Origin of the sequence: Nostoc sp. NMS8 (assembly GCF_017115045.1) — a bacterium.
Classification (GTDB): Bacteria; Cyanobacteriota; Cyanobacteriia; order Cyanobacteriales; family Nostocaceae; genus Nostoc.
On record NZ_JABXKK010000104.1, the window covers coordinates 115,344 to 212,465 of the forward strand.

86 protein-coding genes (1 of these 86 cut by a window edge) are annotated in these 97,122 nt (G+C 41.3%); 36 read left to right on the forward strand and 50 right to left on the reverse strand.

Annotation, left to right across the window (positions count from 1 at the left end):
- Window positions 1-1,154, forward strand: the 3' portion of a protein-coding gene (locus tag HWQ39_RS26975) for a vWA domain-containing protein (RefSeq protein ID WP_292852103.1). The gene continues 280 nt to the left of window position 1, outside the view; 1,154 of the gene's 1,434 nt are visible here — the last part of the coding sequence; its start codon lies beyond the left edge, outside the window; its stop codon occupies window positions 1,152-1,154.
- A gap of 82 nt (window positions 1,155-1,236) precedes the next feature.
- Here HWQ39_RS26975 and HWQ39_RS26980 read toward each other — a convergent pair whose 3' ends face one another.
- Entirely contained in the window at window positions 1,237-2,640 is a 1,404-nt protein-coding gene (locus tag HWQ39_RS26980; protein WP_292852106.1) for an AAA family ATPase, read from the reverse strand.
- A 44-nt stretch (window positions 2,641-2,684) separates the two neighbouring features.
- The gene (locus HWQ39_RS26985) at window positions 2,685-3,236 is read right to left on the reverse strand and encodes an AAA family ATPase (RefSeq protein WP_292852109.1); all 552 of its coding nucleotides are present in this window, start codon (window positions 3,234-3,236) and stop codon (window positions 2,685-2,687) included.
- A 579-nt stretch (window positions 3,237-3,815) separates the two neighbouring features.
- Between HWQ39_RS26985 and HWQ39_RS26990 the strand changes: the two genes are divergently transcribed.
- Complete coding sequence (locus HWQ39_RS26990; protein ID WP_292852112.1) at window positions 3,816-4,646, forward strand: hypothetical protein; 831 nt, start codon at window positions 3,816-3,818, stop codon at window positions 4,644-4,646.
- Window positions 4,647-4,969: 323 nt separating this feature from the next.
- Window positions 4,970-5,608 (forward strand): ThiF family adenylyltransferase, encoded by a 639-nt coding sequence (locus HWQ39_RS26995; RefSeq protein ID WP_292852115.1) that lies wholly within the window; start codon window positions 4,970-4,972, stop codon window positions 5,606-5,608.
- 63 nt (window positions 5,609-5,671) lie between these two features.
- Here the strand turns inward: HWQ39_RS26995 and HWQ39_RS27000 are convergent, their stop codons facing one another.
- Together HWQ39_RS27000 and HWQ39_RS27005 are read right to left on the reverse strand one after the other, a co-directional pair.
- On the reverse strand, window positions 5,672-7,129 hold the full coding sequence (locus HWQ39_RS27000) for an AAA-like domain-containing protein (RefSeq protein ID WP_292852118.1): 1,458 nt from the start codon (window positions 7,127-7,129) through the stop codon (window positions 5,672-5,674).
- 476 nt (window positions 7,130-7,605) lie between these two features.
- A complete protein-coding gene (locus tag HWQ39_RS27005) occupies window positions 7,606-8,010 on the reverse strand; it encodes a hypothetical protein (RefSeq protein ID WP_292852121.1) in 405 nt (134 codons plus the stop codon).
- 191 nt (window positions 8,011-8,201) lie between these two features.
- Between HWQ39_RS27005 and ppsA the strand changes: the two genes are divergently transcribed.
- The 8 genes from ppsA to HWQ39_RS27045 all read left to right on the forward strand — a co-directional run bounded on the left by ppsA (window position 8,202) and on the right by HWQ39_RS27045 (window position 19,469).
- Complete coding sequence (ppsA, locus tag HWQ39_RS27010; protein ID WP_292852124.1) at window positions 8,202-10,706, forward strand: phosphoenolpyruvate synthase; 2,505 nt, start codon at window positions 8,202-8,204, stop codon at window positions 10,704-10,706.
- A 12-nt stretch (window positions 10,707-10,718) separates the two neighbouring features.
- On the forward strand, window positions 10,719-10,859 hold the full coding sequence (locus tag HWQ39_RS27015) for an element excision factor XisH family protein (protein WP_292852337.1): 141 nt from the start codon (window positions 10,719-10,721) through the stop codon (window positions 10,857-10,859).
- 106 nt (window positions 10,860-10,965) lie between these two features.
- The gene (locus HWQ39_RS27020; protein ID WP_292852127.1) at window positions 10,966-11,562 is read left to right on the forward strand and encodes a GNAT family N-acetyltransferase; all 597 of its coding nucleotides are present in this window, start codon (window positions 10,966-10,968) and stop codon (window positions 11,560-11,562) included.
- Between the two features lie 10 nt (window positions 11,563-11,572).
- The gene (locus HWQ39_RS27025; protein WP_292852130.1) at window positions 11,573-13,144 is read left to right on the forward strand and encodes a phospholipid carrier-dependent glycosyltransferase; all 1,572 of its coding nucleotides are present in this window, start codon (window positions 11,573-11,575) and stop codon (window positions 13,142-13,144) included.
- Between the two features lie 572 nt (window positions 13,145-13,716).
- Window positions 13,717-14,433: a helix-turn-helix domain-containing protein gene (locus HWQ39_RS27030; RefSeq protein ID WP_292852133.1), complete on the forward strand. Its 717-nt coding sequence runs from the start codon at window positions 13,717-13,719 to the stop codon at window positions 14,431-14,433.
- Window positions 14,336-17,065 (forward strand): peptidase domain-containing ABC transporter, encoded by a 2,730-nt coding sequence (locus HWQ39_RS27035; protein ID WP_292852136.1) that lies wholly within the window; start codon window positions 14,336-14,338, stop codon window positions 17,063-17,065. The genes HWQ39_RS27030 and HWQ39_RS27035 overlap by 98 nt, the downstream gene beginning before the upstream one ends.
- Window positions 17,066-17,137: 72 nt before the next feature.
- Entirely contained in the window at window positions 17,138-18,661 is a 1,524-nt protein-coding gene (locus tag HWQ39_RS27040) for an HlyD family efflux transporter periplasmic adaptor subunit (RefSeq protein WP_292852139.1), read from the forward strand.
- A gap of 52 nt (window positions 18,662-18,713) precedes the next feature.
- Complete coding sequence (locus tag HWQ39_RS27045) at window positions 18,714-19,469, forward strand: peptidylprolyl isomerase (protein WP_292852142.1); 756 nt, start codon at window positions 18,714-18,716, stop codon at window positions 19,467-19,469.
- A gap of 43 nt (window positions 19,470-19,512) precedes the next feature.
- Here HWQ39_RS27045 and HWQ39_RS27050 read toward each other — a convergent pair whose 3' ends face one another.
- The 18 genes from HWQ39_RS27050 to trmB form a co-directional block, all read right to left on the reverse strand.
- Window positions 19,513-19,701 carry a hypothetical protein gene (locus HWQ39_RS27050; RefSeq protein ID WP_292852145.1) on the reverse strand — a complete coding sequence of 63 codons (189 nt, stop codon included), beginning with the start codon at window positions 19,699-19,701 and terminating at the stop codon, window positions 19,513-19,515.
- 130 nt (window positions 19,702-19,831) lie between these two features.
- The gene (locus tag HWQ39_RS27055) at window positions 19,832-20,023 is read right to left on the reverse strand and encodes a hypothetical protein (RefSeq protein WP_292852148.1); all 192 of its coding nucleotides are present in this window, start codon (window positions 20,021-20,023) and stop codon (window positions 19,832-19,834) included.
- 142 nt (window positions 20,024-20,165) lie between these two features.
- Complete coding sequence (locus HWQ39_RS27060; RefSeq protein ID WP_292852151.1) at window positions 20,166-20,387, reverse strand: hypothetical protein; 222 nt, start codon at window positions 20,385-20,387, stop codon at window positions 20,166-20,168.
- Between the two features lie 288 nt (window positions 20,388-20,675).
- Window positions 20,676-20,867, reverse strand: coding sequence for a hypothetical protein (locus HWQ39_RS27065; protein WP_292852154.1), 192 nt, complete (start codon window positions 20,865-20,867; stop codon window positions 20,676-20,678).
- A 168-nt stretch (window positions 20,868-21,035) separates the two neighbouring features.
- Window positions 21,036-21,257, reverse strand: coding sequence for a hypothetical protein (locus tag HWQ39_RS27070; RefSeq protein ID WP_292852157.1), 222 nt, complete (start codon window positions 21,255-21,257; stop codon window positions 21,036-21,038).
- Between the two features lie 286 nt (window positions 21,258-21,543).
- Window positions 21,544-21,738: a hypothetical protein gene (locus HWQ39_RS27075; protein WP_292852160.1), complete on the reverse strand. Its 195-nt coding sequence runs from the start codon at window positions 21,736-21,738 to the stop codon at window positions 21,544-21,546.
- A 42-nt stretch (window positions 21,739-21,780) separates the two neighbouring features.
- Window positions 21,781-22,002 carry a hypothetical protein gene (locus tag HWQ39_RS27080; RefSeq protein WP_292852163.1) on the reverse strand — a complete coding sequence of 74 codons (222 nt, stop codon included), beginning with the start codon at window positions 22,000-22,002 and terminating at the stop codon, window positions 21,781-21,783.
- A gap of 290 nt (window positions 22,003-22,292) precedes the next feature.
- Complete coding sequence (locus tag HWQ39_RS27085; protein WP_292852165.1) at window positions 22,293-23,048, reverse strand: peptidylprolyl isomerase; 756 nt, start codon at window positions 23,046-23,048, stop codon at window positions 22,293-22,295.
- Window positions 23,049-23,134: 86 nt separating this feature from the next.
- On the reverse strand, window positions 23,135-24,151 hold the full coding sequence (locus HWQ39_RS27090) for an aldo/keto reductase (RefSeq protein ID WP_292852168.1): 1,017 nt from the start codon (window positions 24,149-24,151) through the stop codon (window positions 23,135-23,137).
- Window positions 24,145-25,263, reverse strand: coding sequence for a T3SS effector HopA1 family protein (locus tag HWQ39_RS27095; protein ID WP_292852171.1), 1,119 nt, complete (start codon window positions 25,261-25,263; stop codon window positions 24,145-24,147). Before HWQ39_RS27095 ends, HWQ39_RS27090 begins: the two co-directional genes overlap by 7 nt.
- A gap of 25 nt (window positions 25,264-25,288) precedes the next feature.
- On the reverse strand, window positions 25,289-26,449 hold the full coding sequence (locus HWQ39_RS27100; RefSeq protein ID WP_292852174.1) for a phosphotransferase family protein: 1,161 nt from the start codon (window positions 26,447-26,449) through the stop codon (window positions 25,289-25,291).
- A gap of 59 nt (window positions 26,450-26,508) precedes the next feature.
- Window positions 26,509-26,691, reverse strand: coding sequence for a hypothetical protein (locus HWQ39_RS27105; RefSeq protein ID WP_292852177.1), 183 nt, complete (start codon window positions 26,689-26,691; stop codon window positions 26,509-26,511).
- Window positions 26,692-26,713: 22 nt separating this feature from the next.
- A complete protein-coding gene (locus HWQ39_RS27110; RefSeq protein WP_292852180.1) occupies window positions 26,714-27,976 on the reverse strand; it encodes a nif11-class peptide radical SAM maturase 3 in 1,263 nt (420 codons plus the stop codon).
- 98 nt (window positions 27,977-28,074) lie between these two features.
- Complete coding sequence (locus tag HWQ39_RS27115) at window positions 28,075-28,410, reverse strand: Nif11-like leader peptide family natural product precursor (RefSeq protein WP_292852183.1); 336 nt, start codon at window positions 28,408-28,410, stop codon at window positions 28,075-28,077.
- Window positions 28,411-28,569: 159 nt separating this feature from the next.
- Window positions 28,570-28,902 (reverse strand): Nif11-like leader peptide family natural product precursor, encoded by a 333-nt coding sequence (locus tag HWQ39_RS27120; protein ID WP_292852186.1) that lies wholly within the window; start codon window positions 28,900-28,902, stop codon window positions 28,570-28,572.
- A gap of 168 nt (window positions 28,903-29,070) precedes the next feature.
- Entirely contained in the window at window positions 29,071-29,508 is a 438-nt protein-coding gene (locus HWQ39_RS27125; protein ID WP_292852189.1) for a nitrogen fixation protein, read from the reverse strand.
- A gap of 27 nt (window positions 29,509-29,535) precedes the next feature.
- Complete coding sequence (locus HWQ39_RS27130) at window positions 29,536-29,781, reverse strand: hypothetical protein (protein WP_292852192.1); 246 nt, start codon at window positions 29,779-29,781, stop codon at window positions 29,536-29,538.
- 413 nt (window positions 29,782-30,194) lie between these two features.
- Window positions 30,195-30,854, reverse strand: coding sequence for a tRNA (guanosine(46)-N7)-methyltransferase TrmB (gene trmB / locus HWQ39_RS27135; RefSeq protein ID WP_292852195.1), 660 nt, complete (start codon window positions 30,852-30,854; stop codon window positions 30,195-30,197).
- Window positions 30,855-31,116: 262 nt separating this feature from the next.
- Here trmB and HWQ39_RS27140 point away from each other — a divergent pair, with 262 nt between their 5' ends.
- The 3 genes from HWQ39_RS27140 (at window position 31,117) to HWQ39_RS27150 (ending at window position 33,196) form a co-directional block, all read left to right on the forward strand.
- A complete protein-coding gene (locus tag HWQ39_RS27140; protein ID WP_292852198.1) occupies window positions 31,117-31,845 on the forward strand; it encodes a MotA/TolQ/ExbB proton channel family protein in 729 nt (242 codons plus the stop codon).
- 42 nt (window positions 31,846-31,887) lie between these two features.
- Window positions 31,888-32,568 (forward strand): biopolymer transporter ExbD, encoded by a 681-nt coding sequence (locus tag HWQ39_RS27145; RefSeq protein ID WP_292852201.1) that lies wholly within the window; start codon window positions 31,888-31,890, stop codon window positions 32,566-32,568.
- A gap of 265 nt (window positions 32,569-32,833) precedes the next feature.
- Window positions 32,834-33,196, forward strand: a complete 363-nt coding sequence (locus HWQ39_RS27150; RefSeq protein ID WP_292852204.1) for a phage holin family protein — start codon at window positions 32,834-32,836, stop codon at window positions 33,194-33,196.
- Between the two features lie 82 nt (window positions 33,197-33,278).
- Here HWQ39_RS27150 and psb29 read toward each other — a convergent pair whose 3' ends face one another.
- On the reverse strand, window positions 33,279-33,986 hold the full coding sequence (psb29, locus tag HWQ39_RS27155) for a photosystem II biogenesis protein Psp29 (protein WP_292852207.1): 708 nt from the start codon (window positions 33,984-33,986) through the stop codon (window positions 33,279-33,281).
- 210 nt (window positions 33,987-34,196) lie between these two features.
- Between psb29 and HWQ39_RS27160 the strand changes: the two genes are divergently transcribed.
- Complete coding sequence (locus HWQ39_RS27160; protein ID WP_292852210.1) at window positions 34,197-34,793, forward strand: chromophore lyase CpcT/CpeT; 597 nt, start codon at window positions 34,197-34,199, stop codon at window positions 34,791-34,793.
- 64 nt (window positions 34,794-34,857) lie between these two features.
- Here the strand turns inward: HWQ39_RS27160 and HWQ39_RS27165 are convergent, their stop codons facing one another.
- Window positions 34,858-35,226: an STAS domain-containing protein gene (locus HWQ39_RS27165; protein ID WP_179066965.1), complete on the reverse strand. Its 369-nt coding sequence runs from the start codon at window positions 35,224-35,226 to the stop codon at window positions 34,858-34,860.
- 287 nt (window positions 35,227-35,513) lie between these two features.
- Window positions 35,514-36,548 (reverse strand): oxygen-dependent coproporphyrinogen oxidase, encoded by a 1,035-nt coding sequence (gene hemF, locus HWQ39_RS27170; RefSeq protein ID WP_292852214.1) that lies wholly within the window; start codon window positions 36,546-36,548, stop codon window positions 35,514-35,516.
- Between the two features lie 425 nt (window positions 36,549-36,973).
- Between hemF and HWQ39_RS27175 the strand changes: the two genes are divergently transcribed.
- The 8 genes from HWQ39_RS27175 (at window position 36,974) to HWQ39_RS27210 (ending at window position 46,543) form a co-directional block, all read left to right on the forward strand.
- Entirely contained in the window at window positions 36,974-37,498 is a 525-nt protein-coding gene (locus tag HWQ39_RS27175; RefSeq protein WP_292852217.1) for an SRPBCC family protein, read from the forward strand.
- 270 nt (window positions 37,499-37,768) lie between these two features.
- Complete coding sequence (locus HWQ39_RS27180) at window positions 37,769-38,839, forward strand: Mrp/NBP35 family ATP-binding protein (protein ID WP_292852220.1); 1,071 nt, start codon at window positions 37,769-37,771, stop codon at window positions 38,837-38,839.
- 209 nt (window positions 38,840-39,048) lie between these two features.
- Window positions 39,049-40,362 carry a rod shape-determining protein RodA gene (gene rodA, locus HWQ39_RS27185; RefSeq protein ID WP_292852223.1) on the forward strand — a complete coding sequence of 438 codons (1,314 nt, stop codon included), beginning with the start codon at window positions 39,049-39,051 and terminating at the stop codon, window positions 40,360-40,362.
- 101 nt (window positions 40,363-40,463) lie between these two features.
- Complete coding sequence (locus tag HWQ39_RS27190) at window positions 40,464-40,661, forward strand: NAD(P)H dehydrogenase subunit NdhS (RefSeq protein WP_179066960.1); 198 nt, start codon at window positions 40,464-40,466, stop codon at window positions 40,659-40,661.
- Between the two features lie 102 nt (window positions 40,662-40,763).
- Window positions 40,764-41,420, forward strand: coding sequence for an HAS-barrel domain-containing protein (locus tag HWQ39_RS27195; protein ID WP_292778930.1), 657 nt, complete (start codon window positions 40,764-40,766; stop codon window positions 41,418-41,420).
- Between the two features lie 140 nt (window positions 41,421-41,560).
- The gene (locus HWQ39_RS27200; RefSeq protein WP_292852227.1) at window positions 41,561-43,696 is read left to right on the forward strand and encodes a cation:proton antiporter; all 2,136 of its coding nucleotides are present in this window, start codon (window positions 41,561-41,563) and stop codon (window positions 43,694-43,696) included.
- A 358-nt stretch (window positions 43,697-44,054) separates the two neighbouring features.
- On the forward strand, window positions 44,055-45,005 hold the full coding sequence (locus tag HWQ39_RS27205; protein ID WP_292852230.1) for a UDP-glucuronic acid decarboxylase family protein: 951 nt from the start codon (window positions 44,055-44,057) through the stop codon (window positions 45,003-45,005).
- A gap of 146 nt (window positions 45,006-45,151) precedes the next feature.
- On the forward strand, window positions 45,152-46,543 hold the full coding sequence (locus tag HWQ39_RS27210; RefSeq protein WP_292852233.1) for a UDP-glucose/GDP-mannose dehydrogenase family protein: 1,392 nt from the start codon (window positions 45,152-45,154) through the stop codon (window positions 46,541-46,543).
- Between the two features lie 164 nt (window positions 46,544-46,707).
- Here the strand turns inward: HWQ39_RS27210 and HWQ39_RS27215 are convergent, their stop codons facing one another.
- The 9 genes from HWQ39_RS27215 to HWQ39_RS27255 form a co-directional block, all read right to left on the reverse strand.
- Window positions 46,708-47,502, reverse strand: a complete 795-nt coding sequence (locus HWQ39_RS27215; protein WP_292852340.1) for a DUF2993 domain-containing protein — start codon at window positions 47,500-47,502, stop codon at window positions 46,708-46,710.
- A gap of 909 nt (window positions 47,503-48,411) precedes the next feature.
- Window positions 48,412-49,662, reverse strand: a complete 1,251-nt coding sequence (locus HWQ39_RS27220; RefSeq protein ID WP_292852236.1) for a competence/damage-inducible protein A — start codon at window positions 49,660-49,662, stop codon at window positions 48,412-48,414.
- Window positions 49,663-49,769: 107 nt separating this feature from the next.
- Window positions 49,770-51,053: a serine hydroxymethyltransferase gene (gene glyA / locus HWQ39_RS27225; RefSeq protein ID WP_292852239.1), complete on the reverse strand. Its 1,284-nt coding sequence runs from the start codon at window positions 51,051-51,053 to the stop codon at window positions 49,770-49,772.
- A gap of 206 nt (window positions 51,054-51,259) precedes the next feature.
- Entirely contained in the window at window positions 51,260-51,385 is a 126-nt protein-coding gene (locus HWQ39_RS27230; protein WP_292852241.1) for a hypothetical protein, read from the reverse strand.
- Between the two features lie 336 nt (window positions 51,386-51,721).
- The gene (locus tag HWQ39_RS27235) at window positions 51,722-51,973 is read right to left on the reverse strand and encodes a hypothetical protein (protein WP_292852244.1); all 252 of its coding nucleotides are present in this window, start codon (window positions 51,971-51,973) and stop codon (window positions 51,722-51,724) included.
- 2 nt (window positions 51,974-51,975) lie between these two features.
- Window positions 51,976-52,818: a hypothetical protein gene (locus tag HWQ39_RS27240; protein WP_292852247.1), complete on the reverse strand. Its 843-nt coding sequence runs from the start codon at window positions 52,816-52,818 to the stop codon at window positions 51,976-51,978.
- 164 nt (window positions 52,819-52,982) lie between these two features.
- Window positions 52,983-53,759, reverse strand: a complete 777-nt coding sequence (locus tag HWQ39_RS27245) for an RNA polymerase sigma factor SigF (RefSeq protein WP_292852250.1) — start codon at window positions 53,757-53,759, stop codon at window positions 52,983-52,985.
- A gap of 768 nt (window positions 53,760-54,527) precedes the next feature.
- Window positions 54,528-55,364, reverse strand: coding sequence for a photosystem II manganese-stabilizing polypeptide (locus HWQ39_RS27250; RefSeq protein ID WP_292852254.1), 837 nt, complete (start codon window positions 55,362-55,364; stop codon window positions 54,528-54,530).
- 271 nt (window positions 55,365-55,635) lie between these two features.
- Complete coding sequence (locus HWQ39_RS27255; RefSeq protein ID WP_292852256.1) at window positions 55,636-55,821, reverse strand: hypothetical protein; 186 nt, start codon at window positions 55,819-55,821, stop codon at window positions 55,636-55,638.
- A gap of 303 nt (window positions 55,822-56,124) precedes the next feature.
- On the opposite strand from HWQ39_RS27255, the gene HWQ39_RS27260 reads away from it, so the two are divergent.
- On the forward strand, window positions 56,125-56,472 hold the full coding sequence (locus HWQ39_RS27260; RefSeq protein WP_292852259.1) for a hypothetical protein: 348 nt from the start codon (window positions 56,125-56,127) through the stop codon (window positions 56,470-56,472).
- 228 nt (window positions 56,473-56,700) lie between these two features.
- On the opposite strand, the gene HWQ39_RS27265 is transcribed toward HWQ39_RS27260, so the two are convergent.
- Together HWQ39_RS27265 and HWQ39_RS27270 are read right to left on the reverse strand one after the other, a co-directional pair.
- Window positions 56,701-61,752, reverse strand: coding sequence for a hypothetical protein (locus tag HWQ39_RS27265; protein WP_292852262.1), 5,052 nt, complete (start codon window positions 61,750-61,752; stop codon window positions 56,701-56,703).
- Window positions 61,753-61,847: 95 nt separating this feature from the next.
- Entirely contained in the window at window positions 61,848-63,179 is a 1,332-nt protein-coding gene (locus tag HWQ39_RS27270) for a P-loop NTPase fold protein (protein ID WP_292852265.1), read from the reverse strand.
- A gap of 675 nt (window positions 63,180-63,854) precedes the next feature.
- On the opposite strand from HWQ39_RS27270, the gene HWQ39_RS27275 reads away from it, so the two are divergent.
- From HWQ39_RS27275 to ftsZ, 4 genes are all read left to right on the forward strand, one after another.
- Window positions 63,855-64,688, forward strand: a complete 834-nt coding sequence (locus HWQ39_RS27275; protein WP_292852268.1) for an FtsQ-type POTRA domain-containing protein — start codon at window positions 63,855-63,857, stop codon at window positions 64,686-64,688.
- 288 nt (window positions 64,689-64,976) lie between these two features.
- Window positions 64,977-65,174: a hypothetical protein gene (locus tag HWQ39_RS27280; RefSeq protein ID WP_292852271.1), complete on the forward strand. Its 198-nt coding sequence runs from the start codon at window positions 64,977-64,979 to the stop codon at window positions 65,172-65,174.
- A 322-nt stretch (window positions 65,175-65,496) separates the two neighbouring features.
- Window positions 65,497-65,784, forward strand: coding sequence for a hypothetical protein (locus HWQ39_RS27285; RefSeq protein ID WP_292852274.1), 288 nt, complete (start codon window positions 65,497-65,499; stop codon window positions 65,782-65,784).
- 60 nt (window positions 65,785-65,844) lie between these two features.
- Window positions 65,845-67,155, forward strand: coding sequence for a cell division protein FtsZ (gene ftsZ / locus HWQ39_RS27290; RefSeq protein ID WP_292852277.1), 1,311 nt, complete (start codon window positions 65,845-65,847; stop codon window positions 67,153-67,155).
- A gap of 563 nt (window positions 67,156-67,718) precedes the next feature.
- Here the strand turns inward: ftsZ and gshB are convergent.
- The 9 genes from gshB to HWQ39_RS27335 form a co-directional block, all read right to left on the reverse strand.
- Window positions 67,719-68,693 (reverse strand): glutathione synthase, encoded by a 975-nt coding sequence (gene gshB, locus HWQ39_RS27295; RefSeq protein WP_292852280.1) that lies wholly within the window; start codon window positions 68,691-68,693, stop codon window positions 67,719-67,721.
- A gap of 218 nt (window positions 68,694-68,911) precedes the next feature.
- Complete coding sequence (gene grxC, locus HWQ39_RS27300; protein ID WP_292852283.1) at window positions 68,912-69,184, reverse strand: glutaredoxin 3; 273 nt, start codon at window positions 69,182-69,184, stop codon at window positions 68,912-68,914.
- Window positions 69,185-69,442: 258 nt separating this feature from the next.
- Entirely contained in the window at window positions 69,443-70,276 is an 834-nt protein-coding gene (locus tag HWQ39_RS27305; RefSeq protein ID WP_292852286.1) for an XDD4 family exosortase-dependent surface protein, read from the reverse strand.
- 457 nt (window positions 70,277-70,733) lie between these two features.
- Complete coding sequence (gene hflX, locus HWQ39_RS27310; protein WP_292852343.1) at window positions 70,734-72,479, reverse strand: GTPase HflX; 1,746 nt, start codon at window positions 72,477-72,479, stop codon at window positions 70,734-70,736.
- Between the two features lie 154 nt (window positions 72,480-72,633).
- Window positions 72,634-73,512: a peptidoglycan recognition family protein gene (locus HWQ39_RS27315; protein WP_292852289.1), complete on the reverse strand. Its 879-nt coding sequence runs from the start codon at window positions 73,510-73,512 to the stop codon at window positions 72,634-72,636.
- Between the two features lie 283 nt (window positions 73,513-73,795).
- Entirely contained in the window at window positions 73,796-79,201 is a 5,406-nt protein-coding gene (locus tag HWQ39_RS27320) for an ATP-binding sensor histidine kinase (protein WP_292852292.1), read from the reverse strand.
- A gap of 289 nt (window positions 79,202-79,490) precedes the next feature.
- Window positions 79,491-80,264 (reverse strand): 1-(5-phosphoribosyl)-5-[(5-phosphoribosylamino)methylideneamino]imidazole-4-carboxamide isomerase, encoded by a 774-nt coding sequence (gene hisA, locus HWQ39_RS27325; protein WP_292852295.1) that lies wholly within the window; start codon window positions 80,262-80,264, stop codon window positions 79,491-79,493.
- Window positions 80,265-80,441: 177 nt separating this feature from the next.
- Window positions 80,442-80,741: a DUF3593 domain-containing protein gene (locus HWQ39_RS27330; protein WP_179066101.1), complete on the reverse strand. Its 300-nt coding sequence runs from the start codon at window positions 80,739-80,741 to the stop codon at window positions 80,442-80,444.
- Window positions 80,738-81,073: a DUF2499 domain-containing protein gene (locus HWQ39_RS27335; RefSeq protein ID WP_292852298.1), complete on the reverse strand. Its 336-nt coding sequence runs from the start codon at window positions 81,071-81,073 to the stop codon at window positions 80,738-80,740. The genes HWQ39_RS27330 and HWQ39_RS27335 overlap by 4 nt, the downstream gene beginning before the upstream one ends.
- Before the next feature lie 410 nt (window positions 81,074-81,483).
- On the opposite strand from HWQ39_RS27335, the gene csaB reads away from it, so the two are divergent.
- Window positions 81,484-82,521: a polysaccharide pyruvyl transferase CsaB gene (gene csaB, locus HWQ39_RS27340; protein WP_292852301.1), complete on the forward strand. Its 1,038-nt coding sequence runs from the start codon at window positions 81,484-81,486 to the stop codon at window positions 82,519-82,521.
- Between the two features lie 258 nt (window positions 82,522-82,779).
- Here csaB and HWQ39_RS27345 read toward each other — a convergent pair whose 3' ends face one another.
- From HWQ39_RS27345 to HWQ39_RS27360, 4 genes are all read right to left on the reverse strand, one after another.
- Window positions 82,780-83,913: a PepSY domain-containing protein gene (locus HWQ39_RS27345; RefSeq protein WP_292852304.1), complete on the reverse strand. Its 1,134-nt coding sequence runs from the start codon at window positions 83,911-83,913 to the stop codon at window positions 82,780-82,782.
- 191 nt (window positions 83,914-84,104) lie between these two features.
- Window positions 84,105-86,696 carry a TonB-dependent siderophore receptor gene (locus tag HWQ39_RS27350; RefSeq protein ID WP_292852346.1) on the reverse strand — a complete coding sequence of 864 codons (2,592 nt, stop codon included), beginning with the start codon at window positions 86,694-86,696 and terminating at the stop codon, window positions 84,105-84,107.
- A gap of 151 nt (window positions 86,697-86,847) precedes the next feature.
- Entirely contained in the window at window positions 86,848-87,843 is a 996-nt protein-coding gene (locus HWQ39_RS27355; protein WP_292852307.1) for an AraC family transcriptional regulator, read from the reverse strand.
- A 57-nt stretch (window positions 87,844-87,900) separates the two neighbouring features.
- Complete coding sequence (locus HWQ39_RS27360; RefSeq protein ID WP_292852310.1) at window positions 87,901-88,197, reverse strand: hypothetical protein; 297 nt, start codon at window positions 88,195-88,197, stop codon at window positions 87,901-87,903.
- A gap of 364 nt (window positions 88,198-88,561) precedes the next feature.
- Here HWQ39_RS27360 and HWQ39_RS27365 point away from each other — a divergent pair, with 364 nt between their 5' ends.
- The 7 genes from HWQ39_RS27365 to HWQ39_RS27395 all read left to right on the forward strand — a co-directional run bounded on the left by HWQ39_RS27365 (window position 88,562) and on the right by HWQ39_RS27395 (window position 95,294).
- Window positions 88,562-89,593, forward strand: a complete 1,032-nt coding sequence (locus HWQ39_RS27365) for a chlorophyll a/b binding light-harvesting protein (RefSeq protein WP_292852313.1) — start codon at window positions 88,562-88,564, stop codon at window positions 89,591-89,593.
- Window positions 89,594-89,595: 2 nt separating this feature from the next.
- On the forward strand, window positions 89,596-91,029 hold the full coding sequence (locus HWQ39_RS27370; protein WP_292852316.1) for a chlorophyll a/b binding light-harvesting protein: 1,434 nt from the start codon (window positions 89,596-89,598) through the stop codon (window positions 91,027-91,029).
- Window positions 91,030-91,125: 96 nt separating this feature from the next.
- Window positions 91,126-91,638, forward strand: a complete 513-nt coding sequence (gene fldA, locus HWQ39_RS27375; protein WP_292852319.1) for a flavodoxin FldA — start codon at window positions 91,126-91,128, stop codon at window positions 91,636-91,638.
- 69 nt (window positions 91,639-91,707) lie between these two features.
- Window positions 91,708-92,466 (forward strand): alpha/beta fold hydrolase, encoded by a 759-nt coding sequence (locus tag HWQ39_RS27380; RefSeq protein ID WP_292852322.1) that lies wholly within the window; start codon window positions 91,708-91,710, stop codon window positions 92,464-92,466.
- Window positions 92,467-92,846: 380 nt separating this feature from the next.
- Window positions 92,847-93,881 (forward strand): chlorophyll a/b binding light-harvesting protein, encoded by a 1,035-nt coding sequence (locus tag HWQ39_RS27385; protein ID WP_292852325.1) that lies wholly within the window; start codon window positions 92,847-92,849, stop codon window positions 93,879-93,881.
- A 70-nt stretch (window positions 93,882-93,951) separates the two neighbouring features.
- Window positions 93,952-94,920 (forward strand): chlorophyll a/b binding light-harvesting protein, encoded by a 969-nt coding sequence (locus tag HWQ39_RS27390; protein ID WP_292852328.1) that lies wholly within the window; start codon window positions 93,952-93,954, stop codon window positions 94,918-94,920.
- 98 nt (window positions 94,921-95,018) lie between these two features.
- Window positions 95,019-95,294 (forward strand): hypothetical protein, encoded by a 276-nt coding sequence (locus tag HWQ39_RS27395; RefSeq protein WP_292852331.1) that lies wholly within the window; start codon window positions 95,019-95,021, stop codon window positions 95,292-95,294.
- A gap of 196 nt (window positions 95,295-95,490) precedes the next feature.
- On the opposite strand, the gene HWQ39_RS27400 is transcribed toward HWQ39_RS27395, so the two are convergent.
- A partial coding sequence (locus HWQ39_RS27400) for an AAA-like domain-containing protein (RefSeq protein ID WP_292852334.1) occupies window positions 95,491-97,122 on the reverse strand: 1,632 nt, incomplete at its 5' end.

Sequence of the window (97,122 nt, forward strand, 5' to 3'; positions counted from 1 at the left end):
TTGACTTCATGAAGCAACAGCAGAATAAATTACCTCGTTCGGCTCGCACTGCGGTGCGGCGCTATTTAAAGGTACGGGAGAGCAATCCGGCTCTATTCGATCGCGCTGCGCTACGAGGTCGTAAGGCAATGAAGCACTTATATGCTTCACTGCACATCAAGCCAAATGAACGGGCAAATGCGATTCTGTTTGGCGATACTCCTCCAGAGGGTTCCTTAGCCAATGTGCTGAAGCAGCTTGCTAAGGCTGAAAGTGCGGCAGAACAGGCACGGCTAATTGTGGAGTTCAACATTCCTTACACGATCGCAATTGGTGCGATCAAGCAACTTACACCTGTTGTATTGGTGGCGTTGATCAATAGCATGTCTCCTCAAGAAGCGATCAATAACCTCAAATCGCTTCAGACTAGAGGTGCAATGGATCACCCACAAGTCAAGAAGCTGATTGACTCCAAGCTGGAAGCAGCTTCTAAGAGTGGGCGTGTCTCAGCATTCAAAGCACAAATTGCCACAGACGCAGGAGATTTTGACGCAGACACCGTTGCCCAACTGGAAAAGGTGACAAACGAACAGGTGAAACGGCGTGGTGCGATCGCTCGTCCAACTGCTTTACTGGTGGATAAGTCTGGCTCAATGGAAAATGCGATCGCGACGGGTTTGCAACTCGCTGCCCTAATCTCTGGTATCACTCAGGCAGAACTGTTTGTCTACGCCTTTGACACAATTCCCTATCCTGTTACAGCAAAAGGCAAGGAGTTGACCGATTGGGAGCGTGCTTTCCAGCACATTAATGCAGGTGGTGGTACTAGTATCGGTTGTGCATTGGAAGCAATGCGGCGGAAAAAGCAGGTGGTTGACCAAATCATCTTGGTGACGGATGAGGGCGAAAATGCGGCTCCTTACTTCGGTGAAGTCTACAAGAACTACTGCCGGGAGTTGGCGATAATGCCCAATGTGGTGATTGTCCGTGTGGGTACTCATTACAACTGGGTAGAGAGTCAGCTGAAGCAGCAACAAGCACCTGTAGATACGTTCACTTTCGCGGGTGACTACTACAGTTTGCCGAACATCGTCCCACTCCTGACGCGCCCCTCTCGTCTGGATTTGCTGATGGAGATTCTGGATATGCCGTTGCCTGTAAGAGAGGATAAGTAAGATTAATATCTTTCTGAGTGCGTTAGTAATGCTTACCGCACTCAGAAACTTAGTATACAAAAACTTTTCCTCACAATCTGGTTTATTCTCTGGTATCCTCAAGTTGATACTTTTTCAAAGAAAGAATGATCTCTTGATCTGGTTTGGATGCAATTCTAAGAACAGAAAAGATAATTTTGGTAAGTTCTTGTCTTTGCTTACTATAATTTGGATCAACTATAAAATTTAAATAGCCTTTATCTTTTAGAAGATTGATAAGTCCTTCAAGCGTTTTATGTCCATTTGGTAAATAATCTTCTATTTCCCCATCCCTTAGAATGAATATACGTTCACTTTCTTTTTGGCTAAGAAACTGTTCAATAAAAATATTTTCTTCATGCTTACGATTATCCTTAAGTTTTCTTTTTCTTGATTTTATATAGTCATAAAGAATTTTTAATGATTCTATATCTTTGTTATTAATAGCTTTGTCTAACTGTTGAGAGAGGGTCTGACCATCTGTACTCTTCTTGTGTTTGATTACTTGCTGGTCTATTTTTAAATGATCAACAACAAAAAGATTTTTGATATTTTCATTGCCGATGTTTTGAAGGTAGTCAAAATCAGCAACTATAAAATTAGGAACAGAAAAAGCTTCTAAAAAATTTCTATATTTCTCTAAATTCTCTTTTCCATAAACTTCTAGGACTTCTATAACTTCAGGGGTTTCTATAAATAATAATTGATAAAGATTAATCAGCTTTTCAAAGAAAAGTCTATCTGTAACTCCTTCGACAAGTACTACCTTATCGGCAAAAAATATTTTTTCATTATTGTGGCTATTAATTATATGTAACAAATCCTTGCTAACAAGCAAATTCTCTCTATTAATAGTTGCAATTATACTTTTGTCATTCGATTTATAAACTCTTATAATATTTGAAATAGTTTTTTGATTAATAAATACAGCAGAATGAGTTGATAATATAAATTGATTTCCTGTAGTATTAGCTAAATCGAAGAATAGCTCAATTAGAATTGATTGCCATCTAGGATGTAAATGCACTTCTGGCTCATCAACAATAACTAAACCATCTTTTATATTGAATGCGAAAATACCTAATAGAAAATTTAGGATTTCCTTTTCACCTGAACTGGCTTGTGTTATATCAAAAGTTTTTCCCTCCTTACTTAAAGTAATCTCATAAATATTTTTGTTTGCATCTTTAAGTTTTAGATCCCACGAATAACCTAGTTTACTTAAATACTTTGTTACCAGTTTAACTTCCTCATCATTATTCCACTTATCCTGATAACCTTGATTTAGTGCAGAATTCTCATATAATCTTTTTTTTTCAGCAAAATAAAGTGATGAAAGCTTCATTAAAGAGGTTGAAGTCTTGGATGTTGTACTAGAATAATTTGCTAGTAAATCATAGTAATTTTCGCTTGACAGGCTAGCTTGAAGATTTAGCTGGGTTTCTCCTCTATATGGTGAAAAGTACACATATCTAGGACTCAATTTTATATTATTAACTTTTTTTGCACCTATCAAAAAGAGTTGAAATAAATACAAAAATCTATAAAAAACATACTCTGTAGTCCGGGATTTAGACCTTCAATCGTATTATTTCTAATATGATATGTAACTTCGTGTCCTGGAGAAATAGAACTTAAATCCCATTGTTCGATTTCATTTACTTGATTTAACCAATTTCCTCGATAAGAAGATAAAGCTGTCTTTATATCTTCCTTATATTGTTTTAAAAGTATAATATTATTAATATCTTGATTCTCGATTTCTAATTTTAATTTTATATCTGAATCTGAAGCATCTCCTATAAACTTCTCTAAGGCTACATTTATTTGCTGAAATGGTGAATGCTGTTGAATATCTTCAAAATAATTATGCCCATCGTTACCAGAAGTTATTCTATAAGTAATCAAGAAGAAATTTCGTAAAATTATATTTACAATGTCTAAAAGATTACTTTCCCCACCACCATTAGGCCCGACTAATATATTGAATTTGGTATCAAAGTCAAGTATTGTTGTTTCCTTAAAACTCTTTACATTTTTAATTTCTAAACTACTAACTTTCATTAGGGTTTTAATCCTCAATAAAACACCACAGAACTAGTTTAATCTAAACTAAATAATAAGTACAGGTGTACCTAAAGAAAAATACCATAAATATTACGCATGTAATCTGGCTTTATAAATGTAGTCATCGTAGCTTGTGCTACATAAATTATATGATTGCTCAACCAAGATTATGATACTGATAAGCAAGCAACATGAAGAAGGCGTATGAAGTCGCAGCGATCGCTCTACTCCAAAATCTCTGATTTCATCTGTTTAAATCAATGTAGTATATTGTATTATACAAATATCCTGCGTGCCCCAACTCTTGGAGCCTACATACTAGTACGAGAGGAAAAGTAACACTGTCAAATACAGTGGGCGTGTGTGAACGGGGAGTGCGAAGAACCTGGGAAGTTGGCTTAAAAGTAGCCATCTTTTAAAGAGTGTGTAACAACTCACCAGCGGAGTCCCTCTAGTAACTGAGAACACGCAATGCTCCACCAACTTGCACGCAGGAATTATATTAATTCGTAATTAAGAAAGTCAGATTTTATCGGGTTGCATCTGTAACCTTATTTTTGAAAATTGGTATTAGTTATGACTAACATCCGTAAGCTAATCAACCAAATTGCGATCGCAGAAGCACAGTTATATACCACCCAATTCCTCGCGCCCTGTGTCAAAGGTGGACGGGTTCGCACACGGGTAGCTGGGATAATCTGTACCTTTACGCCAAAGCCTAGTAAATTTGAGGGTTGGGGAATATTTCAGGCTGTGGATCAGAAGACAGCAACGGTTGTAGAAGAAGCAGATTTACCCCAGATTGCAGAATATCTGCAACACTTTCCCCAAATACGACTGCGGTTAGTACATCAACTGCGGGGACAAACTTGGTTGGCATACCCTGTGAATGAAGCAGATATGCGTCAACGGTTAAAGGTGGTGAAGCCGATCGCAGTGCATCTAGTAACCGAGGGTGTTACCTTTGAGCAAATTATTGCCCGGTGGAATGGGCAGTCATGCTGGTTTGAGGAAGTTGATCGCCGTACCGATCCGGCAATTTCTGAAACTCTGCAATCTGCCCTCAAGCAACTCACTCCGGCTGAGGAATTACAGTTTAAGGGCATCACTCCAGAAATCCGCACAGTGTATGAATTAGCAACTCGGCGCATTGAGGGTTTTAGTCAACCCCAACAGGATGAAAAACGACTGAGAAAGGCATTGCAGATCGGCGGCGGTGAATTAAAGCAGTTCCACGATCGCGGCGATTACTGGACAGTCGATTGGACAACGGCTGATGGTGTTCGCCACAGTAGTGCGATCGCAAAAACAGACTTGACTGTTGTCAGTTCTGGCATTTGCCTAAGTGGACGCGATCGCGATTTTGACTTGCAATCCTTAGTAGGTGTGATGGAACAACAAGAGTAGTGATATTAGAAAATTCAGAATTCAGGAGTCAGAATGGGCTACGCCCTGCTCATTGGTGTCAACTTAACGTGAAACCGCTCGTCCGCCGGGAATTGAAATTCCCGTCTCATAACTAAAGTCATCTGAAGATGACTAAATATTGCCAAAAATCTCCAGTCTACTTCAGTAGACTTAAGCTACTAGCCCGAAAATTTATTTCCGGGCGGGCATGGAAGTCAACAGATAAGCTATTTCCAGCTTAAGTTGACACCTATGCGCCCCGCTGTGCTAACAGGAGTAAAACAGATTTAATACCGAGTACACAATCTAAAATCCAAAATGTTATGAGTATCTTTTTTCACGAACAGCTTTACCGCAGCAATGCTGTGATGGCAAAGCTGAAAAATTATCCGATAACAATTTGCGGCGCGGGAGCATTAGGAGCTAATATTGCTGAAAACTTAGCTCGGTCTGGTTTTGATAAACTGACAGTAATAGATCGCGATCGCATTGAAGAGCGGAATCTTTCGACTCAGCCTTACTACCGTTCTGATGTGGGAGCGTTTAAGGCGAAAATATTGGCGAACAATTTATATCGATCAATTGGTACTAAAGTTGATGCCAAAACAAAGGAGTTGACATCAGCAAATACAACTCAACTACTCCAGGACAGCCAGTTAATTATTGATGTTTTTGACAATAGTTTGGCACGTCAAGCAGTGAAAGATTATGCCGATCAAAAAGGTATTCCCTGTCTTCATACTGGACTATCGGCTGATTATGCAGAAGTGATTTGGAATGGCATTTATCGCGTTCCTTCTGAGGTGAATGATGATGTCTGTGATTATCCCTTAGTACGAAACCTGGTGATGTTAACCGTTGCTGTGGCTTGTGAAGCAATCATCTCATTCATTGCAACAGCAGAGCAGCGTAACTTCACTATCACCCTCAAGGATCTGACTGTTCAATCTTTGTTTTTATAGGTTATGTAGACGTTCTTAGGGACTTCAAAATAAAAAGCGAGAGAAAGAGTCTCTGAGAGTTTCTCAAGCACGTTTTTGTAATGATTTATATTGCAACTCAGCAACGCCTAGTTGTTTTTTAAAGTAAGCACGGTAGAGTTCGCAACGCGGTAGGATGCGATCGCCTTCATAAGCAATCAAGCCTAAGCTTTCGAGCTTATGAGCGTCAATTGGCTTCACAGAAATACTTTGCTTTGTGTTCACAACCTCAATATATGCCTTTACCAAACTGGGATTCTCTTGTAAAATTGCCCAGTGTCGCCATAAATGATAACGATAGATACCGCCATTAGCGATCGCATCCTGTATCAGTTCTTCTAAGGTGATTCCTTGACAGCATAGATAATACAGAGCAATCCGAATCAGTGCAGGATGTCCCCCAACCAGAGACATCAGTTGGGTAACTTCCTTATTAGAGTTCCAGTCTAGTCCGTGCCTTTGGGCTAAATATTTTACTTGTTGCTTAGTAAATTCTGGTAGATGGATCGGTAGTCCAATATTAAATGGAGAGCGGTTGATATCCAAAGAAACATATACTTCTGTGGAATAAACAACCACTAGCCTTAGTTTCTGCAAGTTACTATCTTGTCGTGCTTCTTCATACCAAGAGCGCAACAAACCAAAGAACTCCTGGGCAATTTCGGGATATTCAAAAAAGCGATCAACCTCATTTAATACTAGAACCACTGGACTGTGACTCTGCTTGAGCAAATAAGATTGCAAATATAAACTGCAACTCAACTTACAGCCTATTTCCTCATCCCATTTGTCATCTAGCTTCGGATCAATGCCCAATTCTGTGGCAATTTGCCAGCACAGAGAACGCAAAAGCTTGTTTAAGTTTGTTAGACAACTAGAATCTATTTGGTTGCAATTGACTTTTACCGGGCGATAACCTTGCATCTGAGCAAAGGCTAACAACCGTAGCACAAGAGAACTTTTACCCATCTCTCTTGGCGCTCGAATCCGAATCACACAGCCAGGTTGAAGTACTTCTCGATAAACTAGTTCCTCAATGGGGGGACGTTCAACATAGAACGGGGAATCTAGAGGTACGGGGCCATCTGGGTATGACCAAAGATTTTCTAGTTGGTCATAGTGCTGAGTAGTAAAAGTATCTAAGCATAAAAACTGGGACACCTCGGCTTTTTTTGTATCTAATGTATCCAAGCTCCGGGAAAAAGCTTGATAGCTTTCGGTATGATTTGGTTCATTGACGATCGCATAATCTTCTTTGTGTAATTCTAGGTTAAAGGCACTAAAACACAATTTCAGGGTTTTTTGATCTACGCCTGTATTCAACGACCATAATCGGTTTAGAGTTTTGGTAGAAACATTCATGCGATCGCCTAAATCTTCTAGAGTGAAGCGACGCCCATTGTTTTGTACCTTTTCTATGGTCAGAATCGCCGCTTGTAAACGCTTCAACCCAGCGATCGTCAGGACAAGTCCCCGCTTTCTCGTGCTTTTAGATTGCTTCATGTCGCTAATTATCTATCTGCTTTTTTTCTTTACCGTCGGAGCTATCTCCTCATTGTTTCATGTTTTCAAACAGTTATTCAACAGTTACTTACCCGTCCTTATAGAATTGGTTAACTAGTAAAAAAATATACATTTATCTTTAGAGAAATTTAGATAAGTAGGTATAAATAAACATTACTATATTGATTATCTTTTTTCCCGCTTCTGTGGAAAGGGGCTGATAATTCTGCATCAAGTATTTTTGATTACTTGCAAAGTTCACTTTATTTGTAACGATTTACTCAGTGTGACTGAAAATTAAGCGTCCTAACTTCTGTGGCGCTTGCTATCAATCCAATATCTAATTTTTTTTGCTATGGTGATCCCAAAGGAATTGTTAAATGATTACGAGGTATAAATCAAGTAACTAGTAAATTATGAGTATATTAAAATACAAATGTACCTGAATGGTTTATCTGTAAAGTGCATCGAGTTTATTACTTAATGGTTTGGGCAATATGCGTTTCAATATCTTCCAAAGTTTGTAATAATAAACGATTTGCCTGCAATTTCCAACCCCATTTCTGAATTCTGTAAGCTAATACAGTCCCAGCTATAGACGCTAATAAGCAGATGGGTTGATTTAAAGAAATTCCTAATAACAAACCCAATCCAGCAATTCCCCAAAATGGTAAAGCTACTGCTTGTCTTTGTTCTTCTACAACTTGGGTAATTACATTAGATTTCATAGTAGCGAGTAATGCCTCTTTGACTTGTTGCTGTTCTGTTACCGATACTGTTAAACCTATTTTTCGGCGTAGTTTTTCCATTTTTCTGGCATCAGTACTGTATTCAGTTAGCTCATCTTCTGCCATTTTCAAGAGTCGCTCTAGTTGCGCCATCGTGTATTACATCCGCTATTTTGATAAAGTTATTAAACTGAATAATTGTTAATTTTTATTGCTTATAGCCTTGTATTTCATTGCTAAATATCAAACCACGCGACAGAATCAAAAATCTAAAATTGAATAGGGAAAAATATAATACGAGTTATACACTTACAAGTTGAGTATAGACTTAAAAGGTAATATTTATGGCTACAGTATCTACAAGTACTTTATCTCTATCTGCCCAAGAGCGATCGCTCATCTTGTGGTTTGATGAAGTTGGCATTGCTGACATCCCCGTAGTTGGTGGTAAAAATGCTTCACTGGGGGAAATGATTCAACAGTTAACACCCAAAGGGATTAACGTTCCCACTGGATTCGCCACCACTGCTTATGCTTATCGTTATTTCATTCAATCAGCGGGGTTAGAAGCAAAGCTACGCAAACTCTTTGCAGATTTAGATGTTGAGGATGTGAAAAATTTGCGAGAACGGGGAAAAAAAGCGCGATCGCTATTAATCCACACCCCATTTCCGGTAGAATTGCGGGAAGCGATCGCCATAGCATACCATCACCTCTGTGAACAATACCATACAGAGACAGATGTGGCAGTCCGTTCTAGTGCCACCGCAGAAGACCTCCCCGACGCAAGTTTTGCCGGACAGCAGGAAACCTACCTCAACGTTGTCGGTGCAGAAGGAGTTTTAGCAGCTTGTCATAAATGCTTTGCTTCCATATTTACCGATCGCGCTATTTCTTATCGTCACGCCAAGGGATTTGACCACTTTAGCATTGCCCTTGCCGTTGGCGTACAAAAAATGGTGCGTTCTGACTTAGCAACCTCTGGGGTGATGTTCTCTATTGATACAGAAACCGGATTTAAAGATGCAGCACTAATTACAGCTGCCTACGGGTTAGGTGAAAACGTTGTTCAGGGGTCTGTAAATCCCGATGAATATTATGTTTTTAAGCCAACTTTAAAAGCTGGTTTTCGTCCAATTATTGATAAAAAATTGGGCAGTAAAGAACTGAAAATGATTTATGATGACGGCTCAAAATTTACGAAAAATGTTTCGGTTTCAGCCAGCGAAAGAGGTAAATTTGCCCTGAATAATGAAGAGATTTTACAACTAGCAAATTGGGCGTGTTTAATTGAAGACCATTATTCCCAAGTCCACGGCATTTTCACCCCAATGGATATCGAGTGGGCAAAAGATGGCATTACTAACCAACTTTTTATTGTGCAAGCACGTCCCGAAACCGTCCAATCGCAGAAGACAGGAAACGTGCTGCGGAGTTATCGTTTGTTATTGAGGAATAGGGAATGGGGAATAGGGAATGGGGAAAAATCTTCCCACTCTTCATTATCTGATTCCCAATCCCCAATCCCCCTGGTTACGGGAAGTGCGATTGGGGAAGCTATTAGTCAAGGGAAAGTACGCCTAATTTTAGATGTTCAGAAACTTGAGCAGTTCCAAGTTGGCGAAGTTTTGGTGACAGAGAGAACTGACCCCGATTGGGAACCAATTATGAAACGCGCCAGTGCAATTGTCACCAATTCTGGGGGCAGAACGTGCCACGCCGCAATTATTGCGCGAGAATTGGGTGTACCTGCGATCGTGGGATGCGGTAATGCTACAGAAATCTTAAAACCTGGTCAAGAAGTAACAATTTCTTGCGCTGAAGGGGAAGAAGGAAAAGTTTATGCAGGCTTATTACCTTTTGAAGTTGAAGAAGTTGCTTTAGAGAACTTACCGCGCACCCATACTCAAATTTTAATGAATGTGGGTAATCCCCAAGAAGCATTAAGTTTATCGGCAATTCCCAATGATGGAGTAGGTTTAGCGCGGACAGAATTTATTATTGCTAACCAAATTCAAATTCATCCAATGGCGTTGATTCATTATGAATTATTAAAAGATGAATTTGTCAAATCCAAAATTGCTGAAATCACCTCACTTTACGACGATAAAACTCAATATTTTGTCGATAAATTAGCCCAAGGTATAGGTAGAATTGCCGCGGCATTTTATCCCAAACCTGTGATTGTCAGAACATCCGATTTCAAAAGTAATGAATATGCCAACTTGTTAGGTGGGCGGCAATTTGAACCCCATGAAGAAAACCCAATGCTGGGTTGGCGAGGAGCAGCACGTTACTATGATGAAGGCTACAGAGAAGCTTTTGCCCTAGAATGTCATGCCATCAAACGAGTACGGGAAGATATGGGTTTAACGAATGTTATTCCGATGATTCCTTTTTGTCGAACTCCTGATGAAGGGCGGTTGGTTTTGGCAGAGATGGCAAAAAATGGTTTAAAACAAGGTGTTAACGGCTTGCAAGTTTATGTAATGTGTGAGTTGCCCAGTAATGTGATTCTGGCTGAGGAATTTGCAGACGTATTTGATGGCTTCTCGATCGGTTCTAATGATTTAACTCAGCTAACACTGGGGATAGACAGAGATTCGGCGTTGGTAGCGAGATTGTTTGATGAACGCAGTCCAGCTGTCAAGGAAATGGTGAAAATGGCTATAAAAGCTGCAAAAAAACATAACCGCAAAATCGGCATTTGTGGACAAGCACCCAGCGATTACCCAGAATTTGCCCAATTTTTGGTGGAACAAGGAATTGACTCAATTAGTCTGAATCCAGATTCGGTTTTAAAAACGATGCTGGAAGTGGCAAAAGTCGAGGGTACTAATAATTTGTAATTCAAGTAATGTCTGCCAGTTAGAGACCGTTACCGCGAAAACTTGAAGAATGCCTTAATTAAAGATGGCTGGATTGTTACTGACGATTCCTTTCATCTAAAGTGGGGTAAAAAGGATCTTTACGGGGATTTTGCAGCCAAAAAGTTGCTCTAGCGATCGCCATATTTTGTTTGTGTAATTGTTTACAAAACTTTTGACTGGTCAACCATAAGTATTTTAGTATTTTGCAGAATGGCAATTTAATTTAGTTAAAAGCAAGATGACAAATCTTTTGGAAACCGAACGCTTGCTCATTCGCAGTTGGATACCCGAAAGCGATGCCGAACAAGCGTTTGCAATTTACAGCGATCCTGAAGTTACGCACTTTCTTGGTAAATCTTCTCGCCCCGCAAGTATTGAGTCACAGCGTCAGCGCTTGATTGAAGGTATCGAGCGAATGCACCAACGCAACAATGGTACTGGAGCTTGGGCAATTGTTGAAAAGGAAAGTACAACAATTGTGGGAACTATCCTTCTTAAACAATTGCCCGACAAAGATGGTTTACCCACTCAAGATTATGAAGTAGGCTGGCACTTGCGGCGAGCTTCTTGGGGTAAAGGGTATGCAACAGAAGCAGGACGAGTTATGCTCAACTACGGATTTAGTGTTTTGAACTTGCCAGTGATTTATGCCGTAGTGAAGCCAGAAAATCATACTTCAATCCGTGTAACCGAACGATTGGGTATGAAACCAATAGGAGGGACAAACAAGTATTACGGTATTGAACTACTCCTGTTTCAACTAGATACACCTGAAGAGTGGAGGGGAGTGGGGGCAGGGGAGGCAGGGGGAGACAAAGGGACAAATGACAAATGACTAATGACAAATGACTAAAAAGTGGTTCCGAATTGGGATGGTGAGTGTATTTATTCTGTCACTTGCCTTAAGGTTTTGGGGACTGGAGCGATTTAACACTCTGGTATTTGATGAAGTTTATTTTGCCAAATTCGGTAATAATTATCTCACACGGACACCATTTTTTAATGCTCATCCGCCCCTGAGTCAATATATTATTGGTATTGGCATTTGGATTGGTAGTCACATTCCTTTTTGGCACGATACCGTAAATGGATTGACAGGTTCGTTGCGATCGCCTTGGACTTATCGTTGGTTCAATGCCCTTACTGGCTCATTTATTCCTGTAGTTGTGGCTGCGATCGCTTATCAATTAAGTTATCGCCGTACCTTTGCAATAATTGCAGGTTTGTTCACAGCTTGTGATGGTATCTTTCTAGTTGAATCTCGCTATGCTTTAAGTAATATTTATATCGTCATATTTGGTTTATTAGGGCACTGGTTTTTATTGTTGGCATTAGATAACCAAAATCGACGACGTTCTTTTTGGTTAGTTTTTGCCGGCATTGCTTTTGGTGCATCAGTTGGTACTAAATGGAATGGTTTATGGTTCCTGTCAGGTGCTTATCTCATTTGGATAGTAGCTTGGCTAATTCATTTAATACATTCTTTTTCTGACTCCCAACTCTTGTTTACATCCCCCTCATTGGAGGAGGTAGGAGGCAGAATTCAGGAGTCAGAATGGGCTAAACGCCCCGCTACCGCTAACAGGAGGCAGAATTCAGGAGTTAGTACTTATTCTCCACCATTTTCACCATCTCTATCATCTGAGTCACCACTACAAAACTTGACTCAGCTAAATATTTTCCAGATGTTATTTTATCTAGGGATAATTCCAGCTTTTATATACAGCATCATCTGGATTCCCCACCTTCAACTAGATAAAACTTATGGATTTATTGCAGTACATCAGCAGATTTTGAAATTTCATTTGCATTTAGGTGGTAATAGTTCAGATGTGCATCCTTACTGTGCTGCTTGGTATAAATGGCCTTTGATGACTCGACCAATGGCATATTATTATCAAACGGCAGAAAGTATCACCGAACCATTACCTGTAATGGGGCCACCTTTACCTGCTAGTGCTGGACAAGTTATTTATGATGTCCATGCAATGGGTAATCCATTTTTATGGTGGTTTGGTGTTGCTGCTATGTTGTTTTTGGTAGGAATGCTAGTGTCACAAGTCGTAATTCCTTGGGTGAAGGAAAAGCGTTTTTCTGTGCCTGCAACTCTTAGTGTTGATACTTGGATTGCCTTGTATATAGTTATCAATTACGCCGCTAACTTATTACCTTGGGTGAGGGTGACGAGGTGCGCTTTTATCTACCACTATATGTGTGCAGTGGTGTTTGTATTTTTAGCGATCGCTTGGTTTGTCGATCAGTGTCTTCGCAGCTATTATCAACAACTGCGGGTACTAGGTGTCACTATTACTTTTATTATTCTGGCTGCTTTTATTTTCTGGATGCCTATTTACTTGGGTTTACCCCTCTCCCCTGACGGTTATAAGCTGCGAATGTGGTTCAACTCTTGGATTTAATTAAAGAGGAAGCGATCGCCAAAAAGTGCGTAGATGCACACGGGGAGTAAATTTTAGTCAATAGTCAATTTGGGGTAATAATCATAACATTTATCGTCACCTCCCTTTGGTTAAAATTTCAATATTTAGGCAAATGCTGATTGAAGTGATATTTAATACATTTAGCGGGATGTAATCAACTGTCACTCAGGAAAATACTTTTGAGTGTTCAGATCCCTGTATAGGGAATTTTTTACCTCCCTGTAAAAACTTTCAGGGAGAATTTTAATGACACTACTTGATAAGAGTTACTTACAATTATTTATTTTTTATACCTGAATATCCATAATTTAGTAATTGTACTTAATTAGTATATTTAGCCAACATTTCATCAAAACTTATACAGCGCTTAATCTTCGGAATTTAAAAAGATTGTTTGTAGCTTGGTATATCCATAATAAAAAATACATAAAATAATGTGCGCTATTAGTGTAATAATCTGCACGTGTAAACACTCATTTGGAAACGCTTGATAAATTATGCATCAAGCACGGGGCATTTGTGGATCTATAAAACTAGCAAATTCTACGTATATGTCCGACTGCCAAGCGAAACCTGAAACCAACTACTTAAGTGCATCTGGTGGTAAGTGTTTAACACTGTTTCAGCGGAAACTACTACTACAAAGTTTGCACAATACTTTATCTGAATCTTACCGCCAACGAATTGAAATCATGTTGTTGGCAGATGAAGGGAAAACTCAAACAGATATCTGTCAAACCTTGGGATGTTGTGCAGCAACAGTACGACATTGGACACACATAGCCCGGACTGGGATGGCGCACCAATGGCAAGATTGCCCCATTGGTCGCCCCAAGGCTGTGAATGATCAGTATTTAGAGCGTTTGAAGCAACTAGTTAACAACAGTCCTCGCGATCATGGGTATGCTTTTCGACGCTGGACAGCAAACTGGCTTGCGAAACATCTAGCAAAGGAATTTGGGATTGAGGTAAGCGATCGCCATCTCAAGCGACTGCTCAAACAGATGGGATTATCCACACTACCAAAACCCAGCAATGCTGAACAAAGCAGTAATGAGCAGACTACGAGTTCCAAAATCTTGATTAGTGACCTAAAATCGGCAGCTATTCCTGATAATTCCGAATTTTTACCTATTAACTTTGCAAAATTAGGAAAAGATTTAGACGTTTATGGCGCAAGATATATCTGCTCAGTTAGTTTCTCTGCAACAGTTCAACAATACTCTGGGCTATTCTCTTTCGATAGAGGAATTTCAACACTCTCTTGAACAATTTAAATTTATCAACCCAAAAGTCGGCAAATTCTGGCAAGGAACTGATGCTAAAGCTGGTATATATATTGCGATCGCAGGTAAAGTCAGGTTGCTGGATAGTGCCGATGAGTTAATTGCCACTTTGGAGGTAGGAGAATCTTTTGGGGAATTTACCTTGTTTAAGGAGGGTGACTTTAGACCTTATGCTGCGAGAGCTTCAGTAAACTTGCAATTATGCTTCATTCCTGAAGAAGTGTTATGGCCACTGATGGCTAAATACCCGCAAATTCGCGAGCATTTATGGGCTAAGGCACTATCTCGTGATCCCCACCAGATGGAGTCAGATAACCCCTCAGCACTGCCATCTGACTCAAAACGTCTGCATGAAACGAAGATTTCGTCAACACCAGCAGTAGAGCCACGCGAGAAAAAGATAAGTAAAGCCTATTTTCCCAACTCCACGCAACGAGTCGGGCATTTATTGCAACGTGTAATTCGGCGCTATCCGTTTTTTGCCCAACAGAGTGGATCGGATTGCGGTGCAGCTTGTTTAGTGATGGTGTCTCGCTATTGGGGGAAAAACTTTAGTGTAAATCGCCTGCGGGATATTGCCAATGTTGACCGCAATGGCTCATCACTGCGGGGGTTATCGGCGGCGGCGGAAAGTATTGGGTTTGCCACGCGACCAGTGAAAGCGAGTCTCGATCAATTGGCAAAGCAAAAATTGCCTGCGATCGCTCACTGGGAAGCGAAGCACTACATCGTTGTCTATGAAATCACCCCTAAACACGTGATTGTGGCCGATCCTGGCATTGGTCAACGCACCCTCAGCCACCACGAATTTAAAGCTAAGTGGACTGGCTATACACTGCTGCTGCAACCAACAGCCTGGTTAAAGGATGCAAAGGAGGCCATAACTCCCTTTTGGCAATTCTTTGAGTTGATGAAGCCTCACTCTTTAGTAATGCTGGAAGTATTTGTCGCTTCCTTATTTATCCAGATTTTCGGCCTCGTAACGCCCCTATTTACCCAGTTAATATTAGACCGAGTGGTGGTGCAGCGTTCTGAACTAACCTTAACGGCAGTAGGGTTAGGGTTACTAATTTTCAGTTTATTCCGTGTAGCGATGACGGGGTTGCGGCAATATCTGTTAGATCACACGGCAAATAAGGTGGATTTAGCCCTGATTGTGGGATTTATTCGCCATACCCTGCGGCTACCCTTAAGTTACTTTGAGTCTCGTTATGTGGGGGATATTATCTCTCGCGTACAGGAAAACCGTAAAATTCAACGCTTTCTTTCTGGCGAGGCGTTGTCCATCCTGTTGGATTTAGTCACTGTCTTTATCTATTTAGGATTGATGTTTTGGTACAGCTGGAAAATGGCGTTGCTAGTATTGGTGATTGTACCGCCTTATTTCTTGCTGGCATTGATTGCCACACCTTTTTTACAAAAGATTTCTAGGGAAATCTTTAATGCTATTGCTAGTGAAAGTAGCTATCTGATTGAAGCCCTTTCTGGTGTGCGAACAGTTAAATCCACAGCAGTAGAACAGACAGTGCGCTGGCACTGGGAAGAGTTATTAAGTAAGGAAATAAAAACTAACTTTTCTGGGCAAGTTATTAGCAATCGCCTGCAAATATTCAGCAACACAATTGAAGCAGTGGTAACTACCATCTTGTTGTGGTTTGGGGCGTACCAAGTGATTCACAACCAGCTAACCATTGGGCAATTGGTAGCATTTAATATGTTGTTGGGAAATATTATTACACCCTTCCAAAGATTAACCGTTTTGTGGAATCAATTGCAAGAAGTGGTGATTGCGGTGGAACGTATTAATGATGTGTTGGATACGGAACCAGAAGAGGATTTGCAGCACCAGGCACGGCAATCTTTACCACCCATTCAAGGTAACATTCGCTTTGAAAACGTGACGTTTCGCTATCACCCTGAAAGCGATATAAATGTTTTAGAAAATCTCAGTTTTGAAGTCCATAGCGGACAAATGGTTGCCCTAGTGGGACGGAGTGGTTCGGGAAAAACCACAATTTCTAAACTGGTTTTGGGGTTATATCCCCCCACAGATGGCAAAGTGTTGATTGATGGTCACGATATTACCAGTCTTTCGTTGCGTTCTCTACGCGAACAAGTTGGGGTAGTTGACCAAGATACCTTTTTATTTGGCGGAACGATTCGGGAAAATATTAGCTTGGCACATCCTGGGGCAACTTTGGCAGAGATTATTGAGGCGGCGCGATTGGCGGGTGCTGATGAGTTTATTAAAAAGTTACCTATGGGTTATGAAACCCAGATTGGTGAAGGAGGGGGGATGTTGTCTGGAGGACAGCGACAAAGAATTGCGATCGCTAAGGCGTTGTTAGGCAATCCCAAGCTGTTAATTTTGGATGAGGCGACTTCCCATCTGGATGCAGAGTCAGAAAGGATTATTCAGACAAATTTAAACACAATTCTGAAGAGCAGAACCACTTTAATAATCGCTCATCGCCTTTCAACTGTGCGGAATGCAGATTTGATTTTGGTGCTAGATAGAGGCGTGTTGATTGAGAGGGGGACTCACCAAGAGTTGATGGCCAAGCGAGGACATTATTTTTATCTCAATCATCAGCAATTGGATGTTGCGGGGTAAAACCAGAGGAAAAAGAGGAAGTTTTTCTTGTCTTTGCACTCCTAAAATCCCAAATTGATATCAGGAAAAATCATGCCAAACACATTGAATGGAAAGGTTCAAACCCAAATCCATGAGGTAGAACAGCACGAGGAAATTTTCGGGGAGCAAACACCTGCTAGAGCAACTGACGATTGGGCTAACGCAACCAAGGATTTACTTGATAGCTTACCCCAGGTTTGGACAAGGGGATTGCTGTATTTTTTGATAGTATTTGTGTCGATTGCTTTACCTTGGGCGATGCTATCTAAAGTGGATGAAACCGGTTCAGCAAGAGGGCGACTTGAGCCAAAGGGAAAGACAGTTAGGCTAGATGCTGCCGTGGCTGGTACTGTTGCCGAAATTCGGGTCAAAGAGGGTAATTCGGTGAAAGTTGGGCAGACTTTATTGGTGTTGGAATCAGAATTAGTTAAGGCAGAATTGCGGCAGGCACAGGATAAGTTAGAGGGACAATTAAATCGCCTTTCTCAGTTAAATTCATCTAAAAGTCAGTTAGTTGTATCTTTGACAACACAACAGCAACAAAATCAATCTCAAGAGTTAGAAAAACAGTCTCAAATTGATCAAGCCCGACAGAATATGAATACTCTGAGGAATTCTTATGACTTACAAAAAGACGAAAAATTAGCTCAAGTAAATCAAGCACGGCAAACTCTTGAGCATAGTCAAACAGCTAATAAATTAGTAGGCAGTAGTTTAGCGAGTACCGAGCGGGAAGTTGAACGCTATCGCAGTCTTTGGCAGTCAGGGGTTGTTCCAGAAATTAATGTTGTGGATAAGCAAGATATAGCTAAAGATAAACAACAGTTATACGAACAAAATCAGTCAGATATTCAGCAAGCTAAACTACGTTTGATAGAACAACAGAGTAGTTATGAGCGGACTATTCGGCAAGCAAATGCAGATATTGAACAAGCACAGTTGCGATTGAAAGAACAGGAAAGAAGTTATCAGACTTTGACTCGTTCCAGCAAGCTATCTCTGCTAAAAATTGACGAACAACAGAAGAGTTTGGAGACAGAAATTACTACGCTTCAGTCAGAAATTGCTCAAAGTAAGAGTCAGATTGTCTCGTTAAAGTTTCAGTTAGGGCAACGAGAGTTAAGAGCTACCGTGAATGGTAGAGTGTTTCAGTTACCCATACAACGGGCTGGATCTGTGGTGCAGCCTGGAACAATGATTGCAGAGATTTCGCCCCAAGGTTCACCGCTAATAATTCGGGCGCAAATGGCGACAACTGAGAGTGGTTTTTTGCAAAGAGGATTGCCAGTCAAGTTAAAGTTTGATGCTTATCCCTTTCAGGATTATGGAGTGGTGGAAGGAAAATTGTTAGAGATTTCTCCCACTACTATAGAGGTAGAAACACCTAATGGAAAGGTAGCAGCTTATGACTTAGAAGTTGCTCTAAACCAAAATTGTATTCCTTCCGCTAATAAGTGTATTGCCTTGCATCCTGGGGATACGGCGACAGCTGAGGTAATTGTACGTCAGCGTCGGATTATTGATTTTCTACTCGATCCATTTAAGCAGTTGCAACAGGGTGGGGTGAAATTGTAGAGCGATCGCCAGAGAAATATTGAATGTCGTCCATCTACTTAGGAGAAACATCATGCCACAAACTATCATTATTACCAAAGAAGATATTCTTTCTCAAGTCAAACTATCTTGCAAAATTCCTGAAATAATTGAGCAAATTGTTAGCCGTAAGGTGATTCTATCTGCTGCTGAACAAGCTGGTATAAAAGTAGAAACCGAGGAACTTCAAAAAGCAGCAGACCAAATACGGTTAGTTAACAAACTTAATAGTGCTGATGATACCTGGGAATGGCTGAAAAAACATGGTATTTCTCTAGATGATTTTGAAGATATAGTTTATAGCACCGTCATATCTGGCAAGTTAACCAATAATCTATTGGCTAATAAAATTGAACCCTATTTCTTTGAAAATCAACTAAATTATGCAGGTGCAGTAATCTATGAAGTTGTATTGGATGATGAAGACTTGGCGTTAGAACTTTTCTATAGTATTCGTGAAGGTGAGATGAGTTTTTATGATGTTGCTCATAAATATATTCAAGATACAGAGTTACGGCGAAAAGGTGGATATCGGGGGACAGTGAGTCGCCAAGAGTTAAAAGCAGAGATTTCTGCTGCTATCTTTACGGCTACACCGCCACAAGTTCTCAAACCAATTTTGACTTCTAAAGGGGTACACCTGATTTTGGTTGAAGAAATTATTAAACCGCAACTTGATGAAAAATTGCGGTTTAAAATTTTTGCGGATTTATTTACAGAATGGATGAGGCAACAAGTTGAGGAAGTAGAATTGGTAATTAGTCTGGAATCAAATCCAGCATCAGATTAATACTAATTTAACAGGGATAGTTCAGAGTATCTTTTGACTTTCTTCAAAGTAGTTCGCGGTTTGAATTTTCTTGTCTATGCTCAATATTTTGGCTCTGTTGTTGGCGACCTAAATACGAATTTTTATCGTTCTTACCTACAACATATCCAAAGGCTGCACTTCCAATAGCTAGAAACAACAGTAGAAAAATTGCTTCGTAACTATTAGGTTGATAAACAGGAGGCTGACTCATAACTTAATTTCCCGTTAAGATAACTGATAATTTACCCTAGATATAGGGTGAACAACATGAGTATTAAAACTATGTGTTTCACCCTATAAACTGAAAATTTTTGAATTATCTACAGAGGTATTATAGCTTACTAGCGACTATTGCGACCCACTGCATATCCCAGGGCAGCAGAAGCTAGACCAAGACTGATAAGTGCAAAGATAGTGAAGCCACCATGAGCTAATCCTGCTTGTTCATCGGATAGTTCGTTGAGAAAGCTTTCGTCATCTATAAAAAGAGATGAACCAGCAGGTTGAATGTCGCTAATACGAATACTTGCCATGATTAAATTCCCTCTTACGTCAATTAAGCGAAAAGTGTCTTTTTGCTGATTGCTAAACCGATGTATAGAATGTTATGGCAATCAAACTTGTTAAATTACAAATGTTCTTAACCTGTTCCAAATATTTTAGAACAAGCAGAGTTTAGAAATAGCGACCTTTGATGTAAGAAGCAGCAAAGGTAACAGCAACAACGGTAAGACCAATGCTTAAACAAGCTCCACTACTGGTTGTAGTGATGGCTGTCCAAATAGCACCACCTTGATTACCTAGTTCATCTTCACTTAAGGACATCAGATAGCTTTCTTGATCGGCAAACAAATCATAACCAGCGGGACGTAAATCAGAAATTTTGATACTAGCCATTGGAAAGTTACCTCAAAACTTATTTAACTTCAGCTTTATTGTAATTTTTGAATATTTAAAAATCAATATTAAGCGATAAATTTAGTTTGATTTAAATAGAATAATAATGTCCCAATTCTCTTAAATATATCTCTGTTTTATTTCATGGAACTTTTAAAAATTACATAGTTTCCTTATGATTAAAACCTGTATTTTATCTAAAATACAGGTTTTAATCATCAAAAAATACCGCTAAGTTCTCAGCTTTAGTAGGCTAATTTTCAAAGCTTAACAATCTCAAATATATTACTAGCGATCGTTACGACCAACTGCATATCCCAGTGCAGCAGAAGCTAGACCAAGGCTGATAAGTGCAAAAATGGTGAAACCACCATGAGTTAATCCTACTTCTTCGTCGGATAGTTCACTAAGAAAGCTTTCTTCATCCATAAAAAGAGATGAACCAGCAGGTTGAATGTCGCTAATCCGAATACTTGCCATGATTAAATTCCCTCTTGCGTCAATTAAGTTAAAAGTGTTTTTTGCTGATTACTAAACCTACATTTATCTAGGAAATAATGTAGGTTTAGAAACGTCTTGCTAAAGCAATCAGACTTGGTAAATTACAAATGTTCTTAACCTGTCCTAAATATTTAGAACAAGCAGAGTTTAAAAGTAGCGACCTTTGATATAGGAAGCGGCAAAGGTAACAGCAACAACGGTAAGACCAATGCTTAAACAAGCTCCACTACTAGCTGTAGTGATAACTGTCCAAGTACCAGCACCTTGAGTACCTATTTCATCTTCAGTCAAGGACATCAAATAGCTTTCTTGATCGGCAAACAAATCGTAACCAGCGGGGCGTAAATCAGAAATTTTGATACTAGCCATTGGAAAGGTACCTCAAAATTTATTTAACTTCAGCTTTATTGTAATTTTTGAGTATTTAAAAATCAATATTAAGCGATGAATTTAGTTTGATTTAAATAAAATAATAATGTCCCAATTCTATTAAATATATCTCTGTTTAATTTCATCGATATTTTGAAAATTTACATATTTTTCTTATGGATTAAAACCTGTGTTTTAGATAAAACACAGGTTTTAATCATCAAAAACTACCACTAAATTTCAGCCTTCACGGGCTAATTTTAAAAGCTTAACAATCTAAAACATATTACTTGCGATCGCTACGACCAACTGCATATCCCAGTGCAGCAGAAGCTAGACCAAGGCTGATAAGTGCAAAAATGGTGAAACCACCATGAGTTAATCCTACTTCTTCGTCGGATAGTTCACTAAGAAAGCTTTCTTCATCCATAAAAAGAGATGAACCAGCAGGTTGAATGTCGCTAATCCGAATACTTGCCATGATTGAATTTCCTCCTATCTAAATATTTAGAACAAGCAGAGTTTATAAGTAGCGACCTGCTAAGTAGGAAGCGACAAAAGTAACACCAACAACAGTAAGACCAATGCTTAAACAAGCTCCACTACTGGCTGTAGTGATAACTGACCAAACAGCACCACCTTGAGTACCTAGCTCATCTTCAGTTAAGGACGTTAGATAGCTTTCTTGATCGGCAAACAAATCGTAACCAGCTGGACGCAAATCGGAAATTTTGATGCTAGCCATCAGATACTTTCCTTTTATTTTTTAGTAAATTGTACTTAGTAATAATCGGAAATATATCCCGATATATTACATCTTTGATTGTAATTATTAAATAGCTGTAACTCAATAAAAAAATAAACTTAAGTTGACACAACAAAAATATTAATGTCCCATTTACAAAATATTTGTTTGGGCATAAAAATTTTTAAGTAAGATTATTTGTATTGCTATTTTCAATAAAATATCTGCCTCTTGTTTTAAAAGGCAGATATTGATAAACAATAACAAATTAAACGTTAATTTTAATAAAATCAAGCATCAGGAGCAGAAGCTATTCTTTCTTCTAGCCAATTTCTGAAGAGGAATTCTAAAATTTGCTCTCTGACTTCACTCAAGTCAGATGGAAACCACTTCTCAACTCTCAGGATGTGATAACCAAGTTGAGTTTGAATTGGGCCTACTAATTCACCTGCTTTGGTATCAGTAATAGCATTTGTGATCTCTGGTAATAATTCTGTTAAAAACCGCACACCAACAAAAGCGCCGTTTTCTCTAGACTGTTTACCCTTAGAGTATTCTAAAGCTAATGCACAAAAAGAATCTTTTTCGTCCCGAAGCGCTTTAGTGATTTTCATTGCCTCGGTCAAATCACGAACAAGGATCTGAGATAAAGCCACCCGCTTATAACTATCTCGGTTGTTTATATAATGATCGTCCAATACTGCACCGAAAAGATGTTCTTTTAACTTTTGAGTTAGCAATGATATGCGAATGATTTGTGACCAATCCTCTACACTAATGCGCTGCTGTGCCAACCAAGCTATAGTTTCAGATGCTCCGAGCAGTTTATTTTCTTGGCGAAATGTATCGCCTGCTGTTTGCAACTCTTCGTCTGTAACTTTAATATCTAGCTGTTCACACAGTTTCAAAGCTAGATTATTTCTTTCAGCAGCAGCGGCGATTTCAGCTATTTTGCAAGAATGGCGCAGGTAAACAAGGATATCTTCGTCACGTGCAGGTGTAATTTCTGGTAATGTAAGTTTTTCCAAAGAGTTTTGCATGGTCATAGGTTATAAATTTGATCAAAATACATAATTTGTATTTTGTTGTGTGATTCTAGCCAGGAAATATTAGCTACCTTGTACTTTTTGATTTAGGAGCGATAAATCAAGTTTTCCGGCGAAATATCTTTGGTAGAAAGTTGATTGCGATGTAAATCTCCATATAAATTCAGGTAATCAATTTCGGCGGGTGTAAGTTTGCCCTGTTTAACACCATAAATGGCTGCATCAATTTCTTGACGACGTTGCCATCCAGCCAAGCAAACATCTACACAGTTCTGGCTTAAAGAGTAGCGATATAAATCGGGTACTGAAGGTCGCCAACAATTTTCTAGCAGACCTTGGGGAGCATTCCAAAGAGCGCCTGTATGAGAGCCTGTAGATTTAAAAGTAACGATACCTGGTCTATGAGGGTCTTGGGAGTCTAGTTGATTAAACACTTGCGATTGAGCAGACTTATGAGCAACATTGTGTCTAACCATTACTACATCCAAGAAGGGGCTGTTAGACCATTGTTGAGCAAGATTAATATCATGAAAAGAAGCGCCAACATAGCGAACAGCCCCCATTTTTTTGAGGCGATCTGAAATTCCAATCATTTTTTCAATACTACGCTGATATACAGAATTAGCTCCTCTTAAATCAGGAGAAAGCTGTAAACAATCTTGTAAAGCTGACCCATCCTTAGAACCAATCCAGCCCCAAAAAAATACATCAATATACTCAATTCCCAATTCTACAAACTGATCTAGCAGTGCTGCGATCGCCATTTCTGGATTTTTAATGTAAGTTACTGTGGCTAGTACTACTTTCTCTCGCACCGAGGAACCACGCCCACACATCTGTCGCAGTGCTCCGGTCATTGAACTATAGATATGGTGATGCAGATCGCTGGAGTAAAAAAAGTAGTTAATTCCTTGATCAAAGGCGTAAAGTGTATCCTCACTGGAAATGCTTCCACCGCCTCCTAAGCCTAGACAGCTAACTGTTAAGTCAGTTCGCCCCAGTTTTCGGTAGAAAGGTAAATCTGATTTTGGGAATTTAGCATTTAAAGAATCAACTTGATCTGATGTTACGAAGGATGGTGACGCAAGATTAGTTATTAGCATTCGTTCAATAACTGGTAGATATTTTCAGAATTAGCATTCAAGTAGACATGTTGCAAGTCAATTCCTAAGAGAGAAAATTCCTCATGGATAGCCTGCATCCGCACTTCTGGCGAGTCATCTCCTTGATACCAAGCTTTTAATAACCCATTCGCTACAATCTGACAACGATTCATCCCAAAACTTTCCTGTTCAGCAAACTTTTGGTCTGGTTCTTCTGCTAACCCTAATCCTGGTAGAAGCTGCATAGTGAATAAGGGAACCTCGGCTTGAAAATAAGATTTATTTTCTTTATATACAACCTGTAAAACTTCTTTAACTACCTGATAATCTCTTTTATCAAAATACAAAACTCCTGAATCATGCCGTCCATAGTCTTTGGGATTATACAAAACCTTAAAACTGAAAGGAATTGCTAACTTATTTAGTTGCTCTGTCAGGCTCCTCATGACCGCTACAGCACCTTCAGGAGTTAAATTAAAATAGATTCGCACAGTTTTTAATGGGTTGTTGGCATCCACAAAATGAGTAAAGCCTAGATTACCAACTGCCATATAAAAGCCATTCTGTACCCGATTTTTGGGCATCCGAATAGCTACTAAGCTACCTACTACAGTGTCTTGATCAATAGCTTGAAGATGCTTATCGCGCTGAATATGTAATCTTAAACCACCCTTGTTTACTACTAAACTATCGTCTGTTTCTTCTTTAATTACAGACCAACCAGGGTCAAAATTGCTCTCTCCACAATTACTTCCATGCAATTGCTCATACAATTCCAAATCTATTCCCAGAAAAGTATTATTTTCTAAATCTATGAGCAAACTATTTCCTTCTCCATCTAGTGCTAAAGCACTTCGCATAGAACCGTTGTAATAGATTCCATAGAGAAAAGCCCGCAGTTGTAAACTTAAATATTTCTGCTGTATATGGGTTGGCATTGTCTGAAAACGCTCAACTACTTCAGACGGTAATTCTAATGGTTTGTAATTTGGATGGTGGATAGAAAAATCAGATTTTATCTTAATTTTGTGAACAATATCTTGTAGCGTATCCAGCAATTGCCCAGTTAAAGCAGCCTCTACCTGAGATTGATTAGAATTCAATAATTGCATAATGATTTTGTAACAACGAAATAGCTTAAATAGTAGAAGCAGTAAGACGAGTTAGTTCAACAACAGCAGTACCAAAAATCGTTGGCATTGATTGTACAGGACGGCTTAGTAAGCTCTTTGCAACCTGAAGCATAGCAATTCCCATATTGCCAAAAGATTTTTGATATTGAATCATCCCCTGAATTTGTTGAATTAAAGCAAAACCGATAAATTGCACCACTCGCTGCAAGAAATCAGGGCGATGTTCTAGAATTTCTGGAAAAGTGTTTAAATAAGCTATGGTTAATGCACCAATTGAAGGTTGAAGTAGTTCTAAAGGTGTGATTGCCAAGCGTAGAGACTCTTCAATACTCAGAGAATTACTGATAACTAAGCTAGTAAGCCAAATTTGTACATAGCTGCCAAGAAGTGTTCCCAAATCAAAAGCTGGATCTCCCCAAGCCGATCGTTCCCAATCAATTAGTCGGACAATATTGTTACTTGAATCCTGCCAATCTTTGTACAGGAGAATATTATTTAGTTTCAAATCATTGTGGGTGAGACAAGAGGGCGTTACAGCGTTACCCAATTCTGCGATCGCTTGCCCTAAGCTATCATAACGTTGATATAGAGCAAAAAACTTTAACCCATCGCCAGGAACTATACCAAAAATTTCCGGTTCAACCCGTTCTAATCCCCGAACCATAAGTGATACTTGAGCGGGCATTAAATTATCGGAATTTTTAGAAAAGAATTTCTGATATTTTTGGTGATTGAAAGTATCACGATGTATAGTGCCTAAAATAGTACCAATTTCCCTAGCGATTTCTGTAGGAAAGCTTTTTTCTTTAGTGTAAAAATCCATTAAATCCCGATAATCATCCAGATATCGAAAGACAATAATGGAATTTTCGGCATCAAAATGCAGCACTTCTGGTAAAAATGAGCGGTAGTTGTCAAGGCTTGGAAATTGTTGTAACAACTCTTGAATTCGCCACTCACTTAAAAATTCACCAGCCGCTTTCCCTTCTTGATTATGTCGTTCTTGTTTAACAAGTAGCTTGCGATTGCCTGCTAAACTGAGTAACAAATTAAAGTTTTTCGCTGTCACTGGTTCTATCTTACTAGAAGATTGTTCAGAGTCACTGCACAGCCCTTGTTCAATTAAATAATGGAAAACATTATGAGAGTTTAATAAAAATGTCATAAGCTTTGAATATCTAAACTATGGAAAAATAATCAAGACTAACTAATTTGTAGATAGAACTAGTTTGGGATTTTCAAAATACCTGCTTCTTTTTCAATGCGATCTAGAGCTTTTTTTGCCCGAAAGATAATTCTTAAATAAGCTAGTTGACTACTCCAAGCTGAACGAGGTAATAGGGTTGCTTGAGAGTCAGGAATAGTCGTATTTTCTAAAGCGAGAGAATCAGTAGAGATATTATTCATAAGTAATGATATTTCACAGTTATTAATTGTTGGAACTAACCAAAGATGATACTAATTCTGGGTATTCTTCCCAACCTTCTGGCCATTGAATGCGATCGCTAGTAAAATGAAGCGGATCGTTTTCTGGCCAAGGAGCATTTATTGGTTCCTCAATTAGCCCAAACTCACCATTATCAAAGGGGTTTCCGTCCGCACGACGTTGAAGAAATACTCGCTCCCGAATACCGCCTTTTTCCTGAGTCAGGGCGCGATGATGACAATAAGGATTATTGCCTCTTTTATCAAAGAAAACGTGAGCAGTCCAACTGCAACCACCCCGACAGAGTTCTGCAAATTCACAAGTCTTGCAAAAACCCCATAAATGTGATGTTCCTTTGGGTGTGTCAGCTCCGAGATTAAACCGTAATTCTTCGGTTTCTTCAATAATTGTCCGTAGTGAATAGTCACGGATGTTGCCGCCAGTGTAGGCTGTGGTAGGTAGTGAGGGACAACCTTTGATCGCACCATCGGCTTCAATACCTAAAGCAGACAGTCCAGCGCTACACCCCTGCCAAAATGACCAAGCGTCTCCACCCCGCAGCAGTCGTTCATAGGGCCCGTAGTAGCCGATGTTATTCCCCGGCTGCACCTGCACGCCTTCTCGCTTGGCGCGTTCGGCAACACGAGCAATCATTGGGTATAGATCCAATAGTTCGTAAGGTTGCAATAAAATATCAGTATTATCAGCAGCATTGCCCATTGGTACAGTCAACTGAATTTGCCAAGCGAAGACACCAGCATCGCGGAGATGACCGTAAATTTGAGGAAATTCTGGTGCAGACAAACGATTGATTTGCGTATTGCAGCCAAAGGGGATACCTGCTTCCTTAAGATGGCTCATAGTCTTAAATGCCCATTGCCACGAACCTTGTTTGCCCCGCAGGCGATCGTGAGTCGCTTCTAAGCCATCAACCGACACAGAAACCACGCCAATACCAGCTTCTTTCATCCGGTGGGCTGTGTCTAAGGTGATACCATAACCCCCAGTGGTCATGCCACACAACATCCCAGCTTTGGTAATTGCTTGGGCAATCTCTAGCCAGTCAGGACGGAGAAAAGCTTCACCACCAATTATGGTAACTTCTGTAATTCCCACTTCGGCCATTTGTTTGACTAAATCAAGGGCTTCTGCTGTGGAAAGTTCATTTGTCCTTGTATGACCAGCGCGTGAACCGCAGTGTTGACAGGCTAGATTACACTTGAGTGTAATTTCCCAAACTGCATAACTAATTCGGCGATAAGTCATTAGAATACCCTCAATTAATTTTTCTAGAAAGGGACGAACAAATTCCCATCCATCCCTATAAATTTAATCTGTTCTAGTAGCAACAGAGGTTCCCTCAACTATGCATCTGCCCGAATAGCTCCATATACTGGTTGGAATCTGGGTGGCCATGGACGTACAACTCCATATAATGGTTGGAATTTGCTCCACCCAGTTAATCCACCAAAAACTGCTGCCAGTTCTTTTTCACTTAAATCCTTGAGTTCACCTTCACTATCAGCAGACTCTAATAATTGAGTAGTATATTCTTCATACTCTTCTAGAGTGAAATTGTAGCCAGCAGCTTTAACGATTTGGCTACATTCTTCTTTATTATTAACGCCTTGAATTTGATTACGGAAAGTTTCATCATTTGCTAGCTGTTCATAAAAAGCTTTGACATGTTGTAGTGACATAAAATTCTCCTTGACTCGATTAAGTAAACTAAATAAATTTTTGAATGTTATACATTCTTTTGTTATCTGTTATTGCGATTTTATTTTGAATTTATGAAAGGGGACAGATCCCCATCCGTCCCTTGAAATTTAATCTGTTCTAGTAGCAACACAGGTTCCCTAAACTATGTCATCTACCCGAATAACTCCATACATCAGTTGGTAGGGTGGCCATACAACTCCATACAATGGTTGAATTCTGGGCTTTCCAGTTAATCCACCAAAAACTGCTGCCAGTTCTTTTTCACTTAAATCTTTGAGTTCACCTTCACCATTGGCAGACTCTAACAATTGAGTGGTATATTCTTCATACTCTTCTAGAGTGAAATCGTAGCCAGCAGCTTTAACTATCTGACTACATTCTTCCTTGCTATTAACGCCTTGAATTTGATTGCGGAAAGCTTCATCATTTGCTAGTTTTTCGTAAAAAGATTTTACATGTTCTAGAGACATAATTTTCTACTCCTGAAGTTACTTAACAGTTGGTCATTCTGTTAGGATATCGAACCAGACTCACTACTTATGAAGCCGAAGTCTTACCCGCCTCTGACTATGGACAGGCGAGACTTCGACCTATCCCACAAGAAGTAGTTGAGTATTTTTTATTTATTTGGAAGCGCCTTAACCGGCAGCTAGTTTTGACACTTGAATTGCTACTTCAGATGGATTGTAGTTATCTGTAATTACTTGTGGACAACGCATACAAGCTGCTTTCCCTTCTTGCTGCCACCATCGACAATCTCGGCGGATGGAACAGGGGGGTAGTTCTTGTGCTACTGACGGTAACTTTTCTACAATTCGCGTTGCTAAACGGCAATCTTGTCCATCAAAATGCTGACAATCTTTAGTCGCACAAGCTGCCGCCGTCCGAAAAATTTCAGCAGGTGTAATTGGATTAGCTTTTGCTATCAGTTCATCACTGATAGGTAAGGGCTGTTTAAGATAAGTTACACGCGGTTCTGCAACTGTTCCACTGATAATTCCGAAAACCACACTATCCTCGGATTCTGCTCTAGCACTGGGGCAAAGTGTAGTTTTATCCACAGCAATATCTTTCATCAATTGAGCTTCCAGTGGAGAGAATCTTTATGAAAGTAAGGGGTCAACTGCAACGAGTCCTATAGTAATAGGAGGAAAAATCTTACCAAGGATTGTGGGAACCAATTTTGATGCTCCACCTGCAACGCTTTTTGCTTCTTCGTCAGACATCAATAACAAAGATTCTTCTGAATTCAAAGCTTCATTCCGACGTGTCACAGCATTTTGCACAGCATCATCAATCAAATCGTTAATTTCAATTTGAATGTTATATTTTCTTTCTTTAGCTTCCATGTTGATTTTCCTCTGAATTCTTGACCATTGATTATTTTTTAGGCAATTATACTAATCAGTGTAATTGCCTAATATGTCCTCTATATTAGGAAAAAAGAAGCTAATCGCTCTATATATTAAGAACTCTAAATTAGACAGAAATAAAACTTTTATGTCACGAAAAAACGATGATTTTTGATTAATATCTATTGTTCTGTAGAGCCATATATCAGTTACTCAAGCTGTAAACTATCGCATATCAATTCAAATTTGATATTTGAGGTAATTTTGAACATTAACTAAAATATTTCTGTCCCGAAAATATTGTCAACTGACAGAGGATATCTAAATGTCTAGTTGCTTTCTATTCAGCTTTAAAGTACATAAAATATTTCAAATGTCAAGTAAAAAAGCTAGATTTGGTATTTATCATGCTAGGCGATCGCACTATTACCATCATCTCGCCTGACAAACAAAGCCCGATAAACAGGTTCACCCTTTTTTTGCGTGCCTATTTCCCTTTCTGTGGGCACTGGTAGGGGGTTCTCAGGCAACCATTCTCCTATACCAATTTTCTCAAAAGCTGGATTTTCTGCAAAGCGATCGCGCATTTCCACAGCGACAAATTCCATATCTGATTGCAGAAATACCAACCCCCCAACTGCAAGATACTTAGCTAAATCTGCTACTAGTTCTGGTTGGACTACACGACGTTTCGCATGGCGGGTTTTAAACCAAGGATCGGGAAATTGAATTGTAACGCGTTGTAAACTTCCTGAAGGGAGGGAAGATAAAAGTGAGTGTAGTGAGTTATTCACATTGCAAAATAAATAGTGCAGGTTTGTTAAACCTAACTCAGAACGTAACTTATTCGCCTCCACCACCAGCGGTTTCCGAATTTCTAAGCCTAGATAATTCCAATTGGGTTCTATCTTGGACATATTCAATAAAAATACTCCTTTAGCGCAGCCAATATCTAAATGTAGTGGTTGATTTGGCTTTACATAAACTTTTTCCAAGTCTTGAGGACTTGCTGGTGTTTGATACTTCTTACTAAGTGGATTAACATGCTGGCGGACTCGGACTGCTGCCAAAATTTGCTCTCCTTTACGTGAAAATATCTTGTGGTGAAACCCAGGCTACAAGGAAGTCTAACAAAAGTATGCCAAAAATTATCGGTCTATCATTCAATTGCTTACCCAGCATCAAGTTTGTATAGTAGTCGCAGTCAAATACGCCTGTTTTTTGAGGTTTTCGAGAAATTTATATTTTGGAAGTCCCTCATTTTGCATTAATCTCTAGAATTAAAATGCCTTAGCACATTTGCTTTAGTCATGGAGGGAGGAAACTTAAACAGTGGATATTTTAGATTTATTTTATAAGGGCGGGCCAGCGATGTGGCCAATGCTTGTTTTATCGATTCTGGCTGTGAGTGTGATTTTTGAGCGTTTGTGGTTCTGGTTGCGAATTTTGACTCAGGAAAAGCAAATAGTCGATCGCATCCTGGATGCTGCCCAAGATAACTGGGAATTAGCTGCCGACATCGCTAAACAAGCAAGCGATCAGCCTGTTGGGCGTTTTCTCTACGCCCCTCTACGCTTAACGAAGACTGATGCGGAAACTTTTCGACTCGCACTAGAGGCTACAGCAGAAGACGAATTAGCTGGGATGCGGCGGGGCGAAAAACTTTTAGAAGCTGTGATCGCCCTAGCGCCACTACTAGGATTGTTGGGTACAGTTTTGGGTTTAATCCGCTCTCTGCGCTCAATTAGAATTGGCGATTTGGGAACTGAATCCACCGCTGGGGTGACTACTGGTATTGGTGAATCCTTAATTAGTACGGCAACTGGGCTAATAGTTGCGATTATTGCTTTGGTATTTTACCGCCTATTTCAAAGTTTTGTAGTTAACCAAGTCAAAGTTTTTCGGAAGGCAGGAAATGAGATGGAATTGCTCTATCGCCAGTCTCCACCTGATTTTAGCAATCGGACACCAGTAATAGTACGGGAAAATTTCACTCCACCCCGCAAGCCAGGAAAGACTAGGCTTCCTGAACCTCCTGAACCCCCGAATACAGCTAATTAATAGTGAAAAATTCAACCCCCGAACCAGATTTTAGAGTAAGACATGAAAGTTAATCTACATACTCCAATTGAAGAAGTCCAAATTCAAATCATCCCTTTAATTGATGTCGTTTTTTGTATTCTGACGTTTTTTTTGTTAGCGGCATTACAATTTACCAGGCAACAGGCAATCAATGTTGATTTGCCTAAAGCCAGCTCTAGTAGCATATCTGGGATAACGTCACAGACTGGAAGTGTGATTGTGACTATTGATGCTGTTGGTAATACTTACATAGAAAAGCAACCTGTAAAACAGGAAGATTTGAGACAGAGTTTAAAACAGTATCTTCAACAAAATCCCAGTGCTGTTGTCGTGCTAAATGCTTCCCGGACAGCAACTTACAATGATGTAATTGAGACATTAGACTTACTGCGGCAAGTTGGGGGCGATCGCGTTTCTTTGGGAATTATCCCTGGCCCATCTCAACCACCCACAAACTCACTTAACCAGCCAACTGTTCCTGCTTTCCCAATCAATCCTGGTGCAGCACCAGTTCCAGGTGTCAATCCTGAAGGGAATATTACCCCTAAATTTCCCTTAGCACCTAATTCTGTGCCCTTTCCTAGCATAAGTCAGCCTCCAACTGGACAAGGCATCAGTCCTATCAATCCTGGTATTTCAAACCCACCAGCATCTCAAGCGCCTGTAGCACCCAAACAAACCCAACCTCCTCTTAAAAGATGATATAGGGGTATGGGGCATTGAAAAGAGGCAGAGGGGCAGGGTGCGGGGGGCAGAGGGGAAAATTTTTCTCCCTGCTCCCTGCTCCCTGCTCCCTGCTCCCGACTCCCCAATCTCTTGCCCAAACCTAAAGATATCTGAAATAAAATTCGGCTAGAGAAAAATTTACTGCTAATTTATAAATAATTGGTTGAGCTTTAAAGATTTTTCCACCGATAAACTGAAGTAATTTATCACCAATTGCCATTCACGTTTCAGGGGTTGTGGCATGAATATTGTGACGCTTTTAATTGTTTGGGTAGTAACAGCTATCAGCTTGTTGATTATTAGCAAATTGCCTGTGGGAGTCGAAATTGACACTCCAGGTAAAGCCTTCCTTTCTGCCGCAGTGCTTGGTATCATAACGGCAATAGTCAGACCGATTTTAAGTCTCGTTTTTGCAGTACCAAATTTACTTACCTTAGACTTATTATCCAGCATTTTCACATTTATGATTGCTGTGGTTTGTTTTAGTATTGCTGCGTGGTTAGTCGAAGGCTTTCGCTTGCGTTACGGCATTTGGAGTGCTGTTATTGGAGCATTTGCACTGACTATAATTAACAGCTTAATCTACAAAATATTGGGTGTCTAAATTTAAGAGTTAGGAGTTAGGAGTTAAGAGCTATTAACAACTCCTCACTTATAACTCCTAACTCATCACTCCCATCTCTTAACTATTCGTTGGAACTTGGGGGAGCAACTGGGGTAGTCGATTGTTGTTTACGTTGCTCACGTTTTTTACGATCGGCTGAGAGCATATCTGCCATGACTATCAGTGCTTGCGCCATCTTGTCTAAGTTAGAACGGTATAACTCCAAATCTTTGTTGAGTTTGTCATTGGAAAGGTGCAAACCGGCTGCGATCGCTTTTAGCGCCTCAGTAAGTTGCTTTTCGTCTTTAACCAATTCGGGATCGGACTGTTCCAATAACGAAAATACACCAATTGCAAACAAACGGTTGTATTTAAAGTTAGGATTATTGGCGATCGCTTGCAGTTGTGCTTGCAAGTCAGTATCTCTATCTAAGTAAGTAGTTTGGGCCAGCCACCCAATTAAATCTTTAACTGGCAAACCTTTCGCTACAGCTTGCAGTCTTTGGGCATCCTGCCGATATTGTTGCGGATCTTTTTCTATAGCCTGACATAAGGCGTTAAAAATTGATTCTTGATCCCGTTCTGGTTGATAGCCTTCCATGAAACGGTCAAAAGTAGTGACGACACCCAAGGCATAAATTGGATTGTAGGTAAAATCGATATTTACTGACAGCAGATGCATTTCCACCATCAATTCTTCTACTACCCGACGATAAATAGTGTTAATCGGACGGGTGTGAAGATTGTAGAAAGTTCGCTTTGTATCGGAGACTGTACGGACGTTATTCACAAATAAAAAAGAAATGTTAAGGGCGACGTATCTTTATTTTGTCGCTTAAAGGCTACTTTGCCAAGTTGAGCTTTTAGCGAGTGACGGTTTCATTTACAATATATACACAATCAGAAGTATTTTATAAGCTTGTAGTCACAGGAGATAAGACCTTTTATCCTAAAAAACTAGCCCAAAATTATTATCCTTAATGATTCGTTTATTGCATTTATGAATTTCTCGCCACAGTTAACTGCTTTAGGTGAGTACCTAACTGGTAAATTTGATAATCGGGAACAAGCCATCGCAGAACCAGTTTGGTATGTTCACCTGTGCCTGTGGCAAAGACCGATTAATCTGTTCACAGAAGATAGCATCACCTTGTTTGCCGAACAGGCTAACGTTATTACCCTAGATCAACCTTATCGCCAGCGAATTATCCGGTTGCGTCAGGGGAGCGACTCTGATACAACCGTGGAAGCACAATATTATATGCCTCAAGATCCAGGTGCATTAAGAGGCGCAGGTGATAACCCTGCTCTACTAAACACACTGACACCCGAACAATTAGATTTACTACCAGGTTGTATCCTAACAGTTACCCAAGAAAAACTAGCTGGCGATCGCTACAAGTTTACCGCTACCCCACCACCAGAAACACGTTGCAGCTTTACTTATCTTGGTAATAGCGTCTATGTTTCCTTGGGTTTTGCAGCGACAGCTACAGAATTTCACAGCTACGACAAAGGAATCGATCCAGCCACCGGCAAAGCAACTTGGGGAGCGATTATGGGGCCTTATCGCTACACCAAAAGAACTCAGTATTGAGTGCTGTTAGCGGTAGCGGGGCGTTTAGCCCGTGCTGAGTTATAAATTAACTCCTAACTCTTTTTTAGCTGGCAATGCTACGAGGTACACCTTCTAAAGCTTCATCTTCTGTTTCAAAAATTTCAAAAACAGTATCCATCATCGTCACTTCAAACACGAGTTTGGCTTCTGGATGTACATTACAGATGCGGAAACTACCCTTGACTTTATCAGCATCACGCATTCCAGCTACCAAAGACGTAAGACCAGAACTATCAATAAAATTTACCTGAGCCAAATTTACAACTACATGGCGACTGAGTTTGGAAATACACTCCTGTAACTTCAGCCGAAATTGCCAAGCAGTGGTAATGTCAAGACGGCCTGCTGGTGTCAGGATAATAACGGTGTTTCCGTCTTGGGTTGTATAAGTTTTTTGGTCTATATGAATCACTAAAGTCCTCCCCGTGACATTTCTCTTAAGATTAACTACTGGCAGAATTTTCTAATGCTGTCACTTGAGATTAACAAGCTATAGCTAAAATTGTCACCTTTTTCTGCTAAGTGCTTAACTCTAGTAGTTTAACTCAGGAAAATAGTGGAGAGTAGGGATTGGGGACTGGGGAAGGTGGGGCCCCCTCTGGGGATAAGGGGTAATGGGGACTGGGGGAAGATCAGGATAATTATCATAACTCCCTATTCCCTATTCCCTATTCCCTACTCCCTATTCCCTATTCCCCATTATTTCCAATTGAGCCAATCTTGAGGTTTCAAGAATGTTTCATACAACTCGGCTTCAGGGGAATTTGGTTCCGGTTGATAGCCGTATTCCCAACGGACTAAGGGTGGTAGGGACATGAGAATTGATTCGGTGCGTCCATTAGTTTGTAGACCAAAAATTGTGCCTCGGTCATAAACCAAGTTAAATTCTACATACCGTCCCCGGCGGTAGAGTTGAAAATTCCGTTGGCGATCGCCATACTCTATCCCATGTCGCCGTTCTACAATTGGTACGTAAGCTGGTAAAAATGCTCTGCCACAGCCTTGTACAAAGCTAAACAAATCTTCCCAATTGCGGGTTGCTGGTGTTCCTACCTGGTTGCTATAAATAGCCGCTTCCCCATTGGGATTTGGCCCGCGATATAAAGCACCCTGGCCATCTTGGTAATCAAAAAACAGACCACCTACACCCCTTGTCTCGTCACGATGCTTGAGGTAGAAATATTCATCACACCACTTCTTAAACACCGGGTAATACTCTGGGTGGTGTTGGTCACAAGCCTGCTTTAATGTCTTGTGTAAATGTGTCGCATCTTCAGCAAAGGGGTAATAAGGTGTCAAGTCTAAACCGCCACCAAACCACCACACTGGCCCCGCTTCAAAGTAGCGATAATTGAGATGAACTGTGGGCACGTAAGGATTATGAGGATGTAACACCATTGAAGTGCCCGTTGCATAAAAGCCATGCCCTGCTGCTTCTGGGCGTTGGGCTAAAATTGAGGCTGGCAAATGGGAACCCCAAACTTCAGAAAAATTTACACCTGCTTGTTCAAATATTGCACCATCTCGCAGCACGCGCGATCGCCCTCCTCCTCCTTCTGGGCGTTCCCAACTATCTTCATTAAACTTAGCTACACCATCTAGTTTTGCTAATGATTCAGTAATTTCGTCTTGCAGTTGTTTCATAAACTGACTGACCCTAGTCTGAGCGTCAGGTGCTGGCAGAGACTTGGATGATACTGCTTCTACAGTTGGTGTTTGCGAGTTGGTCAACATAGATTCCCGAACCTAAATTACAATTTCCAGAAAGCCACAAATTTTTCATTTTAAAATTTGGGGGAAACACGCGCCAACAATCTAGCTCTATTTGCCCAACCCGCTTTTTTCTTACTGGTTAAGCATTTATACGATTGATGGGCATCACTAGAGTTATTTAGTTATTTTCCCTCAAATGCGTATAGTCTTGTGTATTGAATTAGTTTTGTTTGAAATTCTTAATTGGAATATTTTGGTATAAAGACTAGATTTTAGTCTTAAGCTTGAGGTATCAAGGGTTTCACTATCTTTGCTGTTAGGGTTTGTACCGAATCGAGGCTTGCTATGTTTAGGACATTTTTGAGAAAGTTTTAATGTAGGGGTTGAGCGTAGTTGCATACCATACCAGAGTTACCAGAAAGTGTCTAGGGAGGAGGATTAGGAAAATGCAAGGTTGGTTATCCAAATTCATCCACCGCAAACGTCGTCGGTTTTGCGCTTCTCTGGTGTGGACGTATCGAGAGATTAGTTCTGCTTCTGTAGATGAACTGTGGCAAAAAGTGGTTGACTTAACAGATGTTTCCTGGCATCCACAACTTAAGAGTACTAATGTACCCTACGGATTAGTACCCAAACCAGGATTAATTTTTCAAGCTGTAACACGCTTTTCGCCAATTCCCATCAGAATTTTTGTGGAACGCGTCAATCATAAAGAGATGCTGAGTATCCGAGTGATGGCGATTCCTGGAATAGAAGAACGGGTAACTTACCAAGTTGAGTCAACGGTTTGTGGTACTTGTTTGTCTTATTCTGTAACATTACGGGGTTGGTTATCGCCCTTGATTTGGTCTTTATCCCGTCCTTACGCAGACCGCGTTGCACGGTCTTTAGTTGAGGCTGTAGAAAAGACGGCATTACCAGCGGTATCCGGTAAGAAAAAATCCCTTAATGACAGTTGTTTTGACTTTTAGGGGCTGGGGATTGGGGATGAGGGGGAGCAGGGAGCAGGGAGAAGAATTTTCCCCTCCGCCCCCCGCACCCTGCCCCTCTGCCTCTTTTCAATGCCCAATCCCCAATGCCCAAAGAAAGTTAAGATCCTATTAGGTAATAATGCTATTTGCTAAGTTTTATTACGGCAGTGACAGTGATAACACTAAGCTGACCTTACTTAAGAAAGCATCCAGTTAATAGCTAAGACATTCTCCACAATTGTATTTATTCATTTTGAATTTTGAATTTTTATGTACGATGTCCTCGATTCCCGCTCTGTCTTAGAAGTTTTGCGACCAGTAGAAGACCCAGAACTCCGTAAAAGTCTGGTAGAACTAAACATGATTCGCAACGTCACAATTGACGGTGGTAAGGTTAGTTTCACTTTAGTGTTAACCACCCCTGCCTGTCCTTTACGTGAATTTATTATCGAAGACTGTCAGAAAGCTGTCAAAAAACTCCCAGGCGTTACAGATGTCAACATAGAAGTGACGGCAGAAACACCACAGCAAAAAAGTTTACCTGACCGCACTGGCATTTCTGGCGTGAAAAATATCATTGCTGTTTCCAGCGGCAAAGGTGGCGTTGGTAAAAGTACGGTGGCGGTGAATGTCGCAGTGGCTCTAGCTCAAACTGGCGCGAAAGTTGGTTTGCTAGATGCTGATATTTATGGCCCCAATGACCCCACCATGCTGGGTTTGTCTGATGCTCAAATTACTGTGCGTTCTACTGAAACTGGTGACATCCTGGAACCTGCTTTTAATCACGGCGTCAAATTAGTTTCAATGGGCTTTTTGATTGACCGAGATCAACCAGTAATTTGGCGAGGGCCGATGCTCAATGGTGTAATTCGCCAGTTTCTCTATCAAGTTGAATGGGGAGAACTGGACTATTTGATTGTAGATATGCCACCGGGAACCGGAGATGCTCAGTTAACTTTAACTCAAGCAGTACCAATGGCAGGGGCAGTAATTGTCACCACGCCACAAACTGTAGCTCTGTTAGATTCTCGCAAGGGATTGCGGATGTTCCAGCAAATGAATGTTCCGGTATTGGGGATTGTGGAAAATATGAGCTATTTTATTCCTCCCGATCAACCAGATAAGCAATATGACATCTTTGGTTCTGGTGGTGGCTCTAAAACAGCCACAGAATTGGGAGTGCCATTGTTAGGGTGCGTACCACTAGAGATTTCCACACGAGTTGGTGGTGACAGTGGTGTACCGATAGTTGTGGGTGAGCCAGATTCAGCTTCAGCAAAAGCATTAACAGCGATCGCTCTTACGATTGCTGGTAAAGTATCAGTTGCCGCTTTGACATAATTAATTTTAATTTCTATCTACTTTCTGGGCTATAGCTTGGGAATACTAGGGATTGGGTTGGGGCATGAGGAAGCAGAGGAGCAGGGGGCAGGGGGCAGGGGAGGATGAGGAAGATGAGGGAGAAATAAAATAATCAGTCCCCAGTCCCCAGTCCCCAGTCCCCAATCCTCAAGCCCCAATCCCCAACAATCAAAGTCTAAACTGACACAATGTTGTTAAAACGATCGCTCCCCAAAATTCGCTGGAAGTCTTGGGTTAAACCCTGGCAGTCTGTAGATTGGCTACTATTTTGCTTGCCTATAGCTATCAGTATTTTTGGCGGCACTATGATTCTCAGTACGGAACTGAAGCAGCCGGTAACTGATTGGTGGTGGCACTGGTTGGTAGCGGGTATTGGTGTGCTTATAGCCCTGGTTTTATCTCGTATCCGTTACGAACTCTTGATGCAGTGGCACTGGGTAACATACTCACTAACGAACTTCAGTTTAATTGCCGTGATGATTGCTGGTACCAGCGCCAAAGGGGCGCAGCGGTGGATTAGTTTCGCTGGCTTTAACGTGCAACCCTCAGAATTTGCCAAAGTCGGTATGATCATCACCTTAGCAGCTTTGTTACACAGGAACACTGCTTCTAGCCTGGAAAGTGTTTTCCGCGTTCTGGCAATCACCGCCATACCTTGGGGATTAGTATTTTTACAGCCAGATTTAGCAACATCAATGGTATTTGGTGCGATCGTCTTAGGAATGCTTTATTGGGCAAACGCTAACCCCGGTTGGTTAATTCTGATGATTTCTCCAGTGGTTGCCGCCATTTTGTTTAGTATATCTTGGCCATTTGCAGAGCCGATAGTTTTACTCAAAGAACTATCTTTTGGCCCATTAGGGCTAATTTGGTCAGTGGCGATGGCGATTGTGGGCTGGCAAACTCTTCCCTGGCGTCGATTTGGTTTTGGCGCTATCAGTGCGTGGACTCTTAATATACTGGGTGGGGAATTAGGTGTTTTTGCTTGGAACCATATTTTGAAACCGTATCAAAAAAATCGGTTAACTGTATTTATGGACCCCGATCACGATCCTCTTGGTGCTGGGTATCACCTAATTCAATCTCGTATTGCTATTGGTGCTGGTGAAGTTTGGGGATGGGGTTTGTTCAAAGGGCCAATGACGCAACTAAATTTCGTGCCTGAACAGCATACAGACTTTATTTTCTCCGCAGTGGGCGAAGAATTCGGTTTTATTGGTTGTTTGGTAGTATTATTTGTTTTCTGTTTAATTTGCTGGCGTCTACTGCATATTGCCCAAACTGCCAAAGACAACTTTGGTTCCTTGTTGGCTATTGGCGTTTTGTCGATGATTGTCTTTCAGGTGATTGTGAACGTTGGCATGACTGTTGGTTTAGCGCCTGTAGCAGGAATTCCCCTACCTTGGATGAGTTATGGGCGTTCTGCTATGCTGACTAACTTCATTTCCTTGGGAATAGTAGAATCGGTAGCAAATTTTCGACAAAAGCAGAAGTATTATTGATTCGTCATTTGTCATTGGTCATTTGTCATTTGTAAGAACCAATGACCAATGACTATTAACAAGTATTAAGCTATTAGAAGGAAACAAGCGAGGCTAAAAACATGATTCTGCCTGGAGCAACTGTTCGCGTCAACAATCCCGCAGATACCTATTATCGCTACGAAGGACTCGTGCAACGACTGAGTGATGGCAAAGTAGCTGTATTATTTGAAGGTGGTAACTGGGATAAATTAGTTACCTTCCGCCTGAGTGAATTGGAACTCGTAGAAACCACAGCCGGACGTAAAAAAGCCAAATAAGATTACCTAGAAGTTAGGAGTCAGAAGTTAGGAGTTAGGAGTTATGATTCCTCAACTCCTAACTCCTAACTCTTAACTCAGCACTCTTAACTCAGCACTCCCATGCGCCTCCCTTTACCACAGTTTGCCACTGGCGATCGCCATCCCAACCACATTGCGGAGGTGATCGAAACTACTAGTACGGAATTTTTAGCTCAGTGTTTGGAACCGGAAGATTTAAGCTTTCCCTCCATGCCACCCTTTGGTAGTTGGGTTTGTTCTGTGGATGAAGAATCTGGCAATAAAATTTATGCCGTAGTGTATTATGCTACAACTATGCCCATAGATTCCGTACATCGGGCTAGAGCGTTGGGGTTGTCCTTGCAAGACTTACGGGAGGAACAACCCCAAATTTTTGCTATGCTCCGCACAGAATTTCGGGCTGCGATCGTGGGATTTGAACTATCTTCGCAAAATCAAAGTTATAACCAAAGAGTATATCAGTATCTTCCACCGCGTCCCCCGCAAATTCATCAAGCTGTTTATCGATGTGAACCAGAAGCTATCATTAAATTTACTGAAGAATTAGATTTTTTACGGACACTACTTTGTATCAATGGTGCGCCTATAGAGTCTTTGACCGCAGCTGCCATTCGAGATGTATACCAGTTACGCAAAGCTGACCGAGAATGGCTAATTAAAGCTGGACGTAGCTTAAGTGTGCTACTTAAAGACGACTACGATCGCTTGCGGTTCATTTTGAGTCAAATCCACCCGTAGGTAGTTAATTCAGAGACAATTACCTAGTTACTGTAAGTTAAGACTTTTGATTTCTCGTCAGGTGGCTTCTCCATTTATATCGCTCAGGCGATCGCCCCAAGGTAATCGCAGTTTTACCATAGCCCCTTCAATTCCTATCTATGGAACTCTTATCACAAGTTCTTGTTCTGGAACCAACCTCCCAAGTTCTTGGCAAGGAACCCATTGTTCCCTTTGCTATTTTGTTGGTGGTTATCTTAGTTATACCCATCATGTTTGAGCGGCTAAGATTACCAGGATTAGTGGGTTTGGTTTTCTCAGGGCTAGTACTTGGGCCTTCAGGTTGGAATCTATTTCAGCCTGACTCACCAATGATTAACCTACTATCAGACATTGGGTTAATTTATTTCCTGTTTGTCGCTGGGCTAGAAATCGATCTCGAAAAGTTCCGCCTGCGAAAAAGTCGCGCCTTGGGGTTTGCTAGCTTGACTTTCAGTGTACCTCTAGTAATGGGAACCTCACTAGGGCTAGTTTTCGGCTATGGCTGGAATACTTCAATTTTAATTGGCTCTTTATTCGCTTCCTATACCCTTTTGGCATATCCGATAATCAGCCGTTTAGGAGTGGTAAACAACGAAGCTGTTACTGTCACCATTGGAGCAACAATTTTTACAGATATTGGCGCAGTGCTGATATTAGCCTTGACTGTAGCGATCGCTCATGCTGGGGAATTTAGCTTTGCTAAACTACTTACCTTGTCGGGTTGGTTAACTATTTACTCTGTGGCCGTTGTGACTGGCTTTGATTGGGCCGGCAAAGAATTTTTTAAGCGGTCTGGAGACGATGAAGGAAACAAGTTTTTGTTTGTGTTGCTTTCTGTGTTTCTAGCGGCTGTGGGCGCTCAATTAATTGGGGTAGAAAAAATTGTTGGTGCTTTTTTAGCGGGTTTAGCGGTGAATGAAGCTGTGGGTGCAGGCCCAGTCAAAGAAAAGGTGGTATTTATTGGCAGTGTGCTGTTCATTCCGATTTTCTTTGTTGACCTTGGGTTACTGATCGATCTACCCGCATTGGGGAACAACCTAGATACACTCAAGTTAACCCTGTTAATGATAGTTGGTTTGATTGTCAGTAAATTGATTGCGGCTTTGTTGACAAAACTGGTTTACCGCTACAAGTGGCAAGAAATACTAACGATGTGGTCGCTATCACTTCCCCAGGTTGGTACAACCTTAGCAGCAACGTTAGTGGGATATCGGGCTGGATTGCTGCCACTAGTAGTATTACACAGTGTCATTGTTTTAATGCTTGTGACCTCAACCTTGGGGCCGTTGCTGACCAGTCGAATAGCTGTTGGTTTAAATTCTTCACCAGCCGAAGATCCAACACCACCCCTACCTGACCAAAATACACTAGAGACAGATAGCGCTTTTACTATAGTTGTACCTGTATATAATCCTCAGACTCAGCAGTATTTAATTGAAATGGCGGCGTTATTAGCGCGTCAGTCTCAGGGGAAAATTATACCGCTAGCGATCGCTAATGCTGCTGCTCAGATGGATGCACCGCAGTTAGAAACATCTCTACAACGGAGTGAGTGGTTATTGACCAAAGCTACTGCACAAAGTCGAGCTTTGGGTGTAGCCGCAGAACCAGTACTGCGAATTGATGATGCCTTTGCTCAAGGAATTAGCAGAGCAGCTCGCGAACAAAAGGCTAGTTTAATTGTTATGGGTTGGGGTAAACGGACTGGGTTACGAGCGCGTTTATTTGGGAATGTGATTGATGGCGTGCTTTGGGCATCCCATTGTCCAGTAGCGGTGACACGTCTAGTAGAATCACCGAAAAAAATTCAGCGCATTCTAGTACCAATAGAAAATTTAACAGCGCCAACATTACAGCCAGTACAATTTGCCCAGATGCTAGCAGAAGCAAATCAGAGCCATATTACTGTGCTGAATGTGTGCGATCGCCGCACTAGTTCCAGTAAAATCGCTTGGAGGCGATCGCACCTTTCCCTATTGGTATCAAAATTGGCTTTGGCCAATACCCCAGAAATTCAAATCATCGCTCACGAAAATGTTGCCCAAGCAATTTTGCAGGCAGCACGGTTATATGATTTAGTAGTTTTACCTTTTATACGTAATCGTACCAGTCCTGGAGGGTTAGCCATTAGCGATGTCACAACCCAGTTAGCCAGACAACTCACTTGCTCCATAGTCATGCTTGGAGAACCGCAACGTACTCAAACTAATGTAATAACTTCTAATACAGCTACCAGCATTACATCTGCTGTATAATATCAGCTATAATTCAGTCCACTTGAGTGACTTGGGGTGTAAACCCACTCTCGACTAACTTCTATCCAACTAAAAACATAAGTAACCTTAAAAACACTTTATTTTGTTGAAGATTTGATGAAGCTCTACAAAAAAAACAACAATTTTCCAACAATATTTGTTACTTTGCTAATTAAATTCGTCAAGATTCAGGTAGAAATATCACAAAATTACATCCCTAAAAAAAATAGGTAAGTTCAACCACACTTTTTGATTGAACTTTGTTCTTTTTATTTGTTTTGTATTTTTGTACCCAAGCTGGGTAATCTAAAAGTAAGTGCAATAGCTACTGAAAATATTTGTAAGTAACTGGGAAACTATGAGAATTTTGGTAACGGGCGGTGCTGGGTTTATTGGTTCCCATCTCATCGACCGACTAATGGCTGCTGGGCATGAATTAATATGCTTAGATAATTTTTACACTGGTCACAAACGCAACATTCTTAAATGGTTAGGTAATCCGTACTTTGAACTAATTCGCCACGACATAACCGAACCAATTCGCTTAGAAGTGGATCAAATTTATCATTTAGCTTGTCCAGCTTCACCGGTACATTACCAGTACAACCCAGTTAAAACCGTTAAAACTAACGTGATCGGAACACTGAATATGTTGGGACTGGCAAAACGCGTAAAAGCGAGGTTTTTCTTAGCTTCAACTAGTGAAGTATACGGAGATCCAGAAGTTCATCCCCAGACTGAAGAGTATAGAGGTAGCGTCAATCCCATTGGGATACGTTCATGCTACGACGAAGGTAAAAGAATTGCTGAGACTTTAGCATTTGATTACTATAGGCAAAATAAAGTTGATATTCGAGTTGTGCGGATATTCAATACCTACGGGCCAAGAATGTTAGAAAATGATGGTCGGGTGGTAAGCAATTTTATCGTTCAAGCCTTGCGGGGTAATCCTTTAACCGTATACGGTGATGGTTCGCAAACTCGTAGCTTCTGCTACGTTTCCGATTTGGTAGAAGGATTCATCCGCCTCATGAATAGCGACTACATTGGCCCAGTTAACTTGGGCAATCCTGGTGAATACACGATTTTACAATTAGCACAAACCGTGCAAAATATGATCAATCCAGACGCGCAAATAAAGTTCGAGGCATTACCTTCGGACGATCCCCGGCGGCGTCAGCCTGATATCACAAAGGCAAAAACTTGGTTAAATTGGGAACCTACCATTCCTCTGCAAGACGGGTTAAAACTGACAATAGAAGATTTTCGCGATCGCATTCAAAGCGATGTCAATAATTCAACCATCTGAGTGGCCGCTAGCGTCACTCTGAATTTTCATGCAGGCTCACCCTCAATAACTAATATCCTTAGTGGCTGAGTTGACTGCCAGTTTATAAGTGTCAAATTGAGAACTTCTTTTTGAAAACTAAGCCCAAAAAAGTGAGGAGTTAAAAAATGCGTGTTTGCGTGATTGGTACTGGTTACGTTGGTTTGGTTACAGGTGCTTGCTTGGCTCACATTGGGCATGATGTAATTTGCGTAGATAACAACGAAGAAAAAGTTAAGTTAATGAAGTCTGGGCAGTCTCCCATTTTTGAGCCGGGACTCTCAGAAATTATGCAGTCTGCCATTCAAACAGAGAAAATTCATTTTACTAGCGATCTTGCTGCTGGAGTTTCCCACGGCGAAATTCTGTTTATTGCTGTGGGAACACCACCTTTACCTACAGGTGAAAGTGATACTCGTTACGTCGAAGCTGTAGCCCGTGGGATTGGCGAAAATCTCAATGGTGGTTATAAAGTCATAGTGAATAAATCTACAGTACCCATTGGCTCAGGTGATTGGGTACGGATGCTTGTTCTAGATGGTGTTGCAGAGCGGCAGAAAACACTGATACCCGCAGGTGGAGTGCCGAGTGATGAGAAATTACCTGAATTTGTAGCCGAGTTTGATATAGTCAGCAATCCAGAGTTTCTGCGCGAAGGTTCGGCAGTTCACGACACCTTCAACCCCGATCGCATTGTACTAGGAGGCAATAGTCAAAGGGCAGTAGCCTTAATGCAACAACTTTATGCCCCAATTGTGGAACGCAAGTACGCTGAAGATCAATCTTTACCCCCTGTGCCGATTTTGGCAACAGACCTAAGTTCGGCGGAAATGATTAAATACGCCGCTAATGCTTTTTTAGCCACTAAGATTAGTTTTATTAACGAAGTTGCTAATATTTGCGATCGCGTCGGTGCTGATGTCACCCAAGTAGCCAAAGGTATCGGTCTAGACTCCCGCATTGGTAATAAGTTTTTACAAGCTGGTATTGGTTGGGGTGGTTCTTGTTTTCCCAAAGATGTCTCCGCTCTGATTCACACTGCTGATGATTATGGTTATGAAGCCCAGCTACTGAAATCTGCTGTCAGTGTCAACGAACGTCAGCGATTGATTGCTTTAGAAAAACTCCAACAAGTTCTAAAAATTCTCAAAGGCAAAACAGTCGGACTACTCGGACTGACCTTCAAGCCAGATACCGACGACTTGCGTGACGCTCCAGCCCTCATCCTAATTGAGCAGCTAAACCGACTAGGAGCCAAAGTCAAAGCCTTTGACCCCATTATTTCCCAAACAGGTATGCGTCATGGTCTTTCTGGGGTATTAGTAGAAACCGATGCCGAAAGACTTGCTGATGGCTGCGATGCTTTGGTACTCGTCACCGAATGGCAGCAGTTCAGCACTCTCGACTATGTGAAGATGGCAAAATTGATGGCACACCCCGTTATCATCGATGGTCGTAACTTCCTCGATCCTGAAACACTTATACGCGCTGGATTCCAATATGTAGGCGTAGGAAGATAAAAATTTAGGAATTAGGAGTTAGGAATAATCAATAACTTCTAACTCCGTTCAAAATTTAAAGATTTACAGTACCGTCTAGAATGATCTAGGCGGTATTTAATTTGTATAAAGCTTCACGCAAAGCTGCTCAGAAAAACTTTACTTTTTTGCGTGACAAGATGATATCAACTGCTATGTGGAATACGTTCAATTTCAGCATATCCACTGAAAATAAGTTTTTGACCTTCAGTTTCTAATCGGTTGAGCCGCATTTTCACTCCATCAAGGTCAAAACGATCGAGATCAACCATATTATCTAAAATTTCTACCAGTGCCACACTCAAGGTTTGTGAGATTTCCCGTTGTGCTTCTGGCACTTGGTCAAGCTGGATGTTTGGATCTTTGAAAGAAACTCGCCGCCGCCTTTCAATGCCTATAGCTAGGATCATGCTCAGGGGTACAAGTTCGCCATTGTTTAAATCGGCTTTTGCTACAAGCTGCAACCGATTTTCTGGCAATAGCTGTATCTGAACATCCGTAAAGGAGACTGGTTCGCCGCCAGATAATGCTGTCAGTGATGGTACGGTGAGGTTAAGCAGGCGCTTTTTCACCAGTTCCGCGTTAAAGGCTTGGTTGATGCCTGCTTCTGATAATATGACTTGAGCGATCGCTTGAGTAGGTTGCTTGAGACTGAGTTTGCCACTTAAAACCGACCCGAAGTCAATAGCCACCGCATCAGTTTCAAAAGACATCTCCTCAACTGCGAAATCTTTCCGAATTACCAAGCCACGACCGCTCATTTTGAAGCTATCAATGCTGCCTTGCAACAGTTTGCTGGAGGGGTAGCAGCGCACAGAGACTTCTACTGACTCGCTTTGCGTAAACAAGTGGCGAATCGTTTGGCTGGCGACCGTGTTGAGCATCCGCTCTCCCCAATCTGTGCCTTTAGGATTTTGTAAACCAGTAAGTCCGCCGAACATGTGGTTTTTAGTCTCTAGAAGTTCTTTGTACTTTTGTAACAAACTGTGAAGAATACAGCAAGCGATCCCGTGATTAATTGTGCTGATGGATAGGAGTTAGATGGCTGATGGTTGATAAAATAATGTATAAAATATCACTATCCATCAAGGTACTTAAGGAAGTAAACACAGGTCAAACACATTCTGTTTAGGAATGTAAACGGGAAATGCAGCAGAAGTATGGCATTTCTAGTGAGGAAATCTGAATCAGATATTGGCATTGATATAGAATTTCTGCAAGAAAAGTTATCAATAACTTATTGGTGGGAATACTTGAATTAAGACATCAGACAGCTTCTCACCACTGCTAACTATGACACAGCTAAATCTAGCCTAGCTGATTACCTAAAAGCGGTTTGTGCTGAAGCTGTCATAGCTACAGTTTCCAAATAACATACTAAAACCATGAAAGCTACTCAAACCAACTTTCTCAATTTCTTAGAAGGTAATAAGCAATTAATTATCCCTATCTATCAGCGTCCTTATAGTTGGACGATTACCCAATGCCAGCAGCTATAGAATGATATTTTGCGTGCTGCTAATGACAATGAGATTTCAGGGCATTTCATTGGCTCATTAGTTTACTGCTGTTAGATACTGTGTATCTAACAGCAGTAATACCTAAATTATTAGTTATTGATGGTCAGTAACGGTTGACAACTCTTTCATTACTACTCTCTGTTTTAAGTAAAGCTATTAAAGCAAGCAATGAAGAAATTGATATTAGTTCTGAAGCACTAGAGGATTTTTATCTTTTTAAACTCGCTACCGCTACACTAACGTAATTCGTAATTGAGTTTTTTAACATCACATCAGATTTGCAATAGGTTCGATTGTCATACAACTTGTATGACAAACGTAATAGACCTCCTACCTCGTCAACAACTTCCGCCGCAGATTATCCAACGCTGCATTCGCGCTCACATAACGAATTAAAGTTCGACCTCGCGTTGCACCAAACTGATACTCAAAACTTGCCACTTCATCCTTTGGCCCAGCTAAACCAACGTAAACTAAACCCACTGGCTTAGTATCTGTCCCTCCAGTTGGACCAGCAATTCCAGTGATACTTAATCCCCAAGTGGTTGCAAGACGGGTTTTTACTCCGACTGCCATTTGCTCTGCAACGATCGCACTTACCGCCCCAAATTTATCTAAATCTTCCTGGTTAACCCCCAATAGCCTAACCTTCACCGAATTGTCATAAGAAATTACTCCACCCCAAAAGTAATCAGAACTGCCTGAAATATCGGTCAACATTTGCCCTAAACCGCCACCAGTGCAAGATTCTGCCACCGAAAGCGTTTCTTTTGATGCCCGCAATAACTCACCGACAACGGAAGCAAGAGTATCACTATTAACGCCGTAAAAATCCAGTCCGGCAATTTCTTTAAGTTGTTTCTCAATGGGCGCAATTATTTCTTCTGCGGCTGCTTCAGAAGTGGCTTTAGCAGAAACTCGCAATCTTACTTCCCCCTTACCTGCATAAGGGGCTACTGTGGGATTTGGCAACTTCAAATAGGAAGCAACTTTTTCCGCCAAAGCCGATTCACCAATACCCCAAAATTTTAAACTCCGACTGTGAATAATTTCTTTACCCCAACCTTGACTTTTGAGAAATGGCACGGCTGTTTCTTCCCACATCGGATGCATTTCACTGGGAACACCGGGAAAAGTAAAAATTGTGATTTCTGGACGAGGTTGCCAAATAATACCGGGTGCTGTTCCAGTGGGGTTGGGGAGAATTTCTGCACCTTCGGGAATCAAAGCTTGCTTGCGGTTACTTGGTGACATCACCCGGCCACGTTGGGCGAATTTTTGGGTTATGTCTTCGATAATGTCAGAACGTTCTACCAACGGGACTTTAAAAAAATCGGCGATGGTTTCGCAGGTAAGATCATCTGGTGTCGGGCCGAGTCCACCAGTGAAAATGAGAATTTGCGCTCTAGAAATAGCAATTTCTATGACTTGCTTCAACCGTTCTGGATTATCCCCAACCACTGTTTGATAGTAATGGGGAATACCTAGCTGCGCTAATTGTTGCGCCAAAAATTGAGCATTGCCGTTGAGGATATCTCCTAGCAATAGTTCAGTACCAACACAAATAATTTCTGCACTCATTGGATTGGGAAAAGGGAGTAGGGAGTATGAGATGAGAGAGTAGGGGAGGCAAGGGAGACAAGAACTTGATTATTAACCAATGCCCAATTCCCCATGCCCCATGCCAATTATGCTAGTGCTGGTACAGGAATTTCCAGGTGAGGATATAGGGGGAAGCGATCGCACAATGCCGCTACCCGTTGCCGACAATCTTGGGTTACTACCTCGGAATCTGGAGAAAGCAGGCGATCGCTAATAATATTTGCAATCTCGGTAAATTCTACTACTCCTAACCCCCGCGTGGTCATTGCTGGCGAACCTAATCTCAGACCACTGGTAACAAATGGCGATTGCGGGTCAAAGGGAATAGTATTCTTGTTAGCAGTAATATTTACAGTACTAACTAGCTTATCTGCCTGCTTCCCAGTTAGATTTACAGAGCGTAAATCTACCAATATTAAATGATTATCAGTGCCATTAGACACTAACTTTAAACCACGGTTTTGTAGTTGTTCTGCTAAAGCATGAGCATTTTCAATCACTTGGGCAGAATAAGTTTTAAACTCAGGCTTGAGGACTTCTCCAAAAGCTACTGCTTTACCAGCAATGACGTGTTCCAATGGCCCGCCTTGGCTGCCAGGAAAAACAGATTTATCTAGCTTTTTACCTAATTCTGCGTCGCCAGTCAAGATTAAACCTCCTCTAGGGCCGCGTAGAGTCTTGTGTGTAGTTGTTGTTACCACATGACAGTGAGGAATGGGATCGGGATGAAGACCACTAGCAACTAAACCAGCAATGTGAGCAATATCGGCAAGTAAGTAAGCACCGATTTCATCAGCAATACTACGGAACTTTTCAAAATCAATTACACGTGGATAAGCCGAATAACCACAAATCAAGAGCTTAGGACGCTCCCTCAGCGCCAGCTCCCGAATTTGGTCATAGTCAAGTTGTTCTGTTTGTTGACTAACACCGTAGTGGCTAACTTGGAACCACTTACCTGAGAAATTTACAGGGGAACCGTGGGTAAGATGTCCCCCATGAGACAAATCCATCCCCATAATTTTGTCCCCTGGTTCCAGTAGCGAGAGGAACACTGCAAAATTGGCTTGTGCGCCAGAATGGGGTTGCACATTCGCATGAGCAGCACCAAATATCTGTTTAGCGCGATTGATCGCTAGTTGCTCGATTTTATCGATAAACTCACAACCGCCATAGTAGCGTTTACCAGGTAATCCCTCGGCATATTTATTCGTCAGTACCGTACCTTGAGCCGCTAGTACAGCAGGGGAGGTAAAGTTTTCGCTAGCAATCAACTCCAAGTGGTCTCGCTGACGCTGTAGTTCGTCATTGATTAACCCCGCGATCGCCGGATCGGTGGAGGTAAGAAAGTCTGAATTAGTCCTAGTCACTTCAATTATCCTTATGGAAACTTGTACAACGGCTGATTTTAGTTGGACGCAGCACCTAAATAACAGTCAAGAGCAATGGTTTTGACTGCTGTCCAGAGGCGATTAATCGTCTCCGTAGTATCGAGGTTTATTTGTGCCAACTTATTTATTATTAGACCCAAGCTCGATTAATGCATTAATTATCATAACGTTGCTTGTTAAAATCCTCACCTTGCTGCGTGTTGTGAGGTCGTTATACAGTGTTTTTGATGAATCAGTGTGAAATAATGCTTACTGCGATCGCTCTTCTGTGAGATAGGGGGAAAGGCGATCGCTTCAGTTGAATGTGCCATAAGAAGCGGCACGATAGCACTTTCCGATCACATCGCCCACAAAGGGGATGGAAACTTTGAAAGATTGGTATTAGACTTGACTGACTCTAGTTTATTTCCGCTCACATCGACCCAAAAGGGGATGGAAACATTTTTCCGTTCTCCAGATTTTGTTGACTTTCTACTTTCCAATCGCATCGCCCCGAAAGAGGATGAAAACGAATTTTAATCTGCTTCTGGAGATTAAAACTAATCTAAGACACTATTACCCTACTTAATCATTTGTGAACAACAAGATCCCCGACAACTTTTATGAAGTCGGGGATCTGCGGGTTGCAATTCTCACAAATCAAAAAATCAAATAGGGTTAATATAGCGACTTTGATAGTAAGCCAAAATCTGGTTAACTCGTTGCCGACTTTCTAAACCAGAATTTGCTGTCCACGAGAGGCTCAAACCACCAATTTGACTTTGATTGTAATCAAACTGCTGGGATGACTGGGGAATTAAATCCACTTCTACACCTTCGACTTGACGTAAATGCGCTGCTATTTCTCTATAGACAGCTAAAGGCAAACCAGCAAATTCAATTTTTTCCTTAGTTCCCATCTTTATGAAGCTCCCACTTTAAAAGAATTTGGGAGGGGCGGTATCACTGAAACAGGATTGCCAGTAGCAGATGCAGCTGACGGCGCTGAGTTTACGGCCCCTTCCCCTACCATTTTGGCAACTTCAATACCAAATTGTTCCAAAATCACGATGGGGTTGTAGCCCTGATTCATTTCAATACGTTTAATCAGTACGCCATTTGCTAATCGCTGTCCCGCCTGTACATAGCGACTTGTCGGCTCATCAGGTACTTTGATAATCGCCTGTGGTTCCTTATTAATTAGAATTACACCAGTCACAACTACTGCTCTTGCTAACTCAGGTTGTGCTGGCGGTGGCAATACAGAAACTAAAGTAGGGTTGGCGACAACTTGAGGCAAAACCTTAGGTAAGACTGAAGTCAAGGTAGAATTGACTTTTTTTGGTACAGATTTCTGTGGATTTAAAGCTATGTTGCGTGTTGGAAGTTTTGGTTTTACTACCAATGCAGTAGGTAGCTTAGGCAACACGGGAACTGGTCTGCCAGATGTTTGAGACATTCCGGGAGTCGTCTGCCCGAAAAGTTGTGCAAAAGGATCGCTCCGATCTTTTGATGCCGCAAATTCTCGTAGCCTCTCTGTAGCATTAGTGGATTGAATCAAGCTAGCAGATGCAGGATTAACTTGTGAAACCTGTTTGGCAGATATCACTGGATTCTTAAAGGATTGAGCCGCTGGTGGCGACTTTTTTGCTATTTTGGGAATTGGCGCAGGATTGATAGCTTGTTGTTGTGTATCTTCAGAAGCACACCCAGCGATCGCCAAAGTTAGAATAGCTGCAATTGTAATTTTTGAAGTTCTGCCCATGAGCTGTTCTCAAAAGCCATTAGAAAATTTAAAACTGGAAATCAACATGCCTTAAATTTATATCCAAGGCAAAGTATCTTCCCTTTATAACCTAATTTTTTACATTTCAAGGGTTGTTTTTAGCACTGCCTACTCAAGGTAACTGCGGTTAACTTTATTTGCAGTTAATCCTCTACCACACCCATAAGCTCTTTCATCAAATCCAGTCCTTTCTTGACTCTACGGGAAACCGTAACTACACTGATCCCCAAATGTTCTGCAACTTGTTTTTGTGTCAAATCTTGCAAAAACACACATTCCAATACATCACGGGTGCGTTTTTCTAGTTGAACCAATGCTTGTTGCAGGCGGAGTTGGTCTTCTTGTGCGAGTTGAAAGCTGCGATAGTGAGGATCTGGAACCAATTCTCCTAAGCAAGTAGAACCTTCTTCTCCATCTTGGATTGGCACATCAAGGCTCAAGGGAGCGCGATTGATCCATGCTAATTTAATTTCTTGCCATTCATTTGGAGAAATTTCTAGTGCTGCTGCTAGTTCCGAGTCGCTTGGTTGACGATTGTGTTTTTCACGCCAAGAACGTGATACTCCTATTGCTTGCTGTTGCAGCGCTAACCATCTCCGAGGAATTCGCACGGTGACACCTTTATCTCGGAGATAGTGTTGAATTTCACCTCGAATATAAGGAAGAGCGTAGGAACTGAAGGCATGTCCCTTAGAAATTTCAAATCTTTCAATAGCCCTGATTAAACCCAAACATCCAACCTGGAGCAAATCATCGTAGGTTTCATGACATTGATTTGTCCAGTAGTGAGCTTCTTTTCTCACAAGTCCAAAATTGAGTTTTACGAGTTGATTGCGAACATTTTCTGACGGAGATTGCTGATATTCTCGCAACAACTGCCAAATTTCGTGCTTTAGTTCATTGGTGACTGTCGTAGGCATAGCACCGGGTTTATTGAGCAAATAAAGAATAAATTATTCACTTTTAAATTCAGCTGCGATCGCACGATATCAAAGACAATATCGCACTATGTTTGCTAGCAAATACTATGGTAGATAATAAAGATTTTCTATCAAGATTCCATAGCTTACTTGACTAATCGGGCAAAATTTAAATGGGCGAAATCGCTATTTAATTGGTTGTTTATCTTTGGTGTGACCTGTAGTTTTTTTTTAGAACTACATAGGAATAAAATATAAAATTAATCACTAAATCTCAAACCGAGATTGTACTTAACTTGAATTAATTAATGATGAAGTTAATTTAGAGAAATAAAACAACAGGAGTTGGACTTTTGTTTGATAAGCAAAAGTTAAATTTACAGTAGAATTACGTGCCTATTTAACTAAGATTCATCCAATAATTAAAAACTACTAATAATTTCAAAAAATACTATGTATATTTACGTAAGATCACAAAAAAAAGGGCATATTACCCTTTTTTGTACTTAAGTCTATAGTTTTTTAATGAAAGGAAAAAGGTTAAAGGGATAAATCAAGTGACCCACAAGATTGAGGGATCAAAATTTTCCCAATTAGCCAGGGCTATTTTGCCCACAAATTTGCTCGGCTTTAACTTTTTCCCGTCTTTGTAAAAAACCTATCTACCCTCCTGAAAATAGAGGGTAAATAAGTTAACTTTTGCGATCAAGTCTGATACTTACAGAATTTTCGTTCTGAGTGCCAGTTAGTTGCCTGACTTCCAAGGGTTTAGCTACGAGTCGGTTCAACTCGTCCATAAAATAGACCGCGAATCTTGACTTCTTTAGGTTCGCCAGCACCTAAATCTGTATCAGATGGCTGTTCGCTCTCGAAAGTACCAGCAATCTCACCGCTAGAACTGTCTATTTTCGCGATTTGCAGAGAAATCTTGCCATTGAGATTTTCAGCACGCTTGACGTTAGTGCGGGTAAGTTCTTCATCATCTGCTTGAGCAGGGAGTGCTACGGCATTATCGTAGCCACTAACGACACCACGACCTTTGGGATCTAAGAAAGCAGCACCACGATAGGAAGGAACTTTGAAGCTACCTTCAAAGTCCGTAGAGGTGTTAATACTGGTCAAACTGGGTTGGGTTTGAGCAACCAAGTTTTTGATGGTGAAGAGGAAAGGTACTCGCTCACCACCAGGAAGCTGCACAGTAATGGCTTGGAAGTCAAGACCATCAGTTTCGGTAAAGGTCAGGCTATTATCTGTGTTGATTTTTAGATTACCTTGCACTTGGTCAATGGTGGAAGTGTATCTAGTCAACAATTTGCCAGCAACAAATTCTGCTTCTTGGCGTTTGTTAGCAGGTTCTTCTTTGATGAAGAAGCTAGTAGGTTCCAAGCAAAGTTCTTTGATGGCGTAAGACTGGCTAGAATCAATGGGAATGGAACCACGGCTTGTTTCTGCTAGTTGGGGGCATTTGTTAGCCAAGCCAGTGCCGCGAATTTGATCGTAAGTGAGTACATCTCTACCACTACTACTAGCAGGAGCATCACTACAAGCAGTTATTAGTCCCAGGCACAAAGCCAAAAATGCAACAATTAAAGCGCGATACCTCATGGTCAACCTCAATCTCAAAAATTAATATCTAAGTTGTAAAACTGCATCGAAGCTTTGATCTCTGATGAGAAGCCGCTACTCTGCGAAAAGCTACCTTTGTTCGGACATGGCTTTGCTCTGATTAAGAGAGTTGAAGCAAGTGTCCGAGTGTTTAGGTTGTCAACCGCTGCTCAAACTTTTCTCTGCTAAACGTAGTTAAACGTGTCGCTCTCTTGAGCTTGGGGTGTAAACCCCAGACTAAGCACACTGCATCAATTTTGGATGTGTGCCACTATAGGAGCAAAAAACCAGCAGTTTTACTGTTGGTGGCATTTGTTAGAGTTGGGCGGGTGGATGAGTAAGCCTCACACAGAGCAGCATAAATGCTTACCTCGAAGAGTGCGAACAGGGGAGTTTGCTTCGCAACTTTGCTTTTGCTGATGGCAAAAGCGGCGTCGCCCAAGTCTTTTTGTATCATGTATGTGACGCCACTACATACAGCCCATAGTTTGATGGGTAAATCAGCCAGATCATACGATTTTTTTTAACTCAAAATCAAAGTTCTCAAAATCCAAGAAAGTCTCGTTCCGATCGCACCTAGCTACTGTGGAGGCTATGCTGGAGGGGATTACGCTCTTTTAGGAGCGATCGCAATTGCTTCTAATAAAGATACAAATCTAGTTATATTCACCCCTGAGTCGGGCAAGTGAGGGGACAAACTAGGGAAAATTAATAAATCTCCGGTAAATTTGAGTTGACCTCATTTACACGGAAAGGTGGCATGAACGATCAGAAAAATATTGAATTAGAGAAGTTGTCCGCTAAAGTGCAAGCGATCGCAACTGTGGTATATGATGCCGTTCAAGATTGCCAAGGCGATACTGTAGCTCTTTTGGCTTTGCTGCGCCAATTGGAGCAATTACACCGAGAAATCCGAGATGGAATTTTTCAAGAGAGTTTACCTGTTAACCGTCGGCAACTCTACTCACTGCTGAAAGATATTGAGTCTGAGGGTGGCTGGCCTTACATTGAGCGGATGAGACTACAAGCCTTTTTAGCGAATTTGCCACAAGAGACTCTCGAAGAAAATAGCCACGAAGTTTTAGAGAGCGATCGCTCCTTTAGCTAATTAGCTCGAAATTTATTTCTAGCTCTGAATTAATAACTCCGATCGCCTCATCAACCGCTAAACCAAGAGCGGTTGCTCATTGAGGCTTTAATCTAATTCGTAATTAAGAGACTTCCAAATATAAAAATATCCAATTAAATCTTGTGGGGTGGGCATCTTGCCCGCCATATAGACTAGGCGGGCAAGATGCCCACCCCACAATATTGGAAATTTATTTCTTGGAGTTCCCTAAAAAGGGTTTTTACGGGTTATACCATCACAAAGAAGGCGATCGCGCTCCTCAAGGTTGCGGTTGTGCTTCAGGTAATCACCCACCCAGTTGCAACCACGAACCAGCAGATCGTCGAGGTGTAAATTCCACAGAATTATTGTGTTGTCATCACTAGCCGATGCTAATGTTTGACCATCTGGGCTAAAGCTAACACTTAACACCGGAGCGCGATGCCCATTAAGACTTTTAATTAATTTGCCATCACGGCTCCATAGTTTCACTGTACTGTCCCAACTGGCCGCGGCGAGCAATTCACCATTGGGACTGAAAGTCACAGCATTGACGCTATCGCTGTACCCCTTTAATAAGGTTTTTAACAACGTGCCATCCCGTCGCCACAGTTTCACAGTGTTATCCCAGCTAGCAGAAGCCAGTAACTCGTCAGTGGGACTAAAACTGACACCCAATACCCAACTGTCATGGGGTGAGAAAGTTTTAAGCAAAGTGCCATCCCGCCGCCAAAGTTTCACAGTTTGATCGTCACTGGCAGAGGCTAAAACTTGACCATCAGGGCTGAAATTGACGTTATTTACCCAACCCAGATGCCCTACTAAAGTTTTGAGCAACTTGCCCTTACGGTTCCAAAGCTTTACTGTTTTATCTTTGCTAGCTGATGCCAAAAACTGACCATCAGGGCTGAAACTCACGCTCATCACACTATCGTTATGTCCGTGGAGAGTCATGATTAAAGTACCGTCAAGCCGCCAAAGTTTCACAGTTTTGTCATAACTTCCTGAAGCCAGCATTTCACCTTCGGGGTCAAAACTGACACTAGGGACTTTATTTGTGTGTCCTACCAAAGTTTTGTAAAGTCGGGTTTTCACTTCGCCTCTACTGGTGTAGCGTTGCCAAAGTTTGACAGTGCGATCGCTACTACCAGAAGCTAGCATCTGACCGCTGGGACTCCAAGCAACGCTCAAAACTCGATCCTGATGGCCTTGAAGAATAGATGGTGTTGGAGGCTCTAAACTCCATAGCTTCACGCTTTTATCGAAACTTCCTGAAGCCAGCAATTTGTTATTTGGACTGAAAGCGATGCTGACAACGGCATCGCTGTGTCCTTTGAAGGTTTTGAGTAAAGTACCAGTGATATTCCAGAGGTTTATGGTATTGTCTTCACCTGCGGAAGCTAACTTTTTGCTATCGGAACTAAAGCTCAAACTCCACACTGTACTGATATGCTGCCGTAAAGTTTTGTAAAGACGAAAGTCAAAACCGTCTTTAGTGTTGTTACTTTCCCTGAGCCAAAGTTTCACTGTCTTATCTCGACCCGTTGATGCCAAAAATTTACCATCCGGGCTGAAAACAGCTACAATCACACCCTGCTGATGTCCCTGCAAAGTTGTAACGAGGCTACCGTCGCGTCGCCAGATTTTCACTGTCTTGTCGTCGCTGGCTGAGGCGATGAATTGACCATCAGGACTGAAGTTTACCCAGTTAACCCACCCCTGATGTCCCCTCAGTATTTTTACTAAGCTACCGTCTTTGCGCCAGAGTTTTACAGTTTTATCCTTACTGCCAGTAGCTAACAACTCGCCATCAGGACTGAAATTAACGCTATAAACCCAATCTCCGTATCCTTTCAGGGTTTTATATGGCTTGGGGTCAAATTTACCTGTAACCGGGTTTTTGTGCCAGATTTGCACTGTTTTGTCAAGGCTGGCGGAGGCTAGGGTTTGACCATCAGGGCTGAAACTTAGACAGGTAACAGCATCAGTGTGACCTTTGAGGGTTTGCACTAAGGTACCGTCAGGACGCCAAACTTTCACCGTCTGATCTCGGCTGCCTGATGCTAGCAACTGACCATCTGGGCTAAAAGTTACTCCCCAGACAATATCAGTGTGCCCTTCTAGGCGGTTAACCTCCGTTACTCCATAAACTGCCTGTTGCAGGGCTGTCACCACCCGCATTCGGGTATCTGGCTGCACAACCTCTGCCTGTTTAAGTCCTCTCCAAGCTCGCAAACTTTCTAATAGAGCATCAAATTCTTTATTAGACGCAAACAAAGCTTCGCTAGCAGCAGTGATAGCACTAATTTTCAAGTTGGTTTCACTGCGTTCAGCTCGTAAAGTTTGGCGGATTGCTGCTCTTTTTTGCAAGTCGGCTTGCCACCATAATCCTGCTATTGTTCCCCCCATGATTGCCAGGATTGCACCTGATATCCGTGCTTCCCTCAGTCGCCGTTGTAACACCAAATTGAGTTGGTTTTGACTAAGTTGTTGGGCTACTTCAGCTCTAGTTTTTTCAAGTTTAATTTTTTCTAATTCGGCGAGCATACCATAATTGTTCTTTTGGCGAATTGGTTCAACTAAATAATCGTGAACCAACTGGTAGCGATCGCCTAATTCTTCTCTGACTCGCAACACCAAGCCGGAACCCACTAATATTTCTAAAATCAGTTCCCTAACTTTGTCAAAGCTTGATATTGTATCTATATCCTGATTATTAACTAATGCGGATGCCAAATCAGCTTTAGTTCTTAACGGTCGTGTCCCCTTTTCATCAGTTAACTCAAATAATAATTTCCAACTTAACTCTTCATTCTCTTGACCACAGTCTTTGATAACTTCCCCAAGCCAGCGTTCTACTAATTTTGTCGAGCCACCGCAAAGCTTATATTGTCCAAGTGTGGTAATGTTTTCTATTTGTAGTTGAGCGCCGACTATTTGCAATTCAATTGGATGTACTTCGTCTAATTCTCCTGTCAAATCCTGCACTAATCGGTTAATTAATTCTTCACTCAGTTCATAATGTGAACGCTGAGTCAGACTGTGAATTATGGATTTGGCATCTTGGCTAGAAAATTTTCCTAAGTAGTAGCGAATGTCTTTATCGAGAATATTTTTATTAATTATGCCTAAATCATATAATCCATTACTATTTTTATGACTCAAACGTTCAAATTCTAATAAGTGATGTAAGTAATCTTCTCTTAGTGAAAGAATAATTTTTACGAAGGAAATATTTAAACATTCACTAAAAAATTTGTAAAATTCTATTCTTTGCGTGGGAGGATTACTAACAAAGAAAAATTCTTCAAACTGGTCTAATATAATAACTATAGTATAATTACGCTCCGATGCTAACCGAATTTTTTCTAGTATTATGGTGGGTGTAGAGTTAAGACTAAGCGATATTTCTGTATATGCTAGGGCTTGGTTGATACTGCTGATTAAGATTGCGATCCAATCAGTATAAACAGATAAAGCAATCGGTATAGGAATGCGTTCACCAATGACTTTTCCTTTAAGTGCTGGGACTAAACCAGCTTTGAGAATTGAACTTTTTCCTACACCTGATGGGCCATAAATTACTGTGAGTTTGTAGTCAGCACGGGCAATTCTTTCAATTAATCGATTAACATCTTGTTGCCGTCCAGAAGCAGATATTTCTTGAGCAATTTCTTCAGGGATAAATGGTATTTTATGAGGTTCTAGGACTGGGTTAATTATCGGGCGTTGTGGCTGTAATTGACTTGCCCCGATGAAGGCTCGAAAGCCATACTGATGTTCTATTTTAATTTTTTCTTGCTTTAGCTTAAAGGCTTCTGTATAGTCATGACGCTCAAAAAAGTAAAGCGATCGCAGTTCCTCTAAAATCTCTAAGTAAAGTGATGGCTGATGTTGTAACTCACAAACTACCCTCGCCCATTCCAAATTATTGATAGCCTCTTCCCACTCACCCAAATGCCGCTGTGTACGTGCTAGCAAGAGAAGATACCAACTTTCTTGTCGGCGTTTTCGCAAAGCGTCTCGCAGAGAAACTTCTGTTGCTTCTTCGGAGATAGAAAGTGCTGTATTCGCTAATTCATGAGCTAGTACCCAATTCGACTCAGAAGCCGCCACATTTGCCAAAAAACCATAATTTTGAGCAATTTGTGCGGGAGTTCCATAAGTTTTATGTAAATGTAATGATTTTTGAGCTAATTCTTTTAAATCATCCCAGGCTTGTAAGCGTTGCAGCATTTCACAAGCAGGCAAAATAAATTTAGCAACTAAGTCTTCTCTTTGTACCTCCTGCAATAGTTCCAAGCATTGTTTAAACCACAACAGAGCATGTTCGCAATAGCTACTATTATTATTCTGGTATAAATCTGCCATTCGGTGATAACACAGCCCCAGGTGGAATAGTACTATTGCTTGCTTGAGTAAAGACGAGGGGGGCATAGGGTGAGGAGATGAGAGGGGGAAAGAAGAATTTCTATCCCCCTCTGCTACTGTGTTTGCTTCTTGCTGCCACAACACTAAGCTTGTTTGATAATTGACTAAAGCGCCATTAATTTGATCGTTGGCGTATTTATCTCGCCCCAATACGAATTCTAAACTAGCTTCTAATCCTAGTGTTAATCGAACGTTATACAGGCGCAGCAAATCATTACGGGCTGATTCTATTTCGTGGCGGTGTTGGGACTTGGGATCTAAATTTAGGAAGGCATTAGACAAAAATGTTTCAGCACCTGCTTCTAAAACTTTGGCAAATAGAGATTCTGCCTCTTGGTGGATCAAAGCAATTAAATCTGCTTTTGCCATTTCAAATTTAATAGTAGTTGCAGCCCAGCTTTTGAAATCAGGCGCTAATCTTGAAAGCAATGATGCAACTTCATCTTGTAGCCACAACACCACTGGAAATGGAAAAGTTGCAGCATAGATATCTCGTGCTTGGTTGATGCCTGTAAGTAAGTTTTCTAGGTGGATAATTGACTCAATCCCGAAAACCATAACAGCAGATGGCAAAGACTTTTTAGCAACGACAGAATTATCTAAAAATAGTCCTGAGACTATTGTGCTGTGTAAAGAAGTAGTTGAGGGATTGAGAACGATTTCTTTGATATTGATATCTTTGGTGAGAGAGCGAATATTCTCTAACATTTGCTCACGTAATCGCCCATAGTTACATCGAACTAAAATCAGGGCAAATTGACCTTCAGAAAGCGCGATCGCTCTAATCAGTCTTTGCAAAGTATGCTGATTTTCTTTGGTAGAGATGCGTAGCTGGTTCTCATTATCCATTGGTTATTGGGCATTGATGATTAGTTATTAGTTATTAGTCCAATGACAAATGACAAATGACAATTAACTAATGACAATTGACTAACCCGGCACTGTTACTTGTTTTGTTGCCAAGCCAAAACTTTTTCTGTTTCTGCCAAGGCTGGACTGATGCCAAACCAGCGCCCTACCGGATCGCGATATTCAAACAGATACATGCTTCGTAGTAAGCTCTGATAGTCAGATTCACCTTTAACTCTCTGTTGCTGCACTACTTCAAACAATAATTCCCACTGGGATTCATCAATAGCTAATAGCAGATCGTCGCGGTAGTCCTTAATTACGGCTTCTAAGCATTCTCTAGAAAAAGGCGGATCTTGTCGTTGCAGGCAGCTATAAAGTAAACCCAATAAGTTACGAATGTGACCACCGCTAACGCGACAGATACGATCTAAAGTTTGGGGCTGATCGAATAATTCTGTAACTAATAGAAACCTTTCATTCAAAGGAACTTCTGGAAAAGCTCTTGCTAGAACTAACTGGCGCACTAGTGACATCCCTGGTTCGTAGTCACTGCCATCTCTTTGCCGCACTAATACCATCGGTAGGACTTTTGGCGCAATCCCTCCCCCTAGGCGATTTTTTAGTGTCTCATACTCATTGGAGAAGATTAATGTTAGGGGAATTGTATAAACTAGGTGGCATTTAAGTCGGCGTAGCTGTTCGCCTCGATCGATGAAGAGATATTCTGGTTGCGATCGCCCCGATGCTAAGGGGCGCATATCCACTCGATCCAAATTATCTACAATTACTACTAATCCTTTTTGCCCCCTTAGCTTTAGCTGTTCAACAGCCTTTTCTAAAATTTCTTCGTTAATCGCTTGCAAAATACTATTGGTACGTGGTTCCAGATATTGCCTCAGTTGATTCCGCATCTGGGTGCTATCTTTGGTTTTGGCGGTAATTTTGGCAATACCCAAAGACAACTCTGCTTGTCCAGAAAGCTCTATGGGGCTTTGCAAAAAATCGCCTACTTCTTTAAATAAATTGGTAAAGTAACCAGGTTTAAGTTTGATGCTAATTCCTTCTAAACTGGCACTGACTTGACGCGCTACACTCAGCAAAATATCGCTGATATCTATATCCGCCATATCTAAGTCTTGACTGGACTCAAAATAAACCACATGAAATCCCGCCAATTCGAGTTCTGTCCTGAGGCGCTGCAATTCCGTTGACTTACCACAACCAATATGACCTGTAAATAACTGGCAGGTTGGCTCATCAGGGGAAATCCTAACGATAGTCCGTTGCAATTCTTCGACAATCTTGCAACCACGTACATCAGCAAAATCTATGTAATACTGCTGGTCTAGTATGTTACTTATATTTAGCGTGTAACTGGGGTTACATGCTTTATAAAAACGTGACAAATTTAACGTCGTTTTCATGTATGTAAAGGTGTATGTAGATGCAGCTTTAGTTGTATTTTTTATACTAATAATCCAATCCGGAATGTAGGCATAGGATTGATTTACAAGTTGGTCGTGTCTTGCAAGGAACAGAACTTGTACAGGATTACTGTCAGTAGTATGGTAGAGATTTGATTGACCCTAATAGCCTTAAGCATATCTGTCCTTTTTAGACCTGGTGCTGAGGTTTTGACAATCTCTTGCTTTTGTTTGATCGGATAAAAAACTGTATGGCTTAGGAAGTGAGTAAAAAAAACTACAAAGTTTCATGGTTCTCAGTTTGGATAACTGACGAGGATGACTGGTATGAATTATAGCAAGGTATACAGAGATTCAGAAATACTTGTCTATCACTTCACAATCTATTTGTCAAGGAAACAAAAGCCCACACATCTCAATTAAGATTTTGTAATCTTTAGGGAAAAATCTTCAAAAATAACTTGTCAAAAAGACTACAGTCAGTTAAAAATGGACACCGGAAACTTTAATAGGACTAATAACTAGCGCCATAATCTTTGTGTAGTTACTGTAAAGTGTTACTAAAAATAAAAAAGTCTTGAGGAGAACAGCTAATAGATGCCAACAGTGTTTACTGAAATTAATAATGATACGAGCGTGTCAAGGAATTTAGATTGCAACCAGAAAGGGGTGTGAATGGCTGGCATAATATCAGTTTCCCGCACGGATCTAGCCCAGCGTCGTCAGAAATTGCGTCGGCAGCGGCAAATGAAAATTATTCAGGCTATTTGGCGAACCTTTGCCATTACTGGTTTGGCGGGTGGATTGCTGTGGGTGGCAGTCCAACCAGTGTGGATGCTCAAGGCTCCCAAACAAATAGTGATGAAATCAGGCAATAAATTACTATCGGATCAAACAACTCAGTCATTGTTGGTGCTGTCATACCCCCAGTCTTTGTGGCGGATTGAACCGTCAGCGATCGCTAACTCTTTGAAAAAACAACCAACTATTGCTCAAGCGATCGTCAGACGCCGCCTGTTTCCTCCTGGATTAATCATCGAAATTCAAGAACGAGTGCCTGTCGCAGTGACTCAAACACGTGGCAACAACAAAGTAATAATCGGCTTACTAGATGCCAGTGGGGCCTGGATGCCTTTAGAAAAATACACATCACTCAATCCCACTAAGAAATTACCCAATCTCAGAGTCATTGGCTCGCCAAAACAATACTGCTCCTATTGGACTCAACTCCATGAAGCTGTGAGCCGGAGTCCGGTAAAAGTAATGGAAATTAATTGCCAAAATCCAACGAATTTAATTTTGAAAACAGAACTAGGAAATGTGCATCTCGGCGTTCCAGGCCCCCAATTGTCTGAACAAATTAAGGTACTCGCCCAAATGCGCCCTCTAGCAACAAAATTCAATTCCGGCCAAATAGAGTATATTGATCTGAAAAATCCCGAATATCCATTAGTACAGATGAACCAAAAAGACCAGAAATTAACTCCCAAAATTCCTAAAAACATTTAACGTGTTTAATGTATTGATCACTCTTAGTAAATTAAGAAGCTTTATGCTGATAAATATATTTATTATTTTCAGTTTTCTAGTAAACCGCACGAAAATCGGCATTAACTTCTAATTAAAATGAGAAGATCAATCATAAAATCTCCATTGCGAGTAAAAGACCCTCAACTGTTACCCTAATATCTAAATAGTAGGGTACAAGATGTCAGACAATCTAATGATGGTCTATGGCGTACAAAATGCCTTCTGCCCATACCCTCTTTGACAAAACCTAGTGCGGAAAAGAGAAAAATGCTTGAGTTTTCCATTAAGATTCAGACTCGCTTTTCTGAGGGCACTGATGGGAACGGTATTGAGGACTGGGGACTGGGTACTAAAAATTGGGGACTAGAGAAAAGTTTTCTTAATACCCAATCCTCAGTACCCAATCCATTTGAATCTGTCACGAAAAATGCCGCCCAAAATTGCGTAAGCATTGCTTCTGGGTAATAAGCTTGGACTACTTCGTGCCGTAATTCTTAATTGGGTAACGAAACCTCTTAGAAAATCTTGATTTGTTGACCGTGCCAGTTTTGGATTTTGGATTTTGGATTTCAGGATCAATCCAAAATCCAAAATCTAAAATCCAAAATTTTTTGACTGCACTAGTGAGGGTTCTCATCAGATAGACTACTGCTCCAACAAAGTGTCCATTAAGACCCCCCAAACAACAAGTTAATCAGGTATAGTCTGACAAGTAAATTACTTGCTCAGTTTAGCCTTAAAAGTAAGTAGAAGGTAAATTTTGTGTCTAAAGTTGCAATTATACCCAATGGTGAAACCTATTAACAATATTATTATTGAGGCAGAGAAAATACCCTGTAGTGTGTCTTTACAAGTTATGCCCTCCGCTGAGAATAACGAAGAGATTAATGTCTGGTTGAAGTTAGACAGGTCACTTTTAGATAAATATAGGTATACTTCTCTAGAATTGGCTGTGCGATCGGCTGCCTTAAAAGCTTATCCCATAGCAAATTTTCGCGCTGCCAATTCTGTTAGGCTTGGCAGTAGTGAAAACAATAAAGAACAATGCCATAGTATTGTGGCACTGTCAAACTAAAGTTGACTCTGAGGTGAATAACACCTGAAAAAGTCGTTTATCTACCCTTTCACAAATCCAATGACACTTGATAATAACCAAGGACTTAACTATAAAAATTCCCAATCTACGGGACAGCCGGGGTTTTCTCTGGCAGTTAACTCAACTAACCCCTTTAATAATTCTGGGATGAACTTCGGACAAAATCACGACAATAAGAAGATTTTTACGGAAAATAGCCGAATTGGCGAGATTGTTCCTGGTCGGGTCGCCAACATCAAAGTGATTGGTGTCGGTGGTGGTGGTGGCAATGCTGTTAACCGCATGATCGAGTCTGATGTATCTGGGGTAGAATTTTGGTCGATTAACACTGATGCTCAAGCTCTTACCTTAGCTGGCGCTCCCAGTCGATTGCAAATTGGACAGAAGCTAACGCGGGGTTTAGGAGCGGGTGGTAATCCTGCCATCGGTCAAAAAGCAGCTGAAGAATCACGGGATGAGATTGCTACGGCTTTGGAGGGTGCAGACTTAGTATTTATCACTGCTGGTATGGGCGGTGGTACTGGGACGGGCGCAGCCCCGATTGTGGCAGAAGTAGCAAAAGAAATGGGCGCTTTGACTGTTGGTGTAGTCACACGTCCATTTGTTTTTGAAGGTCGCCGTCGTACTAGCCAAGCAGAACAAGGTATTGAAGGGCTAAAAAGTAGAGTAGATACACTGATCATTATCCCCAACAACAAATTGCTGGAAGTGATCCCTGAACAAACACCTGTGCAAGAAGCTTTTCGCTATGCAGATGATGTGCTGCGTCAAGGGGTACAAGGCATTTCTGATATCATCACGATCCCCGGTCTTGTAAACGTTGACTTTGCTGATGTCCGGGCTGTGATGGCAGATGCAGGATCGGCATTGATGGGAATTGGCGTGAGTTCTGGAAAATCTAGAGCTAGAGAAGCTGCGATCGCAGCTATTTCTTCACCATTACTAGAATGTTCTATTGAAGGTGCTAGAGGGGTTGTATTTAATATTACTGGTGGTACTGATCTCACCTTGCATGAAGTAAATGCTGCCGCAGAAGCAATTTATGAAGTAGTTGATCCCAACGCCAATATTATTTTTGGAGCTGTAATTGATGACAGACTTCAAGGTGAGGTGAGAATTACTGTAATTGCCACTGGGTTTACAGGTGAAGTGCAAGCTGCGGTACAACAAAGCGTGGCTAACGTTCGGGTAGCACCTAATACCTCGAAGCGACCAACAACCCCGCAATCCACAGTTAATCCCCCAACCTCAACACCAACTCCAACACCAACTCCAACTCCAGAACCAAAAGAAAAACCTGGATTGGATATACCTGATTTTCTGAGAAACCGACGTACACCAAAGAATTAAAAGATTTTGAATACGATACTTCGTCGTGAGCGCTCAGTCGAACGATTTTAGATTAACTTAGCAGTCTCAGTTCAGGCTGAACGCTGTATAAAATCTGCTAGTTCCACCAGGGGTTTACCAAAGGTGGGGGTAAGCAATATATTGCCATCCCCAATTTTACCAATTGGAAAAAAACTTTCAACGCTACTTTATAAAATGAACTTGGGCAGGAGTCTGCTGGCTTGCATGTCCAGCTATGCTTTTTTCACAAAAAAACAGGAAGACCTGCCCAACTACAAATGCTTCATCGATAGCGAGTCTTCTCCCAAGGGAAGATGCCTGTTTACGTAGCATCTCCTTTCGGAGAAGGGTTGTAAGTCATCAGACGTTCCTAACTCGCTAACGCTGCGTCAGAGCCAGTCATAGACATCGCTACATCTACCCCTAGTGCTCCATTAAACTTATATTCGGTACAAGTAAATATATTTACTGAAAGCAAGTTGCGTAGACAATTCGCCCACAGAAATATCCGAAGAAAGTCTATTTCCTGAGAATAGGACAGAAAACAAAAAAATAAACGTAAATTATTTTTTGATTTCTAGTGTTTGTTCAATCCATTGAATAACCTGATGACCAAGGTGAGTGCCATCTAGTCGATCAATCTCACGAATTCCGGTAGGACTAGTAACGTTAACTTCAGTTAAGTAGCCACCGATAACATCAATACCCACAAAAATTAAGCCGTCTTGGCGTAAGCGTTCGGCTAATTGGTTACAGATTTCATATTCTCTTGGGGTAATTTCAGTTTGAGCGACAGTACCACCAGTTGCCATATTATTGCGAAAATCAGTTCCGCTAGAGAGGCGATTGAGCGCACCAATGGGTTCGCCATTGAGCAAGATAATTCGCTTATCTCCCTCTTTTGCCTCTGGTAGATAGGTTTGTACCATTACTGGTACTCGACCTTGAAGCGTACTGAGTTCAACAATAGAGTTAAAATTGCGATCACCTGATTGCAAAAACAAAATTCCTTCCCCTGCTTTATTACCCAGCGGTTTGAGAATTGTTGCCCCCTTTGCTTCGACAAATTGGCGAATAAACTGCTTATCAGCACTGACAATTGTCTCTGGAATGGCTTTGGTAAACTGGAGGGCATACATTTTTTCATTTGCCCCTCGGATACCACTGGGAGTATTAATCAACAGGGTTTTATTTTGGTCAATGTAATCGAGAATATAAGTAGCATAGAGGTAGGAATCATTGACAGGTGGATCTGTCCGCATAAATACGGCATCCATTGTCTCTAAAGAAGTTAAGTAAGAATCGCTCAACTTATACCAAGGATTCGCCGCTACCCACCGTCTGTCTACTAACTGGACTGGTACAAGCTCGACTCGTTGTAGAACAGCCCAAGCTTTGCCCTCCACGACACTCAGTAGATTTGCTTGAGTTATCCAAATTTCGTGTCCCAGAATTTGCGCTGCTTCCATTAGGGCAACACTGGTATCATGACACGGATCAAGCAAATGGATGGGATCAATGATAAAAGCCAGTTTCACCCTTTGTACCTCAATCACCAAGAAATTAAATAGTTATTCAATTATTATCTCTTGATGATCTTACCAATTGACGTACATCTGTACTGCTGAGTAAAACGTGGAGGGTAAAGTCTTATGGGGATAAAAGCCAGTAGACAAGGCGGCACATAGTTTTTCAGAGTTGTAGCGACTGCCGTGTAATTTGCAGCGGCTTGTCGCTAACGCAAAACCTTCTAAATCTAAACGCTATTGTTAGAAGTTAGTAGCTCATCCAGCTTGCCTTGACTGTCTAAAGCGTGGATATCGTCACAACCACCAATATGAGAGTCATTGATGAAAATTTGCGGTAAAGAGCGGCGTCCATTTGCTCTTTGAGCCATTTTACTTCTGGCTGCTTCATCTCCATCAATGCTGTATTCGGTAAATTCAACGCCCTTGTTTTTCAGTAAACTTTTGGCACGAATGCAAAACGGGCAAGTCCTCCAGGTGTAAATTTCTACTTTGGCAGCCATGATGTCCTCAACTTGATTTAATACTTCTTAATTTTAGAACTTTGCTACTGGCTATAGCGGCTCTATCCTGATTTGTCTTCATCCTCAGAAGCCACTAACTAGATTTATATCAAAAAAATTAGCCAAGAGATAAAGTTTGGACTCTTGACTAAGAATTATCTCTATACCAATTTTTTTTAAAACAGGGTGACTTTTATTTGATTGTGAGAATTGCTTATAAGGCATAACTCAGCTTTCAGTTAGGACTCAAGTTCTCATTTAAGCTGAGACTAGAGACTTTTTCTTGGCAACCTTCAGCGCACCTACAGCAAATAAACCAAGAGCAGCTGTTGCACCAGGCTCAGGTACTTTTTTAGGTGGAGGTGGCAAAGCAATATAATAAGTACTAGGCTCATCTAAACCAGTACCATACTGAAAACGAATATTCTGAATCTTTGTTAAATCAAAGCCAGTAGGTAGCCCTGAGAAAACGAATGTGGCAGAGTTCTTCACAAAAGTCCCCCCACTGACTGCCGGATTTGCACTATCGTAACCAGTAATAATACCGTAATTGAATTGCTGTCCACCCGAAAGACCAAAACCAGGCGATATACCAAAACCTGCTGTACCAATACCGTAGTGCTGAGTTACTGGCTTAAGTACGCCACTAGCACCACCAAGTCCACTGCTAGCGGTAGTTTTAGCAAAACCCCATTCAACTGTATTTCCTCCAACCTTGGTAAGATCGACATTTGTTGCGGTAGTTACATTATTCTTGATTACGGTTGGAGCTTTGGCTGAAGACAACTTTAAATTTGTTAAGGGAGATCCAGCATAATCCCAGAAGATTCCTGTTAGAACATCAGTAGGGGCTGATGCACCTGGCCCTGTATTAGTAAGGGTCAGTGTCAACTGACCTGCAATTGAATTATCAAAGACAGCTTTTGCCGAAAGGGCTGTACTGCTTCCACCTGATATTGGGTTAGTACCTGTGGCTGAAAAACTCAAAGATGCTGCATCTGCTCTAGACATCTGCGAAACTGTCACTACAGCTAATGCTGATATAGAGTAGGCTGCATAACCTACTATTTTCTTAGAATATCTTTGAGACACTTGTTTTAAACTCCTTTGCTTTCTATTTAAGACATTTAAGATGTCCCAAAATAACTTTTTTATGAAAATAGCTTATGTATAAATTGGCATAAGAAACTGTTGCTTGTCTACCTTATGAATCAAGGTTTACTAAAACTTTAAATTGGAAACATGCAATACATTTTTAACAAATATATTGCATATTTTAAGTATTTGCACTTAAGATTTTTTTGGATCTTCTACTACACACAATCAGCTTAATTGGTTAAGTTTTTATTTCTCAGTATTTTTTCTTAATCAATCAATTTATCTGGAATATTGTTAATTCGCATCACGAGAAAAGCTAATAATTTTCTAGACATCATACGAGATTTTATGAAGATTAAATGAAAAAGGGAAGGCGATTTCGCCTTCCCCAAAGTTAAAAATTTAGGACACTAATATATAAAATGCTGACACTGAATTCGCTACTCAAGTTTTAACCACAGTCAACTGCATATTGAATCAACTGGGCAAGGCGATGACGTAGGGTTTCTAATCCCAAGCGCTGACTCGCAGAAATAAACACCGCTAAGGGGAATTCTTCTCTAGCTAGAGCTAGTGTTTCACTATTGGCTTGGTCGATCTTGTTAAAAATAACTAGCGCGGGGCCAGGAGTTATTGGCATTTGCGCCAGTATTTCTCTAACTGAGCGAATATGACGTAACCAGGCAGGGTGAGACAAATCTACTAAATGTAGTAGGGCATCGGCTTCTGTTACTTCTTCCAAGGTGGCGCGGAAGGCATCCATTAAAGATGCAGGCAGTTCGTGTATGAACCCTACTGTATCTGTAATCAGAATTTCCTGATGTTCATCTGTTTCGCCATGAGGAATTACCAGGCGGCGGGTAGTAGGATCGAGAGTGGCAAATAGCTGGTCGGCTGTATAAACTTCTGCGTTAGTGAGAGCATTCAGCAGAGTAGACTTACCAGCGTTGGTATATCCAACCAAAGCTACTGAGGGAACTTCTCGATGCTGCCGTCGCTGCCGTAACCGCGAACGATGTGCCTGTAACTGGGTTACTTCTTTTTGCAGTCGGGAAATACGCTGGCCAATGGCACGGCGTTCAGTTTCCAGTTTGGTTTCACCAGGGCCACGAGTCCCAATACCACCACCCAATCGGGACATGGTGCGACCTCTACCAGCCAGCCGCGGCTGCATGTATTCTAACTGTGCTAGTTCTACTTGCAATTTACCGGCACGAGACTGGGCGCGTTGGGCAAAGATATCCAAAATAACTTCGGTACGATCAACCACCCGGATACCAATTTGCATTTCTAAATTACGCACTTGGGAGGGTGAGAGGTCGCGGTCGAAGACGACGAGGTTGACTCCTAGTGTTTGGGCTGTTAGGGCAATTTCTTGCACTTTACCTTCGCCAACTACGGTTTGGGGATGAATGCGCGATCGCTTTTGTTGTATTGTTTGTAATACATCTCCGCCAGCAGTATCAACTAAACGTGCCAATTCCAATAGGTTGTCCTGGAATTGTAGGGGAGTCATCTCACTGGTCATCAACCCCACAATCAGCACGCGATCGTGGTCAGCATCTACTTCCTGGGCGATAAATTCGCGCTGGAATTCTGCTTCCAGATTTTCCACCAAGTCTACTAAATCCTGATCTGCTAGATCGTCCAAGTCCAGAGGTGGCGATATACTCCAACTTGGGGATTGGATTTGGCTTTCCCCTACCTTCAATGCAGCAGGACTAGTAATCAGGGTGCGAGACTCTTGGGGTGTCAGATGAGCTAGATAAGCTTCTTTCACATACCCAGTTGCACCGCCTCCCCGCCGTGTAAATCCCGTTCCGGTAATATTTAAGACAACTAGGGCATCTAAGCGTTGTAGTGCCATCGCCGTGAGTGCCGCTTCATTGGGCGGTTCTGGCTTGAGATGGGTGGCAATACAACGAATACCACTAAGTCGTTCTGCACCGTAACGGGGCAATTCCATCGGTGGTATTTGCGTTTGGCGCGGCGTGCCTACCCCGACGCGAATCACTTGTCCGCGACGGTTGATGTAGGCGCACACAGGCTGATTGACTTCTGTGCTAATTGCTGCCATACGCTGGGAAAATTCAGGCGTGGTGATGCGATCGCCTGGTATGCGCTGGTGGTACAACCGCTGTAGTTGCTTCAGCTGGCTGGACTTCAGACCTTGGAGATTTCCAAAAATAGTTTCTATAGGCGTTTATGACCAGTTAAATGGCCCCCCGAATCCTTATATGTCTATTTTACAACAGGGTTTAGGCTCCTATCTCTCTCCTTTGAGGGATGCGTTATGAATTTGTTCGCGGGGATACGGTTCGTTTCTTGCTAATTTTGTATAAACCTCTAAATTATTGGCTGACTCGATAAATTGGTCTAACCTGACGATAAGTATTAAGTAAGTTCAGAAATTTATTTCCATCAAAATTTATTGGGTCAACTTTTTTACCAGAACGGTCTACTAAACGGTGGGTAGTAATGCGATGGTCTGGAACTTGACTTTGAGCAATTAACCAAGCAAGAGAATGATATTGAGCTTCTGTGTAGCCGCTATGGGTTTGTTGGCTGCTACTGTCATAACTATCTGGGGGTGTTTCTAAAGAAACGTGATAAGCAAAATTATTTACTGATGCCGGCAAAGTCGGGTTAGTCTGCACAGTTTCCACTCCCTCTGGAGTCTCAAAGACAGAGTGAGCTGCACCAAAAGCCCGTTTTTCTGGTGGTACTAGATAAACCACCGTTCCATCCAACTTGACTAAAGCGTGGTAACTTGCTTGCACACCTTCATCGTTATGGGCTACTTGAAAGAAATTAATCGCACTGGAAGCAGAATAACCAGTTTCATGAAGGACGATAATTGGTTGATTGTGGAGAGGAACGCCGTTCACATCTTTGGTGTAACGTTCTCCATAGTTACTGGGGTCAACGGAAGCAACTTGATAACTAGGTCTGTAGCGTGCAAAAGCTTGAGTGGTTACATACCTTGCTACAGGCTTGTTAATCTTGACTGGGGACTTGAGAACACGTTGAGATTTCTTCTCTGGTTCTTTCGCTGATTGGAATTGCACCTGCGGATATTGACTGAAAGCCATAACCGGTGGATTGGATATATGGGATGTTGTCGGATTATTGTGTAATTTTGTCGCTCGTCCAATTATCAACACTACAACTAAAGCCATGAACATCAGCGAGATTAGTAGCACCCTAGTCGCCCAGTCTTTAAACCTCATTTTTCTAATACCCGTAAAACGGTAGATATTAACTTATAGCTCAACTCGCGTGTCTCTTGTAGAGGCACATTTCTGTAAACCCCTACCGCTTATGGTATCCAAACAATAATCGCTATAATACCTTAATTCTAGTTAAATATACTTTTATAATCCCTGCAATAGTGCTGTTATGAACCATTTAATAAGGATGTTAGACGCGATAAATTGCCGTCAAGACAAAAGATTGATTATTATCTTGACGGCGATTCATCGCATCTCTTGTCTTAACCGAACAGTATTGGATTTACACTGGAATCTCTATGACAAATTCTGTTCCTTCACCAAGCACAGAATTGCAACTCAACTGTCCATTATGGATTTCCTCGACAATTTGACGAGCGATCGCTAATCCTAATCCTGTCCCTTTACCAACCTCTTTAGTTGTAAACAGGTGGTTAAATATCTGCGCTCTAATCTCCTCTGGCATCCCCTGACCATTATCTTTGATGCGAATTATTACCGTGTTGTTATTAGACACTTCGGTGTGAATGAGTATTTGCTGATATTCATCTCGCACTTGGGCATAAGAATACCCCTTAATGGATGTATCTAAGGCATCAATGGCATTGGCAATAATATTCATGAATACTTGATTTAGCTGTCCTAAAAAGCACTTGACGGGTGGTAAATTGCCGTATTCGGTGACAACTTCGATCGCAGGACGTTTTTCATTAGCTTTGAGGCGATACTTCAAAATTAACAGAGTACTCTCAATCCCTTCATGGAGATTACAAGCAACTTTTTCGGCTGTATCGGCTCTGGAGAAGGTACGCAGACTGGTACTAATATCTTTAATCCGCTCTGAAGCCACCTTCATTGAACTTACTAGCTTTGGTAAGTCTTCAATCAAGAATTCTAGGTCAATTTTTTCGCTATGTTTAATAACTGCGATCGCTGGAGTGGGATGATATTGTTTAAATAATTGGATATGGGTGAGTAAGTCTTGAGTATACTCTTCGGCATTATCGAGGCTACCTTCGAGAAATCCAATGGGATTATTAATTTCATGTGCCACTCCAGCAACTAAATTGCCCAAGGTTGCCATTTTTTCATTTTGCACCATTTGTAATTGGGTGCGCTCAAGTTCTTGTAGCGATCGCTCTAACTGTTGAGCATAATTCTGGGATTCTTGATAAAGACGGGCATTTTCTAGAGAGATAGCGGCTTGGGCGCATAGCAGTTGGATCACTTCGGTGCGATCGCGAGTAAATACACCAATTGTTAGCGGATTTTCTAGATATAGCAACCCGATGATTTTACCCTGGTTTAATATCGGCGTACACAAGACACTCTTAGGTTGTTGCTGCATGAAATATGGATCGGCAATAAAATCAGTTTGTGCTGTTGCATCATCCAGTACAACAGTTTTTAAGCTGTGTTTAACATAGTTTACTAATGTAATCGGAATGCCTTCCTTGGTTGATAATGGTACAGATAGTAGGGTAACTCCTTCATTGATATTAGCTACAGCTTCAACCACTAAGCTGTCTTGTTGGAGTACAAGCAGAATAGCTTTTTGTGCCCCAGCATTTTCCATGATCACTTGCAAGAGAGTAGTGAGTACTTGCTCTAATTGAATTTTACTGGAAAGAGCTTGTGATGCTTTAAAAATGGTGGACAAATCGAGGGTTTCAGAAATACTGCTGCTAGAAAGATTTGTGTGAATGGTTTGATGTGTGAAAGATGATGTATCGATGGTTGAACTCAGTTGCAAGCGATTTACTTGCCCTTGCAAGATGAGAACAAGGAGTTGAGGATAGCGTTTTTCTAAGTCCTCGGTTTTGGCTTTAGCACCCCAACGAGCATAGCAATAATAAGCTTCCTGCATGTAAACTTGAGCGATTTTCTCTTTGCCCCAGTCGAGGTAAAACTTAGCAGCTAGTTCATTACTTAAGGCTTCTTCTTGGACATATTTGTTTTCTTTAGCTAGAGTTATGGCGCGATCGTACAATTCCATTGCTTTGTTATTTTGCAGCAAAATCCGATGCCGTTCTGCCTCGACTAAGTAAAATTTGTGTTGATGATTCATAGGGGCATGACGCGCCCATTTTTTCAGTTTTTTCTGATGAGACTTTACTTTTTTAAGAATCTGTTTTTGCTCAGTCGCCTTTGCTGTAGGATAGAGATGCAGTTGAGTTAGCGCCTCATAAAAATAAACTATTGGTACAATTGCCGCCGATGTTACCCCATCTAAATAGGTTATGGCATTAATTGCCGCTTCAGATGCTCCGGTATAATTTTCAAACAGGTAGCAAAGTATTAGTTCATTGGCATAGCTAAAGCTTAATCCGGTGCGATCGCCTGCTTGTTGTTGTAATGGGCGAATAGTTTGGGTATCATAAACGACACCTGATAAGTAGCTGGGATTAGTAGACTGTCCCAACAAATTTAAGATGGCTTGACGAAATGAATTAATATATATCTGAGGTTTTTCTTGTCTAAAATTGTTGTAAACCTCAGCATAATCACCCATCTGTTTTTCTAACTCAGCTAATTCCTGCCCCATCAAATATCCATGAAAACTACAGCTATAGCTAGCCCAAGCAGCATATTCAATATCTCCTGTTTCTAACCCTACTTGATAGGCTTCGGTTAACGGTGCAATTGTGTCTTGAAGTGCCTGATGCCAGTGATTAATAAATGTTTGAACAATAAAGAAGGTTCTAGATTTTAATTCTTTACTATGGAATCTTTCGAGAACTTGTAATGCTAATTGCCCAAATTTATAACCTGTCTCAATATTTCCCAGAATGCCACACTCAATCAATCCATACCAAGCATAGCCAAAGGCCGATGCTGCCGCATTGCCGTACTGCATCGATAAATTGACTTCGCTCAAAATTATTGGTGGCAGTAAATCTGGACGAGCAATATAAGCTGTTGAATTCGTACTAGCTAAAATTCGGATTGCTGCTAGTTGTTTGCCCCCTGTCATGTCAGGTAAATCAATTAAATTTAAAGGAGATTTACCTAAAAATCGTAGTTTAGTTTGAGCTAAACTAAGTAATGTTTGCGTTTGATTTACTTGAGGAGATAGTTTAACACCTAAGAGATTTAACAGTGCGATCGCAGTCTGAATCGAATCCTCAAAACGACTCTGGGCTAAATAAGATTGGATTTGAATTTCAATCGATTTAACCCGATCGAGTAAGACTTTAGCATGTTGTTGAACTTGCTTGACAAACTCTTCTACCTGGTCAAATTGACCCATAAGGTAGGCTGCTGAAGCAGCTTCTTCATGCAGGGCTAATGTGAGTGAATACTGTTGTTGCCAGCTATCTGTTCTCAATAGCTGAATACCACAACTGATATATTCTATTGTATTAGCATAAGCCGTTGATAGTTTAGCTTTTTGCCCAGCCAGCAAATTTAACTGCGCTAATTGATCTCGATCGGACTGTCGAGTGATTAGCTTTACACCAATATTCAACTGATTAACAATCTCAAAAATTCTCTCTTCTTGCTTTTTAATGGATATTTTGCTTAATAGCAGTTGACCAATTTGCAGATGGATAGATTGTTTGTCTGCATCTGGAATTAAAGCATAAGCCGCTTGTTGAACGCGATCGTGTAAAAATTTATAGTTTACAGTTAAGGAATTTTCTACTAAATCCTGTGTTTCCCGCCCAACATAGAATTTGTAAACTTCACTTTGGGGCAGGATTAACCCCTCTTGTAATGCTTTCCAGAGGTATGTTGCTGTTTCGGTTTCAGATTTTTCAGAAACAATTGCCAATGTTGCTAAATCAAATTGATTCCCAATACAAGCTGCTAATTTCAAAACATCTTGCGTTGATTCTGGCAATTTTTGCAACTGTAATACCATAAAATTAACCACATCATCTGTCAGGGCTAACGCCTTCAACTGGGTAATATTAAACTGCCAGCTTCCGCTATCTAAATCAAATTTAATTAGTTTATCTTGATGCAGTGATTTGAAAAATTGTGTACTAAAAAATGGATTGCCTTTAGTTTTTTGATATACTAATTGTGTTAATATTTCTGTAATCTTAAGCGAGCAATTTAAGGTGTCAGCAATTAGCTGATTTAAACTTGCTTCACTCAGCGGAGCTAATGTAATTTTATTAATAGTAGCATTAATTTTTGCAATTTCATCTAATGTTAACATCAATGGATGAGCAGCAGAAACTTCATTATCACGATAAGCTCCAATTAATAATAAATATCCTGACTTTGAGTCATTCATTAGTACTTGGATTAACTTCAGCGAAGCTGAATCTGCCCACTGCATATCATCTAAAAAAATGACTAGGGGATGTTCTTTAGTAGTAAATACTTGAATAAATCTTTGTAATAATAAATTAAACCGATTTTGGGCTGCGCTTGCTGAAAGTTCCGTTGCAGGTGGTTGTTGATCAATAATTTGTTCTAGTTCAGGAATTACTTCAAGAATGACTTGCCCTTGATCGCCCAGCACTTGTAAAATTTTATTTTTCCAAGTTGACAATTGGACATCACTTTCACTCAGTAATTGCCCCATTAAGTCTCGAAACGCCTGCACAAAAGCGGAGAAGGGAATATTTCGATTAAATTGGTCAAATTTGCCTTTGATAAAGTAGCCCCGTTGCCGGACAATAGGTTTGTGAACCTCGTTAACAATTGCCGTTTTACCAATACCAGAAAAACCAGCCACCAACATTAATTCTGTCTGATTGTTGGTAACGCGGTCAAAGGCTTTGAGCAGAATTTCAACTTCATCCTCACGACCATAGAGTTTTTCTGGGATAATAAAGCGATCGCACACATCCCGTTGAGCAATTAGGAAACTTACAATTTTACCCGTCTCTTTCAGTTGAGCCAAACAATTTTCTAAATCATATTTCAGTCCGAATGCACTCTGATAGCGGTCTTCGGCATTTTTTGCCATCAATTTCATCACAATATCTGACAACGCTTGCGGAATCTCTCCCCTCTCCCCTAAAAGTGGCGGAAGTTTGGCAATATGACAATGTACCAATTCCATCGGATCTTGTGATTTAAATGGTAATTCCCTCGATAGCAATTCGTAAAAAGTTACACCCAAAGAATAAAAATCAGTACGGTAGTCAATTCCTCGATTCATTCTTCCAGTTTGCTCTGGAGACAAATAGCCTAGTGTTCCTTCTAACACATTAGGATTCATCAATATCTGAGTTTCTCGTGGCAGCAGAGATGCAATACTAAAGTCAATTAACTTAACTTCTTTAGTTTCGGGATTAATTAAAATATTGGCGGGTTTAATATCTTTGTGAATGATCCGATTACGAATTAGAATATCTAAGGCATCAGATAGAGCGATCGCAATTCGTAAAAACTCCATCAAAGATTCTACACTTCCCCCCAGTCCCCACTCTCCACTCTCTACTCCCCATTCCTTCAAGGAAACTCCGCCAAAGTCTTCCATCACCAACGCATAGCCATTTTGATAGGGTTCCAGGCTGTAGGTTTGGATGATTCCAGGTAGATTCAGATTTTTGGCGATGGTGAACTGGTTGCGAAAGTGTACCAATTCGCTGAAGCTGGGATAAGCAGTTTTCATCAACTTAACCACCACAGATTTTTGGTCAGTTTCTCGATTAGCGCGATAAACTAAAGTTCGAGAACCGTTATAGAGTTCTTTGCTAACGTGATAACCGGGAATGCTGACCATAGGGCTTAATTTTTGAGACCTCAGTATTTAGAGTTCCCAAAAACATCACCAAACTTGATATTATTGCGCTAATGGACTTCCAACAAATAAATTAACGTGAGTTCGACGAACCTCTCCCTGCCTTAAACTAAAGTTCAAGTCTGTCCCTCTCCGACTCGGAGAGGGACGGTTTTGCGTAGTAAAACCAGGGAAAGGTTTTTTGATTGAGCAAATTGGGTAGATATTATATGAGCAATCGAATTCACGTTAAAATCTAAAATCTAAAATCTAAAATCTAAAATTGGCATCATCAAGCAAAGCTAGAAAAACCTAGATTCGGTGGAATATCCTGAATCCGGCCAGGGCCGATCGCTCGTAATGCTTCTTTGAGTAAAATATCCCCAGTATACAAGGCACGTCCGACAATCACACCATTTACGCCTTGAGATTCTAATGCCAACAAACTCAATAAATCGGTGAGAGAACTAACTCCACCAGAGGCAATTATCGGGATGGAAATTGCTGCTGCAAGTTCTCGCAAAGCTTCTAAATTCGGGCCTCTGAGTGTACCGTCTCGGTGAATATCTGTGTAAATTATGGCGGCTGCGCCCAATTCTTGCATTTGTACAGACAATTGAGTTGCTAAAACTTCTGAGGTTTCTAACCAACCGCGAGTTGCTACGCGTCCGTTACGAGCATCAATACCGATGATAATCTGTTCGGGAAATTCTTGACAGAGTTCTTGCACTAACTGGGGTTGTTCTACGGCGATAGTGCCGAGAATTGCCCACTGTATGCCTAGATTGAATATTTGTTGTACGCTGGTGCGATCGCGTAATCCTCCACCAATTTCAATCGGCACTGACACCGCATGAGCGATCGCTTCAATTGCCTTCAAGTTTACTACTTTACCTGCTTTGGCACCATCTAGATCAACTATATGTAGTCTGTTAGCACCTTCATCTACCCACTGTTTGGCAACATCAGCAGGATTTTCGCTAAAAACTTGCGAGCGATCGTAGTCTCCCTGATACAGTCGTACACAGTGACCTTCTAGTAAATCAATCGCTGGAATTACGTCCATTTACCTTTTCCTTATAACTTAATGCAATCAAACCGCTAGCTATAGCTGAATTTAGGACTGACAAATAAAAAAATACTCACCTAACTTCTTGTAGGGTGGGAGACACGAGCGCCATTAACCAAGGACGGACAAGATGTCCACCCCACAAGATTGGATAATTTAGTTGGAAGTCTCTTACTATTTTTCATTATTCATTTTTAATTGCCTTACAGCTTGCCCAAAACCTAGCACCAGCAAGATATTAGAAAGGGTCAAAAATAGTTCTGCACCGCCATGTAACCAATCCACATTGGCCAAAGACTCGCCATAATGCAATTGGGCGTAAATTCCTGCTGGGATGGTGATGGCAACAAAGACGAGAGTGCCATAAAATCCATACAGCGCTAAACGCGGCATTTGCGGACTGCGGCTGATAAACCACAAGAAACCCAAATAGGGAAACAGTGAAAGGGCAAACAGGGTTTCTTTAGAAATCATTGCTCTGATTTGATAGGGTTTGGTTCAACAGTGTTAGCAGATTTGGTAGAACGCCAAATCAAATACGCCGCTCCCCAAAGCGTAAAATTACCAACTAAAGTCATGGTAGCTTGAAGCGTTACCATCCATTCCAGAGATTCGGCGTTGTCGAAGTAATGCCAGGTACAGGCACACATAGCGCTGACTAAAGCTGGTAACATGGCAAGAGATAATCCCCACCAATTGCGGTTATTAGTCAGTTCGCCGTAAGTCCAGATTAACCAAATGGCGACAATCCACTCAATAACGCTAGAAATGTGAATAATCCAGGTAGGAATCGATAGGACGTGCATAAAAAAGTTAGGAGTTGGGAGTTGTTTCTATCTTCCTCTGTTACGAACTTTGAAAATAGAGCTTGTGAATGAGTCTATTATCTGTATATAGCAGTTCCCATTCAGATGCGGTACAACATTATATCGCGATGTGTAGGGGCAATTCATAAATCATTGGTGTCTACTTAAGCTGAAACTCTTTTAAAACCTCGTTTCCAGTCTTCGGCTGGGAACGAGGCAATCTAAAAGCTCGTTCTAGACTTGCTTTCGCGTTAAGTTGACACTAATGTACCCCGCAGAAAGCCTTCGGCTACATGAATTGCCCCTACGAATGTACCTGACGCTTGTTGTTAAACGCTATAAACGACAGATATTCTGTATAAAAAAGCTATTAATCTAAAATCCAAAATTTAAAATCCAAAATGGTCAAGATGCGGGCATTATTGTCTGGGTATTACGGTAAAGGGAATGGTGGTGACGAAGCTTTATTGGCAACGCTTTTGCAAATGTTACCATCTCATGTAACGCCTGTGGTGCTTTCGGGAAATCCAGAGGAAACGCGCGATCGCTACAATGTAGAAACCTACGATCGCATGGCTCCTTTACCTGTATTGCAAGCTTTACGCTCTTGTGATGCCTTGATTTGGGGCGGCGGGAGTCTCATTCAAGATGTTACTAGTACTATCAGCCCATTTTATTATGGGGGACTGATGGCATTGGCGCAAAAAATGGGTTTGAAAACTGTTGCTTGGGCGCAGGGTATCGGCCCGTTAGTGCGTCCGCAAACTCGTTGGCTGGCACGGAAGAACTTTAGTAAGTGTACCAAAATTAGTGTGCGCGATCGCGCTAGTGCGGCTTTATTATCTGATTGGCAAATTCCTTGTATTATAGCCCCTGACCCAGTTTGGGCATTGGAATCGCAACCAGTACCAGGACTTTGGGATTTACCTGCGCCGAGAGTTGCGGTAACGTTGCGATCGCATCCCCAACTTACAGAAACACGTCTAGCAAACTTAACTCGCGCTTTGGTTGACTTTCAAAAAGCCACGCAGGCTTTTATTTTATTACTGCCATTTCAAAAAAGTGAAGATTTAAGTATTGCCGAAGCCATTCAACCACATCTTAAAGATGTCAGCCAGATTTTATGTCTAGAAGATCCGCAACTTTTGAAAGGTGTATTTCGGGGCGTCGAGATGGCAATTGGGATGCGTCTGCACAGCTTAATTATGGCAGCAGCTGAAGGTTGTCGTTGCTTTGCTCTCAGTTATGACCCCAAGATAAATCGTCTCATGGAAGATTTGGAAATGCCTGGGTGGGATTTAGCGAGTTTACCCAATGACCCCAATTTGATTAGTCTAACTTGGATGGAGCATTATGCTAATGGCGAGCCATTATCATCAGAGCAAATAAAATCTTTAGTAGATAGGGCATTAATGCACCGTGAGTTATTGAGCCAAGCTTTTCTTTGACCAAGTAATTTGCGGCGTGCAAGCCCCTAAATTTATTTATGGGGGTAAGCCGCAGGCGATTTATCGCGTCTCGTTTATTGACATAGCCTCTGCATACCAAATTACCCAAGTTTTGTCAACTTAATAGGTAAGTTATTTTTGCGTGATGCTTAAGTAGACCGGCGCGAAAAAACCAAACTATGTATTGAGTCACGACAGGTTCTCAACATGGCAGTTGCGCTCTCGGATCTAGGACAATCCAGCGAATTTAACAGATGCTCAATCCTGCCGAAGTAGTTGCAAATCATCTTTCTGCTTGCGTTTGCGATACCACCACATGACAAAACCAGTGATAAATAGAATTAACGGAGCCAGACCAACGAAGACATAGAGAATGCGAGTGGGTAAGCCGCCAAAAGTGCCGAAGTGCAGTGGCATGAAGGAATTGAGAATCTTGTCACCTAACAATACCTTTAACGAATTATCAACTCGTAAAACCTGACCACTGTATTGATCCAGATAGACATTGCTCATACCGTATTCCAGTGGCTCTTGGGGGAGCTTCATCCGCAATCGCAGAGGCGCTTTGGGGTCTATCGTTAAGTCAATGCTCCGCAATGCTCCATCAGGCAGGGCAAGTTGAGCCGTTTTCACCTGTTGGCCCAGAGATAGAGGAGATTGACCTGCGATCGCTACAGAGACAAGCTCAGGCAGCGATGGACTGAAGGTGATGGCACGAATTAGAGGGTCAACATAGCCCAAATTCCAGGCAAATCCAGTGAAAAATGTGAACAGTAAAAATATAGCGGTAGTAATACCAGATACCTTGTGTAGATCGAAGTTAAGGCGCTTGGGGTGGGCATCCCACTTCATTTTGAAGCCGGAAATCAGCTTGCGCCAACCAGGCCACAAGATAATTCCCGTGATCACAACGATGCACGTTACTAAACCTATAACACCGAGAATCTGTAAACCCAGATTGCCCAATTTTAACGAGGTGTGGAGTTCATAAACAATCTGGATAAAGTGCTGTACGGCATTGGGATGTAGGCTGTCACCCAGAATTGTCCCGGTGTAGGGGTTGATGTAGACTTCTACCCAATCGTTGCTCGGAATTGAGATGACGACATTAAAGAGATCGTCGGGTTTAGTTGGGAAATAAACCCTTTGCAATGCCATTTTTGGCTGGTTGGCATAGGCGGCTTTGACAATATCCAGAACAGCCTCCAATGATAAGCGCTGGCCTTTGGGCAAGATAGCGCCAAACTGTTGATGCAGTTGAAACTCGTTGATTTCGCGCTGGAAAACGATCAGGCTGCCAGTTAAGCCAACTAGGATGGCAATCAATCCCACCGCTAAACCAATATAACGGTGCAGGGTAAATACGAAGTTACGTAGTTTTTTATTACTCAAGATAGACGCTCCTTTGCACGATGTCAGGCTTAATTACCCCCCTCAATCCCCCCGTTTATTGGGGGGAAGAAAAATCATGTTCCCTCACGCCAGCTTCAAGTCGGGCGTTGCCCGCCCAACGCAGTGGCTCCCCTTTATAAGGGCAGGGTTAGGGTGGGGTAACTTCTTTGCAAGGGGAGAAAACAAGGGGGTCAAAACTCAAAAGAAATTGTTCCCTGTACGGTAAATGGTGCTTGGGGGAAGGTGAGGTAGTCGTTTGATTCGTAATATCTGACATTGAAGATGTTCTTAAAGTTGAGCGCAGCCCGCCAATTATCCCGTTTGTAACCGATTAAGGCTTCGGTTGTGACATAAGATGGTAGAATAAACGGATCATCGATGTTGGCAGTGCGATCGCCTTTAAAAAATAACCCCGCACCCAACTGTAATCCTTGCAAGTTACCCTTTTGAAATTCATAAGTTGTCCATAAACTCGCGCCATGATATGGTGCATTTGTCAGATGGCGACCTTCGGGAAGTCCGGCATAACCTTTGCTAACATAAGCATCATTGAGAAAACCAGAGGCAATCACTTTCCAACCCGGTAAAATTTCCCCGGCTACATCCAGTTCAATTCCTCGACTTTTCACTTCTCCAATTGCAATTGAGAATTGGTCGTTGTTGGAGTCTGTAGTGGGGACATTTGTTTTAGTAATGTCATAGACTGCGAGGTTTACTGAAAGTCGCTTGTCTAAAAGTTCAGCTCTGATGCCAGCTTCATACTGTGTACTATAGGAAGGCTCTATTTGAATCCGGCCTGCTTTTAGAGTCCCTAAGTTGCCTGCAAAAGAGCGATTGTAGCTGGCGTACAGCGAAATCGGTTCGATGGGTTGATAAACGATGCCCACACGCGGTGAAAAGGCTTGAGAGTTAGCACTAGACTTTTGCGGTTCGTCAGTAATACTGAAATTTTCACTGCTGTTGTCAAAATAGTCATATCTCCCGCCTAGAACCAACTTCAGATTGGGCAACAATGTCACCTGGTCTTGCAGATAAATTCCTATGCCGTTATTTGCGCTGTTACCCCTGGTATAAACGCGCTCAGGGAGTAGAACGTCATAGTTTGGCTGAAAAATATCTATTGAGGGGAAATCAATATAATAGCTGTTGCTGTAATTAGATGTATTCCGTTTCCAGTCCACACCTAACAACAGTTGATGGGCGATCGCACCCGTGTTGAATTTACCAATCAAGTTGGTTTGCAGAGCATAACTTTGTGAATAATTCGGACCATCACCAAACTGCTCTCGCGTCAATGTCCGACCATCCTCTAAAAGATCACCGGTGGTTTGGGTAACTTTTTCACCACCTTCACCAAATTGTGCGGAAAATCTGCTTCTGAGCCGCCAATTTTCACCAAACTGCTGACTGAGTGTTAGCGCCAGACGATGGCTTTCATTATTTTGAAAATCGTCGGGTTGAGCTAAATTGCGATTTCTGGGCAATGTTAAATAGATTGCTTCTGGTTTAAAGCCGCGATCGAACCCTTGTTTAGAATCAAGATATTCGTAGGCGAAGTCTAGGGTTGTGGCATCACTAATCTTGTAGCTGATAACTGGAGAGATATATAATATATCGTTTTCAATGTAATCCCGATAGCTGCCAGAATTTTCATAGGAAACATTCAAACGATACAATAACCTTTTATCGGTCGTTAGTGGTCCAGACAGGTCGATTGCAGGATTGTAGTAATCGTAGCTACCAGCCGTGAAACTAGCATAATAATAGGGATTGCTTAAAGGTTTTTTCGTCACATAATTTACCAGACCACCCGGATCTCCTTCTCCAAACAGCACTGAAGCTGGACCTTTAAGCACTTCCACCTGTTCAATGTTGGCACCATTGGCAGGAAGTAAACCATTAAACCCATCTACTAACTGACCACCACCGAAACCGCGAATCCTGACTTCACCGAAAAGATTGCCATAGCCTCCTCCTATCTGAGTACCAGATACATTGCGAACCGCATCCACAATCCGCGTGATTCCCTGATCCTTGATTACCTGTTGGGGAATCACCTGAATCGATTGAGGAATATCACGTAAAGGTGTATCAGTTAAAGTTGCAGTTGATGCTTCTGGCACAGTGTATCCATCTTGTTCACCTGTGACTACAAGTTCAATTGGTTCATCACCCTCTGTTGATGGTTGCTCTGACTGTGTTTGTTGTGTTTCCCCTCCCCTTGGCAAGTCGGTAGGCGTGGTGGGGTTTTGCGCTGAGGATGCAGCACCACTAGCCACAGAGAAAATTAAACCCTCATCTGGACTATCAAACAACTCAACAGTTGGTACACCTGTTTCTCCTGTCACACTCACCCGGATAGTCTGAGCATCAAAGTTTGTTACCGTTATCTCAGTAACACCTGCAATTGGTTTTTCAGAGCGAAATGTAAAAGTGTCACCGTTGGGTAAACGCAGTTGAGCATTGGGAATATCAGTGATAAAGTTATTACCAACAGTGCGATTCACTACTTGCAATTGTTGCCCTTTATCACTCTGTAAAATCACCTCCACACCCTTAGCGGTGGGATTTGCCTTCACGGAGGTAACTTGTATAACTTCACCCACCTGGCTTTTCCCTGGCGGGTTCTGTTGTTCTATCTGAGCTAACCATTCTTTGACTGTTCTTGCGGAACGGTCTAGTTCCTGTACACGGGGAATTTCAGTCTCTTCTTTTGCCTGTCCAGGTTCCATAACCACAGTAAGAAAAAAACAGGAAATAAACAGCGATCGCCACAGTTTCATCACTCCACACACCCAATCGAATTTCTCAAAATAGAGCTATTACTTGAGAATTATTTTGATCTAACTCTGTTTATTGAGAATACGGGAAATTGCGCGATCACATATACACCGAAACCGGATTTTTTTTATCGGAATCGGGATCTAGTTTTTGCTACAAGCTTTTTTGCTTACGATACTCTCTAGGAGTGATCCCAAATTGCCGTTTAAACAAATATCCAAAATGACTTATACTTTCGTACCCTACTTGAGAAGCAATTTCTACAATTGTTGAATTAGTCTCGATGAGTAACTGCTTTGCTTGCTCTAGCCGTAGGGATTGCACATATCCCAACACTGTAGTCCCAAACACTTCTCGAAATCCCCGCTTGAGCTTAAAGTCATTGAGTCCAATTTGGCTGGCTAAATCTAGTAGAGAAGGTGGATGAGGCAGGGTTTGATTTAAAATAGCTTTGGCGTGATGTAAACGTTCAATTTCATCAGCACGGAAAAATTGCGATCGCTGTAATACCTGATTATTTTCCCCCCACTGGGCAATCTGAAGTACCAGTAATTCCAACACCTTTGCTTCTAAATACATTTGTCTGAGTGTTTCTCGGTACGGACACTGCAATATTTGTTTTAGTAGCAGTTGCATTGTCGGTGTGGTAAGTCCTAATGGCTGATGAAACCTCTGTGGAATCGCATTTTCTCTCAACTGCACCAGTAAAACCGGCAATTGCTCAAAGCTGCTTTGGAAACTAGAAAGTAAATCAGCATTCCAATAAATACTGATTTGTTGAGCGCGTTGGTTCGGGGTATGATGTTCAAACTCCCGAATATCATGCAAAAAAAATAAGTAGTTGTAACCTGCGACTTCTTCATAATCTTCACTAACTCCTGGCACATTTGGTGTAACAGTTCTTACACCACCAGATAAAAAAAATTTAGATACAAGAAAAGGTAAATCATGCTGTTGATGTTCAACAATCACTGGTTGAGAGAACTCATTCTCACAGATTACTAGCTCAAGGTTATGGCGAAGAAAAGTCCAGCGAAAGCTGCTTTGACCAAACCAAGTAGATAATTCGGCTTTTCCCTCATAGTCATTAAACTGCACATCTTTGCAAAATTCTCCAAAGTCTTCTGTCCCAGTTAGACGAATAGTCATGATAATACTCTCAAGTAATTATTGAGAAATAGTATCTATTAGGACGGAGAGCGATGTCTACGAAAAGCCGCTAAAAGTGTCTCCGACAGGAGAAGGAGAAGAGACTGCTTTTTCAGTCAGAATACCCAACTGAATTCTGGCTCCCGACTCATGAATTCTGTTCGTATCAGAATAGCGAATCCCCTCAGTATCTCCACGAGTCAAGATGATCGAGGAACCTTTTTGACTTAAGAAACTTAGGTTCCGAAGTAAGCGATTCAGTTCGGCTTCGTTAGCTAGGTTCCAAAATATACCACACACAATCACAAAATATACTCCCGAACAATTTGCACTCACTGCTGCAATGTTGGTCACTATTGTAGAGGTCGTGCCATTCAAACCAGTCTTGTGGCATAAGGGGCAATTTCCGTTTGATTTAAATTATCCTCTTGCAGAGTGCGTTATTCACTCTTAATATAAAAGTACGGTAAATTTATCGATTTACCGTATTTTATTGGGCTAATGGAACCTACCATAAAACTCCTTAAAAATCAAGTCTCATATCGCTTTTAGTCTAGCTTTCAGTTTGTTTCCTAAAATACTTTACAAAAGTTGATTTGCATTAATGAAAAGAATTTTCAATAAGTCTGATAGTATATCTTTAGGCTTATTGATATAGATATGCATTAAGGCAGTCATGTATCTCAGCTATTTGTAAACTTTCTTAGGAGGTAATGCCATGACAAGGGTGGCTGTTCAAACACCAGAGTCTATTCCCTGGTGGGCAGGGAATGCCCGGTTAACCAACCTCTCAGGACGACTTTTGGGCGCTCATGTTGCTCATGCGGGGTTAATTGTTCTCTGGGCTGGTGCAACAACCCTATTTGAACTTGCCCACTTCAACAGAGTGCAACCAATGTACGAACAGGGGTTGATTCTATTGCCTCATTTAGCAACCCTCGGCTGGGGTGTAGGAAATGGTGGACAAATAGTTGATACCTATCCCTACTTCGTCGTTGGAGTATTGCACCTAATTAGCTCCGCCTTCTTGGGACTTGGTGGCATCTTTCATGCCCTACGTGGCCCCGCCATCTTAGAAGAGAGATTTTCTTTCTTTGGCTATCGCTGGGAAGATGCTAATAAAATGACCACGATTCTGGGTATTCACTTAGTATTACTAGGTTTAGGAGCCGGCTTACTGGTTGCCAAAGCTATGTTCTTTGGCGGCTTGTACGATTCTACGGTGGGTGAGGTGCGCGTAGTTTCTAGCCCCACCTGGAACTCTGCCGTTATTTTTGGTTACTTATTTGGTGGCGGTGGCAAACACTGGATTGCTGGAGTTAATAACCTAGAAGACTTGGTTGGTGGTCACATTTGGGTAAGCATTCTCTGCATTGCAGGCGGGATCTGGCACATTACTACTCAACCTTTCGCTTGGGCAAAGCAGCTTTTTATCTGGTCAGGAGAAGCATACCTCTCTTACAGCTTGGGTGCTTTAGCTCTCATGGGTTTGATTGCTGCCTATTTTGTCTCTGTTAACACCCTAGCTTACCCACCGGAATTTTATGGGCCAGCCCTGAGTATTGGGTTTGACCGCTTTTCTTACTTCCAGAGTGGAGATTTACTGTCCTCTCGTGTTTGGCTGGCGAATGCTCACTTCTGGCTAGGTTTTTTCTTTCTTCAAGGGCATCTCTGGCACGCTTTACGCGCTGCTGGATTTGACTTCTCAAAGGGTAGAGTCATCCATTCAACTCGTGGGGAGGCAATCTAACAATGGTAACTGCAACAATAACGACCCAGAAATCCGGTTGGTGGGCTGGTAATGCCCGATTCATTAACCTATCAGGTCGGCTTTTGGGCGCTCACATTGCTCATGCTGGGTTGATTGTCCTTTGGGCAGGAGCAATGACTCTGTTTGAAATCACCAAATACAACCCCGGACAACCGATGTATGACCAGGGGTTAATCCTGCTGCCCCATTTGGCAACCTTGGGATTTGGTGTTGGCGACGACGGTCAAATTATTGATACCTATCCCTATTTTGTCATTGGTGTTTTACATCTGATTAGTTCCGCTGTACTGGGTGCTGGTGGAATTTACCACGCCCTTTTAGGCCCAGAAGTCTTAAGTGAAAATCCCTCTTTTCCTGGCTTCTTTGGTTACGACTGGAAAGATGAAGACAAGATGACCACTATCATCGGCATTCATCTACTATTGTTGGGGTTCGGGGCGTGGTTATTGGTGGCCAAGGCGCTGTTCTGGGGTGGCCTTTACGATCCGGTAGTCGCATTTGTACGAGTAATTACTGAACCAACTATTAACCCTAGTCGCATCTTTGGCTATCTCTTCGGTGCTTTTGGCGAACAGGGAATGGCAGCAGTTAATAACCTAGAAGATGTCATCGGTGGACATATTTGGGTAGGAATACTCTGCATTGCTGGAGGATTTTGGCACATTCTCACTAAGCCTTTTGCTTGGGCAAAAAAGGTACTGTTTTGGTCTGGTGAGGCTTACCTATCCTATAGCCTGGGCGCTCTGGCTTACATGGGTTTGTTGGCAGCTTATTTTGTCACAGTGAATGATACTGTTTATCCCACAGTTTTTTATGGCCCGTTGGGGTTGAGTACGACTGCATCGGGAGTAATTACGGTTCGCACTTGGCTAGCAACTAGTCACTTTGCTCTGGCAGTTGTATTTTTAGCTGGTCACATCTGGCACGCTTTGAGAGTACGTGCGATCGCGGCTGGACTTGATTTTCAGCAGGGAGTTGTCAACGCTGCGGGGATACCGGAAATTGGAAATCTCTATACGCCAGTGAATTCTTCGGATATCACGCTAAAGTTATTAAGAAATCTTCCTATTTACCGTCAAGGCTTATCTCCTTTTTCACGAGGTCTGGAAATTGGCATGGCACATGGCTATTTCTTGATTGGCCCATTTGTCAAGTTAGGCCCGCTAAGGGATACAGAATTTGCAAATCAAGTAGGGCTACTTGCGACAATTGCTTTGGTATTGATTTTATCTATTTGCTTGTGGTTGTATGGTAGTGTGTCGTTTCAAAAACGCAAACCTGCTGAAGGGGAACTACCAGAAAATATGAAAACGGCTAAGTCTTGGAGCGAGTTTAATGCTGGCTGGACAGTGGGTAGCTGCGGAGGAGCTTTGTTTGCCTTCCTGCTGTTAACCAATAGCGGTTTGTTTTTCTAAGTCGCATCAACTTATGTCAGGTTTAGGTGTAGGACAAATGGCTATTTTTACATAAGTCCTTTTGAACGCACAACTATTTATTTATCAGGTGACAATATGTCGAAAAAAATTGGTTTGTTTTACGGTACTCAAACTGGTAACACTGAATCTGATGCTGAAAAAATTCGGGATGAGTTTGGTGGTGATGTTGTAACATTACATCCCATTTACGAGGCAGATACTACCACTTTTGATGAGTATGACTTGCTGATTATTGGCTCTCCCACTTGGGATATTGGTCAACTTCAAAGCGATTGGGAAGGCTTTTTCTCCGATCTGGATGAAATAAATTTTAGTGGTAAGCTGGTTGCCTATTTTGGTGATGGAGACCAATATGGCTATAGTGATAACTTCCAGGATGCAATTGGAATTCTAGAAGAGAAAATTTCCCAACGAGGCGGTAAAACTGTCGGTTACTGGCCAATTGAGGGATATGACTTTGAGAATTCTAGAGCTTTGAAAAATGGCAAATTTGTCGGATTGGCACTCGATCAAGGTAGTCAATCTGAGTTAACAGACGAGCGAATTAAAACTTGGGTTGCTCAGTTGAAGACAGAATTTAGTTTGTAGCCTAATAGAGGCGTACAGCTAGCTGTGCGCCTTTCTTGAAATCGATAATTTAGAATTTCTAGGTATTATATGTCCGATCCATTTGATGTTTTATGGTTAAGTGCTAGTCCTGCTTTGCAACGTTTTGATAAACCATTACTTGAATATTTATCTGGGTATACGAGTGTCGCTCAGTGGGAATACCAGCAAACTAAAGATGAAGCTAGTTCCATAGATCAAGCTGTGGAGTTGCTATATGACTTTTTAGAATGGCGCGATCGCCCCGTTCATTTAGTCGGTCATGCTATGGGTGGTGCGATCGCCTTAACCTTTGCGCGTCGATTTCCCCAAAGAGTGCGATCGCTAACTCTGCTGGCTGTAGCGGCTCAACCTGCAAACAATTGGCAAGCTCACTATTACTTTCAACGACAACTTTTTAGCATCAGCCGTGAGTTAGTTTTGGCAAGCAGTGTTCGTAGTCTTTTTGGAAATCAACCACCTCATACTACTAAGAAGTTAGTCGCCGCCTTAGATAAAGATTTAGAACAATCTCCATCATCACACTCTTTATTTAAGTTGGTTTATTTAGCCAAGGGTGGAGTTTCTATGCCAATGATGGTATGTGGTAGCAAGAGCGATCCGGTAGTCAACCTACCTGCATTACATGACTGGTTTAATTGGTTAAAACCAGAAGATAAACTATGGGAATGCTCACAAGGATATCATTTTTTTCACTACTTTTATCCTCAACAGGTTGGCGAAGAGATTTTGAGTTTTTGGCAACATCACCATCCACATTTACTGGTCGCATCTCCACTATCTTTTAGCACTTCTACAAGTTATTCATAAAGGCAGAATAACCAACACTTAAAAACTAATATTTTCTTGCGTTCGAGCGGTGATAGTTACTATTGTCGCTCCATTTGTGTTGCCTATTTTTCCTCCAGTCTTGATAATTACATTTTGTAAAGATTCAATCTAAATAAGAATTATTTTCAATAAACTAATTTTGTAATCTCAATAATTGGTAATTAGCTGTCAATAAGCAGAGTATGTGGCAAGAAGTCATGTCTGACGACAATCGGTAGCCTGCGCTGAATTGGAAGAGTCTCTCCTCCCTCAAGTAAAAGCTCTGCGTCTACTGTGTTAGCACTCATACGACATTCAACTGCTGAAATAAGAACCAACCAATTGAGTATTACTGACAACAATTACTAATTGTCTTAACAATGCAGACATACGGCAATCCCAACCTCAAATTTGATTGGTGGACAGGTAACGCCCGCTTCGCCAATCTCTCTGGCTTATTTATCGGCGCTCATGTGGCACAAGCGGCGCTGACGACGCTCTGGGCTGGGGCGTTTACATGGTTTGAAATCTCTCGCTACAATCCCGAAGTACCAATGGGTGAGCAGGGGTTGATTTTGCTTCCCCACTTAGCCACTTTGGGTTTTGGTGTGGGCGCAGGTGGTCAGGTAGTTGATACTTACCCTTATTTCGTTATTGGCGCTTTACACTTAATTTCTTCTGCTGTGCTTGGTGCAGGGGCACTTTTCCACACCTTCAAAGCTCCAAAAAACTTAAAAGATGCCACTGGTCGCGCTCGGAAATTTCACTTTACATGGGATGACCCGAAAAAACTTGGGTTTATCTTAGGACATCACCTAATTTTCTTGGGATTAGGTGCTTTACTCCTAGTAGGAAAAGCCATGTTCTGGGGAGGACTGTACGACTCGACAATTCACGATGTTCGAGTTGTCACCGACCCCACCCTGAATCCCTTGGTCATTTATGGCTATCAAACTCACTTTGCCACTGTTAACAACTTAGAAGATTTAGTCGGTGGTCATATCTACGTAGGTTTGTTACTCATTGGCGGCGGTATTTGGCACATCCTCATAGAGCCTTTAGCTTGGGCGAAAAAACTTTTAATCTTCTCCGGTGAAGCCATCCTTTCCTACTCTTTGGGCGGTATTGCTTTAGCGGGATTTGTTGCAGCTTACTTTTGTGCGGTAAATACCTTAGCTTATCCTGTGGAATTTTATGGCTCTACCTTGGAAGTAAAACTCGGAGTTAGCCCTTATTTTGCCGACAGCATTAAGTTAGCAAACGGTGGCTACACTTCTAGAGCATGGTTAGCAAATGCCCATTTCTTCTTAGCTTTCTTCTTCTTGCAAGGTCATCTGTGGCACGCTCTGCGAGCAATTGGCGTTGACTTTAGCCGAATTGAAAGGGCAATAAATGCCATCGGTAGCGAATCGTAAAACAATTTTGGATTTTAGATTTTCATAATCTAAAATCCAAAATTCAAAATGCTCATAAAGGTATTTAACTATGACAATTACAACTGATAGAACCTTAGCAGCAGACACAAATTTATCGTGGTTAGTGGGTAATGCCCGTTTAATTGATTTATCTGGTCAATTATTAGGCGCTCACATTGCTCATGCAGGCTTAATTATGTTTTGGGTAGGAGCAATCACAATATCTGAAGTTACACGCTTTGTTCCTAGCGTACCAATGTATGAACAGGGATTGACTTTGTTACCCCACTTAGCAACTTTGGGCTGGGGTGTCGGTGCTGGAGGTGAAGTAGTCGATACCTACCCCTATTTTGTAATTGGCATTTTGCACTTAGTTGCATCTGCTGTATTGGGTGCAGGTGGACTTTTTCATGTTTTCCGTGGTTCGGCAATTTTATATAATACCGGTGGACAGACGGCAAAATTTCACTATGAATGGAATGACCCCAAGCAATTGAGTTTAATTTTAGGTCATCACCTAATTATTCTGGGTTTGGGAGCATTTTTGTTAGTGCTAAAGGCAACAATTTTTGGCGGAATTTATGATACTAATTTGGGAAATGTCCGCCTGATTAGCAATCCCAATTTAAACCCAGGAACAATTTTTGGTTACTTAGTTGGTTTAAAGGATGGTAACTGGAATCCTTTAGGGATGGCAAGTGTTGATAACTTGGAAGATGTCATTGGTGGGCATATTTGGATTGGCTTTATCTTAATTGCTGGTGGTGCATGGCATATTCTTGTACAACCTTTTGCCTGGATAAGACGAATTTTACCAATTGACAATGGTGAAGAAATTCTTTCTTATAGCTTGCTGGGTTTAGCTTTGATGGCTTGGATTTCTACTGCGTTCGTAGCATATAACACGACAGTTTTTCCGAGAGAATTTTACGGCTCTGAACGTCTAGGATTGGCAGATATTCAGTTTTTCCTTGGTGTAGTAGCATTCTTAGGTTATGTTTGGCATTCTTGGCGATCGTCGCATCAAAATAATAGTTAATTAAGTTTCTCTCAACACTAGCTAAATGAAGTCTAATGCCTGCGGTTAACAGCAGTAGACTGTGGGCATTTTTTTTAGATTTTTTATGAGGATAACTAATGTTAAGTATGATTTTGTGTGCATTTTGCACTTGGACAGTAATGATTCTATTTATTTCGAGTTTCTGGTTAACCTTAAAAAAAGGAGTAATTCATTTAAAAAAGCTGCATGAAATTCCTTGCTCTGGTTGCGAATATTTCACTAACGACTACCGTCTCAAATGTACTATACACCCAAAAAAAGCTTGTTCTGAGGAAGCGATCGCTTGTATTGATTTTGAGCCTAAAACCTCTGCCTGTAATGCTTGCCAGAAGGGACGACGAAAGCTTTGTTAAATTTATTTGATAATCGTTCGGTAATATGTTTAGGGTGCGATGTCTGACGACAAGCCTTACGGCTACGCATTTATGATGGGGTGTACTGTAATACGGTTCAGTTAAGATTTTTTGATAAAAATTCGCTGATCGCGTCTCTTGCCAAATCATTTTGCCGCTAATTCTTGATGCGTTCATCCTCTCAAGCTGGGTGTAATCATTCGGATAGGCGTTCTCGGAAATAAAAGCGATATAAATTACAAAGGCATTGAACTTCGTTTCCTTTAAATTTAATTAAGCCCAGACTGCGTAATTTAAAACTTTGTACAGAGTCTAACTTAACAGGAATATTACTGTTGATAACTTTTTGAAACGCTACTTTTAACAATTTATATTCTTCTAACAGTGAAAGATAAGGATGTAAAAAACCTCTAAATAATCCCTCGTCGGTGGGAGCAATTTTCAGAAATTGTTCTAAAGTTAAATTACCTGTGGCAATTTGATAAAGAGCAGTCCTTAATAAATAAGGATGACCATCAATCATTCCCCTTAATTCTCCGATTTGTGTATCTGACCAACTTAATTTATGTCGTTGGATTAATTTTTTTATTTGTGTGGCATTGAATTCTTCTATTTCCACAGATAAACCCACATTAAAGGGGGATTGATTGACATTTAGAGAAACATATACTTCTTGAGAATGAGCAATTAATAAACGCAATTTTTGCCAAATTACTTCGTTTTTATCGTTTTCATGCCAAGCTCGGAGTAGAGCAAAAAATTCTTGAGCAATTTCAGGATAAGGAAAAATTTTGTCAATATCATCTAAGCCTAACACTAGAGGAGTATCAATATTTTTTAATAAATATTCTTTTAAATAATTAGTACAGTTTATTTGATTACTTAATCTTTTTTTCCAATATTTATCTATTTGTTCTTCTAACCCTAACTCTTCACTCAGAATTGCACAAAATCCCTGTAAAAAACTACTGAGATCGGTAAGACTTTCTTGACTCCATAAATTCAGAGAAACTGTGCGATACCCTTTTTGTTTACTATGGTCAAGAATGCGACTTATTAAGGAAGTTTTGCCCATCTTTTGGGGGGCTTTGATGCGAATTAACGCCCCTGGTTGAAAGATGAATTCATAACATTTAATTTCCACCTCTGGACGCTCGATATAAAAGGGGGAGTTAAGAGGAACTTGACCATCAGTATTTTCAAAAATCACTGAGGAGTTATTCTGTTTTGCTTTTAATGTTGGTTGTTGAACAATGCCTAGATTAATTAGCAATTGTTGCTTAATAAACTGACTCACTCCCTTGTAAACTAAATTCTCTGTTGATTTTGGCTTGGTGATAGAAAGATGGTCGTCATCTGTAGCGGTAGGTTGGACATCTTTGATGCCTGGGTTAGCGCTATCTGGATCTACAACTAAAAAACCTTGAGTGGGCTTAGTTTCAAAATAAACTTTTGTAGCAATTTCCAAGGAATCAACATTTTGCCGATACCACTCGTTAAGTTGACGCAGTTGGGGAATATGTACTTTCAGTTCGTCAACACTGACAGAGCTTCGTGCCAAAATCCCAATTTTATCGACTAAGTTGGCGAGATGAGAACCAGTGTGAGGAGTGGAGAGGAATACAATACCTTTTGTCTGTTCAATAATTACTATTTTTTTAAATGTCTGAGCATTACGCAGCATTTCTTTGATTAATAATCCACCCATGCTATGAGTGATAAAAATTATTGGGTATTTGCCAATATCATTAACTTGTAAATATTCTAGTAAATTAGGACTTACGCATTGACAGAATAACAAAATAGTGAATTCATAAATAAGGGTCGT

Coding starts and splice junctions, on each gene's coding strand:
- HWQ39_RS27205 (WP_292852230.1), top strand. CDS start 44,055: ATGAGAATTTTGGTAACGGGCGGTGCTGGGTTTATTGGTTCCCATCTC.
- HWQ39_RS27230 (WP_292852241.1), bottom strand. CDS start 51,385: ATGGCACATTCAACTGAAGCGATCGCCTTTCCCCCTATCTCACAGAAG.
- HWQ39_RS27110 (WP_292852180.1), bottom strand. CDS start 27,976: ATGACTTATCGCCGAATTAGTTATGCAGTTTGGGAAATTACACTCAAG.
- HWQ39_RS27065 (WP_292852154.1), bottom strand. CDS start 20,867: ATGGCAAGTATTCGGATTAGCGACATTCAACCTGCTGGTTCATCTCTT.
- HWQ39_RS27365 (WP_292852313.1), top strand. CDS start 88,562: ATGACAAGGGTGGCTGTTCAAACACCAGAGTCTATTCCCTGGTGGGCA.
- fldA (WP_292852319.1), top strand. CDS start 91,126: ATGTCGAAAAAAATTGGTTTGTTTTACGGTACTCAAACTGGTAACACT.
- HWQ39_RS27005 (WP_292852121.1), bottom strand. CDS start 8,010: ATGGCGCAACTAGAGCGACTCTTGAAAATGGCAGAAGATGAGCTAACT.
- HWQ39_RS27055 (WP_292852148.1), bottom strand. CDS start 20,023: ATGGCAAGTATTCGTATTAGCGACATTCAACCTGCTGGTTCATCTCTT.
- HWQ39_RS27025 (WP_292852130.1), top strand. CDS start 11,573: ATGACTAAAAAGTGGTTCCGAATTGGGATGGTGAGTGTATTTATTCTG.
- HWQ39_RS26990 (WP_292852112.1), top strand. CDS start 3,816: ATGACTAACATCCGTAAGCTAATCAACCAAATTGCGATCGCAGAAGCA.
- HWQ39_RS27000 (WP_292852118.1), bottom strand. CDS start 7,129: ATGAAGCAATCTAAAAGCACGAGAAAGCGGGGACTTGTCCTGACGATC.
- HWQ39_RS27085 (WP_292852165.1), bottom strand. CDS start 23,048: ATGACCATGCAAAACTCTTTGGAAAAACTTACATTACCAGAAATTACA.
- HWQ39_RS27045 (WP_292852142.1), top strand. CDS start 18,714: ATGCCACAAACTATCATTATTACCAAAGAAGATATTCTTTCTCAAGTC.
- HWQ39_RS27370 (WP_292852316.1), top strand. CDS start 89,596: ATGGTAACTGCAACAATAACGACCCAGAAATCCGGTTGGTGGGCTGGT.
- HWQ39_RS27355 (WP_292852307.1), bottom strand. CDS start 87,843: ATGACTATTCGTCTAACTGGGACAGAAGACTTTGGAGAATTTTGCAAA.
- HWQ39_RS27040 (WP_292852139.1), top strand. CDS start 17,138: ATGCCAAACACATTGAATGGAAAGGTTCAAACCCAAATCCATGAGGTA.
- HWQ39_RS27255 (WP_292852256.1), bottom strand. CDS start 55,821: ATGATACAAAAAGACTTGGGCGACGCCGCTTTTGCCATCAGCAAAAGC.
- HWQ39_RS27250 (WP_292852254.1), bottom strand. CDS start 55,364: ATGAGGTATCGCGCTTTAATTGTTGCATTTTTGGCTTTGTGCCTGGGA.
- HWQ39_RS27315 (WP_292852289.1), bottom strand. CDS start 73,512: ATGAGGTTTAAAGACTGGGCGACTAGGGTGCTACTAATCTCGCTGATG.
- HWQ39_RS27075 (WP_292852160.1), bottom strand. CDS start 21,738: ATGGCAAGTATTCGGATTAGCGACATTCAACCTGCTGGTTCATCTCTT.
- HWQ39_RS27130 (WP_292852192.1), bottom strand. CDS start 29,781: ATGGAAGCTAAAGAAAGAAAATATAACATTCAAATTGAAATTAACGAT.
- HWQ39_RS27240 (WP_292852247.1), bottom strand. CDS start 52,818: ATGGGCAGAACTTCAAAAATTACAATTGCAGCTATTCTAACTTTGGCG.
- ppsA (WP_292852124.1), top strand. CDS start 8,202: ATGGCTACAGTATCTACAAGTACTTTATCTCTATCTGCCCAAGAGCGA.
- HWQ39_RS27035 (WP_292852136.1), top strand. CDS start 14,336: ATGGCGCAAGATATATCTGCTCAGTTAGTTTCTCTGCAACAGTTCAAC.
- hemF (WP_292852214.1), bottom strand. CDS start 36,548: ATGTTGACCAACTCGCAAACACCAACTGTAGAAGCAGTATCATCCAAG.
- HWQ39_RS27150 (WP_292852204.1), top strand. CDS start 32,834: ATGAATATTGTGACGCTTTTAATTGTTTGGGTAGTAACAGCTATCAGC.
- HWQ39_RS27095 (WP_292852171.1), bottom strand. CDS start 25,263: ATGCAATTATTGAATTCTAATCAATCTCAGGTAGAGGCTGCTTTAACT.
- HWQ39_RS27280 (WP_292852271.1), top strand. CDS start 64,977: ATGCTTGAGTTTTCCATTAAGATTCAGACTCGCTTTTCTGAGGGCACT.
- grxC (WP_292852283.1), bottom strand. CDS start 69,184: ATGGCTGCCAAAGTAGAAATTTACACCTGGAGGACTTGCCCGTTTTGC.
- HWQ39_RS27160 (WP_292852210.1), top strand. CDS start 34,197: ATGAATTTCTCGCCACAGTTAACTGCTTTAGGTGAGTACCTAACTGGT.
- HWQ39_RS27200 (WP_292852227.1), top strand. CDS start 41,561: ATGGAACTCTTATCACAAGTTCTTGTTCTGGAACCAACCTCCCAAGTT.
- HWQ39_RS27100 (WP_292852174.1), bottom strand. CDS start 26,449: ATGACATTTTTATTAAACTCTCATAATGTTTTCCATTATTTAATTGAA.
- HWQ39_RS27385 (WP_292852325.1), top strand. CDS start 92,847: ATGCAGACATACGGCAATCCCAACCTCAAATTTGATTGGTGGACAGGT.
- HWQ39_RS27235 (WP_292852244.1), bottom strand. CDS start 51,973: ATGGGAACTAAGGAAAAAATTGAATTTGCTGGTTTGCCTTTAGCTGTC.
- HWQ39_RS27105 (WP_292852177.1), bottom strand. CDS start 26,691: ATGAATAATATCTCTACTGATTCTCTCGCTTTAGAAAATACGACTATT.
- HWQ39_RS27020 (WP_292852127.1), top strand. CDS start 10,966: ATGACAAATCTTTTGGAAACCGAACGCTTGCTCATTCGCAGTTGGATA.
- HWQ39_RS27125 (WP_292852189.1), bottom strand. CDS start 29,508: ATGAAAGATATTGCTGTGGATAAAACTACACTTTGCCCCAGTGCTAGA.
- HWQ39_RS27260 (WP_292852259.1), top strand. CDS start 56,125: ATGAACGATCAGAAAAATATTGAATTAGAGAAGTTGTCCGCTAAAGTG.
- HWQ39_RS27380 (WP_292852322.1), top strand. CDS start 91,708: ATGTCCGATCCATTTGATGTTTTATGGTTAAGTGCTAGTCCTGCTTTG.
- HWQ39_RS27395 (WP_292852331.1), top strand. CDS start 95,019: ATGTTAAGTATGATTTTGTGTGCATTTTGCACTTGGACAGTAATGATT.
- HWQ39_RS27265 (WP_292852262.1), bottom strand. CDS start 61,752: ATGGATAATGAGAACCAGCTACGCATCTCTACCAAAGAAAATCAGCAT.
- HWQ39_RS27270 (WP_292852265.1), bottom strand. CDS start 63,179: ATGAAAACGACGTTAAATTTGTCACGTTTTTATAAAGCATGTAACCCC.
- HWQ39_RS27070 (WP_292852157.1), bottom strand. CDS start 21,257: ATGGCTAGTATCAAAATTTCTGATTTACGCCCCGCTGGTTACGATTTG.
- HWQ39_RS27275 (WP_292852268.1), top strand. CDS start 63,855: ATGGCTGGCATAATATCAGTTTCCCGCACGGATCTAGCCCAGCGTCGT.
- HWQ39_RS27330 (WP_179066101.1), bottom strand. CDS start 80,741: ATGATTTCTAAAGAAACCCTGTTTGCCCTTTCACTGTTTCCCTATTTG.
- HWQ39_RS27060 (WP_292852151.1), bottom strand. CDS start 20,387: ATGGCTAGTATCAAAATTTCTGATTTACGTCCCGCTGGTTATGATTTG.
- HWQ39_RS27190 (WP_179066960.1), top strand. CDS start 40,464: ATGATTCTGCCTGGAGCAACTGTTCGCGTCAACAATCCCGCAGATACC.
- HWQ39_RS27350 (WP_292852346.1), bottom strand. CDS start 86,696: ATGAAACTGTGGCGATCGCTGTTTATTTCCTGTTTTTTTCTTACTGTG.
- HWQ39_RS27175 (WP_292852217.1), top strand. CDS start 36,974: ATGCAAGGTTGGTTATCCAAATTCATCCACCGCAAACGTCGTCGGTTT.
- HWQ39_RS27180 (WP_292852220.1), top strand. CDS start 37,769: ATGTACGATGTCCTCGATTCCCGCTCTGTCTTAGAAGTTTTGCGACCA.
- HWQ39_RS27115 (WP_292852183.1), bottom strand. CDS start 28,410: ATGTCACTACAACATGTCAAAGCTTTTTATGAACAGCTAGCAAATGAT.
- HWQ39_RS27220 (WP_292852236.1), bottom strand. CDS start 49,662: ATGAGTGCAGAAATTATTTGTGTTGGTACTGAACTATTGCTAGGAGAT.
- HWQ39_RS27050 (WP_292852145.1), bottom strand. CDS start 19,701: ATGAGTCAGCCTCCTGTTTATCAACCTAATAGTTACGAAGCAATTTTT.
- HWQ39_RS27215 (WP_292852340.1), bottom strand. CDS start 47,502: ATGTTCGGCGGACTTACTGGTTTACAAAATCCTAAAGGCACAGATTGG.
- HWQ39_RS27390 (WP_292852328.1), top strand. CDS start 93,952: ATGACAATTACAACTGATAGAACCTTAGCAGCAGACACAAATTTATCG.
- HWQ39_RS27285 (WP_292852274.1), top strand. CDS start 65,497: ATGGTGAAACCTATTAACAATATTATTATTGAGGCAGAGAAAATACCC.
- HWQ39_RS27030 (WP_292852133.1), top strand. CDS start 13,717: ATGTCCGACTGCCAAGCGAAACCTGAAACCAACTACTTAAGTGCATCT.
- HWQ39_RS27320 (WP_292852292.1), bottom strand. CDS start 79,201: ATGGTCAGCATTCCCGGTTATCACGTTAGCAAAGAACTCTATAACGGT.
- HWQ39_RS27120 (WP_292852186.1), bottom strand. CDS start 28,902: ATGTCTCTAGAACATGTAAAATCTTTTTACGAAAAACTAGCAAATGAT.
- HWQ39_RS27210 (WP_292852233.1), top strand. CDS start 45,152: ATGCGTGTTTGCGTGATTGGTACTGGTTACGTTGGTTTGGTTACAGGT.
- rodA (WP_292852223.1), top strand. CDS start 39,049: ATGTTGTTAAAACGATCGCTCCCCAAAATTCGCTGGAAGTCTTGGGTT.
- HWQ39_RS26995 (WP_292852115.1), top strand. CDS start 4,970: ATGAGTATCTTTTTTCACGAACAGCTTTACCGCAGCAATGCTGTGATG.
- HWQ39_RS27080 (WP_292852163.1), bottom strand. CDS start 22,002: ATGGCTAGCATCAAAATTTCCGATTTGCGTCCAGCTGGTTACGATTTG.
- HWQ39_RS27335 (WP_292852298.1), bottom strand. CDS start 81,073: ATGCACGTCCTATCGATTCCTACCTGGATTATTCACATTTCTAGCGTT.
- HWQ39_RS27245 (WP_292852250.1), bottom strand. CDS start 53,759: ATGCCTACGACAGTCACCAATGAACTAAAGCACGAAATTTGGCAGTTG.
- HWQ39_RS27145 (WP_292852201.1), top strand. CDS start 31,888: ATGAAAGTTAATCTACATACTCCAATTGAAGAAGTCCAAATTCAAATC.
- hisA (WP_292852295.1), bottom strand. CDS start 80,264: ATGGACGTAATTCCAGCGATTGATTTACTAGAAGGTCACTGTGTACGA.
- HWQ39_RS27090 (WP_292852168.1), bottom strand. CDS start 24,151: ATGCTAATAACTAATCTTGCGTCACCATCCTTCGTAACATCAGATCAA.
- csaB (WP_292852301.1), top strand. CDS start 81,484: ATGCGGGCATTATTGTCTGGGTATTACGGTAAAGGGAATGGTGGTGAC.
- HWQ39_RS27195 (WP_292778930.1), top strand. CDS start 40,764: ATGCGCCTCCCTTTACCACAGTTTGCCACTGGCGATCGCCATCCCAAC.
- HWQ39_RS26985 (WP_292852109.1), bottom strand. CDS start 3,236: ATGAAAGTTAGTAGTTTAGAAATTAAAAATGTAAAGAGTTTTAAGGAA.
- ftsZ (WP_292852277.1), top strand. CDS start 65,845: ATGACACTTGATAATAACCAAGGACTTAACTATAAAAATTCCCAATCT.